Origin of the sequence: Streptomyces sp. SCL15-4 (assembly GCF_033366695.1) — a bacterium.
Classification (GTDB): Bacteria; Actinomycetota; Actinomycetes; order Streptomycetales; family Streptomycetaceae; genus Streptomyces.
Genome location: NZ_JAOBTQ010000001.1, coordinates 170671 through 286013 on the forward strand (window position 1 = coordinate 170671; position 115343 = coordinate 286013).

At 71.5% G+C, this 115343-nt stretch carries 74 protein-coding genes and 2 pseudogenes (2 of these 76 only partly in view); 31 read left to right on the forward strand and 45 right to left on the reverse strand.

What is annotated here, in order from left to right:
* Both SCK26_RS00865 and SCK26_RS00870 read right to left on the reverse strand, forming a co-directional pair.
* On the reverse strand, positions 1–575 hold the beginning of the coding sequence (locus SCK26_RS00865) for a hypothetical protein (RefSeq protein WP_318199267.1). The gene continues 751 nt to the left of window position 1, outside the view; 575 of the gene's 1326 nt are visible here — the first part of the coding sequence; its start codon is at positions 573–575; its stop codon lies beyond the left edge, outside the window.
* 64 nt (positions 576–639) lie between these two features.
* Complete coding sequence (locus tag SCK26_RS00870) at positions 640–2163, reverse strand: MATE family efflux transporter (protein ID WP_318199268.1); 1524 nt, start codon at positions 2161–2163, stop codon at positions 640–642.
* A gap of 197 nt (positions 2164–2360) precedes the next feature.
* On the opposite strand from SCK26_RS00870, the gene SCK26_RS00875 reads away from it, so the two are divergent.
* Together SCK26_RS00875 and SCK26_RS00880 are read left to right on the forward strand one after the other, a co-directional pair.
* Complete coding sequence (locus SCK26_RS00875; protein WP_318199269.1) at positions 2361–2687, forward strand: hypothetical protein; 327 nt, start codon at positions 2361–2363, stop codon at positions 2685–2687.
* A 582-nt stretch (positions 2688–3269) separates the two neighbouring features.
* On the forward strand, positions 3270–3599 hold the full coding sequence (locus tag SCK26_RS00880) for an SH3 domain-containing protein (protein ID WP_318199270.1): 330 nt from the start codon (positions 3270–3272) through the stop codon (positions 3597–3599).
* A 361-nt stretch (positions 3600–3960) separates the two neighbouring features.
* Here the strand turns inward: SCK26_RS00880 and SCK26_RS00885 are convergent, their stop codons facing one another.
* The 11 genes from SCK26_RS00885 to SCK26_RS00935 all read right to left on the reverse strand — a co-directional run bounded on the left by SCK26_RS00885 (position 3961) and on the right by SCK26_RS00935 (position 19037).
* Positions 3961–4260 carry a hypothetical protein gene (locus SCK26_RS00885; RefSeq protein WP_318199271.1) on the reverse strand — a complete coding sequence of 100 codons (300 nt, stop codon included), beginning with the start codon at positions 4258–4260 and terminating at the stop codon, positions 3961–3963.
* Between the two features lie 337 nt (positions 4261–4597).
* Positions 4598–5893, reverse strand: a complete 1296-nt coding sequence (locus SCK26_RS00890) for an MFS transporter (RefSeq protein ID WP_318199272.1) — start codon at positions 5891–5893, stop codon at positions 4598–4600.
* Positions 5890–6429, reverse strand: coding sequence for a winged helix-turn-helix domain-containing protein (locus SCK26_RS00895; protein WP_318199273.1), 540 nt, complete (start codon positions 6427–6429; stop codon positions 5890–5892). The genes SCK26_RS00890 and SCK26_RS00895 overlap by 4 nt, the downstream gene beginning before the upstream one ends.
* A 376-nt stretch (positions 6430–6805) precedes the next feature.
* Positions 6806–9244, reverse strand: a complete 2439-nt coding sequence (locus SCK26_RS00900) for a beta-glucosidase H (RefSeq protein ID WP_412080827.1) — start codon at positions 9242–9244, stop codon at positions 6806–6808.
* Positions 9245–9387: 143 nt separating this feature from the next.
* Complete coding sequence (locus SCK26_RS00905; protein ID WP_318199275.1) at positions 9388–10470, reverse strand: DUF1996 domain-containing protein; 1083 nt, start codon at positions 10468–10470, stop codon at positions 9388–9390.
* 131 nt (positions 10471–10601) lie between these two features.
* Positions 10602–12731 (reverse strand): discoidin domain-containing protein, encoded by a 2130-nt coding sequence (locus SCK26_RS00910; RefSeq protein WP_412080691.1) that lies wholly within the window; start codon positions 12729–12731, stop codon positions 10602–10604.
* Positions 12732–13433: 702 nt separating this feature from the next.
* Positions 13434–14735, reverse strand: a complete 1302-nt coding sequence (locus SCK26_RS00915) for an ABC transporter ATP-binding protein (protein ID WP_318199277.1) — start codon at positions 14733–14735, stop codon at positions 13434–13436.
* Positions 14736–14779: 44 nt separating this feature from the next.
* On the reverse strand, positions 14780–15301 hold the full coding sequence (locus tag SCK26_RS00920) for a DoxX family membrane protein (RefSeq protein ID WP_318199278.1): 522 nt from the start codon (positions 15299–15301) through the stop codon (positions 14780–14782).
* A gap of 136 nt (positions 15302–15437) precedes the next feature.
* Positions 15438–16094: a lytic polysaccharide monooxygenase auxiliary activity family 9 protein gene (locus tag SCK26_RS00925; RefSeq protein WP_318199279.1), complete on the reverse strand. Its 657-nt coding sequence runs from the start codon at positions 16092–16094 to the stop codon at positions 15438–15440.
* 92 nt (positions 16095–16186) lie between these two features.
* Positions 16187–16627: a DoxX family protein gene (locus SCK26_RS00930; RefSeq protein WP_318199280.1), complete on the reverse strand. Its 441-nt coding sequence runs from the start codon at positions 16625–16627 to the stop codon at positions 16187–16189.
* Positions 16628–16814: 187 nt separating this feature from the next.
* Positions 16815–19037 (reverse strand): glycoside hydrolase family 66 protein, encoded by a 2223-nt coding sequence (locus SCK26_RS00935; RefSeq protein ID WP_318199281.1) that lies wholly within the window; start codon positions 19035–19037, stop codon positions 16815–16817.
* 482 nt (positions 19038–19519) lie between these two features.
* Between SCK26_RS00935 and SCK26_RS00940 the strand changes: the two genes are divergently transcribed.
* The 6 genes from SCK26_RS00940 to SCK26_RS00965 all read left to right on the forward strand — a co-directional run bounded on the left by SCK26_RS00940 (position 19520) and on the right by SCK26_RS00965 (position 26029).
* On the forward strand, positions 19520–19648 hold the full coding sequence (locus tag SCK26_RS00940; RefSeq protein WP_318199282.1) for a hypothetical protein: 129 nt from the start codon (positions 19520–19522) through the stop codon (positions 19646–19648).
* Positions 19649–19680: 32 nt separating this feature from the next.
* Complete coding sequence (locus SCK26_RS00945; RefSeq protein ID WP_318199283.1) at positions 19681–20862, forward strand: ROK family transcriptional regulator; 1182 nt, start codon at positions 19681–19683, stop codon at positions 20860–20862.
* A 102-nt stretch (positions 20863–20964) separates the two neighbouring features.
* Positions 20965–22701 (forward strand): alpha-glucosidase, encoded by a 1737-nt coding sequence (locus SCK26_RS00950; protein ID WP_318199284.1) that lies wholly within the window; start codon positions 20965–20967, stop codon positions 22699–22701.
* A gap of 40 nt (positions 22702–22741) precedes the next feature.
* Entirely contained in the window at positions 22742–24058 is a 1317-nt protein-coding gene (locus tag SCK26_RS00955) for an extracellular solute-binding protein (protein ID WP_318199285.1), read from the forward strand.
* 157 nt (positions 24059–24215) lie between these two features.
* A complete protein-coding gene (locus SCK26_RS00960; protein WP_318199286.1) occupies positions 24216–25109 on the forward strand; it encodes a sugar ABC transporter permease in 894 nt (297 codons plus the stop codon).
* Positions 25110–25111: 2 nt separating this feature from the next.
* Positions 25112–26029, forward strand: coding sequence for a carbohydrate ABC transporter permease (locus SCK26_RS00965; RefSeq protein ID WP_318199287.1), 918 nt, complete (start codon positions 25112–25114; stop codon positions 26027–26029).
* 279 nt (positions 26030–26308) lie between these two features.
* On the opposite strand, the gene SCK26_RS00970 is transcribed toward SCK26_RS00965, so the two are convergent.
* Together SCK26_RS00970 and SCK26_RS37895 are read right to left on the reverse strand one after the other, a co-directional pair.
* On the reverse strand, positions 26309–27337 hold the full coding sequence (locus SCK26_RS00970) for an alcohol dehydrogenase catalytic domain-containing protein (protein WP_318199288.1): 1029 nt from the start codon (positions 27335–27337) through the stop codon (positions 26309–26311).
* A 154-nt stretch (positions 27338–27491) separates the two neighbouring features.
* A complete protein-coding gene (locus tag SCK26_RS37895) occupies positions 27492–27683 on the reverse strand; it encodes a hypothetical protein (protein ID WP_412080692.1) in 192 nt (63 codons plus the stop codon).
* Positions 27684–28015: 332 nt separating this feature from the next.
* Between SCK26_RS37895 and SCK26_RS00980 the strand changes: the two genes are divergently transcribed.
* Positions 28016–28933 (forward strand): helix-turn-helix transcriptional regulator, encoded by a 918-nt coding sequence (locus SCK26_RS00980; protein ID WP_318199289.1) that lies wholly within the window; start codon positions 28016–28018, stop codon positions 28931–28933.
* Between the two features lie 146 nt (positions 28934–29079).
* Here SCK26_RS00980 and SCK26_RS00985 read toward each other — a convergent pair whose 3' ends face one another.
* The 3 genes from SCK26_RS00985 to SCK26_RS00995 all read right to left on the reverse strand — a co-directional run bounded on the left by SCK26_RS00985 (position 29080) and on the right by SCK26_RS00995 (position 38665).
* Positions 29080–30231 (reverse strand): LLM class flavin-dependent oxidoreductase, encoded by a 1152-nt coding sequence (locus SCK26_RS00985; RefSeq protein WP_318199290.1) that lies wholly within the window; start codon positions 30229–30231, stop codon positions 29080–29082.
* Between the two features lie 249 nt (positions 30232–30480).
* Complete coding sequence (locus SCK26_RS00990) at positions 30481–36522, reverse strand: non-ribosomal peptide synthetase (RefSeq protein WP_318199291.1); 6042 nt, start codon at positions 36520–36522, stop codon at positions 30481–30483.
* Positions 36523–36940: 418 nt separating this feature from the next.
* Positions 36941–38665, reverse strand: a complete 1725-nt coding sequence (locus tag SCK26_RS00995) for an asparagine synthetase B family protein (RefSeq protein ID WP_318199292.1) — start codon at positions 38663–38665, stop codon at positions 36941–36943.
* 535 nt (positions 38666–39200) lie between these two features.
* Between SCK26_RS00995 and SCK26_RS01000 the strand changes: the two genes are divergently transcribed.
* From SCK26_RS01000 to SCK26_RS01020, 5 genes are read left to right on the forward strand one after another with little or no spacing between them, the layout of a single operon-like run.
* Positions 39201–45176, forward strand: coding sequence for a polyketide synthase (locus SCK26_RS01000; RefSeq protein ID WP_318199293.1), 5976 nt, complete (start codon positions 39201–39203; stop codon positions 45174–45176).
* Positions 45177–45222: 46 nt separating this feature from the next.
* Positions 45223–46995 (forward strand): acyl-CoA dehydrogenase family protein, encoded by a 1773-nt coding sequence (locus SCK26_RS01005; protein ID WP_318199294.1) that lies wholly within the window; start codon positions 45223–45225, stop codon positions 46993–46995.
* Positions 46996–47051: 56 nt separating this feature from the next.
* Positions 47052–50378 carry an amino acid adenylation domain-containing protein gene (locus tag SCK26_RS01010; protein WP_318199295.1) on the forward strand — a complete coding sequence of 1109 codons (3327 nt, stop codon included), beginning with the start codon at positions 47052–47054 and terminating at the stop codon, positions 50376–50378.
* Complete coding sequence (locus tag SCK26_RS01015; RefSeq protein ID WP_318199296.1) at positions 50378–51682, forward strand: MFS transporter; 1305 nt, start codon at positions 50378–50380, stop codon at positions 51680–51682. Before SCK26_RS01010 ends, SCK26_RS01015 begins: the two co-directional genes overlap by 1 nt.
* Positions 51683–51702: 20 nt before the next feature.
* Positions 51703–52971 carry a cytochrome P450 gene (locus tag SCK26_RS01020; RefSeq protein ID WP_318199297.1) on the forward strand — a complete coding sequence of 423 codons (1269 nt, stop codon included), beginning with the start codon at positions 51703–51705 and terminating at the stop codon, positions 52969–52971.
* A gap of 167 nt (positions 52972–53138) precedes the next feature.
* On the opposite strand, the pseudogene SCK26_RS37900 reads toward SCK26_RS01020, so the two are convergent.
* From SCK26_RS37900 to SCK26_RS01045, 5 genes and pseudogenes are all read right to left on the reverse strand, one after another.
* Positions 53139–53243: pseudogene (locus SCK26_RS37900) on the reverse strand (IS5/IS1182 family transposase); the annotation flags it as partial.
* 299 nt (positions 53244–53542) lie between these two features.
* Positions 53543–53830 (reverse strand): hypothetical protein, encoded by a 288-nt coding sequence (locus tag SCK26_RS01030; RefSeq protein ID WP_318199298.1) that lies wholly within the window; start codon positions 53828–53830, stop codon positions 53543–53545.
* A 16-nt stretch (positions 53831–53846) separates the two neighbouring features.
* Positions 53847–54002: a hypothetical protein gene (locus tag SCK26_RS01035; RefSeq protein WP_318199299.1), complete on the reverse strand. Its 156-nt coding sequence runs from the start codon at positions 54000–54002 to the stop codon at positions 53847–53849.
* A gap of 839 nt (positions 54003–54841) precedes the next feature.
* Positions 54842–56086 carry a cytochrome P450 gene (locus SCK26_RS01040; protein ID WP_318199300.1) on the reverse strand — a complete coding sequence of 415 codons (1245 nt, stop codon included), beginning with the start codon at positions 56084–56086 and terminating at the stop codon, positions 54842–54844.
* Between the two features lie 351 nt (positions 56087–56437).
* A complete protein-coding gene (locus tag SCK26_RS01045; protein WP_318199301.1) occupies positions 56438–56797 on the reverse strand; it encodes a helix-turn-helix domain-containing protein in 360 nt (119 codons plus the stop codon).
* Between SCK26_RS01045 and SCK26_RS01050 the strand changes: the two genes are divergently transcribed.
* Entirely contained in the window at positions 56796–57581 is a 786-nt protein-coding gene (locus SCK26_RS01050; protein WP_318199302.1) for an SDR family NAD(P)-dependent oxidoreductase, read from the forward strand. The genes SCK26_RS01045 and SCK26_RS01050 overlap by 2 nt on opposite strands.
* Before the next feature lie 168 nt (positions 57582–57749).
* Here the strand turns inward: SCK26_RS01050 and SCK26_RS01055 are convergent, their stop codons facing one another.
* Entirely contained in the window at positions 57750–58097 is a 348-nt protein-coding gene (locus SCK26_RS01055; RefSeq protein WP_318199303.1) for a DUF202 domain-containing protein, read from the reverse strand.
* A 100-nt stretch (positions 58098–58197) separates the two neighbouring features.
* Positions 58198–59505: a DUF1254 domain-containing protein gene (locus SCK26_RS01060; RefSeq protein WP_318199304.1), complete on the reverse strand. Its 1308-nt coding sequence runs from the start codon at positions 59503–59505 to the stop codon at positions 58198–58200.
* A 490-nt stretch (positions 59506–59995) separates the two neighbouring features.
* On the opposite strand from SCK26_RS01060, the gene SCK26_RS01065 reads away from it, so the two are divergent.
* Entirely contained in the window at positions 59996–62239 is a 2244-nt protein-coding gene (locus SCK26_RS01065) for a glycoside hydrolase family 9 protein (RefSeq protein WP_318199305.1), read from the forward strand.
* A 276-nt stretch (positions 62240–62515) separates the two neighbouring features.
* On the opposite strand, the gene SCK26_RS01070 is transcribed toward SCK26_RS01065, so the two are convergent.
* On the reverse strand, positions 62516–62929 hold the full coding sequence (locus SCK26_RS01070; RefSeq protein WP_318199306.1) for a transglycosylase SLT domain-containing protein: 414 nt from the start codon (positions 62927–62929) through the stop codon (positions 62516–62518).
* Between the two features lie 647 nt (positions 62930–63576).
* Between SCK26_RS01070 and SCK26_RS01075 the strand changes: the two genes are divergently transcribed.
* From SCK26_RS01075 to SCK26_RS01085, 3 genes are all read left to right on the forward strand, one after another.
* Positions 63577–65895 carry a hypothetical protein gene (locus tag SCK26_RS01075; protein WP_318199307.1) on the forward strand — a complete coding sequence of 773 codons (2319 nt, stop codon included), beginning with the start codon at positions 63577–63579 and terminating at the stop codon, positions 65893–65895.
* Positions 65896–65906: 11 nt separating this feature from the next.
* Positions 65907–66311: a DUF5955 family protein gene (locus SCK26_RS01080; protein WP_318199308.1), complete on the forward strand. Its 405-nt coding sequence runs from the start codon at positions 65907–65909 to the stop codon at positions 66309–66311.
* 340 nt (positions 66312–66651) lie between these two features.
* Entirely contained in the window at positions 66652–67083 is a 432-nt protein-coding gene (locus tag SCK26_RS01085; RefSeq protein ID WP_318199309.1) for an ATP-binding protein, read from the forward strand.
* 69 nt (positions 67084–67152) lie between these two features.
* Here SCK26_RS01085 and SCK26_RS01090 read toward each other — a convergent pair whose 3' ends face one another.
* Positions 67153–68352: a PP2C family protein-serine/threonine phosphatase gene (locus SCK26_RS01090; RefSeq protein ID WP_412080828.1), complete on the reverse strand. Its 1200-nt coding sequence runs from the start codon at positions 68350–68352 to the stop codon at positions 67153–67155.
* A 410-nt stretch (positions 68353–68762) separates the two neighbouring features.
* On the reverse strand, positions 68763–69638 hold the full coding sequence (locus tag SCK26_RS01095) for a polysaccharide deacetylase family protein (RefSeq protein ID WP_318199310.1): 876 nt from the start codon (positions 69636–69638) through the stop codon (positions 68763–68765).
* Between the two features lie 179 nt (positions 69639–69817).
* On the opposite strand from SCK26_RS01095, the gene SCK26_RS01100 reads away from it, so the two are divergent.
* The 3 genes from SCK26_RS01100 (at position 69818) to SCK26_RS01110 (ending at position 72867) form a co-directional block, all read left to right on the forward strand.
* Positions 69818–70471: a TetR/AcrR family transcriptional regulator gene (locus SCK26_RS01100; RefSeq protein WP_318199311.1), complete on the forward strand. Its 654-nt coding sequence runs from the start codon at positions 69818–69820 to the stop codon at positions 70469–70471.
* A gap of 351 nt (positions 70472–70822) precedes the next feature.
* A complete protein-coding gene (locus SCK26_RS01105; RefSeq protein ID WP_318199312.1) occupies positions 70823–72133 on the forward strand; it encodes a sensor histidine kinase in 1311 nt (436 codons plus the stop codon).
* Positions 72130–72867, forward strand: coding sequence for a response regulator transcription factor (locus tag SCK26_RS01110; RefSeq protein ID WP_318199313.1), 738 nt, complete (start codon positions 72130–72132; stop codon positions 72865–72867). The genes SCK26_RS01105 and SCK26_RS01110 overlap by 4 nt, the downstream gene beginning before the upstream one ends.
* 296 nt (positions 72868–73163) lie before the next feature.
* On the opposite strand, the gene SCK26_RS01115 is transcribed toward SCK26_RS01110, so the two are convergent.
* On the reverse strand, positions 73164–74126 hold the full coding sequence (locus tag SCK26_RS01115) for a zinc-dependent alcohol dehydrogenase family protein (RefSeq protein WP_318199314.1): 963 nt from the start codon (positions 74124–74126) through the stop codon (positions 73164–73166).
* A gap of 93 nt (positions 74127–74219) precedes the next feature.
* Between SCK26_RS01115 and SCK26_RS01120 the strand changes: the two genes are divergently transcribed.
* Positions 74220–74870, forward strand: coding sequence for a helix-turn-helix domain-containing protein (locus SCK26_RS01120; RefSeq protein WP_318199315.1), 651 nt, complete (start codon positions 74220–74222; stop codon positions 74868–74870).
* 30 nt (positions 74871–74900) lie between these two features.
* Here SCK26_RS01120 and SCK26_RS01125 read toward each other — a convergent pair whose 3' ends face one another.
* The 6 genes from SCK26_RS01125 to SCK26_RS01150 all read right to left on the reverse strand — a co-directional run bounded on the left by SCK26_RS01125 (position 74901) and on the right by SCK26_RS01150 (position 81513).
* Positions 74901–76124 (reverse strand): FAD-dependent monooxygenase, encoded by a 1224-nt coding sequence (locus SCK26_RS01125; RefSeq protein ID WP_318199316.1) that lies wholly within the window; start codon positions 76122–76124, stop codon positions 74901–74903.
* Positions 76121–77548, reverse strand: a complete 1428-nt coding sequence (locus SCK26_RS01130; protein WP_318199317.1) for an MFS transporter — start codon at positions 77546–77548, stop codon at positions 76121–76123. Before SCK26_RS01130 ends, SCK26_RS01125 begins: the two co-directional genes overlap by 4 nt.
* 638 nt (positions 77549–78186) lie before the next feature.
* Positions 78187–79068, reverse strand: coding sequence for a ribosome-inactivating family protein (locus SCK26_RS01135; protein ID WP_318199318.1), 882 nt, complete (start codon positions 79066–79068; stop codon positions 78187–78189).
* A gap of 168 nt (positions 79069–79236) precedes the next feature.
* A complete protein-coding gene (locus tag SCK26_RS01140) occupies positions 79237–79680 on the reverse strand; it encodes a helix-turn-helix domain-containing protein (RefSeq protein WP_412080829.1) in 444 nt (147 codons plus the stop codon).
* A gap of 98 nt (positions 79681–79778) precedes the next feature.
* Positions 79779–80591 (reverse strand): phytanoyl-CoA dioxygenase family protein, encoded by an 813-nt coding sequence (locus SCK26_RS01145; RefSeq protein ID WP_318205884.1) that lies wholly within the window; start codon positions 80589–80591, stop codon positions 79779–79781.
* Between the two features lie 508 nt (positions 80592–81099).
* Positions 81100–81513 carry a MarR family transcriptional regulator gene (locus SCK26_RS01150; protein WP_318199319.1) on the reverse strand — a complete coding sequence of 138 codons (414 nt, stop codon included), beginning with the start codon at positions 81511–81513 and terminating at the stop codon, positions 81100–81102.
* Positions 81514–81720: 207 nt separating this feature from the next.
* On the opposite strand from SCK26_RS01150, the gene SCK26_RS01155 reads away from it, so the two are divergent.
* The 4 genes from SCK26_RS01155 to SCK26_RS01170 all read left to right on the forward strand — a co-directional run bounded on the left by SCK26_RS01155 (position 81721) and on the right by SCK26_RS01170 (position 85630).
* On the forward strand, positions 81721–82632 hold the full coding sequence (locus tag SCK26_RS01155; protein WP_318199320.1) for an SDR family NAD(P)-dependent oxidoreductase: 912 nt from the start codon (positions 81721–81723) through the stop codon (positions 82630–82632).
* Positions 82633–82648: 16 nt separating this feature from the next.
* Entirely contained in the window at positions 82649–83521 is an 873-nt protein-coding gene (locus tag SCK26_RS01160) for an amidohydrolase family protein (protein WP_318205885.1), read from the forward strand.
* An 11-nt stretch (positions 83522–83532) separates the two neighbouring features.
* The gene (locus SCK26_RS01165; protein WP_318199321.1) at positions 83533–85080 is read left to right on the forward strand and encodes a long-chain fatty acid--CoA ligase; all 1548 of its coding nucleotides are present in this window, start codon (positions 83533–83535) and stop codon (positions 85078–85080) included.
* 91 nt (positions 85081–85171) lie between these two features.
* Entirely contained in the window at positions 85172–85630 is a 459-nt protein-coding gene (locus SCK26_RS01170; protein WP_318199322.1) for a MaoC family dehydratase, read from the forward strand.
* Positions 85631–85820: 190 nt separating this feature from the next.
* On the opposite strand, the gene SCK26_RS01175 is transcribed toward SCK26_RS01170, so the two are convergent.
* The 6 genes from SCK26_RS01175 to SCK26_RS01200 form a co-directional block, all read right to left on the reverse strand.
* Complete coding sequence (locus SCK26_RS01175) at positions 85821–87026, reverse strand: S8 family serine peptidase (protein WP_318199323.1); 1206 nt, start codon at positions 87024–87026, stop codon at positions 85821–85823.
* Positions 87027–87193: 167 nt separating this feature from the next.
* A complete protein-coding gene (locus SCK26_RS01180; RefSeq protein WP_318199324.1) occupies positions 87194–90742 on the reverse strand; it encodes a hypothetical protein in 3549 nt (1182 codons plus the stop codon).
* Positions 90743–91143: 401 nt separating this feature from the next.
* On the reverse strand, positions 91144–92169 hold the full coding sequence (locus SCK26_RS01185; protein WP_318199325.1) for a LacI family DNA-binding transcriptional regulator: 1026 nt from the start codon (positions 92167–92169) through the stop codon (positions 91144–91146).
* Positions 92170–92245: 76 nt separating this feature from the next.
* Positions 92246–93079, reverse strand: coding sequence for an ATP-binding cassette domain-containing protein (locus tag SCK26_RS01190; RefSeq protein WP_318199326.1), 834 nt, complete (start codon positions 93077–93079; stop codon positions 92246–92248).
* A complete protein-coding gene (locus SCK26_RS01195) occupies positions 93076–94071 on the reverse strand; it encodes an ABC transporter permease (protein ID WP_318199327.1) in 996 nt (331 codons plus the stop codon). Before SCK26_RS01195 ends, SCK26_RS01190 begins: the two co-directional genes overlap by 4 nt.
* A gap of 134 nt (positions 94072–94205) precedes the next feature.
* Positions 94206–95228, reverse strand: a complete 1023-nt coding sequence (locus SCK26_RS01200) for a sugar ABC transporter substrate-binding protein (protein ID WP_318199328.1) — start codon at positions 95226–95228, stop codon at positions 94206–94208.
* 243 nt (positions 95229–95471) lie between these two features.
* Between SCK26_RS01200 and SCK26_RS01205 the strand changes: the two genes are divergently transcribed.
* The 3 genes from SCK26_RS01205 to SCK26_RS01215 all read left to right on the forward strand — a co-directional run bounded on the left by SCK26_RS01205 (position 95472) and on the right by SCK26_RS01215 (position 97617).
* The gene (locus SCK26_RS01205) at positions 95472–96434 is read left to right on the forward strand and encodes a carbohydrate kinase (protein WP_318199329.1); all 963 of its coding nucleotides are present in this window, start codon (positions 95472–95474) and stop codon (positions 96432–96434) included.
* Between the two features lie 380 nt (positions 96435–96814).
* Positions 96815–97309, forward strand: coding sequence for a GH32 C-terminal domain-containing protein (locus SCK26_RS01210; RefSeq protein ID WP_412080693.1), 495 nt, complete (start codon positions 96815–96817; stop codon positions 97307–97309).
* A 14-nt stretch (positions 97310–97323) separates the two neighbouring features.
* The gene (locus tag SCK26_RS01215; protein WP_318199330.1) at positions 97324–97617 is read left to right on the forward strand and encodes an antibiotic biosynthesis monooxygenase family protein; all 294 of its coding nucleotides are present in this window, start codon (positions 97324–97326) and stop codon (positions 97615–97617) included.
* 216 nt (positions 97618–97833) lie between these two features.
* Here SCK26_RS01215 and SCK26_RS01220 read toward each other — a convergent pair whose 3' ends face one another.
* Positions 97834–99060: an MFS transporter gene (locus tag SCK26_RS01220; RefSeq protein WP_318199331.1), complete on the reverse strand. Its 1227-nt coding sequence runs from the start codon at positions 99058–99060 to the stop codon at positions 97834–97836.
* Between the two features lie 124 nt (positions 99061–99184).
* Here SCK26_RS01220 and SCK26_RS01225 point away from each other — a divergent pair.
* Positions 99185–99448 (forward strand): annotated as a pseudogene (locus tag SCK26_RS01225) (IS1380 family transposase); the annotation flags it as partial.
* A 39-nt stretch (positions 99449–99487) separates the two neighbouring features.
* On the opposite strand, the gene SCK26_RS01230 reads toward SCK26_RS01225, so the two are convergent.
* The 3 genes in view from SCK26_RS01230 to SCK26_RS01240 are tightly spaced (each overlapping or abutting the next) and all read right to left on the reverse strand, a layout consistent with a single transcriptional unit that may run on beyond the window.
* Positions 99488–100651 carry a macrolide family glycosyltransferase gene (locus tag SCK26_RS01230; protein WP_318199332.1) on the reverse strand — a complete coding sequence of 388 codons (1164 nt, stop codon included), beginning with the start codon at positions 100649–100651 and terminating at the stop codon, positions 99488–99490.
* Positions 100651–102903, reverse strand: coding sequence for a cytochrome P450 (locus SCK26_RS01235; RefSeq protein ID WP_318199333.1), 2253 nt, complete (start codon positions 102901–102903; stop codon positions 100651–100653). The genes SCK26_RS01230 and SCK26_RS01235 overlap by 1 nt, the downstream gene beginning before the upstream one ends.
* Positions 102900–115343, reverse strand: the 3' portion of a protein-coding gene (locus tag SCK26_RS01240; RefSeq protein ID WP_318199334.1) for an SDR family NAD(P)-dependent oxidoreductase. It continues 4932 nt past the right edge of the window; 12444 of the gene's 17376 nt are visible here — the last part of the coding sequence; the start codon falls outside the window, past its right edge; it ends in the stop codon at positions 102900–102902. Before SCK26_RS01240 ends, SCK26_RS01235 begins: the two co-directional genes overlap by 4 nt.

Below are 115343 nucleotides of genomic sequence, written 5' to 3' on the forward strand. Positions count from 1 at the left end.
TGGGGACGGATCTGGGCCAGGTTCTCCAGGAGGATGTCGGTGGGACACTCCTGGGCGACGGTGACGTAGGGGTAGGCGCCCAGCAGCGAGGTGAGCCGCTCGGCGGCGAAGTACACCTGATAGCGCCAGTCGTCCGGCTTCAGGGCGCGGCCGAGGGCGAGTTCGGCGTGGCGCATGTTGAGCAGCACCCGGTAGTCGGTGCTCGCGTTGTCCTGAAGGATCGTCAGGTTGAGTCCGCTGGACCCGGAGGTGCGGGCCGAGTGGACGGTCCGTGTCCCGGCCGTCTTCCTCGCTTCCTCGCTCACACCCGCCTCGATGAGCATGCGTTTGTCGATGACGGGCAGCTGCTCGAAGTCGGACCAGGTGACGACGTCCCCCGGTTCGAACCCAACGGCCGCATACAGTTCCCGGTAGAACGGAATCGTCGCGTAGGCCCCGTCGACGAGGGCGCGCAGCCGGTCGAGCTGCCAGGTCCTGACCTCGGACGGGTTCATGCGGGGACGTTCACGCAGCCGGGAGTTCTCCAGCTCCCACTTACGTTTGATGCGTAATTGCTGCCTCGGGGTTTCCGGCACCAGCCGGTCACTCCTGCGGATGTATGCGGCGATTCTGTCATTCGTTGTGATGTCACTCTCGACATCACGTATTTCGATGCCCACGCCGGCCAGGTCCGAGAATCTCGGGTTCAGCATTTGAATGTCCCTTTTCTCGCGTGCTTTTGGTGATGGCGATGTGCCATCCGGTCCGCGCGAAAACAAATACCCCGATTCCGCAACCGCCGATGATGACACCGAGCCACAGGCCGTAGAATCCGAGGGGTGTCAGTTCACTGAGGAGGACGCCGGTTCCGAGACCGATGATCCAGTAGCCGACACCCACCACGATCGTGGGAGTTCTGGTGTCCGACAGGCCCACCAGATATCCCATCGACATGGTGATGAGCGTGTCGACGACGAAATAGGCGATCACGAGCGGGAGAAGTTCGTGTACCAGGCTCTCCGCCCTTGGGTCGTGCAGTCCGAAGAGCACCCGGGTGATGAAGCCCGACGAGGCCAGGATGACCACCGACAGGCCGCCGGAGTAGCCGAGCCCGATCGTCAGTAGCGCGGACCGCAGGTCCCGAAGGGCCCGCCAGTCGCCGTCCTCCCGGGCCCACGCGGCCACGGTAGTCGCCGCGCCGGAGAAGCCGAGAGCGAAGACGACCACCAGGGTCTCCAGCCGCAGACCGATGGCGTGGGCGGCGGTCGCGTCGGCTCCGAAGCGGCCCACGAAGAACGCGAGTACGGGGAGGAATCCCTCTCCGAGCAGGACGCGCACGCCGATCCAGGAGCCCACTCGCAGCAGTTCGCCGAGCAGGGGCAGGCGGGGGGCGAGTGGTGCGTTCCTGAGCCCCAGTTCGCGGAGCCGGCCGGTGAGGAGCAGGGCCGTCACGGCGAGGACGATGAAGGCCCGGACGAGTGTGCTCGCGAGCCCGGCTCCGAACACTCCCAGGTCAGGTATCGGCCCGGCGCCGAAGGTCAGTGCGTAGCCGAGGGCCAGGTTCAGGGGGACGGCCGCCAGCATCACCCAGGTCGCCGGCCTGGGCCGGCCGATGCCGGTCAGCAGGCATCGGGCGTCGACGTAGAGGAGGAACAGGGGCAGACCGACGGCGGCGCCCTCGTTGTAGTCCTGTGCGATATCCGCTGTCCGCGGGCTCTGTCCGATGAGGGTCAGGATGTTCCCGGTGTTCAGCAGTACCGCCGTGCCGAGGATCCCGACGAGTACCGCGAGCCACGCGCCCTGAACGAACCAGGCGCGGACGGCGCCTGTGTCGGCCGCGCGATGGCCGGCCGCCAGTCTGGGGGTGACCGCTGTGACGATTCCCAGACCGAAGAGCATGGTTGCGCTGAAAATACTCAGCGCGAGTGTGACTCCCGCCAACTCGTCCGGTCCGAGCCTGCTCACCAGCGCGGCGTCGGTGAAGGAGATGGCGAGTTGTGCGACGAAGCCGATGGCGAGGGGAAGACCCAGGGGCAGTATCCTGCGCACCATTCCCCGTCCGGAATTCTGGACTGTCGATACCGGCTCCGTCACCGCCGCATCACCGTGGGCTGCTTTTTCAGGCGCGTGCGGGCCGAGATGGTCGAGATGTTGGATCGACAGGAGCGAGTCAGCATGATGCATCCCCTCATTGAAAATTAAATTTCAATTCCGAGCGTAGATCACGGCGGCTTCCCCGGCCAAGGCCCAGTGGTGAACTTGGCCGGAAGTCCATGCCCTGCGGTACTGGCTCGACTTCTGCGGCCAGTGACAGTGAGTTACTGTGCTCGCCTCACCGAGTCGAGCACATCACCCTTGGCCCTCGGGATTAGCATGTCCGAATGCCATCCGTGAACCTACGCCATTCAGTCAGGACCGACCCGCCGCACGTGTGGCATCAGGAAGTCGTGGCACCTGGACGTGCCGCGGGCTACGACGGCGTCGTCAACGACTATTTCCTCGTACGCACTGCCAGGTTCGAGCCACGCGGGCCGCTGTCCGACGACGAGCTGACCGCGGAGAACATCCGCGGTCTCAAGTGGTGGCACCCACGTGAAGTCGCCAGTCATGACGGCCCCCACCTGTTCTCCCCCCGCGGCCTTGGGGCTCCTGCGACGGCATTGATCACCTGTGGTGTTCCGGCCGGGCCGGTGCTGCTCGGCCTCTGAGCAGACATACCGCGTCGTGGCGCTGGCAGGACTCGCTTCCGCAGGAGAGTGAAGCCCGGGCGGCGGCGTGTAAGCATCCATCTTGATGCGGTTGACGTGTCCTTCGACGGCGCCCGAGTTCCAAGGCAGTGTCAACCCGGCGACAACGGCGTCCCGGTCGCGGTCCAGCGGCCCTCAGCGCCGCTCGTTTTCGGGCGACTCCGGATGCCTCCCAGCGACGCTGTGTCGTCACTCCGAGTGCCCGCGTCACAGAGGTTGAGCCAGAACCTGCCCTGTGACAGCAGGTGGAAAAGGGGAACGGACGCAGTGCCGAGGGTGTCGGGCCCTGCCGGTCCGCTCCGCCGGGACCGGGTTCCGGTCGGCTCCATGGTTCCCGCCGCCGTGTGTTGGCGCCACGCGGAAGGCGGGTCGTGTGCCGCTGGGTGACTGGGCCGGTCAGAGGGGCAGTTCCTGGCTATAGGCGTCCGCGTCGTACTCCGGCGTGCGCCTGCACTTTCGTGTGACCTTTGGATTGCTGTGAGCTGGGTGTGGCATTAAGCGGGTGTCAGCACTGCTCTCTTCCTCCGGAAGGACGAACAATCCATGCTCAAGTCCATGCGCGCTGCCGTTGTCACTGCGGTGACGGTTCTCACCCTCGTCGGGGGCGTGACGGCAACCACCGCTTCGGCGAACACCGCTTCGGCGGCGGCCCCTGGCGTCGGCGCCCCGGCTGCGGTCAAGGACATTGTCTGCACGGTCAATGACAACGGTGTCAACTACCGCGGAGGACCGGGCACCAACTACCCGGTCCTGGGGAAGGTGAACAGGGGCCAGAAGATCAACGCGAAGGGCAGGGAGGGCTCCTGGGTCATGGGGGACCTCTGGGGCGGCCGGACCGGGGTGTGGATCCACGTCGCCTATCTGGACTGCTGATTGACGACAGACGGGTTGCCGTGAGCGGATCCGGCACGGATCTGTGCGCCCAGCCGCTCTCACCAGCCCGCGGACGGCGAACGCAGCGGGAGTCCGTCTGCCAGCCGCCCGTTCATCCCTGTTGGCCCCTGCGAGCACCCCGCCTCGCGGGGGCCGCCGTCGTACTCCAGGCACTCCCGGCCGCCTCGCCCTGGGGCACCGAGCGACCGAGAGCGGGCATTGCTCGCGGCCGGGCCGGCTACCTGCCCGAGCGGGCGCGCCCGCAGACGGCTCTCATCCGGTCGTCGGCGTCCCAGCGCGAAGGAGGCGGCTCCCGCGCCCTGAAGGTGGCTGCGGGGGCCGCCTCGTTTTGTCGCCGTGGTCAGGGCGTGTCGCCGGAGTGGTAGAAGCGGCAGCTCACTCCGGGGCCGGGAGAGCGCGGCTCGCCTGGGCGCGGGTCGTACAGGGCGCGACCGCCGGGCCACCGCACAAGCTCGGTGGACAGGGCGGCGCCGTCGTCGACTTCCTCGGCCCGCCAGCCGGTGATGTCCAGCAGCAGACCGTCCAGCGGGCCGCCGACCAGTTCGGCGTACGTGCGGTGCGGGAGCGGGCCGGGGTCGGGATCGTCGTGGTCGGCGCCGTAGACGCGGCGGCGCAGCAGCTGTTCGTCTTCACGGTCCATCCGTCAAGCCTGGCAGCCGGCACTGACAGCGAGCCAGGTCCCGCAGGCCTTCCACTCGGGCACGGCCTGCTCCAGGTCGATGACGGCCTGACGGTCGCAGTCCCCGCACAGAGACGGCCGGGGCTCCTGCGCGGTGCCCCAGCCGCCGCGCTCGACCGCCCTTCACCGTTCGTCGGTGCACTCGGCACCGCAGCCCGTGCAGACGGGACGACGCGCATACCGCTGAAAGCGCTGCCACGCCCCGTCCCATGTTCAACACTTCGGGAGGCGCCCGGGTGAGCCCCGGATCGAACTGCTTGCGCCTCGTGACATCGTCGCGGCGCCTTCGCGGCAGGCGTCACAAGACGTCAGACGCACTCTTCTGGGCGGGCTCCTTGGATGCCGGGTGATCCGGACCGTCGGCCGGGGCGGCGGCACGCAGCGCCGCTTCGACACGGCGGTTGCCGGTCATGGATGCCGTGACGGCCGTCATCGCCAGGAGGAGGACGGCGGCGGCGTAGAGCGGGGTGCGGATGTCGTAGGCGGTGGCCAGCCAGCCGCCGAGGAAGGCCCCGGTGGGGGCGGCGCACATGGCCAGCATGCGGGAGGTGGAGGCGACGCGGCCCATGAGGTGGGCCGGGACGATCGCCTGCCGGAGGGAGGGACCGAGCACCATCGTGGCGCCCATGCCGGCCCCGCAGACGGCGAGCGCCAGCCCTGCCACGTACGGGTTCGGGGCAGCGGCCAGGCCCAGGATGGCGAGCCCTTCGACCGCGGCCGTGCAGGTCAGTGCGGTGCCGGTGCCGAGTCGTCGGCCAAGGTAGGAGGCGATGCCCGCACCGAGCAGACCGCCGGTGGCCTCCGCGGTGAGGAGCAGGCCGAAGCCGTAGGTGCCGATGCCGAGGCGGTCGTGCGCGAAGAGGGCCAGGACGGTCTCCACGGCGAGGAAGGCGATGTTCCCGACCGCCGGGCGGAGCGCGAGCCCGAGCAGCAACCGGTCCCGGAAGACGTACGAGGCCCCGGTCCGCGCTTGCCGGAGCAGCGACTCGCGGATCTCCGGCACGGGCCGGGGCATGCCGGGAAGCGACCGTACGAGCAGTGCGGAGAACAGGAACGACACCGCGTCGACGAGCAGCGGAACCGCCCGCCCGAGCGCGAGCAGCGCACTGCCCGCAGGCGGCCCCGCGAAGCCGGACATGGCGGTCTGCGCTCCGCGCAAGCGGGCATTGGCGCGCTCCAGGAGGGCGGGGTCGCGGCGGAGCAGATCCGGTAGATAGGCCGTGGCGGCCGTGTCGAAGAAGAGTCCGCCGAGGCCGAGCAGGAAGGCGACGGCCGCGAGCAATGGGATGCTCAGGCCGTCGAGCGCGGCCGCTGCCGCCGGTATCGCGAGCAGCACCGCACGCGCCGCGTCCGCGACCCACATCGTGCGCCGGCGGTCCCAGCGGTCCACCAGTGCACCGCCGAGTACCCCGAAGAGCAGCCACGGCAGCGTCCCGGCGGCCGTGACGACGGCGAGCGCCATCGGCTCGCGCGTCAAGGTCAAGGCGAGCAGGGGCAGGGCGGCATGCGACACCCCGTCGCCGAGCGAGGACACCGTCTGCGCAGTCCACAGCCGTCCGAAGCCGGTCGGCAACTTACATCTGCTCGAGGTCACTTGGCGTCTCCCTCGGCCTGCTCGCGCGGTGCCGGGTGGAACAGTGCGAAGACGAGTGACGCGTCCGGCAGCGACGGATCGGACAGCTCCCGGTACTCGTCCGCCAGTGCCTGCAGCCGCGCCCCCAGCTGCGCGAACTGCTCCTCGGTGAGCCGCAGATGCGCCATCCGTACATGCCGCTCGCCGTCCGCCGGCGACGCCTCCAGGTCCGCCACCGCATGCCGCATCAGCACGTCGGGCTGCCCCGCCTCGGGGTCCGGCAGCACGATCGACCGTGCGGCCATCGCGTAGTACCGCTCGGTGACCCCCCGCACCTTCCGCGTCCGTACCACCTTCACCAGGCCGGCCCGCTCCAGCAGTCGCACGTGGTAGCTGGAACTCCCCTTCGCAAGGCCCAGCCGCTCGGCGATCTGCGTGATCGTCGCCGGCTCGAAGCGGAGCACGGCCATGATCCGGTGGCGCGTGAGGTTGGAAACGGCGCGCAGCTGCTCGTCCGTGGTGACGTGAAACGTCTCGGGAGGATCATCGGTAGGCATGCGAGCAATGGTCAACGACTCTTGACCATTGAGCAAGGGAATTCCGCGCGGACCTCTCTCGGGACTCGTGGACAAGGCCACGAGGACTACCAGGACATCGCTGACGAAGAGGTTGATCAGGGACCGGAGGCACCGCACCGGCACTCGGCCTCGTCCACGTGGACTACGCCACGCAGAAGCGGACCGCCAAGGCGAGCGGACGGCGCTACGCGGAGATCGTCCGCACGCACCGGCCAGGGTGCCGTCACCGGCTGATCCGGCCCGTACGCGCCGAGGCCCCGCCCGCCGGAGCACGTCCGGCGGGCGGGGCCTCGGTCGCGGTGCCGGCCGAAGGACTCCCGGCGGACCGGGCCGCCCCTCGCCGGGACCGGTCGGCTCAGCGGGCTTCCGTGACCGTCAGCGGGTCGTCCCACCGCAGGTCTCCCGCCGAGCGCCCGACCATGAGCCGATACGCACCGGTCTCCGTGCGCCAGCACCGGTCCGTCTCGCACCAGTGCCGCAGCGCACGGGGCCGCACGATCACCTCGGCGGTCACCGTCCCGCCCGCCTCGGCGCGGACGGCCGCGTAGCCGGCGAACCAGCGCTCCGGGCGCTCCACGGCGGACCCGGGACGTGCCAGGTACACCTGGACCACCTCGCGTCCCGCCCGCCGCCCCGTGTTGCGCAGCCCGACCCGGACCGTGAACGCGGAGCCCGCGGCGACCCGTGCCGGCGCCTCTACGCTTTCGTACCGCCAGGTCGTGTAGCCGAGACCGTGCCCGAACCAGTACGCGGGCGCACGCCCGGACCGCAGCCAGGCCCGGTACCCGATGTGCAGGCCCTCGGCGTAGTCCAGCCGGCCTGCGACCGGCCGGGTGTCCGTGACGGGGGCGTCCGCCAGGCACGCCGCCCATGTGGTGGGCAGCCGGCCCTCCGGTTCAGCGTGGCCGAAGAGGACATCGGTGATGCCCGCGCCCGCCTCCTGCCCGGGGAACCAGACGAGCAGCAGGGCACCCACTTCCTCGCGCCAGGGCAGCTCGACCGGACCCCCGCTGTTGACGACCACGACCGTGCGCGGGTTGGCCGCGGCCACGGCACGCACGAGGTCGTCCTGCCGGCCGCCGAGAGCCAGACCGGTGCGGTCCTGTCCCTCGGTCTCGCTGTGCTCGGTGGTGCCCACGAACACGACCGCCGCGTCCGTCCGTCCGGCGGCGTCGACCGCCGCGGCGAGTGCCGTGGCAGCGTCCTCCTCGGGCGGCGCCGCGGCGAGGACCGTCGCTCGCCCGGTGCCGGCCGCGAGCCGCCGACTCGCCACAAGGTGCACCGGCCGCTTCGACACCAGATCCGCCCGGACGATGTGCAGCGGCGGGTTGACGTGTACGACCGCCGGATCGTCCGTCCGGCACGGGAAGTCGTCGTCCAGGAGCACTTGCCCGTCGAGGCTCAGCGTCATGCGGCCGAACCCGCCCACGCCGAAGCTCCACTCCCCCGTGCGTTCGGGCCGGAGCAGTGCGCTGATCTCCACGGTGTGCGCACCCGGTACGAGCGTGGGCTCCAACTGGCGTCCGGACAGCCGTCGTTCGGAGTGCAGCTCCCGGCCCTGCGCGTCCAGCAGCCGCACCAGCACTCCCGGCGCACCCGAGCGGGGCTCCGTGCACCGGTTCGCGTCGACGGGAGACGGAGGGAGGCCGAGTGACGGACCGGGCACGTGGACCACGCGTGCCCGGCCGCGCAGCCGGCTGCGGATGCCGTCGAGAGGTGTGACGACACCCGAGGGATGGACACCCGCACTGCCACCGCCCTGGACCCGCGGCGTATCCGCATGGGTTCCGATCACGGCGATGGTCGACAGTCCGGCCGGATCCAGCGGCAGCACGTCGTCAGCGTTGCCGACCAGTACCGATCCGGCGGCGACGGCCCGGCGCAGCAGCGCCCGGGTCGCGCGCGCCTGCACGGCCGGTCTCCGGGGCGCCGGGCCCGGGGCCAGGGCACCGACGCGGTGGGCCAGCCGGAGCAGGCGCCGGACTTTGTCATCGACGGCCTTCTCCGGCACCCGGCCGTCTTCCAGCGCGCCGGTCAGACATGTCTCCCACGGGCTGTGCGGGCCGGGCATCGCCAGGTCGAGCGCGGCGCGGGCCGGCTCCTCGGCGGTCCGTACGGCTGCCCAGTCGGAGACCACGGCGCCGTCGAAGTCCCATTCCTCCTTGAGGACGTCCCAGAGAAGGGGGCTGGCGGTCATGGTCGTTCCGTTGACCTTGTTGTAGGCGGCCATGACGAGCCACACGCCGGCCTCGACGGCCGCCTCGAACGGCGCGAGGTACACCTCTCGCAGCACCCGCTCGGACATACGGACGTCGACCGTGAGACGTCCGGTCTCGGAGTCGTTGCCCACGAAGTGTTTGGCCGTGGCCGCGACGCCCTGACCCTGGATGCCCCGGATCAGCGCGGTGGCGGCGCGCCCGGTCAGTTCCGGGTCCTCCGAGAAGCACTCGAAGTGGCGGCCGGCCAGCGGACTGCGGTGCAGGTTGAGTGTGGGCGCGAGGAGAACGTCCACCCCTTTGCGCACGGCCTCGGAGGCCAGCAGGCGCCCCAGCTCCTCCAGCAGGTCGTCGTTCCAGAGCGCGCCGAGGGCCGAGGCGGAGGGCAGCAGTGCGGACGTGCGCCGTTCGTCCCAGCTCTCCCCGCGCACCCCCGCCGGGCCGTCGGAGCAGACCATCTCCCGGAGCCCGATGTCCGGCTCCGCGGCCGTTCGCCACGTCGTGGCACCGGTGAGCAGACGCACCTTCCGCGCCGGACCGAGTTTGTGGATCAACCGGTCGATCAAGTCGTCGTTCATGCGGTCGTTCGCGTGGTCGTTCATCCCCACCCCATGGTGTGTCGGTGACGGCTGTCCCCCGCGGCTGGGGCAGGCCGAGGGCCCGGCCTGCCCCAGCGCGTGGCGCGCGGGAGCGGGCCGGGCCCGGTGGAACGGGCCGGCGGTCAGGGCAGTCGGTAGTCCTGGCCCAGGGTCGCGCCCGCTTCCGGGTGTGTCTGGTCGTAGCCGCGGGCGTCACACTGGAGACCGCCGACGATGCAGTGGTCGACCATGGCCTTGAGGGTGCGTTCCTCCCAGGCGTTGAAGAAGTCGTAGTGGAAGGAGTAGCCGCGGCCGCTGGCCAGGTGTACCCGGCTCATGTCGCCGTTGACCGGGAAGGCCATCTTGAACTCGATCATCGGCACGGCGACCGGGTGGTCGGCGGGACACATGTTGTCGTTGGTGCCGGGCTTGACGACCGGGTAGGCCATGTGGCTCTTGTGGTCCGGGGTGTCGAGGTACTTGCCGTCCCAGCAACTGGGTGCCTGGAAGCGGATGTTGAGCTGTACGTCGGCCCGGTCCGGGCAGCTCGCGGGGAAGTCGGTGTTGAAGTAGCTGTCGCCGCATTCCCAGCCCTCGACGAAGCCGCGGTGGTGACGGAACTGATCGGCGCTCTGCATCGGGTCGCCGACGACGAACCGCAGCCCCTTGGGGAAGGGCCGCACGCTGGTGTAGTCGGTGACGCCGGACTTGTAGTAGATCGTCTGGGGGCCCACGGGCAGGATCTTCTGGTCGCCCTTGTACAGCGAGGGCATCCAGTATCCCGAGGCGTCGGCGGGCGCCTTGCAGGTGGTGGCGCCGCCGTAGAGGGAGGCGGTGGTGCTGCCCGCGTTCGTCGACGTGTTGCCCATGAAGGTGTGGTCGTGGGACTTGCCGGGCTGGCCCGGGTAGACGATCGGGTCGTCCGCGGCGGTGTGTGTGACCGAGCAGTTCGCCTGGAACTCGTGGAAGTAGCGCGACGGCGGGGTGGCCGTGGACGGTGTGACGCCCGTGACCTGCGGTACGGCCGGGATGTAGCCGTCGCCGTCCGGGTCGTCGCCGGACGCCTGTGCGGAGGCGGCCATGGTGTGCCCGGTCTGGGCGACGGTGGCGGCCGTCGTGCCGCCGGTGTCGGTGGCGGCGGAGGCGATGGTGCCCACGCCGAGGACACTGGCGAGCATGGCGGTGCCGAGGAGGAGTGCGGGGAGCCGTTTCGGACTCGATCTCATGGGGGTCTCCTGCCCGTGGGGTGGGAAGAGGGCCCGCGCACACGCGCACGTGTCACGCGGGTGGTGCGATCGGTGGTGCGGTGGTGACGAGACCCTCCGGGGCCGCGTCACCGTCGTCCGGGGCACAGCCGTCAGCCGTAGATCCCCAGCTCGTGCAGGGAGTAGCCCCAGCTCGTGCCGCGCGCCGTCAGCTGCAGGCGCACATAGCGGGCGGAGGCGGTGACGTCGATGGTGTCCACGTCGCCGTCACCGGCGGTCGTGGAGTACACCGGACGCCAGTCGGTGCCGTCGTCGGAGACCCGCACCTCGTAGGACTTGGCGTAGGCCGGGTCCCAGACCAGTTGCAGCTTGCGCAGGGTCCTCGACGTGCCGAGGTCCACCTGGAACCACTGCGGGTCGCTCCAGTCGCTGGCCCAGCGGGTCTCGGCGCGGCCGTCGACGGCCAGCGCCGGAGCGCAGGGGCAGTCACCGTAGGACTGCTGGAAGGAGGAGGCGGTCGCCGGCCGGTTCAGCGCCAGGTCGGTCCCGTTCACCGGCGGGGCGACGACCCGGACGGACCTGGTCTCGATGCCGGCGTTGCCGTGCCCGTCCTCGGCCTGGACGTACACCTTCCACACGCCGAGTTTCTGCGGCGCGGTGACGGCGAAGTTCCCGTTGCCGGTCGAGCGCCACTGCGCCTCGACGAGCCGCTTGTCACCGCTCGCGTAGTTGCCGCTGAGGAAGACCTTGTACGTGAGCGGGTCGCCTTCGGGGTCACGGACGTCGGCGTGCACGGTGAACTCGCCGCCGGCCGGCGCCGAGGAGGCCGGGGACACGGTCATGCCGCTGATGACCGGGCTGGTGTCGGAACCGGCCGTCGAACCGGTGTACGCCTTCTTGACGGCGTAGTACGACAGGCGCTTCAGTCCGTCGGGCACCAGGTTGAACCAGACACCGCCGAAGTCGTGCTCGGTTCCGTAGTGGAAGAGGGTGGCACCCAGCGCCACGCCCTGGTGGCCGGTCACGCAGTTCCACGCCTTGGTGTACCCGTCCGCCTTCTGCACGTCGGTCGGCTCGTCGGGGATGCCGTTGGCGTCGTCGGGCACCTCCCACTCGCCGGCCGGACCGGTCTCGGTGATGATGTACGGCTTGGTGTAGCCCCCGTCGATCCAGTCCTGGCGGACCTTGCACACGTTGCTGTAGGAGTTCATCGCGTACAGGTCGAGGTCGGGCGCGTTGCGCTTGTAGTACGGCCAGGCACCGGTCCACGCGTCGGTGGAGGTGACCGGGTGGTCGGGGTCGATGCCGTGGATCTTCTTGGCGACGTCGTTGACGAAGCTGGTGTAGGCGTTGCGCTGGGCCTCCAGCTCGCTGCCGCTGTAGCAGTTCTGCAGTCCGAGGACCGACTCGTTGCCCACGTTCCACATCAGCGTCGCCGGATGACTCTTGTACGCGTCCACCCACTTGGCGAACTCGGCGAGCGAGTTGTTCTTGTACGTCGTGTCGGTCACGTAGTTCACGCAGCCGCCGGCCCCCGGCCCGCCGCCCGGCTGCAGCCAGAAGCCGTTGATCACGTGGATGCCGTTGGCCGCCGCGGAGTCCAGGAGCGCCTTGCTCGACGCGTCGGTGCCCCAGGTGCGGATCGTGTTGGCGCCCATGGCCTTCACGTCCGGCAGGTATTTGGGCGCGTCGGAGACCGCCGGGCCCCAGGTCACACCCTTGACGGTGTACGGCTGGCCGCCCACGGTCAGACGCCAGTCGCCCTGGGTGCCCTCGACCTTCACGGCACCCGTCGCGGGCGGCGGTGTGGTGTCACCGGCATGGCCGTAGACCTGGAACTCCCACAGCGAGTAGCCGTATCCGCCGGACCGGGCCAGGCCCTGCATCCGGACGTAGCGGCCGGTCCCGGACACGGCGATGTCGTCGGTGCCGCCGTCACCGCCGGTCACCTTCTTCAGGGTGCGCCAGTCGGAGCCGTTGTCGGACGCCTGGATCTCGTAGTCCTTGCCGTAGGCCGACTCCCACGTCAGGACGACGCGGCTGAGGTCCGACACCTGGCCCAGATCGACCTGGAGCCACTGCTGATCGCTCCACTGGCTGGCCCACCGGGTCCCGGTCGGATTGCCGTCCACCGCCGCGGCGGCCGAGTAACCATCGCCCTCCTGCGAGGACGCGGTGGCCGTCCTGCCCTGCGACAGCAGGGTATCGGCCGCGTGCGCGCCCGGCGCGACGGCGACGGTGAGCGAGGACGCGAGCAGTGCGCCCAGGACGAGAAGAGGCACGCCGGCTCTGCGCCGGCGAAGGATGCTGGAGAGCGGTCTGGACAAGGAGTGCTCCTGACAGGTCGGTTCGGTGCGGGTGAGACCTTTCCGGGCCTGGTTCGGTGCGTCGCAGGCCTTGTCGTTCTGAAAGAGAAAACACGCGGTCGTCTCCTTGTAGGGGGATGGCAACAGGCAAGGTGGGAGAGCGCTCTCCCGCACCATGCCCGGCCGTCATGTCTCGGTCAATAAGGCGGGCACGCTTTTCTTTGAGCTTGACTTAAGGTCTGGTGACTGTGCGGTGCCCCACGAGGACGAATCACCGCCTCGGCCTGACAGTCACGTATCCACCTGACCCGAAGCCCGGCGACAGCCGCGGTCAAGGAGGCCGGGGCGGAGACACCGTCCAGCACGCATGGGCCGAGTTCGCCCGCACCGCACCGTCAGGTGGCGCGCGGCACCTGCCAGTGCGCGGGCGACGGGCCCTTGGCCGGGGAGGGCGTCGGTGCCCGACGGACCGCGAACGCCGTGGAAGTTGATGCTGCCGTCCTGGGCCGTGTATAGGGAGCCGGCAGCGGATCGGAGCGGGTCGATGCGCGGCGCGGTGGTGTGTCGGCCTGGCGGTCGGACAGCGCCTGCCGCGGATGCCGAGCGTTACAAGCAGAGGTTGCCGGTGGCGCGCTGCCCGCGTTGCCTCGGGCGGATTCCTGGTTGCGGGCGTCCCGGTCAGAGTTCGGGGTGATGGATGGGGCGGGGGTAGACGCGGTCGCCGTGTGCGTCGAAGAGCATCAGAGCCCTCATGTCCACGAGGAGAGAGAAGCGATCACCCGGTCGGCAGTGCAGGTCCTGTTGTACGCGCAGGACGAGTTCGCCGACTCCGTAGTTGTCCGGCAGGGGTGGAGCGGGCCGGGGTGGTGCGGACGGGCGGTGGTGGAGCCCTTCGCGCAGGCGTGTGCCCACGTTGCGCAGGAGTCGGAGCGGAGAGTTCTCCTGGTGACGGTTCTGATCATGAGCGGGGGTGGAGTGGGGGACGTCCGCGCGTCGGGAGCCGATGGTGACGTGCAGCAGGGACTCGTGGCCTTGATGCTCGACGTGGGTGACCATGGCGTGCAGTCGGCGTTCGTAGGGTGCCGGGTCTGCTTCGACGCGCAGTGCTTCGGGACGCAGACCGATGAGGAGTGGCTGGCCTTGCAGGACTCGCAGCATCTGGTGGGTCGGCGCCTGGGCCAGTGGTAGCTCCTGAGCACCGAGGCTGATGGTCATGTCGCCGTTGACGGGCGCGCGGAGGGTGCCGTGCAGCAGGTTGATCTGGGGCGTGCCGAGGAAGGAGGCGACGAAGGCGTTGTCGGGGAGGCGGTAGAGGTCGGCCGGGCTGCCGACCTGCTGGAGGACACCGTCGCGCAGGACGGCGATGCGGTCGCCCAGAGCCATGGCTTCGGTCTGGTCGTGGGTGACGTAGACGGTGGTGGCTCCCGTGCGGCGTACGACGGAGAGGATCTCGGTACGCAGCCGGATGCGCAGACGTGCGTCGAGGCTGGAAAGAGGTTCGTCCATGAGGAAGATCGAAGGGCGGCGGATGACCGCGCGGCCCATGGCGACGCGTTGGCGTTCTCCTCCGGAGAGCTGGGCGGGGGTCCGCTCCAGGAGGGAGCGGATGCCGAGGCGGTCGGCGACGGTGTCGACGGACCGGGCGATGTGTGCTTCGTCTTCGCCGCGTGCGGTGAGGGGGAAGCCGATGTTGGCGGCGGCGGTCATGGTGGGGTACAGGGCGAAGTTCTGGAAGACCATGGCCACGTTGCGTTCGCTGGCGGGCAGATCGTTGACGGGCCGCTGATCGAGAAGCAGTTCGCCGCTGGTGATGTCCTCAAGGCCGGCGATCAGGCGGAGCAGAGTGGATTTCCCGCATCCGGAGGGACCCAGGAGGACGAGGAACTCGCCGGGGTGCAAGTGCAGTGAGACGTCGTGTACGGCCCTGTGGCCACCGGGGTAGGTCTTGCCGAGTCGCTTCAGGGTGATGGTGCTGCCCACGGGGCTGGCTCCTGGGGTGTGGTGGGGCTGCGAGCGGGCGTCGGTCAGCTGGTGAGTTCGTCGGCTGTGACGGCCAGGCAGGCGGCGATCAGGACGAGGTTCTTCAGGACGTACTGACCGTCGAGGGTGGGGATGCCGTGATGCCACATGGCGTCGGGGAGCAGGATCAGGGAGGAGAGCACACCGCTCATGTGGGCGTAGAAGGCGGCGAGGGCGTGGCGTAGGAGGATGCCCGTGATCAGGGCCAGGCCGATCAGGGTCTCGGCTGTGCCCAGCAGCGGCAGGGACGCCTGGGCGGGCACCAGGCCGCCGGTCAGCTTGGTCATGGTCCGGATGGCGATGTGCTCGGCGGGGCTGGTGGCGGGAAAGAGTTTGAGGATGCCGAACCAGCAGTAGATGACGCCTACGCTGACGCGCAGGATGGTGAGGCTGCCGGGCCGGTAGCGCTCGGCTGCCCGGTGCAGCGCGGCTGCATACCGGTGGCGGTGCGGGGGCGGCGGCAGGGAACGGGGACGGCGCGGGTGTGGGTGACGGGCGCGGGTGGGCGGTGTGCCTCGGCGGGCCATCCGGCGCCTCCAGACCGGTTACCGGCGCAGCACTGGCTGCGGGTGGTGGAAGTGTGGGGAAGGCCCCGCGAGGAGCGATTGCTCGGTGCGCTCGCGGGGCCGGCGTGCGGGTGTTGCGAGGTGCGGGTCGGCTGGGTCAGCCGAAGTCGACGTCACTGCACAGGAAGTACTTCTGGTCCATGTGCGATGCCTTCCAGACGGTCACCACGACGTGGCGTCCGCTGTAGCCGGAGGTGCTGACGTCGGTGGTGTAGTGCGCCTGGTAGGGGTAGCGGCCGGTCTTCTTGACCTGGTCGAGGTCGTTCCAGCCGATGAGCTGGGTGGTCGGGTCGAAGCCTTGCTTGGTGACGTAGATCTCCAGCCAGTCGGCGCCGTGCCGGGCCTCGTCGTAGAGGTCGACGGTGAAGTCGGAGCCGATGCCGGTGGTGATCCACGGTCCGGGGCGGTCGAGCGCCCCGTAGTTGGTCTCGCCCTGGCCGCCGGCGCTGCAGATCTGGCCGTTCGGGATGACCTGCCGGTAGTTGTCGCCGGTGTTGTTGGCGTAGACGGCCTTCCACGCGGTGATCGCGTTCGGGTTCTCGTGGTAGGTGCGGTAGCACATGGGGTCCTGCGCCTCGTCGGGCTCGCTGGAGCCCCAGCGCTGCAGGCAGCCGTAGTTGCGGGTCTGGGGAGCGATGACCGTGCCGTGGGCGGAGGCGGTCGGCGCTTGGGCCATCAGGCCCAGCAGGGTGGCGGCCAGTGCGGCGGCGGCCAGCGCGGTGCGGCGGGACCCGGTTGCGGGTACGCGGTTCATGATCGGTTTTCCTCCGTGGTTTCGGGAAGGGCACCGGTCGGCGGTGCCGGCCGGTCAGAGCCTTGCGCGTGCTCGGGAGGGTGCTGTTCAGGTCAGTTGTCGGGCCGGCTCACCTCCTTTCGCCTCGGGGTGGGTGCCGTCGTGGGGCGGATCAGCGCGTTCGCCGACCAGGCGCCGGGGCCGAGGGCGGCTATGAGCAGGAAGGCCCAGCAGAACAGGGCGGCGGGTTCGCCGCCGTTCTGGAGGGGGAACAGGGCGTGGGGCTGGTGCTGGGTGAAGTAGGCGTAGGCCATGGATCCGGAGCAGATGACCGCCGCCGGGCGGGTGCCGGCGCCGAGGGCGACCAGGAGCCCTCCGGCCAGCTGGATGACGGCGGCCCACCATCCCGGCCACTCGCCGAGAGCCGGTGCCGGTCCGTGGGGGCCGCCGAGGACGTCGAACACGGTGGCGGCACCGTGGCAGGCGAACAGGAAGCCCACCACGATGCGGTAGAGCGCGAGTGCGACGGGAGCGCTGTCCGCTTCGAGGTTCACAGGAGGTGTCCTTTCGCGAGGTGAGCGTCCTGCCGCGCCACTGGTGCCGGCGCCGCGGCCGGAGGCCGCTGGGGAGGCCGGCACCCCCGCACCCTCAAGCGGGGGTGCCGGCCGTTCGGGGACCGTATGGGCTCGGGGCCCGTACGGATTCGCGGCTGCGCCTTGGGACGCGGCCGAGGTGGCTGGTTCAGCTGGTCAGAGACCACTTCTGGCTGTTCCAGCCGCCGCAGTCCCACAGGTGGAGCCGTGCTCCGTCCGCTGTGCTCTGGCTCTCGATGTCGAGGCAGCGTCCGGACTTGAGGTTTTTCAGGGTGCCGTTGGACTGGAAGGCCCACTTCTGGCTGTCGTAACCGCCGCAGTCCCACAGGTGGGCCTTGGTGCCGTTGGCGGTGTAGCCACCCTCGACGTCCAGGCACTTGCCCAGCACGCGCAGCTCGGTGCCGCTGAGGGTCCACTTCTGCCGGTCGCCGCCGGTGCAGGTGCCCAGCTGGGCCGGGGTGCCGTTGGCGCTGGCTCCGTCCTTGGCCTCGGCGCACTTGCCGCCTGCGTTGACCAGCTGCTTGCCGGTGCCGGACCCGTTGCCCGGGTCGGTGCCGCCGTCACCGGGGTCGTCGGTGTTGGCGGTGTGGTCGAAGTAGACGAAGTCCCAGTTCTTCAGTTCGGGGACGGTGAACTTCAGGTAGGTGCCCGCGGAGTCGCTGCCGGTGGTGAAGGGGAGGTTCGCCGAGTGGCCGCCGTCGCGGTCGGGGCTGCCGACGCGGAGGGCTGCCGGGGTCTGCTGTCCCTCGCGCAGGTAGTACTTCACGGAGACGTTGGTCTTCGCGGGCGGGGTGGCGGTGCCGGCGTCGCGCCATTTGCCGTCGTTGCCGAGCAGGTTGATCAGGTGCAGCACGTCGGTGTCGCCGTTGCGCATGGCGTTGGTCCACACGGTGTTGCCGGAGCCGTCGGTGGAGGTGTTCAGCCCGTCGATGACGGTCTTGTTGGACGCGGTGTGCAGGTCGGGGCCGTAGAAGAGGTTCTCGTAGCCGGTGATGACGTCGTAGTACGTCTTCTCCCACGCCTTGAGCTCGGCGGACATGCTCTTGTCCTTGTTGAGGAAGTACTCGGTGTTGAGCATGTGGTCGTTGGGACCGAGTTCGAGGTGGTTGGCGCCGTTGGCGGCGAACATGGCGTTGGCCAGTTGCACCGAGGTGGTGTCGAAGACGGAGTTGTTGTTCGGGGTGCTGGAGTCGGGGGTGTTGGGGCGGTTCATGTAGGCGGGGGTGATGTGCGGCTTGCCGCCGGACGCCTGGCGCTGGCGCTCCAGGTAGTCCTTGACCGAGGAGTTGGTCTCGTAGTTCGACCACAGCTCGGTGTAGAGGTAGTCGGCGCTCGACTTGGCCAGTTCGGCGTCGCCGTAGCCGTCGACGGCGTTGAAGCCGACCGCGTTGCGGCCCGCGGGCAGGGCCTGCTTGGTCTTGTTGGTCAGCTGGGCGAAGCCGTTCGGACGGTTGACCTTGTTGCCGGCCTTGTCGTACTTCTCCGACCAGTAGCCGATCTGGTCCAGGTGGGCGCCGTCGAAGCCCATGGAGTTCACCGAGTCCTTGTACTGGCCGACGATGTAGTTCTGCCAGTCGGGGTTCTCGGGGTTCATCAGGTGCAGGATCTGGTTCGGCAGCATCGGGTAGTACCACTCGTCCGTGCCGCCGGGGCTGTTGAACAGCCGCCAGTCCGGGTTGACCTGCGAGGTGTCGTAGTCGTTGAGGGCCGCGTACGACATCTGGTACGGCATGGCGGCCATGCCCCGGCCGTGCTCGGCGTCGATGTAGTTGCGGATGGTCGCGGAGCTGAGAGTGTCGCCGTTCCACGCCGTCCAGCTGCCGGCGACGCCGGACCCGTCGTGCCTGACGGGCTTCTCGTGCTTCCACAGCCAGTCGTAGTACTGCAGCGCGTTGATGTGGTAGCGCTGGGAGAGTTCGGCGATGTCGCCCTTGGCGTCGTCGGCGGAGATGTTCGTACCGTAGTAGGCCAGGAACCCGAACCGGGGGAAGCGGGTCCAGGTGGAGGAGACGTCGATCGCCGTCTGGGTCCGGCTGGAGCCGGCCTGGATCTCGACGAGGTAGCCCTGGAAGTCCGTGGACGGCGGCGTCACCTTCCACACGGCCCGTCCGCTGCCGTCGGCCTGCACGGTGCCGCTCTTCACGACGTCCCCGAGGTGGGTGAGCGTGAAGGTCACCGGGCCGCTGCCGTCGACCTGCGCGGTCACCGTGGCCTCCTGGCCGGGCGAGTAGCGCGACGCGTCGGTCCAGGCGTCGCTTACGGTGGCGGCGGAGGCCGGGGCGGCCGGCATGAACGCCAGCGCTGATGCGGCCAGCACCAGGCCGGCAGCCAGTCCCGTACGCCGGACTCTGCGATGTCGTGCTCCTGTCATATCTCCTCGCTTGGGGGAAGGGCGGCGTCCGCGCGCACCCCAGCCGCCGGACCGTCCGCACATGCGGACGCCCGGGGTGAGCCGTGAGGGTGGGTGCACCGGCAGCGAGCCGCGGGTCTCGGCGGCAGCCGCTGGGCGGGCCGGGCGCAGCGATGCGTGCGTGCGGATGCCGCACGCATCGCTGCACCCCTGGCACGGATGGATCGACCACGCCGCGGTGTACTGCGGTGCGGTCGCCGGTTAACGTCCCGCTATTTCTTCCTCGTGTCAACGAAATCGACGAGATTGGTCCCCTCGATCCGCTCGGCGACCCCACCAGAGGCCCCGTGAGCACCGCAGAACCGGACTCTCCGCACCAGTCACGGTTCGATAACGCACCTTTTTCTTTCTTGACGCATGAAAAGGCTGGGGGACACACTCCCGTCATCTGCAGGCAACCGGTCGAGCCGCACCGGCCCTGCCACACCCTCCGGGAGACACGCATGGCGCTCTCCAGACGAACCCCGGTCTCCGGCGCCGCCGCCGGAGCGGGCCTGGGCGATCTCCTCACCTTGATGCGCGCGGCCAACGACAGCGGTTCGATAGCGCTGAACCACATCGACCTGCACTGATACGCCGTCACTCACGTCTGGAGACACCAGGGATGAGCCCCTCACCGGTCCGGTTCTCGGATCTCGTCAGCGAACAGTCCCGCGCGGAGATCTTCGCCACCGTGCTGACCTCCGGCCCGCTATCGCGCACCCAGCTCGCCCAGCGGCTGGGTCTGGTGCCCTCCAGCGTCACCCGCATGCTCCCCCCGCTGCTGGAGCACGGTTACCTGCACGAGAGCGACGCCGCCCCGAACGGGCGCGGCCGGCCGCAGAAAATGCTGCACGTCAACCCCGACAAGCACATCGTGGTCGGCATCAAGATCGGCCCCGCGCAGGTGTCCGGAGTCGTCACCGACATGGCCGCCAACGTCCTCGCCCGCCTCGAGGAGCCCATCGCCGACCGCACCCCTGAGACGGCCCTCTCCGCCGCTGCGGCACTGACCCTGCGCCTCCTGGACCAGGCACCCGAGGCTGCGGACCGGGTGCTGGGCCTGGGCGTCGGCGTCAGCGGCCACGTCGACTCCGCCGCCGGCGTGTGCCGCTACTCCGCCCTGCTGGACTGGAACAAGGTCGACGTGGCCGGCCCGCTGCGCGAGGCCACCGGACTGCCGGTCGTGGTGAACAACGACGTCAACACTCTCGTGGTGGCCGAGCGCTGGTTCGGGCAGGGTCGGGACGTCGACTCCTTCGCCGTCGTCACCGTCGGCCCCGGCATCGGCTGCGGCCTTCTCCTCGACGGCGCCCTCTTCTCCGGCGCGACCGGCCTGGCCGGAGAGCTGGGCCACCTGCCCCTGGACCCCGCCGGCCCGATGTGCAGCTGCGGCCGCCGCGGCTGCCTGGAAGCCCTCGCCGGCGACCGGGCCGTCCTGCGCCACCTCCAGGACGCCGGTGTGCCCTGCACCACCATCACCGATGCCATGCACATCGCCCGCTCGGGAAGCGGCTCGGCGCGGATCGTCGCCCGCTCCGCCTTCGCCGAGGCGGGCACCGCACTGGGCCGCGGACTGGCCGGCATGTGCAACCTGCTCAACCTGCAGAAGATCATCCTTGCCGGGGAAGGAGCCGTCGCCCACGACCTCTTCGGCCCGGCCATGCACGACGCTCTTCAGGCCCACGCCTTCTCCACCGCCGCCCGCGACTGCGACATCCGCGTCGACCCCGTCACCCACGACCTGTGGGCCCGCGGCGCCGCCTGCCTCGTCATCCGCGAAGCCGTCGGTGCCGCCATCTCCTGACGCCCCGGCCCGCCCGCGGCAGCCGGCGAACCGGCCACCCGAACCGTCCAGCCCCGACACCATCCCGGCGAACAGCCCCTCCACCCACGATGAGGATTTGACGTGCCCGAAAACGCGCCCAGCCCTGCCGACGCCTGGTGGAGCAATGCGGTGGTCTACCAGATCTACCCGCGCAGCTTCGCCGACTCGAACGCGGACGGCATCGGCGACCTGCAGGGCATCACCGAACGCCTCGACTATCTCTCCGAACTCGGCGTCGACGTCCTGTGGCTCTCCCCGGTCTACCCCTCGCCGCACGACGACAACGGCTACGACATCAGCGACTACCAGGACATCGACCCGCTCTTCGGCACACTCGCCGACTTCGACCGGCTCCTGGCCTCCGTGCACGAACGCGGCATGAAGCTCGTCATGGACCTGGTCGTCAACCACACCAGTGACGAACACCCCTGGTTCACCGCCTCCCGCGACGACGGCCCCGGCGGACCGAAGCGCGACTGGTACATCTGGCGCCCGCCCCGCGAGGGCATGGAGCCCGGAACGGCGGGAGCGGAGCCGAACAACTGGGAGTCGTGGTTCTCGGGTTCGGCGTGGACGTTCGACGAGGCGTCCGGCGAGTACTACCTGCACACCTTCTCCCGCAAGCAGCCCGACCTGAACTGGGACAACCCCGACGTCCGGCAGGCCGTGTACGCGATGATGCGCTGGTGGCTTCGGCGGGGCGTCGACGGCTTCCGCATGGACGTCATCAACCTGATCTCCAAGGACCCGGCCCTGCCCGACGGCATCGTGCCCGAAGGCGCCCGCTACGGTGACGGCCGCCCGTACTACGTGTGCGGGCCCCGCGTCCACGACTACCTCGCCGAGATGCACCGCGAGGTCATCGCCGGCTACCCGCGCCGCCTGCTCACCGTCGGGGAGATGCCCGGCGTCACCGTCGAGCAGGCCAGGCTCTTCACCGATCCCGGCCGCCGCGAACTCGACATGGTCTTCCAGTTCGAGCACGTCGGCCTCGACCACGGCCCCGGCGGCAAGTTCGACGTCCGCCCCCTGAAGCTGACCGACCTCAAGGCCAGCCTCGGCCGGTGGCAGACGGGCCTGGGCGAGACCGGCTGGAACAGCCTGTACTGGAACAACCACGACCAGCCCCGGGTGGTCTCCCGCTTCGGCGACGACTCGCCGTTCCACCGCTACCGGTCCGCGAAGATGCTGGCCACCGTCCTGCATCTGCACCGCGGCACCCCGTACGTCTACCAGGGCGAGGAACTCGCCATGGCCAACGCGCCGTTCGCGTCCATCGCCGACTTCCGCGACATCGAGTCCCTCAACCACTACCGCGACCAGCTCGCCCTCGGCGCCGACGAGCGGCAGATCCTCGACGGGCTGCGGCACCGCAGCCGGGACAACGCCCGCACCCCCATGCAGTGGGACGCCACCGGACACGCCGGTTTCACCGCCGGCACCCCGTGGATCGCGGTCAATCCCGACCACACCGAGGTCAACGCCAAGGCGCAGCTGGCCGATCCCGAATCCGTCTTCCACTACTACCGCCGCCTGATCGCCCTGCGGCACAGCGAGCCCGCCCTCACCCACGGCGACTTCCACATGCTCCACCCCGAGCACGAACAGCTCTACGCCTTCACCCGCCACGACGCGGGCACCGGCACCGAACTGCTCGTCCTGGCCAACTTCGGCGCCGGCGATCTCGCCGTCGACCTTCCCGACGGCTGGGAAGGCGCCGAGGTACTCATCGCGAACGTTCCCGCCACCTCACCTCTCACGAGCCCGCACACCCTGCAGCCGTGGGAAGCCCGCGTCCACCGCCGCCGCACCGTCTGACCCACCCGCCCCGACGCACCGCACGCGAGGAAAAACTGCCATGAACAACCCGCGCACCCGCTCTTCCCTGCGCAGAAGGCCGCTGCTGCTGGCCCTGTCCGCGCTGGCCCTGCTGGCTCCGCTGACCGCCTGCGGCGGCTCCGACTCCGTGGCCGGTGACGGCAAGACCCTGCGGCTGTGGCACTACGAGGACAAGGACGGCGCGCTGGGCAAGGCGTGGGCCGCGGCCGTCACCGAGTTCAAGAAGAGTCACCCGGACGTGAAGGTGATCTTCGAGCAGAAGACGTTCGACCAGATCCAGCAGAACGCGGGCATGATCCTCAACTCCGACAAGGCGCCCGACGTCATGGAGTACAACAAGGGCAACGCCACCACCGGCCTGCTGGCCAAGCAGGGCCTGCTCACCGACCTCACCCCGATCGTCAAGGCGCACGGCTGGGACAAGAAGATCAGCGACAGCGCCTCCGTCACCGCCCGCTACGACAAGAATGGCGAGATGGGCGGTGACAAGTGGTACGGCGTGCCCAATTACGGCGAGTTCGTCCTCGCCTATTACAACGACGACCTGTTCGAGAAGTACCACGTCGCCAAGCCCACCGACTTCCACAGCTTCGAAGCCGCGCTGGCCAAGTTCAAGGCCGCCGGCGTCACCCCGCTCGCCAACGCCGGCAACGACCACCCCGCCATGCACTGGCTCTACCTGCTCGCCCTGTCCAAGGCCGACCGGAAGTGGGTCGACGACTACCAGCGCTACCAGGGCAAGGTCGACTTCCACGGCCCCGAGATGACCTACGCCGTCGGCAAGTTCGAGGAGTGGGTCGACAAGGGCTACTTCGACAAGAAGGACGTCGGCCTCAAGGGCACCGACATGACCGAGCAGTTCGTCTCCCAGAAGCGGCCCATCATGGTCGGCGGCAACTGGTGGTTCGGCGGCCTGACCACCGACGTCAAGGACTTCAAGTGGTCCACCGCCCCCTACCCGGGCAGCAAGGCGACCCTCGGTGCCGGCGGCAACAACTGGGTCGTCCCCACCAGGGCGAAGAACAAGAAGCTCGCCGAGGACTTCATCGACATCACCATGTCGCCCAAGATCCAGAAGCTCATCGGTGAAGAGGGCAACGTCCCCCTCGCCGCCAAGCCCGACGAGATCACCAACCCCAAGTCCCGGCAGCTCATCAACGCCTTCGACCAGGACCAGGCAAGCGGCGGCCTGGCCTTCTACCCCGACTGGCCCGTCGCCGGCTACTTCGACACCTGGCTGGCCGCCACCCAGAACCTCATGAACGGCGGCAAGCCCGGCACCGTCCTCGACCAGCTCGCCGCGCCCTACGAGAAGTACACCGCATCCCGGCACTGAGACCGCCCGGCCACAGGCTTCCCGATCCACGGCCGAGCCCGTCACGGCAACGGCAGTCCGGCCCCGTCCCGGGCCGGACTGCCGGCCGGGATGCCGCGTCGCCCCGGGGACGACGCCCGGCCCGCCGGGCCGCCGTCCCGCCCACCTAGGAGCAACAGTGAAAAGCAAACGTCACCCGCGGTCCACGGGATACGCCCTCTTCCTCGCACCGGGCCTACTGCTGAGCCTGCTCTTCCTCGTCGTCCCGCTGGTGATGACCTTCTACTACAGCCTCACCACCTGGCAGGGCATCGGCGACCCCACCTTCACCGGACTCGACAACTACACCCGCCTCTTCCACGACTCCGACTTCTGGGCCTCCTTCCGCAACATCGCCTTCGTCATCATCGGCATCGCCGTCGTCCCCACCCTGCTCGGCCTGTTCCTGGCATCCCTGCTCTTCGACTACATCGGCAAGAACCACGGCGACAGAATCGTCGGCGTCTTCCGCTCCGGCCTCTACCTCCCCCAGGTCATCCCCGTCGCCGTGACCGGCCTGATGTGGGGATGGATCCTCGCACCCGAAGGCGCCGTCAACAGCCTCCTGAGCAAGATCGGCCTCGGCTCCCTGACCGAGAACTGGCTCGGCGACCCGAGCCTCGCCCTCTGGGTCGTCCTCGGCGTCCTGGTCTGGATGCAACTCGGCTATCCCCTGGTGCTCTTCCTCTCCGGCCTGCAGCGCATCGATCCCGAACTCTACGAAGCGGCCTCCCTCGACGGCGCCACCTGGTGGCAGCGCTTCACCCGCATCACCGTGCCCATCCTGCGGCCCGAGGTCTACGTCGTCCTGGTCACCACCACCATCGCCGGCCTGAAGGTCTTCGCCCAGATCTTCGTCCTCACCGGCGGCGGCCCCGGAAACTCCACCCTCGTCCCCGCCTACTTCGCCTACCAGAACTTCTTCGAACGCGCCGACGTCGGCTACGGCTCCGCGATTTCCAGCACCATCACCCTGCTCGTGCTGGTCATCGCCGGGACGATGCTCACCCGCCAGGCCCGCGAGGACGGATGACCATGACCACCGACACCACCACCATGCCCCGCACGGAAAAGACGGCACCCCCCGGCCACGCGGCGCCCCGCCGCGGCAAGCGGCGAACAGCCGGCAGACGCCGCGGCCTCGGCTCCTACGCCGTCGTGGCCGCCGTCACCGTCTTCGTCCTGGCCTTCCTCGCCCCGTTCGCGATCATCCTGCTCAACTCCTTCAAGACCAGCGCCGACTACCGCTCCCACGGATCGCTGTCCTGGCCGGAGCACTGGAACTGGAGCATCATCGGCGACGTCTGGGAGCGCGTCGACTTCACCCGGAAGCTGATCAACAGCATCGAGATCAGCCTCGGTGTCGTCCTCATCGCCGTCGTCGTCGCCCTCTTCAACGCCTACGCCATCGGCATCGGCCGCATCCGCTGGCGCACCGCCTTCCTCGTCTTCTTCCTCGGCGTCAACGTCCTGCCGCAGGAGGGCCTGGTCTACCCCGTCTACTACCTGTTCAAGGAGATGGGCTTGTACGACGGGAAACTCGGCTACACCATCCTGGTCGGCGTCACCTACAGCGCGTTCGGAACGTATCTGCTCTCCTCCGTCTTCGCCGGCTTCCCCAAGGAACTCATCGAAGCCGCCTCCCTCGACGGTGCCGGCCGCTGGACCATCCTCTGGCGCATCATCCTGCCCATGAGCTGGCCCACCCTGTCCGTGATGTGCGTCTTCTTCTTCGTCTGGAGCTGGAACGAGTTCCTTTATCCCCTCGTCCTGCTCATCTCCAACGACAACCAGACCGTCCCCCTCGGCTTGTCCGTCATGCAGGGCCAGTACACCAGCGACCCCACCGCCATGAGCGCCGCCGCCCTCCTCGGCGTCATCCCCATGGTCGTCTTCTTCCTCCTCTTCCAGCGCTCCCTCACCCGCGGCGTCACCGCAGGCGCCGTGAAGTAACCCCGCCGGGGACCCTCGCGACCCCGGATCCGGCACGCACCAGCCCCGCTGCCGGATCCGGGGTTCACCTTGCGCCAGGCAGGCGTTCCAGTCACGTCCGGCGCGGCGGGTCCATCGCGGAGCGGAAGTGATGCTGATCCGAGGAGACCGCTGAGCTGTGCGCCACGCACCTCGGCGGGGAGGTGGTACACGCCGAAGCCGAGCGCGGCATCCCGACGCCGTTGTTCAACGTCACGTACGGCGAGCGGAAGTCCTTCGCTGTGCGCGGGGAGTTCGGGGTCAGGGGCGGATGAGGGCCTTGAGGACCTGGCGGTCGGACATCGCCCGGTAGGCGTCCGGGGCCTGGTCGAGGGTGAAGGTCCGGTCGAAGACACGGCCGGGGACGATGGTGCCGTCGAGGACATCGGGCAGCAGCTGCTCGATGTAGGCGCGGGCGGGGCTGGCGCCGCCGGTCAGGGTGATGTTGCGCAGGAACTCGGCGGGGCCGATCGGGCCCTGCTCGTACTGCGGGACGCCGAGGCGGCTGATGGTGCCGCCGTCCAGTACCGCGCCGAGCGCGGTGTCGAGGGCCTGGCGGGTGCCGACGGCTTCGATGGCCTTCTCCACGCCGCCGGTCAGCTCACGGATACGGACGATGCCCTCCTCGCCGCGCTCCGCGACGACGTCGGTGGCGCCGAACGCGCGGCCCAGGCCGGTGCGGGCTTCGTGTCGGCCGGCAAGCACGATCCGCTCGGCGCCGAGGCGCCTGGCGGCGATCACCGCGCACAGGCCGACCGCGCCGTCGCCGACGACGAGCACCGCGTCCCCGGGTCCGACGCCGGCGGTGACGGCGCCGTGGTGGCCGGTGGTCATCACGTCCGACAGCGCCAGGAGCGACGGGATCAGCGCGGAGTCGGCGGCCACCGGCAGCTTCACCAGGGTGCCGTCCGCGTGCGGGACGCGGACGGCTTCGCCCTGCCCGCCGTCCACGCCGTCGAGTCCGTACCGGCCGCCGTTGCGGCACGAGAAGTGCAGGCCCCTGGCGCAGTAGTCGCAGGTGTTGTCGCTGTAGGTGAACGGAGCGACGACCAGGTCACCGGCGTTCAGGCCGGTGACGTCCGCGCCAGTCTCCTCGACGACACCGAGGAACTCGTGCCCCATGGGGCGGCCGGCGCCGGTGGCGGGCATCGACGCGTAGGGCCACAGGTCACTGCCGCAGACGCACGCGGCCAGCGTGCGCACCACCGCGTCGGTCGGCTGGACGATCTTCGGGTCGGGCCGGTCCTCGACACGGACGTCACCGGCTCCGTACATCACTGCTGCACGCATGAAAGGTGTTCCTCCAAACGGGGGGCGGGGCGGCGCCACCAGAAGTGCGGCGTGCCGCGGTGAGATCAGCCTTCGAGCATCTGCGCCTGGGCCTCGGCGCGGGTGTCGCCGGCGGCGGGCGGCAGGCTGCTGAGCTTGTCGAGCTGCTCGCGGCTCAGCGTGACCGCGTCGACGTAGCGCCGACCTCGTCGGCCAGCGCCCTGACCTGGTCGGCGAGGTCGAGGTGGCGCTGGAAATCCTCACCGGTGGAGCGCGGGTTGCCGCGACGGAGGGCGTTCTCGTCCAACTGGCCGGTGGAGCGGACGGTGCCGGTCAGGAAGCCGCGACCGAGGCGGGAGAAAGGCACCAGCCCGATGTGATTCCGTGTCATCGGTGCCGGAGCCCGTGTAGCCATGGGACATGCCCATGGCGCCCGGACCGATCCGGGAAAGCTCCAGGTCGCGCAGCTTGATGTACCGCATCTCGGCCTCTTTCGATCCATGGCGTACCCGGCGCCCTCAACTTCCGCCCGGTCCGGCGGGTCGCGCCTGTGGTGACCGGGCAGGGTCCGGGGTACGGCGTCCTGCTCGTTCACCCTCGCCCGGATGGCGGGAATGGGGCAGGGCGGGCTGTTCGGGGGTAATGACAGGGCCCCCCTCGTGCCCGCACGGCGTACACCGACCGGATAAGACTGGAGTCATGGCATCCCAGAGCGCGCACAGCGAGGGCGCCGAGCTGGGCCGCTACCTGCGCGCCCGCCGCACCCAGACCAGCCCCGAGCACGTCGGCCTCACTCCCGGCGCCGGCGTACGCCGCACTCCCGGCCTGCGCCGCGAGGAGCTGGCCACCCTCGCCGGCATCAGCATCGACTACTACGTCCGCCTGGAACGCGGCAAGGAGACCCGCCCCAGCCCCGCCGTCCTGGACGCGCTCGCCCGCGCCCTGCGCATGGACGACCAAGAACACCAGCACCTGCGCGAGCTGGCCGCCCGCGCCGCCCGCTACGTCCCGGAACCACCGCCCGCGCCCGGCCGCACCGTGCGCCCTCACCTGAAGCTGCTGCTCGAGTCGCTGCGTCCGAATCCCGCGTACGTCATCAGCCGAAGCATGGACGTGCTCGCCTGGAACCCCGGCGGCCTCGCCCTGTACGCGGGCCTGGACGACTGGCCCGTCAAGCACCGCAACCTCGCCCGCTACCTTTTCCTGCACCCCGCGGCCCGCGACCTCTTCCCCGAATGGGACCGCCAGACAACCGCCTGCGTCGCCCGCCTGCGCGCCGTCGCCGGCACCGCACCCGACGCCCCCGACCTCACCCACCTCGTCGGCGAACTCCTCCTGAAGAGCCCCGACTTCGCCGGGCTGTGGGAACGCTACGAGGTGACCGGCCGCAAACCGGCCCACAAGACGTTCCAGCACCCACAGGTCGGAACCCTCACCCTCACGTCACAGTCCTTGCACGTGGAAGGCACCCCCGGCCAGCGCATCGGCGTCTACACCGCCGAACCCGGCACCGCCGACCACGACGCCCTGCTCCTCCTGGACATGACCGCACCACGGCAGACGCACCGACCCGTTTCCGAAACCACCGGACCGCAGTCGCACACCTCGAGCAGCTGAGGCACATGCCCGCCCCGGCACCGCGGAACGGTCACCGGCTGCCCGCACTGCCTCGGGCTCGGGAACGGGCCGGCCGCCTCAGGAGACGGCCGGCCCGTTCCTCCCGTGCGGACGGTGAGGAATCCGCCTGTACCTGGCGGGAAGACTCACCTCGATGCCAGCAGTCCCCTCCTTCGCAGCTCGGGTGCCAGGCCGTCCGAGAGCCAGTGGGCTTCCTCCAGGTTCGGGAACCCGGAGAGGATGAACTCGCTCACGCCGATCTCGCGGTACTCCTCCAGCCGGTCGGCGACCTCCGAGTGGCTGCCCACGAACGCCAGCGCCGAGCCTCCGGCCAGGAGCCCGAAACCGCCCCAGAGGTTGGGCGCCACGTGGAGACTGTCCGGGTCCTCGATGGTGGCTCCGTCGAGGAGGCTCTGGCCCCTGGCCTGGCCGACCGAGTCCCGGGCGCCCAGCAGCGCGCGGGCCCGTGCGGCGTGGGCCGGGTCGATGCCGGCGAGGTGTCGCTCGGCGTCGGCGAACGCCTGCTCGGCGGTGTCCCGGCTGAGCAGCCAGGCGCGCAGGCCGAACCGTGGTGCCGGCCGTCCCTCGGGCACCGCCTCGGCCAGCCACTTGATCTTCTCCATGATCATGTCCAGCGGTTCGAGCCAGCTCAGATAGACGTCGGCGTGCCGGGCGGCGACCGGCCTGGCGTACTCCGAGGACCCGCCGAACCAGATCTCCGGCGGGTCGGCGGGCAGGTCGCGCCCCGGGGCCGTCACCGAGGCGTCCTGCGTCGTGAAGTACTCCCCCGTGTGGTCGACCGACTCACCCGCCAGCAGCGGCCGGACGATCCGCAGGAACTCGTCGGTGCGGGCGTATTGCGCGGCCTTGTCGCCGTGGTCGCCGTAACGGCGTGCCTCCCACCCCGGTTCACCGGTGACCACGTTCAACGCCAGGCGGCCGCGGCCGGCCAGCCGCTGGAAGGTGGCCGCGTGATGCGCGGTCAGGAGCGGGTGCTGGGTGCGGGGGTGCAGCGCCACCAGGAAACGGAGGGTGCGGGTGTGCGCCAGGAGCACGGAGGAGACGATCCAGGGGTCCTCACAGGAGGACCCGGTCGGGACGAGCACCGACGTACACCCGGCCTCCTCCACCGCAAGAGCGATCTCCGTGAGGTAGGACAGGGTCGGTGCGCGAAAGCCCCCGGGCCCGGCGGAGTCCCGGTCGGGCAGCACGACGTTGGTGCCGCCTTGCCGGAACTGCCGGGTCTCCCCGGAGCTGGGCAGATACCAGTGGAGGCGGATCTGGTCGTCGGTTGTCATGTCAACGGTCCGCTTTCGATGGAAGTGGTCGGAGCGGCGAGTTCCGGATCGCCGTGTACACCGGTTCCGGTTCGTGCCGGAAGGAGAAGTGGTCACGGCAGGAGCCGGGCAGCCGCGAATCGGCAGGGAACGTCCGCGTGACCTCGCGCGAGCGGGGATCCCGTCCCGGTGCGCAGACGCCGTAGATCTCATGGCTCGTCTCGGCTTCCACGGGCCGGATTGCGCGGCACACCCGTGTCACCTCGTGGCTCACTTCCACGGCCGGTGCGCATTGACGGGCTCGGCCAGTGCCCGCTCCGGAGCGTCCGCCAGGCCGACGAGAATGTCGCCGACCGCCGCGGCCAGCACACCGGCCTGCTTCGCCGAGACCCGCGTCCCCTGGTAGGACAGCACGGCCGTCAGCTCACCGTCCTCTTCGGCCACGGTCAGGGTGATGCCTGTCTTGGCCTCCCTGGCACCGAGCCGGTCGAGGAAGACCGGCCGCAGATACGTTCCTCCCAGCTCCGCCTTGCGGTCGCTGCGCAGGTTCATGTTCAACGTGACATCGGTGTACGGCGAGCGTCCTGGCCGGCGTACCGGGGCCAGCCGCTGAAGGACGTCCTCGAACGGGGCGTCGCCGTGCGCGAACGCGTCGAGCGTCTCCGTCCTCAGCGCGGCCAGTACGTCGCCGAGCGAGCTGTTCGCGGTGACGTCGGACCGCAGCACGACGGTGTTCAGGGTGGGCCCGATCAGGTCCGGGAAGGCGCCCCGGTCCGGCTGGACAGCGGGGACGCCCACCGTCAGAGCGGTCTGGCCGGTCCAGCGGTGCAGGGCGGTCACCAGCGCCGCGCCCACCACCATGAACCAGGACACCGAGTGGCGGGTCTGGAGGTGCCGCAGCCGCTGTCCCAGGCCGGCCGGCAACGGCACCGTGACCGCGCCGTCCGGCTCGGGCGTCGCCGGCGGCTCCGGGAACTCGACCGTGCTGTCGACTCCGTCGAGCCGTTCACTCCAGAAGTCGAGGTCACGGCGCTGCCGCTCGCCTCCGCGGGCCGCTTCGCCGGTGGCCGCGAACTCGCGGTACTGGGTGCGCGGCGGTTCGGCGGGGACTCCGTCGGCGACGGCACGGTAGTAGCGGTCGAGCTCCGACAGCAGCGTCGGGACCGATTCCCCGTCGATGACGAGGTGGTGTGCGCACACCAGCAGTGCGTGCGAGTGTCCGAGGTCCGCCACGGCGAACCGCAGCAGACGTCCGGACTCCAGGTCGAAGGGCTGCGCCGCGGTTTCTTCGAGCCATTGGGCCAGTTCCTCGTCCGGCTCGGCGGGGTCGGCGACGAACACCAGCTCGATGCGGGGCTGCCACGGCTCCCGGATGACCTGGCGCAGCGCGCCGCCGTCGGTCACGAACGCGGTGCGCAGGATCTCGTGCCCCGCGACCAACCCGGCCAGTGCACGGTTCAGCACCGCCAGGTCGAGCGGCCCCTCGGCCTTCCAGGACAGCACGACCGTGTTGCGGGAGCGCTCCTCGACCTGCTCCGCGAGCCAGAGTTGGCGCTGAAGTGGGCCGGCAGCCGGCATCTGGTCGGCGGCCGTCGCCGCGTCCGGGGTGACGGCGGGCGCGCGGTCGACGAGTTGGCGGTCGACGAGCGCGGCGAGGGCGCTCAGGCGGAAGTGCTCGAACAGGGCGCGCATCGGCAGTTTCACACCGAAGTGCTGCTGGATCCGTGCGATCAGCGAGACCGCGTTGATGGAATGGCCGCCCAGCGCGAAGAACGAGTCGTCGGGTTTCACCGAGGAGACACCGAGCAGTTCCGACCACAGCTGCCCGAGGACCGCCGCCGTGCCGCTCCCGGCGGTGACCGGTTCCGCGGCCGCGTGGTCGGCCGGGAGTGTCCCCGGTTGGCGGCGCAGCGCTTCCTCGTCCACCTTTCCGTTGGTCGTCAGCGGAATTTCCGGGACGGTGCGGAACTCTCCCGGGATCATGTAACCGGGCACTTTGGCGAGCAGGTGGTCGTAGAGGTCGCGCCGGGTGAGCGGGGCGGTGGTGGCCACTACTCCGATGAGGCGGTCCGGCTCGGTCAGCACCGCGGCGTCGTGGACCTGCGGGTGTTCGAGCAATGCGGCGCGCACCTCGCCGGGTTCGATGCGGTATCCGCGAAGCTGTACCTGGTCGTCGGCCCGGCCGATGAATTCCAGTGCTCCGTCCGGTCGGTACCGGGCCAGGTCGCCGCTGCGGAACAGCTTCCCGTCACCGAACGGCGACTCGACGAACCGCTGCGAGGTCAGCTCGGGCCTGCCGGCGTAGCCGCCCGCGACCCCGTCACCGCCGACGTGGATCTCACCGACCGCGCCGACCGGCAGCAGCCGACGGCCCGTCAGCCGGTCCAGGAGCAGCAGCCGGGTGGTGGGGATGGGCCGGCCGATGACGCTGGCGTCCGCTTCGACGTCCGCCCGGGTGACGGTGTGGATGCTGGCGTGCACCGTGGTCTCGGTGATGCCGTACATGTTCACCAGCCGCACATGGGGACGGCGTTCCAGCCAGTCGCCCAGTATCGCCGGGCGCAGGGCCTCGCCTCCGAAGATCACGTATCGCAGCCGGGTGAGCCCCTTGGGCGTTGCCGGTTCCCGGCCCGCGATACGGCCGAACGCGCTCGGGGTCTGGTTGAGTACGGTGACGCCTTCCCGTTGCAGCAGCGTCCAGAACTGCTCCGGGTCGCGGGCCTGCTCCTCGGTCACGAGCACCAGCCTGCCGCCGTGCACGAGCGCGCCGAAGATCTCCCAGACCGAGAAGTCGAAGGCGTAGGAGTGGAACATCGTCCACACGTCGCTCGGTCCGAACACGAACGGGAAGCGCTCGTTGGTGACGAGCCGCACCAGGTTCCGGTGGGTGATCACCACACCCTTCGGCTTTCCGGTGGTGCCGGAGGTGTAGATGCAGTAGGCGGGCGCGTCGGCGGCCACCGGAGGCAGGTCGTAGTCGGCGCCGGGTTCGGCGTCGACCGCCACGGTGGCCCCGGAAAACCCAGGGATGCCGGCGCCGTCCGGGGTCACCGCGAGCCGGGTTCCGGAGTCGTTGAGGATGAAGGCCGCCCGCTCCCGCGGCCCCGCCGGGTCGACCGGCAGGTACGCGGCCCCCGCGAACAGCACGGCGAGGATGGCCTCGATCTGCCGTGGCCCTCTCGGCAGCAGCAGGGCGACGAGTTCCCCGGGCCGCACGCCGCGTTCGACGAGGACCTTCGCGAGCCGCCGGGAGCGGGCGAGCAGCTGTCCGTAGGTGATGTCCGTGCCTTCGTGCGTCAGAGCCACGGCCTCGGGCCGGCGCCCGGCGGTCTGCCGGACCAGTTCGTGGACGGTGGTCTCCCGGTACGCGGCGTCGGTCGCGTTCCAGACCGCCAGTTGGGTGTGGCGTTCGTCGTCGGTCAGCGGGTCCAGGTCGCCGAGCGCGGTGTGCGGCCGCTTCGCGAGCTGCCGCAGGACCGCCGTGAAGTGCTCCGCGAGGGCGGCGATCTGGTCGTGGTCGAAGTAGCGGCTGTTGAAGACGAGGACGCCCCGGTGGCCGCCGTCCTCCCCGCGCAGCACGAGGTGCAGGTCGTACTTGCCGTAGCCGCCCGCGAGGCCGGCCTCCTCCTGCGGCCCGGTTTCGTCGAGGACCGTGACGAGGACGTCGAACAGGGCGGTGCGGCTCATGTCCTTGACCGGGTCGATCCGGCGTACCAGTTCGTCGAACTGTGCGTGCTCGTGCCGTCGGGCGTGCGCGCGCTCGGCCGCGACCGCGGTCGCCAGCCGGTCGAAGGTGAGGTCCGGCTGCGCCTCGAAGCGCAGCGGCAGCAGGTTGGACAGGGGACCGACGATGTGGCGGTCGGCGTCGCGGCGTCCCGGGTGGGTCAGACCCAGCACCAAGTCGGTCTGTCCGGTGTACCAGCCGAGGACGGCGGTGAAGGCGGCCAGCAGCACGTCCACGGGGGCTACGCCGAGTCCTTCGGCGAGCGTGCCGACCGCTGTGTCCGGCGGCACCGAGAAGCCGACCGTGGCCTCCTCGTAGACGTGGACGGCGTCGCGCTGACGCCGTTCGGGCAGGCGCAGGGGTTCGGGCGGAGGGCTGAGCACGGCGGCGCGTGCCTCGATGTCCGCGCGCCGCGCCTCTTCCGGTATCGCCTCGTGCCAGGCGTTGAAGCTGCTGGGTTCGGGGAGGTCGCCGAGGAGCTGCCGGGCGAGGAGCCGCAGCGAGTGGTCGTCCGCGACGGCCTGGTGGGCGGTCAGCGCCAGCCAGGCCGAGCCGTCTTCGTGCGGCAGCACGGTGACGCGCAGCAGCGGGCCGTCGACCAGGTCGAACGGTGCGGTGGCCACCGCGCGCAGCGCTTCTGGGCCGGTGCCGGCGGGCAGCCACTCCGGGCGCACCGGGACGGTCTCGTGGATGCGCTGCACCACCTGGCCGTCCACGTGGTCGAACGTGGTGCGCAGCGCCTCGTGCGCCCGCACCACCGCCGAGACAGCGGCGTCCAGCCGGGACCGCTCGGGGGTTTCGGGAAGCCGCAGCACGAGTCTCAGGTTGTGGTAGGTCGGCGCCGCCGGATAGATCTCCCCGTTCTCGAACCGGTCCACGAACCACATGCGCTGCTGGTGGGGGGAGGCGGGCCGGACGAGGACGGCGGGTGCTGTCCCCGGGGCGGCACGGTCCGGCTCGGACGGCACGGGGTCCGCGGCCGGCAGGTCGTCGGTCTCCTGCGGGACGGCGGCCGGAGCCACCGCTGCCGTGAAGTCGTGCAGGCGGGGGTGGTCGAACAGGGTCCGGATCGACGCCGCCTCGGCGTCGTAGAACCTGTTGACCGCGAGCACCAGCTTCTCCGCCAGCAGGGAGTGTCCCCCCAGCTCGAAGAACGAGTCTTCCGGGCCGATCTCCCGTACGCCGAGCACGTCGGCCCACAGACGGGCCATCTCCGTCACCGACTCGTCCGCGGCCCGCTCCGCGGAAGGGCCGGGCCGTGTCTGTTCGACGCGTCCGGGGTCTGCCTTCAAGTCCCACCGGACGTCGATCAGCGGCGTGTCGGGGTTCGTGGCGACCGCGTCGAGTATGGAGCGGTAGTCGTGCGCGAGTTCGGCTATGCGGGTGGGGCCGACGGCTCCGGTCGGGTCCTTCCACAGCACGTGGGTGCCGGCGCTGTCCTCTCGCACCATCGTCGCCAGGACGAAACCGGCGGAGCTCTCCATGCCGAGCAGCCGCAGCGATGCCCGGTGCTCGCCGTGGTGCAGCGGCAGATCCTGCACATCGACCCCGGACCGCAGGCCGGCGTTCCAGACCTGGAACACCGTCTGGTGGGTGCGTGCCCCCGCTTCCGGCCCGGTGAGGCCCGCCGCCCGGATGATCGCCGGCAGTGGCAGGTTCCCGTGCGCGACAGCGTCCCTCACGCGACCGTGGACACGGCGCGCCAGCGAGGCGTAGGTGTCGTCCGCCGTGGGCCGGTCCAGTACCGGCAGGGGGTTCACGAAGTCCCAGACGAGTTCGCGCAGTGACGCCGAGGACCGGCCGTGGTACGGCACGAACGACAGGACGTCCGAGCCTCCGCCGTAGCGGCGCAGCAGCGCGAAGTAGCCTCCCAGGAGCACCGAGGTGTAGGAGACGCCGATCTCGGTGGCGCGTAACCGCAGCCGGGCGGCGAGTTCCGCGGGTATCAGCTCCTCCAGCACGGTGTACTGCGCCTCGTCCACGCTCGGCGGCAGCCGGAAGTCGAAGTCCCGTCCGCCCAGCGTCCGACGCCAGTACTCCCGGTCGGACGCGCCTTCCGGACCGTCGGCCAGCGCGTGCGACCGCTCGGCGTAGCGCACCAGTTCGCCGTGGTCGGGAGCGACCGGAGTGGCACCCGCGTACGTCTCGCTCAGCGCCTCCAGGAGTACGAGGATCGACGCGCCGTCGAACACCAGGTGGTGCACGGCCAGGACCAGGACGGTGAAGTCCGCGCCCCGGAGCAGTTCCACCCGGGCGAGCGGTCCGCGGCGCAGGTTGAACGGCCGTTGCCAGCTCCGGCGTACGGCCTCGTCCCTGGGGAGGTCCGTCGTCGTCTCCGTCACCGGGATCTCCGGGCCGCCCGAGCGGTCCAGCACCAGTCCGCCCGGTGTGGCCAGTACCCGGCCGCGGAGCTGGGGATAGAGCTCGCCGATCGCCCTGACCGCCTCACGGAGGCGTGCCACGTCGAGCGAGCCGGTCACTTCGAACGGCGTCGGGATGATGTTCGTCCAGGCGGCCGGGTCACGTTTCCACGCGACCCAGATGGCTTCCTGTCCGACCGAAAGCGGGACCTGCTTCGGGTCACTCACATGTGCCTCATTTCCGCGTCGTGTCCGGCTTCTCCCGCGCCGCCCGGTACTCGTTCGGCGCGGCGCGGTCAGGTCGGTCCGTGGCGGACAGCCGGATGTGGGGGGCGTTGACGCGCTGCCGCGCGCAACGACGGGAGACGTCCGCCGGCCCTTGTGCGTCGGCATCGGTGGCTCTTCTCGCTCGGGCGAGGACCGAGGCCATGGGCAGACGGGTACGGGGCGAAGCGGCGGCTCTCCGGGCTCTCTGCCCGGACGTTGTGAGCGGCGCCGCGCCGGCGAGCAGTTCGTGGGCGTGCTCAGGCCGCGGGTGACTGCTGGTGGTGCTTTCCCGGTCAGGGTTCCGACGTCGGACGGGCCAGGTCTCTATGGAAGTCCCGTGGCTTCATGTCTCACCCCCTCTGCTCGTTCCGTCGTTGGATCACAGCTGAATCCGCACGTCCAGCCGCCTGAGCCACGCATCGAGCTGCAACACCATCTCGATGTCCGCACGGCCGAGCCAGCCACCACGGTCGAGCCGGCTCGGCTCGTCGACGACAGCGGCGGCGGCACGGCGGTCCAGCAGCGCGTGCACAGGGGCCGCCGAGTCGTCCAACAGCGCACGGAGGCGGTTCAGGAGAGCCGATTTGTAGTACGTGTCGTAGGTGATGGGGTAGGGCACCTTCGGCCGGGTGAGCACCGACTCCGGGACCAGGTCGCGCCCGAGGGCGCGCAGGAGGCTCTTCTCCCTTCCGTCGAAGGACTTCGCCTGCGCCGGCAAGTGGTACACGGCCGACACCACCTGAGGGTCGGCGAACGGAAAGCGCACCTGCAGCCCGGCCGCCGTCGATATCCGCTCCGAGTGGAGCACCGTCTGCTCGAGCAGCCGGGTGATGGTCAGGTGATCGATCTCGCGGGCGAGGCGGTCGGTGCGGGACGCACCCGGCGGGTGCCGCACCTCGGCGACCGCCTCGCGGAACAGCGAGTCGATCCAGCCGGACACGTCGATGGCGGAGAGCAGGCCGGCGTCGAACAGCCCGGCACCGATGCCGTACGGCAGACCGAAACGCCGGGAACGCTCGATCCAGGGAAACGATGTCAGGGCACGGGTGGGGTCGGGATCCCCGCCGAGCCCGGTGAACACCGCGTCCGCGCCTTCCCCGCTGAGGACCACCGGCACCGTCTTCGCGACCCGGCGTCCGAAGACGTACGGCGTGATGTTCTTGTCGCCGAACGGGGTCGGGTGGTCCTTGGCCGCGGCCACCTCGGCCAGCAGTCCGGGTTCGGAGAGCCGGCGGGGGTCGATCTCGGCCTCATGATGCTCGCACCCCAGGAAGTCGACGACCTCCTGCGCGTACGGCCGGTCCGGAACCGGGACGCCGGTCTGGTCGAACACGACCGTGAAGGTCCGCGGGGGGTGTTTCGCGAGGCCGGCGGTGAGGCCGGTCAGCACACTGGAGTCCAGTCCTCCGGACAGCAGCACGGCGGGCTCGGCGTCGCCCAGCGCGCGACGCACCGCGTCCTCCAGCAGTTCCCTGACCCGCTCGACGGGGCGGCCCTGTGCGTCCTCCGGTGGATCCTGAAGGGACCAGTAACGCGCCTCGGAGCCGGCCCCGCCGGCCCGGAACTCGACCGTGGTTCCCGGCACCACCTCCCGCACGCCCGCGAGCACGCCGCGCCCCGGCGGACGCAGTTGCGTGATCAGCGCGCTCAGGCCGTCGGCGGTGAGCCGGGGCCGGACCCACGGGTGCCGCGCGAGAGTGGCGAGGTCGGAAGAGAACAGCAGGCCGTTCTCGGTCACCAGATAGCTGAGCGGCTTGATGCCGAGGCGGTCGCGTCCCAGCAGCACCCGGTCCGCGTCCAGCACCGCGAACGCGAAGTCGCCCTGGAACCGCTCGACAGCGGCCCGCCCCCACTTGAGGTAGGCGTGGGCCACCAATTCCGAGGGCGAGCAGCCCGGGCGTACCGCCAGCGAGGCCGCGAGGCCGGTGGCGTTGGCGAGGTAACCGTCGAAGACGACCGCCACCGGCGGGGCCCCGGCGCGCTCGAGCACCGCCGGCCCTCTCGGCCCGGTCCACGTGGGGCCGACCGTCTGCACGAGGGCGGCGTTCTCGTGCCGCCATATCCCGTGTCCGTCCCTGCCGCGCACGGCCAGATCCGTGATCACGCGGCGGAAGTCCGCTTCGCGCACCTCGGCCCTGGAATAAGCCGACCATCCGGCAAAACTAGACATGGTGACCTCGTCGAGATTCTACAGACTCACGTAATTCACCGGAGTCGAATGACATCCGCATCCGCATCATCCGCCTGTCATGAGCGCCACGCTCAGGCCGTCACTTCCTGGAACCTCACGGGAACCTATCCCGATCAGCCGCCGGTAATGTTGCGGGAACATTAAAATAATTGGAACGTACAGGCAAACACTCGGTGCGCCCGCCACCAGGCCTTGAGCACTCCGCCTTCAAAAGCGACAGTTCGTATGCGAAGATCCACAAAGGCGAACTATTGCGACAAGTTAACACCCTGTGAGGCGACGGCCGGAATGCACTGGTAATAGCGCACGAGCGAGATCGTTCTGGGGTTGACACGGATTCATTCCTTGCAATACTGGATCACTCGACGGGGGATGAGTAATGCGCCGCAATGTCTTGGCGGCGGGCGGGCGCGACGAACAGGTACGCCGCATAACTTACGGAGATCCGATGACGCAGGAAAACTCTGTCGCCGTAGTCGGGTTAAGTTGCCGTTTCCCCGGTGCCCACAACGCCGAGGAGTACTGGAGAAACCTTTGCGCGGGCATCGACAGCATCAGCCACTTCGACCGGTCCGCACTCGACGCGTCCGGACTCGACGCCGCCCTCGTCACGGATCCCCGGTTCGTTCCGGCGCGCGGAGTGGTGCCCGACGGTGAACTGTTCGACCGGGAGTTCTTCGGATACAGCGCCGCCGAGGCGGCCACGATGGACCCGCAGCACCGCGTCTTCCTGGAGTGCGCCGCACAGGCCCTGGACGACGCGGGCATCGATCCGGACCGGTCGGGGAAGTGGACGGGCTTGTTCGCGGGCGGCGACCACACGCCCGCGCCGGCGGCGGGCACCGTCGACACCGCCACGGCCACCCAGCGTCTGATCGGGCGGGAGAAGGACTTCCTGGCCACCCGGGCCGCTTACAAACTTGATCTGCGCGGCCCGGCGATCACTGTGCAGACAGCCTGCTCGACCGGGCTGGTGGCGGTCCACCAGGCGTGTCAGGCACTGCTCGGCCACGAGTGCGACGTGGCTCTCGCCGGAGCCACCACGCTTCACCTGCCGCAGGTCGGCGGCCATCTCCACCAGGAGGGGTCGATCCTCTCCGCGGACGGCCGCTGCCGCGCCTTCGACGCCGACGCCTCCGGCACCGTCAACAGCGGCGGAGTGGGAGTCGTCGCGCTGAAACGCCTCACCGACGCGCTGGAGAACGGCGACCGGATCATCGCCGTGATCCGGGGATCGGCGGTGAACAACGACGGCCGGGAGAAGGTCGGTTACACGGCGCCCTCGGTGGCGGGACAGCGGGACGTGATCAGGATGGCGCTGGCCCGGGCGGGCGTCTCCTCCGACGAGATCGGTTATGCGGAGGCGCACGGCACCGGCACCCCCGTCGGAGACCCGGTCGAAGTGGCCGCGCTGACCGCGGCGTTCGCCGCCGAGAGCGAGGGCTCCCGGACCGGTCCCTGCCTGCTCGGCACCGTGAAGGCCAACATCGGCCATACCGGCGCCGCGGCGGGCATCGCCGGCCTGATCAAGACCTCGCTCATGCTGCACCACCGCGTCTTCGTCCCGACCCCGCACTTCTCCCGCCCCAATCCCGCCCTGGACCTCGACGCGTCACCGTTCCGGGTCAGCACCGAGTACCGTCCCTGGGAGCAGGCCGGTCCACGGCTCGCCGGCGTCAGCTCCTTCGGCATCGGCGGCACCAACGCCCATCTCGTCCTGGAGGAACCGCCCCGCACCGAGCCGGGCGGCCTCGACGAGGCGGACGGAGCACACGCGCTCTGCCTCTCCGCCGCCACCCCCGAGGCGCTGCACACGATGCGCACCCGGCTGGCCGACCGGTTCGACGCGGCCGACGCGCCCCGGCCGGTGGACGCGGCACGGACCCTGGCCGCGCGCCGGCGCTTCCCGTACCGCCTGTCGGTCGTCGCCGGGAACGCCGCCGAGGCCGCCGCGCTGCTGCGGGACACCGACCGGACCACCCAGGCCGTGGCAGCTCCCCGGGTGGCCTTCCTCTTCCCCGGGCAGGGCGCTCTGCAAGCCGGTCACGGACAGGCCGCCCACGAACTGCTCCCGGTCTTCCGCGAGGTCTTCGAGGCCTGCCGGGCCCACGTCCGGGCCCACCACGACATCGACCTGGCACCGGCGCTGGACCCCGGGACCTCCCCCGACTGGTTCCTCGACACCCGCCACCAGCAACTCGGCCTGTTCGTCCACGGCTACGCGCTGGCCCGGCAACTGTCCGCCTGGGGCGTCACCCCCGAGGCCTCGCTGGGACACAGCATCGGCGAGTACGCGGCCGTCGCGGCCGCCGGTGGCTGGGACTGGCGGGACGCGCTGGACCTCGTCCACGCGCGCGCGACCGCGATGCACCAGGCACCGCCCGGCCGGATGCTCGTGGTGCGAGCACCGCTCGACGAGGTGGCGCCGCTGCTGGACGACCGTGTGTCGCTCGCCACGGTGGGGTCCGGTTACGTCGTCGTGTCCGGCCCGGCGGAACGGATCGAGGCGCTCGCCGCCGGCCGGCAGGCGGCAGGCACCGCGAGCCGGCTCCTGCCGACCGCGCACGCCTTCCATTCACCGCTGATGGCGACCGCCGCCGAGGAGTTGCGGAAGGCCGTGGCCGCCGTGCCGGCGAAGGCGCCGCACCGGGCCTTGATCTCCGGACTCACCGGCGACTGGACGGACCCCCGGCAGGCGCAGGACCCCGACTACTGGGCCCGGCAGCTCACCGGCACCATCCGGCTGGACCTCGGGATGCGCACGCTCGCCGAGGGCGGCGTGCCGGTCCTGGTGGAGCTGGGTCCCGGTGACTCGCTGACCCGGGAGGCGCTCCGCCGGTCGGCGGACCTCGTCGCCGTCCCGCTCCTGGGCCGCTCCCCGTCCGATGAGCGCAGGAACCTGCTCGGCGCGCTCGCCCGGCTGTGGGAGGAAGGGGTGAGTGTGGACTGGGAGTCCCTGGCGCCCGTACGCGCCGGACGGATCTGCTCCCTGCCGCCCCATCCGCTGGCCCGGACCGCCGTGCCGGCACCGCCCGCGGCACCGCCCGCGGCACCGTCCCGGCCACCGGCGGCCGCGCCGGTCACGGCCCCGTCCTCCTCGCACCGTACTCCGCGGGCCGTCACCCCGGTGTGGACGCAGACCGGTGCGGCCCGCCCCGACGCCTACGACGTGCTGCTGGCCGGAGACTCCGCCGGCCTCGGCGCGGCCCTGTCCGGTCACAAAGTCACCGCGGTCGCCTGGCAGCCCGGTGCCCTCGCGGCAGCGGCCGACGGCTTCGCGGTCCGGGCCGGACGGCGCCCGTTGGTGATCGCCGTCCCGCCGGAGCGGGAAGCGCCGCACGGTCCGGACGCGCCGGCCGTCGCCCCGGTGCTCGCCGAAGCGGTCGAGACCGCCGGTCGGCTCGGCGCCTCCTTGTTCGTCGCGGGCCGAGAGCTGACCGACGTCCTGGCCGCCGCCCCGGCGCCCGCCGCCCTCGACTGGGGTGCCTGGGCCGCGCACCACTCCCGCACCGGACAGCCCGTCGCCCTGCTCGACCTCGGTGACGGCTCCGCGCCGTCCCGGCTGCCCGGCCCCGAGGCCGGCGCACACGCCTGGCGCGGCGAGGTCTGGTGGGATCTCAAACCGCGGCCCGTGCGGCTGTCCGACTCCGCGACGGACGGCACGCCCTCGTCCTGGACCGTGGTCGGCGACGGACACTCGCGCGGCGCCGCGCTGGCCGCCGACATGGCCGAACACGGCCTGCCGGTGCGGGAGTACGTCGAGGCCGCGCCGCTGCCCGATCTCACCGCGCCGGTGCGTGCCGCCGCGGACGATGTGGCCTGGAGCAGCCGGACCACACCGCTCACGCGGCGGACCGCGCTGAGCCGGGAACTGGACCTGTACTGCGCCGGGCTGGTCGGGGAGCAGATCGTGGCGATGACCGGCCTCACCGACGGCCGGCGGATGACGGACCGGGAACTGCGCCGGCGCATCGATCCGGACCGGCGCCTGCCCGCACTGACCGACTTCTGCCTGCGCGTACTGGAGCAGGAAGGCTGGCTGTCGCGGAACGGGGAGCACTGGCGGGCCGCCGGCACGCTCACCGCCTCGCTGGCCGCCGCACTGGCCGCCGAGTCCGGGCTGGACGAACTCGCGGGCCTGAAGCGGATGCTGCGCCATGTCACCGCCGCCTACCCCGATGTCTTCGCCGGTCACCGCACCCCCGTATCGGTTCTCTACCCCGACGCCGACACCGGGTTGCTCGACGGCTGGCTGCGCGACAACCGGATTCCGCTGGACGACTGCGCCGCCGCGCTGGAGGCCCTGCGCGACGTCGTGCGCACCGCGACCGCCGGATCCGAGGAGGCCGGCCGGCCGTTGCGCATCCTGGAGATCGGCGCGGGAGCCGGCCGGCTCACCTGGCCGCTGCTGACCGAGTGGCCCGGCCGGCGGGGCATCGAGTACCACATCACCGACGTCAGTCCGCTGATCGTGCGGCGGGCCGAGGCCCGCGCGGCCGAACTCGGGCTGACCGACGTGAGGTTCTCCACCTTCGACATCGGAACGGACCCTGTCGACCAGCAACTGGTGCGGGGCAGCTACGACTTGGTGCTCGGGTACAACGTCGTCCACGTGGCCGAGTCGGTTCCCACCGCGCTGCGGCGGCTCGCGGGGCTGCTGCGGCCCGGCGGCCAGCTGGGCCTGGTCGAGGTCACCGAGATCGCCCGCTGGTCCCATGTCATGTGGGGCCTGGCGCCGGGTTGGTGGGACTTCGGTGACGAACTGCGCACCGACTCCATCCACCTCGACGCGCCCACCTGGCTGCGAGCGATCGAGGACGCCGGATTCACCGACGTCCGGGCGGTGGACGCCAGTCTCGCCAGTGACCACGTGGTGGTGTTCGCGGCCGGTCCGGGACCCGAACAGCCGCCGGGCGACGGCGGATTGCTCTACCTGCCCCGGACCGGCCGGCCCTCCGCGGACCGGTGGCGGGAGGTGCGCGAGCGGCAGCCCGGCCGCTCCCCCGCCTGGGTGGTGACCGAGGACCCCGACTCCTGGGAGGGCGAGCGGCTGCGCCGCGGCCTCGATCCCTCGTCGAGCGGACCGGCCTGGGGGCACCTGGAGGTCTCCCGCGCCGATCCCGGCCGGCTGGCGCGTCTGCTCGCCGCGGACCCGCCGCCCGGACGCCTGCGGCTGCCGGACGGCCCCTCCGCACCCGAGGCGGTTCCGACGGCCCCGGCCCCGGCCGCCGGGTCCGCGGCACCGGCACCGGCGCCGGCCGCGCAGGTCACGCCGGCCGTACAGGCCCCGGCTGCGCCGTCCGGCACAGCCGGCACGGACAGCACGGCCGGCACCGACGGCCTCGCGACGGACCTGGCCGCGCTGTGGCGCGAGGTGCTGGGCACGCCGACGGTGGGCGACGACGACGACTTCCACCGGCTCGGCGGAGACTCGCTGATGCTCGTGCAGCTCAGCGGGCTGATCGGCAGCCGTCTGGGACACAACGTGCCCGTCGCGTCGCTGCCGCACGACCTCACCTTCGCCGCGCTGGTCGGCACCGTCCGGCGGCTCGTCCCCGACGTGGAGCAGACCCGCGTCCCCGACGCCACGGCCCCGGCGCCGCATCCCGGCTTCGCGCCCGCCCACCTGCCCGACCACCTCACTGTGCTCCGCGCGGCCGACTCGGGCCGCCCGCTGTTCCTGGCGGCACCGGCCACGGGCAGCGCCCTCTGCTACCGGCAGCTCGCCGACCATCTCGACGGCAGCCGGCCGGTCTACGGTCTGGAGGCACCCGGTCTCAACGACCACCGCCGTCCGCTGGGCCGCCTTGAGGACATCGCCGCGCACCACGTCACCGTGTTGCGGCAGGTGCAGCGCACCGGGCCGTACCTGCTGGGCGGCTGGTCGTACGGAGCGATGGTCGCCCACGAGATGACCCGCCTGCTGGAGGCGATGGGCGAGTCGGTGGAGCTGCTCGTGGGCATCGACGGCTACCTGCCCGCCACCGGTGGCCTGCCGGTCGGCGCCCTGCCGCACTGGCTGGTGCCCAGCCTGAGCCTGCAGTGGGAGGCCCGCTTCCGCCCCCGCTCCCCGCGCCTGGTGCCGGAACGGCCCGAGGGCGAGCTGCCCCGGGTGCGGGAGCTGGCCGGGCTGCGCTTCACCGCCGGTGTGCCGGACTACGTACGGCTGCACAACACCAGCATCAGAGCCCTGCTCCGCCACCGCCCCCGGCCCGTCCGCGCACCGATGCTGCTGCTCAAGGCCGGCACCGACCACGACCGGCGTACCAAGCTCGGCCGGAGCATCGCCCCGCTGTACGGCGCCGGGGTGACCGTGCGCCCCGTGCCGGGCGACCACCACAGCGTCCTGGGCAGCCGGCACGTATCCGCGCTCGCCGCCGCGATCGACCAGGCCCTGGCACCATCGGCGGACTCCGGCCGCTGACCCGCAGTCCCCGTCTCCTACACCCCCCACCCCGATTGGCTTGCCCATGGTGCGACACCGTCCTGCCCAGCCGCGCAACTTCTCGTCCGACCCCGACCGCCCCAGCTTCCTGGAGGAGCTGTACCAGGGCCGCTTCCGCTGGGACCTGATCCACCCCTTCGCCGAGCAGGATGCGGCCGACCGCGCGGCCGGCGACCGGGCCGTCGCCGGACTGGGGGCCTTCCTGCGCGAGCACGTCGACCCCGCCGCGGTGGAGGCATCGGGACGGCTCCCCGAGAGCCTGTACCCGCTGCTGCGGTCCCGGGGCTACCTGAGCCTTCAGCTCGACCCGTCGCTCGGCGGCCTGGGCCTGTCGCACTTCAACGTGTTCCGGGTCGTGCAGGCCGCCGCGAGCCACTGCTTCCCGGTCGCCCTGGTGATGGGCATCGAGAACTCGGTCGGCACACCCGCCTTCTGGCCGGTGGTGCCGGACGGGCCGCTGAAAGACCTGCTGCACCGGCACCAGAAGCTCGGCGGCCTGTCCGGTACCGCCGACACCGAACCCGGCGGCGCCGCCAACCAGCACCGGGCCACCACCGCCGTCCCGGTCGACGGCGGGGCGGCGTATGTGCTCGACGGCCACAAGATATTCGTCGGGCACGCGCCTGTCGGCACGCTGTTCAGTGTGACCGCGACCGTCCGGGAGAACGGCACCGCCACCAACCAGGTCTTCTTCGTGGAGGCCGACACCCCGGGGTTCTCGCGTGGGCAGTGGCACGAGTTCTCCGGCATCCACGGCTTCCCCAACGGCTCGATCACCTTGGACAACGTCCGGGTGCCCGCCTCGCACCGGCTGCTGGAGGAGGGGAACGGGCAGGCCCGCCTGACCCCCGCCGTCTCACGGCTCGTCACCCGGGGACGGCTGCACATGATCGTGGCGCCGTCACTGGCCGTGGCGAAGCTGTGCTGCCGGTGGTCACGGCAGTTCGTCAACCGCCGGGTGGTGGACGGGCGCCCGCTCGGGGAGTACGAGGAGATCCAGCGCAGGCTCGCCGACTCGCTCGCGGAGACCTTCGCCGTGGAGAGCGTCGCCCGCGCCGCCCTGCTCAACGAGGACCAGGACCTGGGCCGCAACACGGCCTTCGAACAGAACATCGCGAAGAACATCGCCTCCGTCCTCGCCGACCGCGTGGCCGACCGGACCCTCTCCCTCATGGCGGCCGAGGGTTACGAGACCGCGGCGAGCAAGAAGCGCCGCGGTGCACCGGCGGTTCCGGTGGAACAGGCTGTCCGCGACGTACGCAACATGCGGATCTCCGGCGGCGTGGACTTCTTGATCGACTACTGGCTCGCGGGCCGCAACATCCTGTCGTACTACTACCCGGAGCCCGACGAACCCGAGGCCCCGGACGCCCCGGACGCGAGCCTCCTGGACGCCGACCTGACCGACCGCAACCGCGCTCATCTCGCCGCGGTCGTCGAGGAGACCCGCCTCTTCGGGCTGACGTGCCGGGAGCTGGCCCGCCGCCATCCGGACCGGTCCCAGCTCGCCGCCCGGCAGCGCGCGCTGGTCCTGCTCTCCCAGATCTCCGGTGAACTCTTCACCATGGCGGTCGTCCTGGCTCGCGCCTCCGGCATGACACGGACCGCCGCGCCGGCGGCCGAGGACGGCCAGCGCCTGGCCGACCTGTACTGCGCGGCGGCCCGGCACCGCTTGGCCGGACACCTGCGGCAACTGCGGGATGCCACCTCCGACGACGGCAGCGCCGACTACGCCGGGCAGAGCACGAGCTGGCTCTCCGGCGCCGGGCCCCACCCGCTCTCCACGGACCTGGTCTGACGAGGGAGCGGCGTCATCCGCCGTGCTGACACGTACTCGACGAAGGAGCAGTTGCCATGACGGTCCCCGACCACACCACCCAGGGCCGCCCGTCCGGCGCCCCGGAGCCGGAGGAGGAGGTGGTGGTCCCGGCCTCGGCATTCCAGCAGCGGATCTGGCTCGCGGAACGGATGGACTCCGTCGCCGCGTACAACGTGCCGCTGGCCTGGCGGGTGACCGGCCCGCCGCTCGACGCCGACACCTTGCGGCGTGCCCTCGCGCTGCTGGTGGCACGGTTCGAGATCCTGCGCACCCGGTTCGAGGAACGCGAAGGCGCCCTGTGGCAGCGGATCGGCGGGCCCTGGATTCCCCGGGTGGACCGGGTCGACCTGCGCGCGGACACCGCCCCGCAGGACGCGCTGCACGCGTGGCTGGGCCGGGCCGCCGGCGAACCGTTCGACCCGGCGTCGGGCCGGCTGCTGACCGCCGCGCTGCTGGAGACGGGCGGACCCGAGGGGCAGGTGCTCTTCGTCTGCCTGCACCACCTGGTGTGGGACGGCGAGTCCGCCGGGATCTTCCTGCGGGAGCTGGCCGACTGCTACGCGGAGGCATCCGGCGACGGCCCGGCACCCGGCCACCATCCTCTCCCGGCGGTGGCCGGTATACGCGACGGCCGCGCACAGTACCGGGACTTCGTCGCCGCGCAGGACAGCGGCGGCACCGGGCGACGGGCCGCCGAGCTGGCGTACTGGACGGACCACCTCGCCGGGGCGCCCGCCTACCTGGATCTCTCGCCCTCCGGGCCGGACCCCGAGGGCAACGGCACCGTGACCGTTCCCTTGCCCGCGGGCCTGGCCGCCCGGCTGCGCCGCGTCCAGCGGGACCAGGTCTGCACCCTCTACCAGCTCGCGGCGACGGCGCTGGCCGCCGTACTGCACCGCTGGACCGGCCGGGACGACGTCGTCCTGGGCACCCCGCTCGCGCAGCGCGACGACCCGCGCTTCGCGGCGCTGATCGGGCCGTGTCTCAACACCGTGGTGCTGCGCTCGCGCCCCGCCGCCGACGCGACGCTGCGGGACCTGCTCGTCAGCCTGCGCGACGAAGTCCTCGACGCCTACCAGCACAGCGGCATCCCCTTCGAGAAGGTGGTGGAGCGGCTGAACCCGCCGCGCCGGCCCGGTCACACCCCGTACGCCGACGTGACCCTGAGCCTGGAGACCGTCCCCGCCGAGCCGCCCGGGCTGGGCGGGGCCACGCTGGTCAGACTCCCGCTGTCCTCACAGGACGCCGATTACCGGGCCAAATTCGGACTGACCGTGGTGCTGACGCTCTCCGGTGACACCCTTGAGGCGGCCTTCTCCTACCGCGGCGACCACGCCCACCGGGCCGACATCGTCCAGTTGGCGACGCTGTTCGGGCGACTGCTGGCCCGGCTGCCGGAAACCCTCGACAGCCGCCTCGACACCCTCGACCTCGTGGCGGGCGACGCCGCGGAGCTGGCCCGTCTGGACGCCTGGGAGAACGGCGGCGAGGCCGGCCCGACGACCACCGTCCCGGAACTGCTCGGCCGCTGGGTCCGCGAGACGCCCGACGCACCGGCTGTGGACACCGCGCGAGGCGTCCTCACCTATGCCGGACTGCACCGGCGCGCACTGGCCCTCGCCGCGCGCCTGCGGCCGCTGTGCCCGGCCGACGACCCGGTGGTGGCCGTGCTGCTGCGCCGGGGCGAGGACCTTGTCGTCGCGATGCTCGCCGCCTGGTACGCGGGCGCCGCCTTCTGCCCTCTCGACCCGGACGTCCCGGCGGCCCGGGTGGGCGAGCTGCTCGACGACCTGGGCGCGTGCGCCGTGATCACCGACGGCCCCTCCGGCGCCGCGCACCCGGCCACGGCCGGCCTCCCGGTCCTGGACGTGCCGGATGCCGCGGCCGGCCGGCCGGAACAGGAGCCGGAGCCGACCGGGACGGACGCCGTCGGCCCGCACCTGGCCTCGGCGCAGGCGGCGGCGTACATCGTCTACACCTCCGGTACGACGGGCAGGCCGAAGGGCGTCGTCGTCCGCCACCGCAGCCTGGCCCAGCTCGCCTCGTGGGGACGGCAGTCGTTCGGCCTGGGCCCCGGAGACCGGACCGGGCACCTCCTGGGAGTCTCCTTCGACGCCACCCAGTGGGACGTGTGGTCCGCCCTCGCCTCCGGCGGCTGCGTCGTCCCCCACGAGGGAACACCGGCCGCCGACGACATCGCGGACTGGCTCACCCGGCGGCGCGTCTCCGTCGTCCTGCTCGCCACACCACTCGCGGAAGCGCTGTGGGCCTCCGGGGCGGCACTGCCGCGGCTGCGCCAGCTGATCGTCGGTGCCGCCGCCCTGACGAGGAAGCCGCCCGCCGGCACTCCGTACCGGATACGCAACGCCTACGGTCCCACCGAGTCGACCGTGATCGCGCTCACTCACGACCTCTCCGGCGGTGCCACCGGGCCGTTGAACACCATCGGACGGCCCATCGCCGGAACCCGGGCCGAGATCCTGGACCCGGCGGGGCGGCGCTGCGCCGTCGGAGTGCCCGGAGAGATCTTCCTGCGGGGCGCGGGCGTCGCGGCCGGCTACTGGCGGCGGCCGGAGTCGACGACGGAGCGCTTCCACGGTCCGGCCGGCCCGGGCTACCGCACCGGGGACCGAGGCCGGTGGCTGCCGGACGGTACGGTCGAGTACCTGGGCCGGATGGACCGGCAGCTGAAGGTCCGGGGGCACCGGATCGAACCGGGCGAGATCGAGGCGGCGCTGCTGCGGCACCCCGCGGTGTCCTCCGCCCTCGTGCACGGCGACCCGGCCCGCACGCCCCAGCTGGTCGCCTACCTCGTCGCCGCGTCACCGGCGGGACAGCGGCCCGACCGCGCCGAACTGCTGGACGACTTGCGGTCCCGGCTGCCCGCCCACTCGGTCCCCGAGGCGTACGTCTGGCTGGACCGGCTGCCCCTGAACGCCAGCGGGAAGGTCGACACCGCGCGGCTGCCGCAGCCGCGCCGCGAGGACCTGCCGGTGGCCGCCGAACGGACCGCCCCGCGTGACGACACGGAGCGTCGGATCACGGCCGCCTGGGCCGAAGTCCTGGGCCGCGACGAGATCGGCGTGCACGACAACTTCTTCGACCTGGGAGGCAACTCCCTCCTGCTCACCCGGCTGCACACCTCGCTCAGCGGGCGCGGGTTCGCCACCCTGACGCTGACCGCGCTCTACGAGCACACCACGGTCGCCGCTCTGGCACGGTTCCTCACGGCTTCCCAAACCCAGCCCGCCGCGCCCGCCGACGGGCTCCGCGACCGCGCGGCGCGGGCTCGCCGGGCGATGGCGAACCGGGGCTCGCGCGGCCGGGACGGCCGGGGCGGCGTCCGAGGGAGTGACGGCTGATGTCGCCACCGCGCACCAGCGCATCGCGCGGCGTGCTCCGCTCGGTGCTGGTCGCCGAAGTGCTCTCCATGAGCGGCTCGCAGCTGAGCGCCGTGGCCATGCCCTGGTTCGTCCTGGAGAGCACGGGTTCGGCGGCGGACATGGGCGTGGTGATGGCGGCCCAGATGATCGCCGTCGCCCTCTTCGGTGTCCTGGGGGCCGCGCTGAGCGGACGCCTCGGCCCTCGCCGGGTGCTGGTGGCATCCGACTACAGCCGTGCCCTGCTGGTGGCGCTGGTGCCGCTGCTGCATCAGGCCGGTCTGCTGCCACTGCCGCTGATCATGCTCCTGCTGTTCGCCATCGGCTCCTTCTTCGCTCCCTACACCGCGAGTCAGCAGGCGTTGCTGCCCTTCCTCGCCGGCGAGGACGAGAAACTGCTCAGCCAGGCCAACGCCAACCTCCAGGGCGCGACCCGCCTCGCCATCCTGATCGCCCCGCCCGTCTCCGGACTGCTCGTGAGCTGGCTCGGCGCGCCGTCCGTCCTGCTCCTGGACGCCGGCACCTATCTGGTCTCCGCGCTGATCCTCGGTTTCCGTGTCCCTCGCGGCCTCGCCCCGCCGGTCCCGACCGCCCGCCGGAACACCCGGGCCGCGGTGCATGTGCTGCGACGCGACCGGCTGCTGAGCTGCTGGACCATCGGACAGGTCCTGACCGAAACGGCGTGGCAGGCCCTGTTCGTCCTGTTGCCGGTCCTCGCCCGCGAGCAGTACGGCGGCACGGCCACCCTGGCCGGTCTGTTGCTCGGCGCCTTCGGCGGCGGAGCGCTCGGCGGCACCCTGCTCGTCGGACGGGCACTGCGACGCCTCTCCCCGACCCGGCTGTCGGTCCTCGGCAGGATCGGCCAGACCGCGGCCTTCTTCCTCCTGCTGCTGCCGCTGAACGCGCCCGGACTCGCCGCCGTCCTGTTCACCGCCGGGCTGCTCAACGGTCTGTCCAACGGACCGATCGCGGCCGTGCGCACCGCGCGCATCCCGGCCCCGCTGCGGTCGACGGCGCTCACCCTGATCGCCGCCCTCGGACTGACCGGCGGAAGCGTCGGTCTGGTCGCCAGCGGAGCGGCGGCGGAGAGCCTGTCGCCGCACACCGTGTTCGCCTGGCTCACCTTGTGTCAGGTCCTGGGCGCCGTGTGCTTCGTCCTCGGCGCCCGCCGGCCCCGTCGGGAGACGGCGGCGGAAGCGCCCCGTGAAACCGGCCCGCCGGTTCCCATACCGCCCCGCCCCGGCCATGACCCACGACCTCCGCACCCCGACTCCCCCGACGCATGACGAACGAACGAAGGATGCCGATGACCTCGCCCGCACAGCGCTGCTGCCCGCATCTGGCAGGCGTCCCCGACGCCGACCACACCCTCGGGCCCGACTTCGTCCAGGACCCCTTCCCCGCCCTCGACCGGCTGCGGACCGAAGGCCCGGTGCACCTGGTCACGCTGCCCAACGGCGCCGAACGCTGGCTCGTCACACGCCATGACGACGTGATCCAGGCCCTTGAGGACCTCAGGCTGAGCAACGAACTCGGCCGCGGTCTCCAGCAGAGCCTGCCGCCCGAGCCGCTGCCGCCGCGCGCCCAGGTCAGCCTGCGTACCACGCAGCTCCTCGGCCGCGCGATGGCCAACCTCGACCCGCCGGACCACGACCGCCTGCGCAAGCTCATCGTCCGGGGGTTCAGCGCGAGGCGCGTCGAGGGGCTGCGCGACCGCATCCAGCACAGCGCGGACGAACTGTTCGACGCGCTGGGAGACGCGCCCGAGTTCGACCTGGTCGAAACGGTGGCGAACCGGCTGCCCATCGCGGTGATCTGCGAGCTGCTGGGCGTGCCGGCCACCGACACCGGACTCTTCCGCACCGCCGCCTCCGTGGTCGGCGGCCATATCCCCGACGACGAGACCGCCCTGCGCGTCGTCGCGGCTCTCGACGAGTTCGACGCCTACGTACGCGAACTGATCGACGCCCGCCGCGTCACGCCGCAGGCCGACCTCATCAGCGCCCTCGTCACCGCCGAGGCGGACGGCGAACGCCTGACGGAGGACGAACTCGTCAGCATGGTCGGGATCGTCCTCTTCGGCGGCTACGAACCCTCCGCACAACTGATCGGCAACGCCCTGGTCGCGCTGTTGCAGCACCCTGACCAACTCGCCGCCGTACGAGCCGACTTCGGCCTCATCCCGGCCGTGATCGAGGAGACGATGCGGTACGACGGTCCGGTCACGCCGGGACTGAGCCGCTACGCCCTGGAAGACGTGGAGATCGGCGGCACGACCATCCCCAAGGGCTCCTACGTCATTGTCGGCACCGCCTCCGCCAACCGCGACCCCGAGCGCTGGCCGGACCCGGCGACGTTCGACATCGGACGGTCGTTCACGGCGCGTTCGCTGGGATTCGGCCACGGACTGCACTACTGCGTGGGAGCACGCCTCGCCTCCCTGGAGGTGGAGATCGTGATAGCCACCGCGCTGCGCCGCTACCCCCGCCTGCGCCTGGCCGTCCCGGCGGCGGAGCTGGAGCGCCGGCCGGGATCCGTGCGCGGCCTGCGCGCGATCCCGTTGCGGGTCGACTGAGCGAAGACGGTCCGCGGGGCCGAGGCGTCAGGCGGTGCGACCAGGACCGTCCGGGGCGAGTCGCCGGATCGGCACCAAGCGTTCCGGCGGTCTGAAGACCAGGTTGCGGTTGGTACAGCCGGACGATGCGAAGTAGGCCGTCACACCGCAAGCGGCAGTCGCGCAGGATCTTCCTCGCCTGCGCGGCGCCGGTGCGGCATCACCAGGCCGGTGTCCGGGTAGCCGCCGTCGGCGAGCGTCATGGCGTTGCCGACCGTGGCCTTCGCGGTTGAGCTCCGCTGGAACTCTGGTGCCGCCATCGCATTTTCGTAAGCAGCGCGGGCAACGAGTCCCATGCTCTGGAGTTTCTCCGCGGCGAGACTGACCGTCGAAGGATCGCAGCGAAGGCGAGCCGCCATCTCCCGCTTCGTCGGCGGGCTACCTGGCAGGCTGGGTGAACGCGGGCTTACTCCGGCGCGCCGGTAGGCCTCGTCGTGCGGCACGCCGACGTCCTCGCCCCGGGCCTGCCGCCCGCGATAGGCGGCCGGCTTCGGCGGAGCTGAGGCATCGGCTTTGATCCGCCGGACACTCCTCAGCGGAGCTTGCCGCGGCCACCCGCAGGGGAGGAACCCGCGCGGCGCCCCGTGCTCGCGCGGCGCCTCGCGCGCGGCCGACGGGGCTCGTCCTCCAGGCCGGCGGCGCGCCGGGCCAACTCGCCGAGCTTCGCCTCGGACAGCCCGGACCATTCGACGGCTTCCCGGGCGGCGGCCTGGCAGTCGGGGCGGGAGCAGTGCGCCGGCGACGGGGCGGGGCCGGACGACGGGTTCTCGGGTGGCAGGTAGGTGGCCGCGCATCCGATGCACACGTAGATCGGTCGCATAAGGTGGTCTCCTCTGCTAGCTGCTGCCGCTGCCGTGGCATGTCGAGCAGGGCCCGGTCCACGAGCGGACGACGGGCGTCTGGTTGCCGTGCGCGTCCGTCTCCACCGTGTGCTCGGTGTGTTCGGTGACTCCGCTCCCACCGCACGCACCGCAGTGCTGCTCTCCAGGCATGTACGCCAGCATGCCCGATCCGAAAGCCCGACGTGGGGCAGTTCACTCGTCCGGCTGATTAGGGATCTCGTCTGTCGTGGCTTGGGCGGTCTGCTTCCCCCCCCACCTTCAGCCCGGTGGCCGTCACCAGCAGCCTGGCGAGGTGCGAGGCCGACGGAGCGAATTCCGCCTACAGCTACTGGTACTGCTCCTACATACAGTTCCAGCCGGGGCGCCTGGGGGCTGTACGTGGACACCGACTCGTAAGCACACGGCACTGCCCGGGGCCCGGCTGTTCCCGGGCCCCTTGGGGTGGGCTTCCGCAGCCGCCCCTTCAGCTCCGCGGATCGGTACTCACCCACACGACGGAAACGGGTACACACATGCGTACGCGCATGTGGCTCAGCAGCCTCACACTGGGAGCCGCCCTGGTGACAGGGGGTACTGCCACCGCCGCGCAGGCGGCATCCACGCCCATCGACGCGAGAACGACCACCACGGCCGGTCACGCGATGCCCCAGCCCCTCTCAGTGATAGTAATCCCGGTAGGCCTTCCGGCGGCCCCCGCAGAACCAATGCGGGCAGTCCAGGGTGAGGCCGGGCTGCCGGTCTGTGGGGACGCAGTCGGCCCGGCCTTCGTGGACGGCCAGCGGGCAGCGGCCGTGTTCGCCGAGGCCCCAACCGGTCTCCGCCCGCACTTCCGACCTCGCACCCGAGGAGCTGCCACTGCTCCGCGCCGGCGCCCAGCGTGCGGTCCACGAGGTAGCGGTGGCCCTTCTGCCGGTCTGACATGTCGCGCCTTGCAGACCCTTCGCGTCGACGCGGCCGGCCCCTCTTCCCTCCCGCCGTCCCGGTATCGGTCATCCAACCGAAGTGCGGCGGTCGGACCGCTCCGGCCGGTCCGCTGGGCGTACGGGGAGCGCAAGCAGGCCGCGGGAGCGCATGGACGGTCGTCGGCGCAGGTCGTGCGGGGGGACGGCGAGCGAGAGGCCGGGGAAGCGGTCGAAGAGCGCGGTGAGTGCGATGCCCGTCTCCATCCGGGCGAGCGGGGCGCCGAGGCAGTAGTGGATGCCGTGTCCCAGGGCCAGGTGCCCGCTGGCGTCACGTCCGATGTCCAGCCGGTCGGGGTCGGTGAAGCGGCGCGGGTCGCGGTGCGCTGCGGCGAGCGACAGCAGGACCGTCTCACCGGCCGGGATGGTGACGCCACCGATGACGATGTCCTCGGTGGGGAAACGGCGGATCGCCAGGGGCACCGGACCGTCGTAGCGCGCCAGTTCACCGATCGCCCGGTCCAGCAGACCGGCATCGGCCCGCAGCGCAGCGAGCTGCTCCGGGTGGGCCAGCAGTGCCGCGACCGCGTTGCCGATCAGGTGCACCGTGTTCTCGTACCCCGCGACCAGGATGAGGAAGGCCAGTGACATCAGCTCGTCCTCGCTGAGGCGGTCTTCCTGGTCGCGTACGGCGATCAGAGCCGACAGCAGGTCGTCGGCCGGACGGGCGCGCTTGTCGGCGATCAGCCGGGTGAAGAAGGACAGCAGACGGCCGACCGCCTCCCTGGCCCGTTCCGGCCGCGTCGGGTCGGGCGCGAACAGGGCGTCGGTCCAGGCGCGGAAGTCGGAGCGTCGGGCCTCGGGCACGCCGAGCAGGTCGCAGATCACGATGATCGGCAGCGGAGCGGCGTAGGAGGGGATCAGGTCGACCTCGTCCTGTCCCGACAGGGAGTCGAGCAGCCGGTCCGCGGTGCGCCGGATCGGTACTCTGAGCGCTTCGACGTGCCGTGGAGTGAAAGCCTTGGCCACCATGCGCCGGATACGGGTGTGGTCCGGCGGGTCCATGTTGAGGAGGTTGGCGTCCAGCGCGGGCGGCAGGGCCATGCCCCGGTAGCCGCCCGGAGTCGCGTGGTGCTTGTCCAGGGACAGCCGGGGATCGGCGAGCGCCTGACGGACGTCGTCGTACCGTGTGACCAGCCACGCGGGAAGGCCGTCCGTGCCGGTGATCCGGTGGACCGGTCCCTCCTCCCGCAGCCGACCGTAGACGGCGTAGGGATCCTGGAACAGCTCACCGGGATCAATGGTCCGCTGCGACGGGGACGTTGGGTTGCTCATTGAGGCAGCTAAGCAGATCCGGTGACGCGCGCACCGAGCACCCCTCATGGCGGCTGTCCGACCGTGCGGGACAGGTCGCCGTCGCGGACGACGCAGCCGCCTGAGTACGGTCGGCCGCCGCATGGCCACCGGTGTGCGTTGGTGTCAGGTGTCGCGGGAAGCGACGCTGTCGGCCCGCGTCCGGCGCAGGTCCTGCCACGAGTCCGTCGGCAGGAAAGTCCGTTCCGTCGCCGAGGAGTTCGGGCGCCCAGGTGCGTCCGGGCAGCGGACGGGCCGGCGATCCTGCGGACGGTCTCGTCGAGAATGGTGGTCCTGGCCGCTCCGGTTTCGTGCCGGCGGCCGGCTCACGGGTCACGGATCCGCCCGGCGGGCCCGGGCCGCCTCGATGTCCGGGACGTGCTCTTCGGCCCAGAGCCGCACGGCACGCAGCGGGATGAGCAGAGAGCGGCCCAGTGGTGTCAGGGCGTACTCGACGCGGGGCGGGTTCTCGTCGTACTCGTGGCGGCTGACCAGACCGTCGGCTTCCAGGGAGCGCAGGGTCTCGGTCAGGACCTTCGGGGTGATGCCCCGGATATGGCCCTTCAAGTCGCTGAAGCGGCGCGGTCCTTCGTCCAGGGCGTTGACGATGAACACGGTCCAGCGGGCGCCGATACGGTGCAGCACCGTGCGGCTCGGGCAGGTCGCCGCCATCACGTTGTACGCCTTGCCCATGGCCGCTCCCAGTTCCGTTGAAGATACCGGTATCAAATCCATACCGTTGCGCCCGATCCTACGAGAAGGAGCCAGAGACATGGAACGGATCCTGGTCATCGGCGGTGCACGGGCGCTCGGCGCGGCCATCGCGAGGCGTGCGGCGAAGGACGGGTACGACGTTGTCGTCGGTGCCCGCGATCTGGCCGCGGCGGAGGGGCTGGCGAGCGAGATCGGCGCCACGGCGGTGCGGGTCGACCTGCAGGAGGAGTCGACGCTCGCGGCCGCGGCGCAACGGCTGAAGGACGGCATCGACCACATCGTGACGACCGGTTCGGCGCCGCACGACGTCCGCGCCACCGAGTTGGACCGCGACAAGCTGCTGGCCGCGTTCACGGCGAAGGTGATCGGCCCGATGCTGGTGGCCAGGCATTTCGCGCCGGTCCTGCGGCCGGCCGGATCGATGGTGCTGTTCTCCGGTGTCGTCGGCTGGCGCCCCGGGCCGGGATCACTCGTCAAGGGAGTCACCAACGGCGCGGTCGAGTACGCCGCGCGCCACCTGGCGGCGGATCTGGCGCCGGTACGCGTCAATGCCGTCTCGCCCGGTGTCGTGGACTCGGGCGCATGGGACCGCCTCGGTGACGGCAAGACCGCCTTGCTGGGCAAGAGCGCGGCCGGGACCCTCGTCGGACGCCACGGCGAGGCCGACGACGTCGTCGATACGGTGATGTGGCTCCTGCGCGCGGGGTTCGTCTCCGGCGAAACGATCCACGTCGAGGGCGGCGCCCGCCACAAGACCGCCTGACGCCCGGCCGTCGGGTACTTCCCGGCGCGCGAGCGCCCGCCGGGATCCGACGGGGAGCGGCAGACACTCGTCGGCCGGTGCCTCGCCGGTTCGGACAAGACCTCCGCGTGGCTCGACCTGATCGCCGAACTGCCCGGGGCGTCGTGGACGGGTGGCGCGGTCGGCCGGTCAGATCAGGATCAGCACGGCGATGATGGCCATCAACGTGATGACTGTGCTGGCGGTGATCAGGCCGAGCCGGGCCGGTGCGTAGAGCCCGAGGTCGAGCTGACGGCCCACCGAGCGGTAGCGCATCGTGCCGTATCCGCTGATGAGGAGTCCGGCGAGCAGCATGATCGCCCCGGCGGCGACGGCATGGATTCCGCGGTGCGGCGCGAACTTGGCCACTGCTACGCCCAGAGCGGCCATGCTGATGCCCGTGCGCAACCAGGCGAGGTAGGTCCGTTCGTTGGCCAGGTGGTCGCGGGCTCGACTGCCGGTGTTGGCGGTGGCCTGCTCGGGCGCGTCTTCGTTCATCTGCTCCTCCGCGGCGATGCTCTCGCACCGCGGCTGCCGCATTCGTGATGCGCGCCGGCCGGTCCGGGCTCCGGCTGGAGCGGTCGGCCGTGCGTCGGCGTCAGATTCTGCGTACAGCGGGTGGCACCCAGCGGCCGGCGAGGACCTCCGGGCGGGGCGCGTACAGGCGCAGTGTGACGCCCAGCGGGCCCGTAGGCGCGGGAAGCCAGTTGGCTTCGCGTTCGGTGCCGGGGCGGGCGTGGCTGATGAGGATGTCGAGGGAACCGTCGCCGTTGTAGCCCAGTTGATCGCGGTCGCCGAGCGCGAAGCGGTTCAGCTCGTTGGGTGCCTGGAAGCCGGCCGCGTCGTACATGGTGACCGACCAGAAGGCGGAGACCGGGGGCATGGCATCGGCGTCGAAGTGCAGCACGTAGTCGCGCTCGCCCACCAGCGGATCTCCGTCGGCATCGACGCCGAGAACCGGATAAACGGCGTCTTCAGGCTGATTGGCGCCCAGCCCGACCATGCTGACGACGGCGCGCTGGAGGTAGTCGTTGCCGTAGACCCCGATGTTCTCCGTGACGACCGACCAGCCGTTGACCTGCCGTCCCAACGAGGTGCGGGCGGCCGGCATCTGCTGTTGGGCCTCGTCGACGCCCGCCTGGATCTCTCCGAGTTGCTCCGCGGTGAAGCCGCCGTCCATGAAGGAGCGCCCGGGGACGAGACCGAGACCGGCGATGCGGGCCAGGACGGAGAAGTCCGTGGCGTGTGGGGGGTGCACGCGCAGCAGCTCGGCGCCGCGGCGGAAGAACTCGACGGCGCTGAGCCCGTTGACGAAGGAGAGCGGCTCCTTGGTCGCGGGTTCGGTGTGCCGCTCCGGCTCACCGGGTGCCGGCGTGCGCGGGGTGACCGTGTAGCCGTCCTGGATCGCGTTGACGAACCCGTAGTCGTCGGCGCCGTTGGTCTGCGTCCGGCCGATGACCCATACGTACGGCGTCGGCGCCTGGATGACCGTGGCGTCCTGGGGATCCGCGACCTGGCCATCAGGCGCCACAAGGGTGTAGCGCTGCGGGCCGGTACCCGTCGTGCGCTTGCCCGGCGCGGCGAACACGTCCGTCCACATGTCGAGCATGGGCAGCAGGAAGTACCTGTCCTCGGTGTCCTGTACGGACACGTCGACCGGTCCGTGGGTCAGGTCCAGCCAGGCGGCGGAATAGAGGGTGTCGAAGTTCGGGCGCACCACGAGACGGAAGTCCGCGGACGGGAACGCACGGATATGGTGGAACTGGTTGGGCGGCCCGAGCCCGGGTTCGAGACCCGCCGGCACGCTCACACATTGTTGGCGCGTGACGTCCATCGTCACCAGCGGATACAAGTAGACGTAGGCCTCACGGCCCAGAGTCCGCAGGTCATCGGCCGGCTTCGTCATGACGCTGCTCCTGCCCTCTGCAGTCGGGGCGCGGAAGAAGATGCCTTCCCTCCCCAGGCTGACACGGTCCTCAGTCGTCGGCGACACGGCGCGGCCTGCGACGAGCCGGGTCTCGCGACCTGGCCTGGAGGACCCTCGGCGGGATCAACGGCTCCGCGATCTCCCGCAGTCCGTGCCGCATGCCGTGCTGTCTTCCTCGCGGTGCGCGGCTCGCGGGTCCGCCTGCGCCTTGCCGGCAGTCACCCGGGCGAGGTCCGGGCGGCCGGCCGCGTCGGCGAGCCGGAGGTCCCGGCAGCCCGGGGCCTCCGCGGCCGAAGCCCTTCGAATCGAGCGGGCGTACGGTCCGGGCGGGAAGCAGTCCCGTCCGGACCGTTGACGGAGCGTCATGACTGCAACAACCATGTCCTCCATCGCGCTTGGGAGCGCTCCCATTCCATTATGGGAGCGCTCTCTCGCCGAGCGTCACCCGCACTCCCCGAGGAGCACAGACGTGAAACGACGCAGAACCGCCCTGCTGCCCCTGACCGCGCTGCTGGCCGCGGCGTTCACCGCCCTGCCCGCCCAGCAGGCCGGCGCCGACGAGGTCGAGCAGGTGAGGAACGGCACCTTCGACGCCGGCACCGAGGCGTGGTGGACCAGCGGCAACGTCGCCGCCGGCCTCGACGGCGGACGGCTGTGCGCCGACGTACCCGGCGGCACCGCCAACCGCTGGGACGCCGCCGTCGGCCAGAACGACATCACTCTGGCCAAGGGCGAGACGTACCGCTTCTCCTTCGCCGCCTCCGGCGTCCCCGAAGGGCACGTCGTGCGGGCGCTGGTGGGACTGCAGACGGCGCCGTACGACACCTGGTACGAGGCGAGTCCGCAGCTCAGCCCGGACGGCAGCACCTACAGCTACACCTTCACCTCCCCGGTCGACAGCGCCCAGGCCCAGGTCGCCTTCCAGGCCGGCGGGTCGGCCGAGCCCTGGCGCTTCTGCGTGGACGACGTGTCGCTGCTCGGCGGGGTGGCCCCGCAACCGTACGAGCCCGACACCGGGCCGCGGGTCCGCGTCAACCAGGTCGCCTACCTGCCCGCCGGGCCGAAGAACGCCACCCTCGTCACCGATGCCACGACCCGGCTGCCGTGGCAGCTGAAGGACGCCCGCGGCACCACGGTCGCCCGCGGCTGGACCGTGCCCCGCGGCACCGACGTCTCCTCCGGGCAGAACGTGCACTCCGTCGACTTCGGCGCCTACCGGAGAAACGGCACCGGTTTCACCCTGGTCGCCGACGGCGAGACGAGCCGCCCCTTCGACATCGGCACGGCCGCCTACGAGCGGCTGCGGCTGGACGCGGTGAAGTACTACTACACCCAGCGCAGCGGCATCCCGATCCGCGACGACCTGCGCCCCGGCTACGGCCGCGCGGCCGGCCACGTCGACGTCGCCCCCAACCAGGGCGACGGGAACGTGCCCTGCCAGCCCGGCGTGTGCGACTACCGACTCGACGTCACGGGCGGCTGGTACGACGCCGGCGACCACGGCAAGTACGTCGTCAACGGCGGCATCACCACCTGGGAGCTGCTGAGCACCTACGAGCGCGAGACGCTGGCCCGCACCGGACAGGCGGAGAAGCTGCGCGACGGCACCCTCGCCCTGCCCGAGAGCGGCAACAAGGTGCCCGACATCCTCGACGAGGCCCGCTGGGAGCTGGAGTTCCTGCTGAAGATGCAGGTGCCCGCCGGGCAGCCGCTGGCCGGCATGGCCCACCACAAGGTCCACGACGAGCAGTGGACCGGCCTGCCGCTGCTGCCGAGCGCCGACCCGCAGAAGCGCGAACTGCACCCGCCGACCACCGCCGCGACCCTCAACCTGGCCGCGACCGCCGCCCAGGCCGCCCGCCTCTACCGGGCCCACGACCCGGCCTTCGCCGCGCGGACCCTCGCCGCCGCCCGCACCGCCTGGACCGCGGCCCTCGCCCACCCGGACGTGTACGCCGACCCGAACGACGCCACCGGCGGCGGCGCCTACAACGACAACGACGTGCGGGACGAGTTCTACTGGGCCGCGGCCGAGCTGTACCTCACCACGGGAGAGAAGCAGTACGAGACGTACGTCCTCACCTCGCCCGTCCACACCGCCGACATCTTCGGCCCCGCCGGCTTCGACTGGGCCCGGACGGCCGTCCCGGCCCGCCTCGACCTCGCCACCGTGCCGAGCCGGCTGCCCGGCCGCGACAAGGTGCGCCAGTCCGTCGTCCGGGGCGCCGACCGCTACCTGGCCACGCTGAAGGCACAGCCGTACGGCATGCCCTACGCGCCGGAGAACAACCTCTACGACTGGGGCTCCAACCACCAGGTCCTCAACAACGCCGTCGTCCTCGCCACCGCCTACGACATCACCGGCGGCGCCAAGTACCGCGACGGGGCCGTGCAGAGCATGGACTACGTCCTCGGCCGCAACGCCCTGAACATGTCCTACGTCACCGGCTACGGGGAGGTCAGCTCCCACAACCAGCACAGCCGCTGGTACGCCCACCAGCTGGACCCGGCTCTGCCGAACCCGCCGGCCGGGACGCTGGCCGGCGGTCCCAACTCGAGCATCCAGGACCCGTACGCGCAGTCCAAACTGACCGGTTGCACCGGCCAGTTCTGCTACATCGACGACATCCAGTCCTGGTCGACCAACGAGACCGCGATCAACTGGAACGCGGCCCTGGCCCGCATGGCGTCCTTCGTGGCGGACCAGGGATAACGGTCCCCCGGTCCCGTGCCCGTGGAGCGCGAGCCCGTCATGGCTCGCGCTCATGGTCATACCGATGCGGTGATCACCGACGGCGTCACCTGTGGATGGCGGACGACCGCCGCATCGTGGCCCGCATCGTCGGCGACCGCCGTACACACCCGCTCCCCGGCGCTGGACGTCGTACCCGTCGGCGCACAAAGGCTCGGTGTCCGGCAGCATGCGCACATATATGCGGGTGCCCCCGCCGGGTGGGCGCGGGTGCGGAAGTGTGGTGGTGCTGTCGGCTTAGTACCAGCCGTTGGCCTGCCAGAAGTTCCAGGCCTTGACGGGGCTGCCGTAGCGGGAGTTCATGTAGTCCAGGCCCCACTTGATCTGGGTGGCGGGGTTGGTCTTCCAGTCGGTGCCGGCGGAGGCCATCTTGGAGGCCGGCAGGGCCTGGACGAGGCCGTAGGCGCCGGAGGAGCTGTTGGTGGCGCTGGGGTTCCAGCCGCTTTCGTGCGAGACGATCTTGCTGAAGGCGTTGAACTGGGCGGCGTCCGGGATCATCTTGTGCGCGATCGCCTGGGCGGAGGAGGCCTGGGCCGGGGCGGCGTGTGCCGGGGCGGCGGTGAGTGCCATGCCGGCGGTGGCGGCGGCCACGGCGGCGGTGGTGAGGGCCTTCTTCGGGGAGGCGATGCGGCGGATGAAGGAGACGGACACGGATTACCTCTTGCGTCGGGGACGGGGGTGTCGCTCGTATGGGGTGGGCCGGGGTGGGTGGCTCGCATACGTCGGCGCCGCGGCCCGCTGCGGGGCTCGTGGCGCCTGGCGACGTCGTCCAGATAAGCAGGCCCGGCAGATGCCCGCAATGACCCTCTTTACTAGTGGTGGCCGGATCGGTGAGGAATGCCGGGGATGTGGTGTGCGTCTCAATGTGCAGGTCGGAGGGGGTGCGGGGCGGGGTGAATCGGGCAAAAGGTACTACGGTGCGGGGTCGTAGGTGACGTGCGTCATGTGGGGTCCTTCACCGGCCCGCTCGCGCCGTGCGCCCGGATTCTCGCGCTGGGTCACCGTTCCGGACCCTCGAATGTGACCGCGGTCTCGAAGGCGGCCCGGCCCGATGCGCCGGCTCGGCCGCCAGGGTCCGGCTCCGCCCGAGTCGCCGGCGGCAGGCCCGCGACAGCACCGCACCCGGTCGGCCGGAGGTGACCGAGGCGTACGACCGGATGAGGCCGGTACCCCTCTCCCCCACTCCCGCCCCTCCCGTTTCCCCGTCCGATAGGACTTTGCCGTTCCTGGTTACGGCGACGAGGCCATGCCATAGAGTGCGGCCACCGATCCACGGCAACGGGGAGGGGGCACCCCAGATGTCGATCGCCCGGCGGCTCGCGCCCGGCCAGGCGGCCGGCCCGCACCGACGCCTCGCAGTGCTGATCCTCGTCATCGTCGTCGCCGGCGGCTCCTGGGCGCAGCGGCCGCTCCTGGACTTCTACACACGGCATTTCTACATCGAACGATCCGAGAACGCCCTGCTGCGCTGGGTGACGCAGGCCGCCTTCTCCCCGGGCTGGGACGTGTCCGCCGACCGGTACGCCGGCACGGGTGCGCTGATCGCGAACGACCTTAGTGTCCTGGTGCTGCTCGCGGCCCTCGTGCTCCTCACCTCGTGGCTGTCGGCCCGCGGCGGACCCGGATGGGCCGGCTGTCTCACGGTGGGCGTGCTGACCGCGCTGCTCGCGAACCTCGCCGGGCTGGGCCTGCTCGTGGCCCTCGTCGACGACGCGCCGCTGGCGCCGGCCGACACGCTCGCGGTGAACCTGGGACGCGGCTCCCTGATCTTCGGCCTCGCGCTCGGCGTGCTGCTGGCGCTCCTGTTCGCCGGGCCGCCACGCGGTCCCGCTCCGAGGCGCACCGGCAGCCGGCCGGGGCGACCGCACCACGCCGAAGGGAGACCATCCGTGACGACCGCACCGCTCAACATGCCGGTCGGCCGCGAACCGGGAGACGTCACCCGGTACCTGTGCGCAGCGGCCTACGTGAATGAACGCTTCGCCGACCGGGTGGTGGACGACGTACTGGCGGACGAGGCCGGCGCCGTGGCCCCCTCCCCCGGCGTCGACCTGGAGGCGGTGGCACGGCACTGCCTGGCGGCGCGGGACCTCCGGCACGCGCGCGACCTGCGCCTGACGGCGGCCTTCGCGGTCGTCGCCCTGCTCGCGCCCGTGTGGCTCGTCGGCGTCAGGGTGATGCTGTCGGCCGTCCGGCAGACCGGCGGCCGGCCGAGCCTGGCGACCCGCGGCCGGCACCAGCCCGACGGCGGGACACTGCTGCGCCTGGGCGTCACAGCCGGCGTGGTCGCCCTCCTCGCTCTCACCTGCGGTATCGCCTTCTCCTCACTGCCGGTCGACGGCTTCCCGGCCTGGCTGCTGGGCACCTACCTGGCCGGCGTACCGGCCGTACTCGCCTCGCTCGGCGCCGCGGCGTTCGCCTACGCCACGGTCGTCCGGCACGACCTCGACGTCGACCTGCTGCTGCGCACCACCCTGACCCGCGAGACCTTCACCAGGCAGCCCGCCGACACGGCGGACCGACCGCAGTGGGTCACCGACCGGATGGAGACCGTCAAGGACGCACGGGACGGCAACGTCACCGTGTACAGCGGATACGCCCCCTACGTCGGCTACACGGCGACCAGCTCGCAGTGGTCCCTCGCGGTACCGCTGCTGCCCGCCGAGAACGCCGTCGGCCTCCGGGCTCACCCCGCCGGGCCACGGCCGTTCACGACCGTCGACATCGTCGGCCACCTCCGCGAACGGCTCCGGTCGGTCGCGGCGCCGGGAACCGACGGCGCGGCGCGCACGGCGGAAGAGGAAGCCCTCGCCTCCCTCACGGTCGAGGACCGCGTCTTCGTGAACGGCACCACGATCGGCACCGACGATCGGTTCACCAGCACCACGACGCTGGCCCCGGTCGCCCAGCTGCCCGCGGAGACGGTCGAGAAGATCATGCTCCGGCCGACCGGCACGGTCCGCCACTGTCTCGCGGTCCACGTACCCATGTGGGGCGGTGACGTGGTACCGAGCACCTTCCTGCACCTCGCGACCGTGGGCAGCACGCTCCACCTCCACATCGACCATCACGTCCTCGGCCCCGTGCGCGCCGCCTACCACATCGTGGACCGCCTCGACGGCTCCCTCTCGGCCGCCGGCAAACGCGGCCTGCTGGCGAACGCCGTCCACCACACCGGCCCGGCCCTGGTCTCCGCACCCTTCCGCGCGCTGCGCCACGCCCGCTTCGACGCCCGCCGCCTCCGGCGGATGGGCGATGAACTGACCGCCATCGAGCAGGACCCGCTCTACGACTACGGTGCCCGGGTCAGCGTCCGGGAACTGGCGCTCAGTCCCGACTACCACAACTACTTCCAGGTCCTGGACGCCCAGCGGATCACCTCGCTGGTCGAGCGGCACACCTTCGCCGCCGTCCGCGAGTTCCTCGACTCCCACGGCTACGACACCACCGACTTCCGCGCGCAGCAGCAGACCATCCTCAACCAGGGCCTCATCCAGCAGGGCGGTACGAGCATCATCGGCAACCAGGCCATCGGCGCGGGCGCGACCGCCACCCAGAACTTCCCCAAGCAAGCCGGCGCCACCGCCCCCGGCTCCGCCGGCGTACCCGGCCAGTAGGAGGTCCCGTCATGCGTGACGACCACGAGCGGCAAGAGCCTCCCGTCAACAACGGGCTCGTCATCAACGGCGGCACCCACTACGTGGGCAACCAGGCGGTGGGACACGGCGCTCAGGCGATCTCCGGCTCGGTCTCCTTCCCACCGCCGGACGCCGCGCAGGCCGGCAGGACGGCGGAACTCCTCACGCGGGTCGAGCGGTTGCTTCAGGAGCACCAGGCGCTGCTCGCCGACCCGGAGGCCACCACCAGGGAGCTGCGCCGCCTGCGGGAGGAACTGGACGAGGCGGAGCCGCAGCCGACGGTCCTGCGCCGGGCCCTGGACCGCCTCAACGCATTCGCCCAGCCGGTGGCACCGCTCGTGGCCGCGGTGGGACAGCTCGCACAGTCGGTGCAGGAGTTCCACCTGCCGGGTTGACGCGCGCCCCGCTCAACGCCCGGCTCGGAAGCGGCGAGACCGAGCACATCCCGCGCTCCCACTCCGCCGCCCTCCTCGACGGCCCGTCCACCCATCCGTGCCCGCAACCTCGCCCTCCTCCGGATAGCCGCCGTCACCACGACCTGCTCCCCACCGATCGACGCCGGACGATCGTGACCACTCTCGAATACGCCTGTTCAACAGGAGGCTGTTGACAACCGCGGTGGCGTGGCGCCGTTCGTGAGGGCATCAGCGCCCGGACTTCGCCGCCTACTCGCGTTGGGGCCGCCGGTGCCGGGGCAGACGGACAGGAAACCGTGGAGTGACTGAAGGAGAGACCATGACGCACGAGTCATCCATGAGGGCTGTCGGCTGGGCGCGCTCGTTGCCGATCAGCAGCGGAGTGAGGGAAGCCAGGGAGTGGACGCGTAAGCATATGAGCACACTCGACTGGGCACGGACAGCACCGGCCCTGGTGGACTCGGTCGTGCTGGCCGTCTCGGAGTTGGTGACCAACGCCCATGTCCACGCCCACAGCGCCGCGCAGCTCATCCTCGCCTGGGACGAGGAATGCCTGCACGTAACGGTGCATGACGCCTCGCCGCAACTGCCCGAGCAACGCCAGACGGACCACAACGCCCTCGGAGGACGCGGGCTGCTCCTGGTCGACGCCCTCGCCGACGACTGGGAGGTGCGCCGCTGCCCTCGCGGCAAGGACGTCACCGTATGCTTCCAGCCGCCCTCGTCGGCGAAGGAAGCACAAGAGGGGTGACAACCGGCAAGCCGTCCACCGTGCCCTGGGAAGCCGGGTAGCGCGGAGCCGCCACGGCGGCCGACGGGTTCAGAGGTTGGAGCCGCCGTTGGTGTGGCGCTCCCCCGTACGGCTGCCGCGCCAGTCGAGGACCATCGTGGTGGCGTCGTCGGGCAGGGAGCCTCCGCAGGCCTCGTGGACCGCCGAGGTGAAAGTCCGGACCACTTCACGGGGGTGTTCGCCGCGGGTGTCGTGGATGAGGGCGGGGAGGTCGACCGTGGCGGCGGCGCGTTCCCGCATTCCGTCGGTGACCAGGATCAGGCGATCGCCGGGCTCCAGGTGAAGCCGCTGCACCTGGTAGGTGACCGGGGCGGGCACCCCGAACGGCATGTCGACCTTGACGGTCAGCTCCTCCACGGTGTCGCCGCGCAGCCGTAGCGGCCAGGGATGGCCGGCATTGACCAGCTCGCAGGTGCCCGTCTCCAGCTGGACGCGCAGCAGCTGGCCGGTGGTCATGCCACGGCTGTGCCGGGTGATCGCCTCATGGGCGGCGTAGGCCTGCTCCAGCAGGCCGAGTCCGGCACGACGGGCTCCCCGCAGGGCGTTCACGGTCACCGTCGCCAGCAGCGCGGAGGCCGTGTCGTGCCCCATCGCGTCAGTGATCGAGAGGTACAGCGCGTCCTGGTCGAGGGCGTAGTCGTAGGTGTCGCCGCCGATGTCGTCGGCCGGGACCAGGCCGCCGGCCAGGGTGAACTGCGCGGCCTCGCAGCAGGGCGCCGAGGGCAGCAACTGGTGCTGGATCTCCGCGGCCAGGGACACCGTGGTGGTACGCCGTCCCCAGTGGTAGAGATCGGTGAAGCGGCGGTCGGTGACCACGATGTACGCCAGCGCGTGCGCGGCCTGCGCGACCGCGTCGCGCACCGCCTCGTCCGCTTCGGGTACGGCCAGGTCCAGGACGCCGATGCAGTCGCCGCGGTTCGTCACCGGGGCCACCAGCCGGCATCCGCCTTCTCCGTCCGGCTCCTGGTGCAGGCGCTGGGAGCGCAGCACCCGGTCGTACACGCTGCCCGCCAGCTTGACTCTCCCCGTCTCACCGCGCGTCTGCGCGGCCGTGCCGGCTCTCGGCAGCCGGACGGCCTCCTGCCCGATCATGTCCACGAGCCAGAACGACACTTCGCTCGCCGAGAACCGCTTCTCCAGATTCCGGGCCACTACATCGGCCGACTCCACCGGCGCGGCATCCTCCGCCGCCCGCAGCACCTCATCCAGGCCGAAGCCCTCACCACCCAGCACAGGCACCTCCCAGTCCCCACTTCGCATTCCCAACAGGGCCGTCCTGGATGCCGTCGATCCGCGCACAGGCTCCCGCCTGCTGCCACGGGTGCGACCTCGCAGGCCACCGGCTCCTCTCGGAGGGCTTGACCGGGTATCGGCTCTCCGCGCTGTGCGATGTGTACGAGGTGGTGGTGGGTCCCGGTCCGGTGCGGGAGGCGCTGGGCCGCTGCCGGCCGGGAGCGCCGCGGTGGTGATGGGCGCGCACCGGGCCCGCTGCGGCCGTGCCCGCCCTGCAGCGGCCTGGTACCAGCGCCCCCGCCGGCCGAAATGTCAGGCACGGGACGCGACATAGGGATACGCCCCGGATCGGCGGACCACCATGGCTGTCACGCACCGGCTGGGCTGCTTGGCCAGGCTGGCGCCGGTCAGGCGGTGGCGCCGGGGCCCGCGGTGGTGCGGGCGTAGTGTTCGGCGATGTCGTCGCTGGTCGTGGTCCATACGCCGGGGTGGTTGACGACGTATTCGAGTGCTTGGTCCAGGTACTTCATCCGGAACGCCTGGCCGGTGACGAACGGGTGCAGGGCAAGCGCCATCACGCGACCGCTGTGCTCGGAGTCCGCGTACAGCTGGTCGAGTTGGTCCTTGACGATCTGCACGAAGTCGGGGCCGCTGATGGAGTGGGCGGTGAACAGCCCCAGGTCGTTGAGTTCGAGGGTGTACGGAACGCTCAGGAGGCCCGGCACGTTCAGGCGGAACGGCTGGTCGTCGGCGGTCCAGTCCAGCACGTAGTGCAGACCGAGTTCGGCGAGCAGTGCCGGGGTCTGGAACGTCTCGGTGAGGGCGGGGCCCATCCACCCGCGCGGACGCTGCCCGGTCGCCTTCTCGATGGTGCCGACGACCTCGGCCAGATAGGCGCGTTCGTCCGCTTCGACGTCGGTCTGCAAGGTGGAGTTGTTCTTGCCGTGCGCGAGCCAGGCCCAGCCGCGCGCCCGGCCCGCCTCGATGATCTGCGGGTAGTGCTCGGCGACATCGGAGTTGAGCAGCACGCTCGGCCGTACGCCGTGCCGGTCGAACGACTCGATCATCCGCCAGATCGCCACCCGGGGACCGTAGTCGCGCCACCCGTGGTTCAGCGGATCGGGCAGGAGCCCCGCGGTGCCCTGGTTGATGCTGGTGGACGGCTTGCCCAGGACGAAGTGCTCCACATTGAGGCCGACGTAGAACGCCACCCGCGCGCCGTCGGGCCACCGGATGGGCGGGCGTTCGGTAATCGGGCTGTAGTCGTACAGGTCGTTGCGCATGGGATTCCCTTCGTAGGGTCCGTCAGAACTGCACGTACACGGAGTCAAGGGAGACGATACGGTTCGGATCGCGATACGATACGGATCGTGTCGCGGCATCTCGATCATGTCAACACAAACCGGTTCGCCTCTCTCATTCGGTAGCGTGAGCCGACCACCATGGAGGCGACATCACCACGATGCGTGCACCCGACCCCTCACGGCGCAACCCGCAGACAACCGCCGCGATCCTGGACGCCGCGCTGGTGATGGCCGGCGAAAGCGGCTTGGCGCGTGTCAGCATCGAGGGAATCGCCGCCCGCGCCGGCGTCGGCAAACGAACCATCTACCGCTGGTGGCCCTCCAAGGGCGCGGTGGTCCTGGACGCGTGGGCACAACGGCTCGAGGGACGCCTGCAACGGCGCCTGGACACCGCGCAGACCGACGACTTCGAGGCCGACCTGAAGCTGATGGTCAAAGACGCCTGGATCGACACGATCGGCGACTCACGCGGCGTGCTCGCCTCAATCGTCGCCGAGGCCCAGCACGACCCCGGCCTCGCCGCGGAGTTCCGCGAACGCCTGGTCAACCCCGCCGGCACACTGGTCGCGGAACGCATCCGCCGCGCCCAGGCGGACGGACAGGTCGCCGCCGACATCAACCCGCACCGCGCCATCGAACTGATCTACGCCCAGCTGTACTACCGGCTGCTCATCGCACCGGGACCACACGACGAGGCCTACGTCGACGACGTGGTCGACCTCGCCATGCGCGGGCTCAGGCCTCCTCGCCAGGACGACCGGCCGGTCCCCCAGGCAAACGCCGTCCACAAGAACACAGACACCGACCGGTGACACCCTTGGCCCGGAGATCTTTCCAGTACCCCTATGACGGCCAGCTCGGCGGCAGGGTCCGGCAGACGGTTGACGGTCCAGAGGTCCGCCCGCAGCGGGCGGTCCCGACAACGGAGAGTTCCCATACGGCTTCGGTTGTCAGGCCCCCGGTCGGCGCGGATTTCGCGCCGACGAGGAGCAGCGAGCGTTGGTCCCCGGGCCACCGAGCCTCGTGACCGCCCCGTATCCTGGGCCCTGTGCCGGCGCATGTGGATGTCGAGGGGGAAGCACTGAGCAGGCCTGTCGGAGTCCCCGCGGCCGGGCCCGGGGCAGCGGTTCGCCGGCTTCCCGCCGGCCGGGACTGAGCCCGCCATGACGAGCACGGGTGGCGGCGGCTCGCGGTCACGCGGCGCGTGGTGGCGGGAGGGAGCGATCACGGCGACGGCGTTCGCGTTCTGTCTGCTCGGCGGGGTGATGCGGGTCGACGACACGCTGTCGGCGCCGCCTGCCGCCGCCTACCTCGTCGCCGTGGTCTCCTGCGCCGTGCTCCCCGTGCGGCACCGAGCCCCCTTGGCCGCCCTGACCGCCACCACCGCGGTCGGCGTGCTGGTGCCGCCCCTCGGCCTCCTGCTCACCCCGCTCATCGTGGCCCCCGCCGTGATCACCGCCTACTCCTACGCCCTCAGCGCGCGCACCGAACGGCGCGCGGCGAGCGCGGTGTTGCTCACTTCCGCCGCACTGGCCGCCTCCATCCCCTTGTCCGGGGACTTCTCGTGGAAGGACGCGAGCAGGATGGCAGTGGTGGCGGCCGTCCCGCTGGTGGCCGGCGTACTCGGTCACTCGGTGCACAACCGGCGGGCCTACCTGACGGCCGTGGAGGAACGGGCCCGGCGGGCCGAGGAGAGCCGGGACCGCGAAGCGCGCCGAAGAGTGGCCGAGGAACGAGTACGGATCGCCCGGGAACTGCACGACCTGGTGGCCCATCAGATCACCCTGGCCAACGCGCAGGCCACGGTCGCCGCCCATCTCTTCGACACCCGCCCGGAACAGACCCGCAAGAGCCTTCGGGAACTCGTCGAGACCACCGCCGGCGCCCTCGACGACCTGCGCGCCACGGTCGGTCTGCTGCGTCAGTCCGGAGACCCGGCCACACCGGCCGAACCGGCGCCCGGGCTGTCCCGGCTTCCCGCGCTTGTCGAGTCCTTCCGCCGCGCAGGTCTTCAGGTGTCGGTACACCAGGAGGGCACGGCCAGACCACTGCCGCCGGGAGTGGACCTCACCGCCTACCGCATCGTCCAGGAGGCCCTGACCAACGTGACCAAACACGCCGGCCCCGGTAACGCTCGGGTACGCCTCGTCTGGAGCCGCGAGCACGTGACCGTCACCGTCACCGACGACGGCAAGGACTCCCCCACCGCGCCCTCCGCACCCACTCCCCCCAGCACATCCACGACACCGGGCCGGCCGCCCGGTTACGGTCTGATCGGTCTGCGCGAGCGTGCCACCGCGGCCGGCGGAGACCTCTTCGCGGGCAAGCGCCCGGAGGGCGGCTTCCTCGTCCGCACCCGCTTGCCCCTGCCACCCGCCAAGGACACGACGCGCCGAACCGACGGTGCGCCCGCCACCGAGGGTCCGCCCGCCCACGCGGCGACAGGCGACGCAGAGGACGGGGTCACGCCATGACGCTCCGGGTACTCCTCGCCGATGACCAAGCCCTGCTGCGCGGCGCCTTCCGGATGCTCCTCGACAGCGCCGACGACATCACCGTGGTCGGCGAAGCCGCCGACGGCGGGGAAGCGGTCGCACTCACCCGCACGCTGCGCCCGGACGTGGTGGTCATGGACATCCGTATGCCCGAGACGGACGGGCTCACCGCCACCTCTCAGATCTGCGCGGACCCCGAACTGCGGGCCACCCGCATCCTGATCCTCACCACGTACGAGACCGACGAGTACGTCGCCCAGGCACTGCGCGCGGGGGCCGCCGGCTTCATCGGCAAAGGCATCGGCGCCGAAGACCTGCTGAACGCCGTGCGTACCGTGGCCGAGGGCGACACCCTCCTGTCGCCCGCCGCCACACGCTCGCTGGTCACCCGTTTCCTGGCCACACCGCGGACAGTCACCCCACACCACTCCGAACAGCTCGCCGCGCTCACCCCACGCGAACGCGAGATGGTGGCTCTGGTCGCGACCGGCCTGTCCAACCAGGAAATCGCCGAACGGATGTTCCTCAGCCCGTTCACCGTACGCGCCCACGTACAACGCGCGATGACCAAGCTGCACGCCCGCGACCGAGCACAACTCGTCGTCATCGCCTATCGGACAGGCCTGGCCCACGCCACCCCCGGCGCCGGCACAGACCTCCCGTCGCAGTCCGACACCGGGCGTCCCGCCGACGGCACCGACCACCAGCCGTAGACCGACACCAGCAGCCCCACCGGCGCCACGGACCGCACATCACCGACCCGGTCCGTTCCGTCCTCACCCACCATCGGGGCACATCACGCCGAGGCCGGAAAGTGGCTCACGGCCGTCCAGGGCATCAGCACGCGGGGCCGCACGGCGGCGCTTCCTGTACCGGACGAGACAGTGGCGAGCGGGCACGCCACGCACTGCCCGGCGCAGACGGTGGTGATCGTGGGCGCCGAGTGTCAGCTACGACCTGAGCGGCTCGCCTTTCGTTTCCCGGACCGCGAACGCCGTATCTCCCCGGGTCACGGAACCAGCACGATCCTGCCGAACACCCTGCCCGCGTCCATCCGCCGGTGGGCCAGTGCCGCCTGGTCCAGCGGCAGCACCTCGTGCACGACCGTGCGCAGGCTCCCGTGCGCGGCATCGGTGAACTGGGACGACCGTACGGCCTGCCGGTCGGGACCGGGCACGGTGTCGGAGCTGAAGGTGGCGAACGACAGCGACCTGCGGAAGGCGGCGATCAGCCGCATGCCGAAGTCCGCCGGCGGCTGCCCGCCGACCACACCGACGGCCACGAACCTCCCGTTGGGGTTCAGTTTGTCCAGGAAAAGGGGCAGCCGGGGCCCGCCCACTACATCGATCACCACGTCGAAGCCCGTCGGCGCGTCCGGGCCGCCTTCTCCGGAGCGGTCGAGGACATGGGTCGCACCCAGGTCGCGCAGGCGGGCGCCGCGTTCCGCCGACGAGGTGGTGACCGCCACCACGCCCGCGCCGCCCCGGGCCGCGAGCTGCACCGCCGTGATCCCGATACTGCCCGCCGCGCCCCGCACCAGCACCGCCTCACCGGGCGCGGGACGGGCGCGTTCCAGGGCGAAGTGGGCGACCACGCCGGAGCCGCCGAGCGTCACCGCGTCGGCGCCGGTCAGGCCCTCGGGCAGCGCGAGGACGTCCTCGACCGCGGCGACGGCCTGCTCGACGTATCCACCGGACAGGCCGGTGAACGCCCACACCCGCCGCCCGATCCACGAGGTGTCGACACCTTCTCCCACCTCGGTGACCGTTCCCGCGACCTCGCTGCCGAGGAGATGACCCTCCCGGAACCCGTGCGCGGCGAGCGTTCCGCGGCGGATCACGGCGTCCACACCGCCCACACCGATCGCCTCCGTGGCGATCCTCATCTGCCCCGGGGCAGGCACGGGCGCGGGCACATCGACGACCTCCAGGCCATCGGGGTCGCCGAACGTCCTGATCACAACGGCTTTCATCTCTGCTCCTCGGGGTCGGTGGAGGGACGGGGTGGCGGCGCCGCCATCGGACCGTAACGGACGCCCTCGTCCGCTTGGCTAAAGTGAGAAACGATGACCAGCCAATTGCCTCAGACCGTGCGCTCCGACGCCCGCGACAACCGGGCCCGCATCCTGGACGCCGCCCGCGCGGTGTTCGGCCAGGAGGGCCTGAGCGCGCCCATGCGCGAGGTCGCACGGCACGCGGGTGTCGGCCCCGCCACGCTGTACCGGCACTTCCCGACCAAGCAGGCACTGATCGTGGAAAGCTTCGCCCAACAGCGGCATGCCTGCCGGGCCGCCGTCCACGACGCCCTTGCGGACCCGGACCCGTGGCACGGATTCCGGAGTCTGGTCGAGCGGATCTGCGCACTCCACGCGCACAGCCGGGGATTCGCCGACGCCTTCATGACGGCGTTCCCCGAGGCCATGGACTTCGCCGCCGATCGGGAGCAGACTCTGCGCGCGGTCGGCGAACTGACCCGCCGTGCCCAGAGGACCGGTCGGCTGCGCCCGGACTTCGTCGTGGACGACCTGGTTCTCATGCTCATGGCCCACCGGGGCCTCCAAGACATGCCGCATGCCACCCGGGCCGCGGCCTCCCGCCGCTTCGCCGCCTACGTGATCGAGGCGTTCCGAGCCGCACCGGAGCCGGGAGCGCCTACACGCGTTCGCGGGACGGCCCGCCAGGACCGTCCCGCAGACCGCGCCCACGCCCACCGGTGATGAGGAGAGGGGTCCGGCTGGAGTGTCAGGTCACGGCACCGGGGCGGAAGCGGGCAGTGTGAGAGCCGAGTGGGCCGGTCGTGCTGTCGCGGGGGGCATGGTGACGAGGTCGCGCAGCATGGTGTTGCGCTGTTCCAGGGCCCGCGCCGTGACGGGGAAGAGCGTGGCCGCGCCGTTTTCTGCCAGTGCCTGATTCATGGCTGCGAACTCGCGCATGCCGCGTTCGTAGCCGGCGAAGGCCGCGGTGTGGTCTTGGTGCGTGGCCAGGGCGTTGGCGAGCATGTAGGCGCCGGCCAGCGCAAGGCTCGTGCCTTGTCCGGTGAGAAAGGAGGGGGCGTACGCGGCGTCGCCGACGAGCGCGACGCGGCCGCTGGACCAGCGGGGCATACGGATCTGACCGGCCGTGTCGAAGAACAGGTCGTCCGCGTCGCGCATGGCGCTGACCATGCCGGCAACCTCCCATCCCGCGCCTGCGAAGGCGGTGGCGACCAAGTCCCGCTGGGCGTCGGGGCTGTGGAGGGCACCGGCCGGCGGCTGGGGTTGATGGAAGTTGAGGAAGGCGTGCACCTCGTCGTTGTCTCCGACGGCATAGAGGGCCGCTGCTTTCCCCGGGGTGTTCCACAACACGACCTCGCGGGAGAGCCCGAAGGTGTTCGGCATGGTGAACAGGGCGAAGCAGTACCCGAGGTAGCGGTGGAACTGTTCTTCGGGGCCGAACAGGCGCTCCCGGGTGTGCGAGTGCATACCGTCGGCGCCGACCACCAGGTCGAACGTGCGCCGTCGGCCGCTGCGGAAAGTGACATCGACCCCTTGTCCGGACTGGTCGAGGGTGTCGATCGAGTCGTCGAACAGGAACTCCACGTCGTCGCGGACCGTCGCGTAGAGGATCGCGGTCAGATCCCCGCGCCGTACCTCCAGATCCCGTCCCCCGGCACCGCCCGTCACGGTATGCGGGGTGAGCGAGGCCACTTCACCGCCGTCGGCGTGGAGGAAGGTGACGCGACGCGAGTCGATATGCGCGTCCCGCAGCCGGCGCAGTATGCCCATCCGCCGGACGACCTCCAGCGCGGTCCCGCGGATGTCGACCGGGTAGCCGGCGTCGCGCGGTGCGCCTGCCTTCTCGACCACGGTGACCGCGCACCCGGACCGGTGCAGCCAGTACGCCAGCGCGGGCCCGGAGACACCGCCTCCGGAAATCAGGACCGTGCGCTTCGCGGTCGTACGCGCGTCCGCCGACAGGCCGGTGAGTGTCATGCCTGGACTCCCTTGTTTTTCGTGACACGGACAACGAGCAGTGACAGTGCGGCGACCAGGCCGGCGACAGTGAAAGCCATGACGAAAGCCGATTCGGCCGGCCGGCCCGTCACCGGATCGGCCCCGGCGCCGAGGATCGCGCCGGCGACCTGGGCACCCAGGGCGACACCGATCACGCGCGTGACCACGAGCAGGCTGGTGGCGATGCCGATGTCCTCGGCCCGGACCGCGGCGGCGGTACCGGCCAGCAACGCCGTGGTGCCGACGCCCGCGGCGAACGCGGTCAGCGCCTTCGCGACGACGAGCTGCCACTGCGCGCTGTGCGACGACGCCAGAGTGATCATCGTGGCCGCCGTGACGACCGCGCCCGCCACGACCACGGCACGCGGACCGAAACGCCGCGCCGCGATTCCTCCGACCGAATCGCTCACCGCTCCGACGATGGCGCCGGGCAGCAGGAACAGTCCGATGTCGGTGGTGCCGGCCCCGAAACCGTATCCGTCTGCCGATACCGCGAACAGCTGCGGGAGAAGAATCAGCACCATCCCCGAACTGGCGGTCATCACGAAGGTGAGCACACACGCGCCCCACATCCAGGGCCTGGCCAGCATCCGCAGATCCACCATCGGTGAGGCCACCCGGCGCTCCACCACGACCCACCCGGTCGCGAGCACGGCCACGACCACCCCGATGGCACCCATCACGAATGGCGGCACACCGCCGCCCCCCGCCACCGTCACGAGCCCGACCATGAACGCGAGCAACGTGCCACTCAGCAGAACCGTGCCGATCCAGTCGACGCCCTTGTCCGAGCCGGCCGGCGGATCGTCCGGTAACAGCCGGGCCACCGACAACGTCGCCGCGACGACCACGATCGTCGGCAACAGGAACATCCACTGCCAGGACAGTCCTTCCGCGACCGGCCCGGCACACACCATCCCCACCATGCCGCCGCCCGTGAACAGCGCGACGACCACTCCGACCGCCGCCTGCGACTGTCCTGCCGTGAGGTGTTTGCGCACCAGGATGAACGACAGGGGCAACGCACCCACCATGACGCCCTGCAGCACCTGACCGAGCAACAACACCGGCAGGCCCGGTGCCAGACCGGCTATCAGACCACCTACCGACACCACGGCCGTCAGCCCGAGCAGCACCCGCTTTCCGCCGTAACGGTCGCCGAGCGTGCCCGCCACGGGAGCGACGACCGCGCCGGTCACGAGAAGCACGTTCCCGATCAAGGCCCCTTCGGCAGGACTGACCCCCAACTCACGCTGCAACAGCGGCAGCGCGGGCTCCACCACGGACTGCAAAGCGCCAAGAGCCAATGCCAGGACACCAAGAGCACCGACCGGCACCCACCCGGGACGGGAGCGGAGACGGACCGGCGAACCCACGGCTTCAGGTACGGACGTCCCCTTCATCGGCGCTCCCCCGGCACACCGAGCACCTTCCGTGACCCGGTACCGGGCGTGGAAGGGCCCTCGCCCTCTCCGATCGGCACCGAGACCACGCCGACAACCGCCGGCACCGGAGCGCCCGGCCGCCCGTCACCCGCGAACCGGCACCGCGGCAACACCCACCGCCTGATCCGGCAAGGAAAAACCGTCATCCGCTGATCACCCCAGACACCACTGGACAAGAAAGGGAATGCGCGAAAATCCCGCGCGCCCCCCACACTTCCCCAAGGCGCCCAAGCGGACATCACCCCCCGCAACCGTCCCGCTCTGGTCCACCCGCACCAGCCGCCCACCCTGCCTGGTGCGTACGCACCACGCACCGACTCACACCGGGCACGGGCCGGGCCTGACCGCGGACGCGACGACCAGCCCCGCAGCCGGAACGTGTCCGGCAGCCTCGGGGTATCGCCCCGGTACGGCCACGGGCCAGTGGGCACAGCACGCGCGTGGCCGTCGAGGTGGCAGCTGCCGGGGGCCGATGCTCCAACGCCGCGGTGGCCCCCGGCACCAGCGTCCGAGGGCCACCGTGACCTCATCGCCGACCATGAGCGGATCGAACGCGACCGCCGGCTGGCCGGGAATGGGTCATCCCAACGGCTTGGTCACCGGGGGGCCTTGGAGTTCAGTTCCATGTATCCGACGTAGTTGAGCCAGGCGTCCAGCGTGGCGTAGGCGACGCCGTTGAACACGAGTGTGGAGTGCGTGCCGCCCAGCCATCGGTAGATCCAGCTGGAGACGCCGTCCCAGCCCTGCTGGAGGGTGACGTTCGCCTGCCCGAGGGCGTTGCTCGTCCCGTTGCGGAGGTTGCCCCTGATGACGTCGAAGATGCGGCCGAACCTGGCTGCTTCGGAGGTCGCCTGGATGATGGTGGTCAGGTTCCGCCCGAACGCGGTGCTGTCACCGCTGAGCCGGGACTGCGCGTCCCCGATGCTCTCCAGCGCGCCTGTGAGGTTGTGCGTGTTGATGGCCCGCGTCTGACGGCTCGTGGTGTCCCCGCCCGGCAGACGGCTGTAGTTGCCGCTCCACGGCAGCGTCTCGACCCTGGGGGAACCGGTGACCTGCCTGAACTCGTTCGGCCAGACATCGGGGAAGACGTAGTGCGTGTGTGTGCTGTCCTGGTAGAAACCGGCGAAGTACAGGTTGTCCGCCCACCAGTACAGCGACCCGATGTAGTCTCCGCCATTCACCAGACGTGCCTCGATGAGACGCGTCGGCAGGAGGGTCGTCTCGCTGACCCGGCTCGACACTTCGGGGTGGTTGGGGATGGCGTGGCCACTGATCTGGTGGAGGGCGTTGATCGCGTCCCAGTAGTTCTGGTGGGCCACATCACCGGTGAAGTAGAGCTCGCCGATGTCCCAGTCGAACTTGCTGATCGGGCCGCTCGGATCGGCGTGTGCCGATGACGATGCGACCTGTATCAAACCGATGGCCATGGCGAACGCCAGCATCAGACCCGCGACCCGTCGGCCGATTGTGCCTTGCATATGCACGCTGTGACTCCTGCAGGGGGATGAATACGACGTGATCGATCCTCGCCGTACACCTCCGGGCTGACTTGACCATCAGCGCACGTCCTTGAAAGCCACAGCGCACACCAACTCGGCTGGTCGAGGCCGGCCTTCGTACGGTGGGGCGTTGTCGCCGCCGGGTGGTCACCGCGCCGTCATCGGCTGCGGTGCACTGTGGGCGCGACGGTAGGCCAGTGGTGACAGGCCCAGGTACGTGTGGAAGTGCTTGCGCAGGACGACGGGGTCGCCGAAGCCGCAGGCGGTGGCGATCCGTGCGACGGTCAGGTCGGTGGACTCCAGCAGCAGGCGTGCGTGCGCCAGCCGCCGCTGCGCCAGCCACTTCAGCGGGCTGCTGCCCACCTCATTGCGGAACCGCCGGGTGAAGGTGCGCACGCTCATGTGCGCGTGCCGGGCCATGTCCTCCAGTGTGACCGGCTCCGCCAGCCGATCCAGTACCCACTGCCGGGTCGCCGAAGTGGAACGGTCGGTGTCACAGACGGGTTCCGTCCGGTTCGCATGCCTCGTTGAACACGCGGGCCGGGATGTACTCCGTCGAAGGGGTACGTGGACACGGGGGTGTTGTTCCAGGCGCCGGGTGTGCTCTGCTTCTTCGTGTACAGCTCCAGCCGGCCCTGGGACCTGCCGTCGCCGGTGCCGGCGACGGCGGCGACGACGGTGAAGCGCGTCTACCGGGTGCCGTGGTCGGTGCCGTGCTCGTCCGGGCCGGGGGTGTCCCGTCCGAGGCCACGGCGGATCGCTGTCTCCACGGGCGAGTACGCGCCGTCGGCCCGCTCCAGTTCGTACGGCGCGGCCGGCATCAGCGGCGGCTGGGCCATGAAGCGCGGCCGCACCCCGTGGTGCGGTTGCGCCGCGTGCACCAGGAACGGATGGCACAGGAAGACGTCGCCCGGTGACCCGGTGGCAAGGGCGAGCGGCCGGTGGTCGGACGCGGCCACCAGATCGGGCGCGAGGGTCAGCCCGCTCGCGCCGTCCTCCCCGTACTTCTCCAGCACCTTCGGCACGTCGAGGTGTGAGCCGACGCGGATCCGGGTCGGGGCGTCCTCCTCGCCGACCTCGCTGAACAGGAACAGCATCAGCAGTGCCCGGCCCCGGGAGCGCAGATTCGTGAAGTACCAGCTCTCGCCCTCCGGCAGATAGCTGCCCTCGATGTGCCAGCCCGCGTCGTCCGGCTCCTCCTCGTGCGGGAAGCGCAGCGGGAACGTGCCCAGCGAGTAACGCGGCTCCCAGCGTCCCTCGCCGACGAGCAGGTCGTACGCGTGCTGGAGGAACGGGGAGTTGGGCGCGGCGGCGAACGGCCCCTGCGCCATGCCGCCCACCCAGTGCACGGGCTGTGTCCACGTCGACGGGTCGTCCGGGTCGCAGCCCGTCTCCCGCCACAGCAGTCGCGCGCAGTCCGCGGCCACGCGCGGCGCGACGGCGCCCTCCAACTTCACGAAGCCGTCGCGGAGGAACCGGGATACCAAAGTCGTGTCATCCATGCCCCCATCGTGTGGCGCCACCGGTCCCGGCCACCCGACATTTTCCACACCGCTTTTGTCGGGCATGAGGGTGGGCGTGTGGTGTCCGGCCGTGGTCGGGCAGCGGCCCAGGAAGCCGAGGTGCCGGTCCTTGCGCGGTAACGAGGGCCTGGCGCCGTCAAGTTCGGCGGCGGAGGTCAGCTCGTTGCGGACGATGCTGATGCGCCGGCCGTCGATCACGGTCTTCTTCCGCCCGAGGCCGACGTAGGTGCAGGTGAGGGGCTTGTCGCCGGACCAGGTGGCGGGCATGCCGGGGGGTGTGCGAGCTGGAGGCCCGTATCTGGTGCCGGTCTTCCGTACGGACGTCGCCGCGCACCGCCGGCTCGCGGAGACGGTCTTCGTCGGGCTCGCCCGCCCGGACGGCGACCGTGGCCGTGGTCATCCGCGTGTACGCGCTCCGCCGACGGCCCCGCCGTGGTCCGTGCGGTCGGCCGCGCGGGCCACGGCGAAGTCGTGCCGCACCACGCGGCTAGGACAGGGACCGCCAAGCCCCGACGAGTGCCCGGCGGAACACGTCGATCTCCTCGGCGCTCAGGTCCGCGACCATGCGCTCCTCCAGTCCGCGGGCCGGCTCCGCGTACTCGGCCAGCAGCTGTCGCCCCGGGTCGGCGAGCAGGATCAGGCGTTCGCGGCGGTTGCCGGGGTTGGGCTCGCGGCGGATGAGGCCGCGGCGTTCCAGGGCACGGACCATGTCGGCCATGGACTGGGCGGTGACGAAGGAGTCGCGGGCCAGCTGTGCGGCGGAGATTCCGTCGCGCCGCTGCAGCACGGTGAGGGCGGTGTACTGCAACGCCGTGATCCCGGCGGGCTTGAGCAGTTCCTCCAGGCGGGCGCGCACCGCCAGTTCCGTTCTCTTGATCAAGTAGAGCAGTGAGGCGCTCATGCTCGCCCTCCCGTGTTGACGGTCCGCGCGGGTTGGTTCATGTCGTTCCCTTCGCTGTGCGCCGCAGACTCGGCTGCTCCAGCCTAGGGCATTGACAGGAATCCTGTTGATTGCCCAGACTGGCGTTCATCAGGATTCCTGTCGATCCCGGCTCGGGCCGGCGCTTTCGGTATTCCTCCCTCACCCCACGCACGAGAGGCACCTCTCATGGCTCTTCAGGGAAAAGTCGCCGTCGTCACCGGCAGCGGACGCGGTCTCGGACTGGCCTACGCGCAGGCCCTGGCCGCGGCGGGCGCCGCCGTCGTCGTCAACGACACCGACCAGGCCGTCGTCGACGCGGCCGTCACCTCGATCACCTCCGCGGGCGGCAGGGCGACCGGTGTCGTCGCCGCGGTCGGCGACAGCGAGGCGGCCCGGCGACTGGTCGACACGGCGGTCGAGGAGTTCGGGAGCCTCGACGTACTGGTGTGCAACGCCGGCATCCTGCGCGACCGTGTGCTGTGGAAGATGACCGACGACGACTTCGACGCCGTGGTCCGCGTCCACCTGCGCGGCACCTTCACCTGTGCCCGGGCCGCCGCCGTCCGCATGCGGGAGCAGGGCACCGGCGGCCGGCTGATCCTGATCTCCTCGCCGGCCGGGCAGCGCGGCAACTTCGGTCAGACCAACTACGCCGCCGCCAAGGCCGGCATCGTCGCCATGGCCCGGACCTGGGCGATGGAGCTGGGCCGCGCCGGCATCACGGTCAACGCCGTCATCCCGGTCGCCGCCACCGAGATGACCAAGACCATCCCGGCCTTCGCACCGTTCATCGAGGAGTCCGAGCGCACCGGCAGGCCGCTGCCCAACTGGCTGCGCAAGGACGAGGGCCTCGGCACCGTCGAGGACGTCGCCGGCCTGGTCACCTTTCTGGCCTCGGACGTGTCCAAAGACGTGACCGGGCAGGCCATCGGTGTCGGCGGCGACCGTCTGGCCCTGTGGGCCCATCCCAAGGAGAAGGCCGTCGCCTTCTCGGACGGCGGCTGGAGCGCCGACGCCATCGCCACCGCGTGGGCGAACGGCGTCGGCGCCGAGCCCGAGACCTACGGCATCCCCGCGCCCAAGGCACCGGAGGCGTGAGATGGGCGAGCTGGCACTGGACCTCGACCGGCTGACCGCCATCGACGTGCACACGCACGCGGAGGTGTCCAAGGACGGCAGCGGGGCGTTGAGCCCCGAACTGCTGGGGGCCTCCGAGGCATACTTCAAGGCCCACGGACACCGGCAGCCGACCATCGACGAGACGGCCGGCCATTACCGTGAACGCCGCATGGCGGCCGTGGTGTTCACCGTCGACGCCGAACACGCCACCGGTCACCCGCGCATCTCCAACGAGGAGATCGCCGAGAGCTGCGCCGCCCACGCCGACGTCCTGATCCCCTTCGCCTCCATCGATCCGCACAAGGGCCGCGCAGGGGTGCGCGAGGCCCGGCGTCTGGTCGAGGAGTACGGCGTGCGCGGGTTCAAGTTCCATCCGAGCATCCAGGCGTTCTCCCCGAACGACCCGCTCGCCTACCCGCTGTACGAGGCCATCGAGGAACTCGGCGTACCCGCCCTCTTCCACACCGGTCAGACCGGCATCGGCGCCGGCGTCCCGGGCGGCGGCGGCATCCGCCTGAAGTATTCCAATCCCCTGCTCGTCGACGACGTCGCCGTGGACTTCCCGCAGCTGCGGATCATCCTGGCCCATCCGTCCTTCCCCTGGCAGGACGAGGCCCTCGCGGTGGCCACCCACAAGCCCCATGTGTACATCGACCTGTCCGGCTGGTCCCCGAAGTACTTCCCGCCGCAACTCGTGCGGTACGCCAACAGTCTGCTCCAGGACAAGGTCCTCTTCGGCTCCGACTACCCCGTCATCACGCCCGACCGGTGGCTCGCCGACTTCGCCGAACTCGACATCAAGCCGGAGGTCCGGCCCAAGATCCTCAAGGAGAACGCCGCCGGCCTGCTCGGCCTGCGCACGGACTGAAGGAGCCGTTTGTGTTGAACCAAGGCATCGGCTCATGGCCGGCGCGCCGGGCCCGCAAGACACCCGACCGGGTCGCCCTCGTCTACGAGGAGCGCGCCTGGACCTACCGGGAACTGCACGAGCGCGTACTGCGTCTCGCCCACGCCCTGCGCGGCCTCGGCACGGGACGCGGTGACCGCGTCGCCTACCTGGGTCCCAACCACCCGGTCTTCCTGGAGACGCTGTTCGCCGCCGGTGCCCTCGGCGCGGTCTTCGTCCCGCTCAACACCCGGCTCGCGGCCCCGGAACTGGCGTACAACCTGTCCGATTCGGGCAGCACCATCCTCGTCCACGGCCCGGAACAGGCCGAGACGGCCCGCGCCGCCGCCGAGGAGGCCGGAGTCCGGCACCGGATCACACTCGCCCGGCCCGGCGACGAGGGCGCTCTCGACTACGAGCGGCTGCTGGCCGGTGCGGAAACCGGCCCTCTGGACGAGACCGTGGTGCCGGACGACCCGTGCATCATCATGTACACCTCCGGAACCACGGGCCGTCCCAAGGGCGCTGTCCTCTCCCATGGCAACATCACCTGGAACAGCCTCAATGTCCTCGTCGACATCGACCTCGCCGGCGACGAGGTCACGCTGGTCGCGGCTCCGCTGTTCCACACCGCCGGGCTCAACATGACCTGCCTGCCCACCCTGCTCAAGGGCGGCCGGGTGGTGCTGCTCGGCTCCTTCGACGCCGAGCGCGTGCTGGAACTCATAGAGAGCCGGCGGGTGACCTACATGTTCGGCGTCCCCACGATGTACGACGCGATGGCGGCACGGCCCCGCTGGGCGACCACGGACCTGTCCAGCCTGCGCACCCTCAGCTGCGGCGGCGCTCCCGTTCCGGCCCGCACCATCGCCACCTACCTGGGCCGGGGCCTGGCCTTCAGCCAGGGCTATGGACTGACCGAGGCATCCCCCGGCGTCCTCTACCTGGACAAGGAGCAGACCCTGGCGAAGGCGGGCTCCGCCGGAGTGCCGCACTTCTTCACCGACACACGTCTGGTCCTGCCCGACGGCAGCGAAGCCGGCCCCGGGGAGCGCGGGGAGATCCTCGTCCGGGGCCCCAACGTCATGACCGGCTACTGGGGCCGGCCCGAGGACACGGAAGCCGCCTTCACCGACGACGGCTGGCTGCGCACCGGCGATGTCGCGCGCGTCGACACGGACGGCTACGCCTACATCACGGACCGGGTCAAGGACATGTTCGTCTCGGGTGGCGAGAACGTCTATCCGGCCGAGGTGGAGGACGTGCTCCTCACCCATCCCGCCGTCGCCGAGTGTGCGGTCATCGGCGTGCCCGACCCGGTCTGGGGCGAGGTCGGCCGTGCCGTCGTCGTCCTCGGCTCCGGTTTCCGCGCCGACGAGGCAGACCTCCTCAACCACCTGCGGGGCAGGCTCGCCAAGTACAAGATCCCCAAGTCCCTCGTAGTGGCGGACAGTCTGCCGCGAACGGCCACCGGGAAGATCATCAAGTCCGTCGTGCGGGACACCTACGCGACCGACCCGGCCGCACACACGCAACCGTAACGGAAGTACCGGACACCCGACGGGCACGGGCACGCCGACCACCGCCCGTGCGTCGACCCGTACATGACCCGTGCATCGAAAGGATCTCTCCATGCCCACCACTGCCAACGGCCTCGAGGAACTCAAGTCCCTCAGCGGAGCCGACCTCGGCCGCACCGAATGGCTCGAGGTCACTCAGCAGCGAGTGAACACCTTCGCCGACGCCACCGACGACCACCAGTGGATCCACACGGACCCGGAGAAGGCCAAGGACGGACCCTTCGGCGCCCCCATCGCCCACGGCTACCTCACCCTCTCCCTCATCATCCCCCTCTTCGGTGAGCTGCTGAGCATCACCGGCACCAAGATGAGCGTCAACTACGGCCTGGACAAGGTGCGTTTTCCCAGCCCCGTCCCCGTCGGTGCGAAGATCCGCCTCCATGGTGTCGTCGGCACGGTGGAGGAGGTCAAGGGCAACGGCGTGCAGATGCCCCTGACGTTCACCGTCGAGGTCGAGGGCGGCGACAAGCCGGCCTGCGTCGCCCAGGCCGTCTACCGCCACTACGCCTGACCCCGCTTCGCGGTGAGGCACCGTCCCCTGCCATGACCGGCGGCAGCCGCGGGAGCCGGGGTCTCCGCCCGACGGCGCAGGTGGCGTCCGACCGTCATCGGCGGTGCCGTCCCGGCCCTGTCGCAGCGGGTCCCCACGTGCTCCGGGACGCGGTACCGGCCTGGTCGAGGCCGGCGAGGCGCGTCACGGGTTATCGGGCGCGGCGGCGCAGCACGGCCCACGAGGCGCCGCCGAGGACGACGAGCGCCGCCGCACCGATGGCGATGCCCGCCAGCGGCGGGCCGGAGTCGTGAGCAGGGTCGGCCGCGGCGGCCGGCGAGGGCGCTTTGGTGCTCGAGGGCTTTGGAGTGGCGGCCTTATCCGGTCCTTCGGGGAGCGGCTGGATGTACGCCGGCGCGGTGTTCCGGTCGGGCGGCCCGGGCCGCCCACGGCCGAGGACCAGGACCTGCCGGGCACGGGCGATGCCGTAGCCGAGGTATCTGCTGAGCTTGTCGACGGGCCAGGTGCGGCCCGCGGTGTCGGCCAGGACTCGCCAGACCTGCGCGGCCGTCCAGTCCGGGTGCTTGGACCACACCAGTGCCGCCTGCGCCGACACCAGGGCGGAGGCCGCCGCGGTACCGTCACCGTCCGCGCAGTACCGGCGGAAGCCGGTGTCGCACCAGCGGGGTATGTCCACTCCTGGCGCGGAGATGTCGGCAGCCTCACCGTACTGCGAGGTAGGGGCGACCGTGCCGGTGTGGTCGATGGCGGCTACTCCGACGACTTCGTCGTAGGCCGCCGGGTACTGCGGTTTGTTGCCCTCTTTGGCGTTGTCCCCGACACCGGCGAACATCAGGACACCTTTTTTGACCGCGTATTCAAGTGCCTGGTGGTCGTAGTCGCTGCCGATCACGTACTGGTTGCCGACCGTGATGTCGATGACCTGCGCGCCCGCGTCGACGGCGGACTTGATGGCTGTGGACAACGGATAGTTGGGGTCGGGGAGTTCGTCGTGGCGGACCGGCGGTATCCAGATCGGAATGATCTTCGCTCCCGGGGCGAGGCCCTTCAGTCCGCCGCCGCGCCCGGTGCCGGCGATGAGTTCGGCGGCCGTGGTGCCGGCGCCGGTGGTGTCGTGCGTGTCCGTGACGTCGCCCTTGGCCAACCCGTCCGCGACCAAGGCGTTCCTTCCGGGCAGCACCTGTCCGCGCAGGGAGGGCGTTTCGGGGTTCACACCTGTGCCGATGACGGCGACCTTGATGCCTTTGCCGGTGCTGACCTTCCATATGGCGTCAGCACCCATGGCGTCGAGGTACCACTGCCTGGGAGCCGGGTCCGCCGCGCGGGCGGAGGGCACCGGTCCGGCCGCGACGAGGATCGCGGCGGTGGCCAGAGTACTGAGAAGCGCTCGATGCATGGCCCTATTGGATCACTGAGCCGCGGCACAGGCGGACGGGCGGCCGGACGCGGCCCTGGCATGACTCGGCCGACGCGCCGGTGGACACCTGCCCTGGTCGCAGCGGTGAACGAGGGCGGACACGGCCCCTGACCTGGCCATCAGTCACGACAAACACCGTTGCAGCACTAGGCGGCGAGCAGCGCCTCCACCGTCGAGACCGGGTCCCACTCGGGGTCGAGGCCGGTCAGCCGTTGCGCGACCCGGTGCCAAGCCGCCGGGTCGGTGCCGAGGCCGGAGCGCACGAGGTCCGTGAGGAGAGCGCGGGCCTCGGTGGTCTGGGGCGGGGCATCCGTGCGACGGGCGGCGGCACCCAGGTAGGCGAGCAGCCGCGCGGCCGGGGCCGCGAGGCGCACCAGGTCCGCGCCGTCGAGCAGCCCCGCCGTGAGCAGCCCGTCCAGCTGGGTCGACGGCGCGTGATGGAACTGGCCGCCGAGACCGTGCCGGGCCCGCTCCCGGGTGAGCCGCGCGCTGCCGGGCAGGCCGTCGGGGCCCGGCTCCGGCAGCAGCGCCGCATGCCGCAGCCGTACGTCCTCGGGGACGCCGTCCAGGCGGACGATGTCGCGCCAGTACGGGAGCGGTTCCTGGGCGTGGGCGGCTTCGAGCGCGGTCCAGTCCACGGGTTCGCCCGGTGGGAGGGACTCGACGAGGGTGCGCGCGTGCGCGGCGTGCCGGGCGCGCCGCAGCTTGCGGACGAGTTTCTCCGGCGCCAGTTCGCGGTCGAGCCGGGCGCGGAGGACGGCGGCGGGGTAGGCGGACGCCAGGGCCTTCACGCACACGGTGGTGGCGGAGCGCCCCAGCGCGTTCCGGCCCGCGAGCCTCGCCAGCCGGTCGGCTCCGCCGTACTCGAACAGCCTTAGACAGCCGAGCAGTTGGTGCCCCAGGCCGAGCCGCGAGCCCTCTGTGTCGAGCAGTGCCTCCACGAGATCGGGTTCGGCGGAGCACAGCCACATCAGACCGCCGGCCGGCCACGCGGAGTTTCCGGCTCCCCAGTCGGCGAGCACCCGGCCGCCCAGGGACGGCCGTCCGGTGCCGGGCCGCGACCGGGTCACGATCCGGTGGGCGGCGGGCCGGGGGAGCCAGTGCCGCAGCAGGGCGAGGTCGACCTCGGGGTCGTGGAGGTCGACGAGGCGCTCCACCGCGCTGTGTTCCATCCAGCGGGACTGGGCGGCCAGGACGCGCAGCGCGTCGTGGTCGCGGTCCGCGAGCAGCCGGTCGAGGACGGTGCGTGGTGTGCGGTCGTGGCGCAGCAGGTACGCGGCGAGCAGCCAGGGCCCGTCGGGTCCGAGCCGGGGCAGTACGGCGTCGACCACCTCGGCGTCGGCGAGGCAGAGCAGGGTTCCCTCCGGCCAGCCCCACAGATGGTCGCCGTGCTCCAGCAGCTTGATCGCCTCGTCGGGAGTGGCCGGTCTGGTCCTGCCGATGGCCGTTCCCGCGCTCGCCCGAGGGCCCTCGCCGCACTGCGCGCGCTCCAGCAACCGCGCCCAGCTCAGCCCCTCGGAGGCGGCTTCGGACGCCGTCACGGTCGCGGCCAGGCGGCGCCAGGCGTCGGGGTCGGTGCCGAGTTCGGCGCGCAGGCGACGGGCGAGCGCGGACCGCCACGCGTCGGCGAACGCGAGCCGCCGCCAGTCGTAGGGCAGCAGGAGCAGGCGCCGGGCGGGCAGCAGGGTGAGCAGCTCGTCGGCGGTCAGCACGCCTTGCACGTAGGCGCGTTCGGTGTGCTGCGCGCCGGAACCGTACGTCTCGGGGAGCTGCGCACGCGCCTGCGCCAGGCTGGGCGCCGCATACGCGAAGCCGTCCCGGGACGCGGGGATGCCGTGGACGGCGCAGGCGAGGGCGAACCAGCGAGGGGTGGCGAGGCCGGGCGCGGTCGCCGGTTCGTACACGGTCAGCGCGCGCAGCACCTCGGGATCCTTCGGCCGGGGCGCACCGTCCGGGGCGAGGGAGTAGAGCAGGTCGAGCGCGGCCAGGGCGTGCACATGTTCGCGGCGGTGGAGAGACTGCCGGGATGCGGGCCGCGAGACCGGTGGCAGGGGCTCGGCCGGCGGTTCGGGCTCGGCAGCGCCTTCGGCCCGCGGGTCGGCCTGGACAGGCGGTGCGCAGGGGTCGGTGGCGGCCTCGTCCGCGGCCCTGCCCGCCTTGGCGATCAGCTCCGCGACCGTTCCCCGGTGTGCGGGCAGCAGGACATCGAGCGCGGCCCAGGCTCGCGCCCGCTCTCCCAGATGCGCCTGTGTCCGTGCCCGCAGTTCGGCGGCCGCCGCCGTGCTCAGCAGATCCCGTTCGGCGAGGCGGGCCAGCGCGGCGAGGGCGTGGACGGCTGGGCGCGCGGTGCCGATCAGTTCGACCGGATCGAGGAGTCCGGCCGCTGCCATGCCTTCCGCCCAGACGGCGGCGCTTTCGTCCAGCTCCTCCTCGGCGAGGCGCCGCGCGGGCAGAGCGGTGATCCCTGCGCGGCGCCCCGCGGCCCGCCACGGCTCGTTGAGGACGCACAACCGGAACGCCTGGCGCTGCGCATCGCTCGCCGCCTCGTGGCGGGCCAGTTCCTCGCAGGCCTTGGGCATGAACGGGGTTTCGGCATGGGCCGCGGCGAGGGCGTCGAGATCATGGGCGTACGGCTCGGACAGCAGGTCGCGCAGGGTGCTGGTGCCCCGGGCGGTGGCGAGCAGCTCGGGCAGCCGGGCGGGGTCCTCGTACGGCTCGCCCTGCGCGCGCAGTCGGCGCGGCCCGTCGCCGGCCGGGGCGGCCAGGGCCTCGGTGACCGACTCCACGGTGGCCCGGCTCAGCCAGGCGGCTGCGGCGGGGTCGTCGAGCAGGGCGCGTACGGCGTCCGGGCCGGACCGCTCCCAGATTCTCAGCAGGGCGTACCGCTGGGCGGCTTGACGCACCCCGCACCGCAGTGCCGGCACCACGAGCCGCGGGTCGCCCGAGCCGAGCAGCGGGGCGAGCCAGGTGCGCGGGACCTGGCCGTGCGGCGCCGTCAGCTCGGTGCGCAGCGCGTGGTCGAGCGGAACGGTGTCGAGGCGCTCCACGATGGCGCGGCGCAGGGACTGGGTGGTGCGCGGGTTGCGGTAGACGGCTGCGGCGACCTGGGCGTCGCCGACCGCGGCCAGCCGGGCCAGGTCCCGGGTGTCGAGCCGGGGATGGCGGGCCAGGGCTGCCCGGGTGCGGGTGTCGCCGTGGTGGACGACGGCGGTGACGAGGGCGGGCGCCGGCCGGGTGCCGCCGGCGAGCAGCTCCGTCGTCACCGGCTCGGGCAGGGCGGCGAACGCGGCCGCGGCATGTCGCGGCTCCGTGTGCGCGAGGAGCAGGCCGAGCGTGCGGTGGACGCTGCGGGGCACGGGCGGACGGAGCGTGTCGCCGGACACCGGTGGCAGCGGCGGAGCGGCGAGCAGCTCGGGCAGAGCGCCGGGGTGCCCGGCCAGCGCGTCGTGCAGCCCGCACCAGCGGGCCGCGTTCCCACCGAGGTGACGCTCCGTCAACGTCCGGAGGAAAGCGGCTGTCTCGTCGTCGGCTCCGCCCGCGGCGGCGACCTTGGCCGCCACCGAACGCGCGGGCCGCGCCGCTTCCACCGCCCGCAGCGCGGCACCACTCCGCGGGCCCGCGCCGTCCGCGTCCCGACCGGCCCCGGCCATCTCCCGCAGCAGCCGTCCCGCCGCCCCCGCCTGCGTCTTCGTCATGATCGCCATGCTAGAGGCGGGCACTGACAATCCGGTCGGCACCGGCACCGGTCTCGTCCGACCCGCCAGGCAGCCCTGACAGCAGTCCGACGCTCCCGGCTCCCGAGGCGGAACAGGCACGCCGCCGCACTCGGCGAGCGGGGACGACAGCTCCGCGCACGACCTGCCCGCCTTGCGCTCCGCGCCGGTGGCACGGAGGGCGACCGCGCGTCATGCCGCCGCCGGCCCGGCCCCTCCCCCGCCGGCGCCCGCGCCCGGCGTCACCGGCGTGCCGACGGCGACGCACCGGCCCCGGCCGCCGGACAGCCCGGCCCCGATCCCCGTCGTCGGCGCGGGCCCGACGCGACGCGCGCCCGGGCCGCGCACTCCGGGCCGGCGGCGTTCGTACGCCTCGCGCGGCCTCACCGCCTGGTCGTGGCGGCGCGTTCGCCCGAGCCCCGGACGATCAGTTTCGTGGGGACGGTGATGGTGCGGGCGCGGGAGCGGTCGCCGTCCAGGCGGGCCAGGGCGGCGGTCGCCGCCGCTCTGCCGATCTCCTCGGGGTTCTGGGCGACGACGGTGAGGGCGGGTTCGAGTACTTCGGCGAGCGGGACATCGTCGAAGGCGACGAAGGCGACGTCCTTCCGCTTGTTGCGGGAAAGCTCGGCGAGCATGCCCAGGGCGGCCATGTTGTTGCCGGCGAACAGGGCCGTGGGAGGGTCCGCCAGGTCGAGCAGCTGGGAGGTCGCGGACGCGGCGGCGCTCTGGCTGTGGGCGCCGGCGACCAGGGAGCGGTCGTAGGCGAGGCCCGCCTCCTCCAGAGCCGACCGGTATCCCTTCAGGCGTTCGCGGCGGGTGTAGAGGTTGAGGGGCAGGTCGCCGATGAAGCCGATGCGCCGGTGACCATGGGCGATCAGGTGGGCGACGCCGTCGTGGGCGCCTGCGCGGTTGGAGCTGACGACGCTGTCGGCGGCCAGGCTCGTTCCGGGCCGGTCGATGAAGACGACGGGCAGACCGCCGGCGCGGTGGGGCTTGAGGTGGGAGTGGTCGGCGCCGACGGACGGCACGAGCATCAGAATGCTGACGCGGCGGGCGAGGAACTTCTCCGTCAGCGCGCGCTCGCGACCGGGGTCGTCCGCGGAGGAGCCCATGAGCAGGGTCAGACCGCGGTCGCGGACGGTGTCCTCGATACCGCCGGCGACGGCTCCGAAGAACGGGTTGCCGAGGTCCGGTATGACCAGTCCGACGGTGGTGTCGGGTCCGCCGACCCGGATGTTGCGTGCCATGAGGTTCGGCTGGAAGCCGAGCTTGGCCATGGCGGCGAGAATCTGCTCCCTGGTCCGGGCGGAAACGGGCCCGTCCTCGTTGAGGACGCGGGAGACGGTCTTGGCACTGACGCCTACTTCGTGGGCGACGTCTGCCAAGGTGGGGCGACGGTTCGCTGCCATAGAGGAAACGGTCTCCTGTACTCGTCGATTCCGGCCGCGGCCTCGGCCGGAACCTGTGAGTGTCTCAGTCCTGTGCTCAACTGGCCTGGACGCCCGCGGCCTGCGCGGCCTCGGAGTCCGCTACGACAGTATCGCCGACCGCGTTCACGGTGAGCGCCCCGGTCATGATGGCGACGACTTCGGCCATGGAGTAGTCGGAGGGCTTGATCACGGCAGCGCGCCGGCCCAGCCGGTGCACGTGGACACGGTCGGCGATCTCGAAGACGTGCGGCATGTTGTGGCTGATCAGGACGACCGGCATGCCCTTGTCGCGGACGCGGCGGATGAGTTCGAGGACCTGGCCGGATTCCTTGACGCCGAGGGCGGCGGTGGGTTCGTCCATGACGACGACGCTGCGGGCCCAGGCCACCGAGCGGGCGACGGCCACGGCCTGCCGCTGGCCGCCGGAGAGGGTTTCGACCGGCTGGCTGAGCGAGCGCAGGCCGATCTTCAGGTCGGCCATGTGTTCCGCGGCCTCCTGGCGCATCCGCTTTTTGTCGAGCATGCGGAACACGCTGCCGAGAACGCCGGGACGGCGCAGTTCGCGGCCGAGGAACATGTTGGAGGCGATGTCCATGGAGGCGGCCACGGCCAGGTCCTGGTAGACCGTCTCGATGCCGTGGGCGCGTGCGCTCTGCGGGCCGGAGAACCGGACGAGTTCGCCGTTCAGGCGTATCTCGCCCGCGTCCGGGACCAGCGCGCCGGTGAGCGCCTTGATCAGGCTGGTCTTGCCGGCGCCGTTGTCGCCGATGACGGCGAGCACCTCGCCGGGCAGCAGGTCGAAGTCGGCACCGTCGATCGCGGTGACCTGGCCGTAGCGCTTGACCAGACCGCGGGCCTGCAGGACGGGGGTGGCGGAGTCGGTGGTCATCGGGCCTTCCTCCGGGAGATCTGGTCGACGGTCACCGCGAGGATGACCAGGACTCCGGTGATCAGGGTCTGGTAGATGGAGGCAACGCCCATCAATTGCAGGCCGTTGCGGAAGACGCCGACGATGAGGACGCCGATGAAGGTGCCCAGGACCGATCCGCGGCCGCCGAAGAGGCTGGTGCCGCCGAGGACCACGGCGGTGATGCTGTCGAGATTGTCGGTCTGGCCCGCCTGCGGGTCGCCGACCCCGGTACGCGAGATGAGCAGCAGGGCGGCGACACCGTAGAGGAGGCCGGCCACGGTGTAGATGCCGATGGTCAGGCGGGAGGTGCGGATGCCGTTGAGCCGCGCCGCTTCCTGGCTGTTGCCCAGGGCGTAGAGGTGCCGGCCCCAGCCGGTGCCGCTCAGAGCGTAGGCGAAGAGGAGGAACAGGCCGATGGTGACGAGGGAGCCGTAGGTGATGTCGGTGTGGCCGAGCGGGAAGGTCTGCCCGAGGGCCGTCAACGGGCCGGGCAGGTCGGCGACGGTCTGTTCCTCGGAGTAGATGTGGGTCAGCGCGAACGCCACGTTGAGCATGCCGAGGGTGACGATGAACGGCGGCAGCGGGACCTTCTGCACCAGCAGCCCGTTGAGCAGCCCGAAGCCGCCGCAGACGGCCAGGCCCAAGGCGATGGCGGCGAGCGGGGGCAGGGACCCCTCGGCGGCCATTCTGGCGATCACGATGCTGCCGAAGGCCATCACGGCGCCGCACGACAGGTCGATACCCGCCGTGAGGATGATCAGGGTCTGTCCGATGGCGAGGGTGCCGACGACCATGACCTGCTGGACGATGAGCGAGAAGTTCCCGCCCGTGAGGAACTGGTCGGTTGAGAGGGAGAAGAAGACGCAGGCCAGAAGGAGTGCGGCCAGCGGGCCGGTGGTCGGCGCGGTGAGCAGTCTGCGGGCCGTCGTCGGAGCTTTCAGCTCGGCGTACGGCGCTGTCGTGGCTGTCATGCGAAGTCCTTGTCGGAGGACAGAGGTCCTGGTCGGAGGAGAAGAGGGGCAGCCGTTCCGAGCCGCGTCGGGACGGGTCCGGGCCGGTTGGCCGCCGGGAGGACAGGTGGTGCCGTACGGTCTGGCGGGGCGGCTCAGCCCCAGCAGTTCTCCAGACCGGAGGCGGTGTCCTTGGACGTGACGCCCGTCCGCGCCTTGTCGGTGATCAGAGTGACGCCGGTGTCGGTGTAACCGGACGCCTTCTTACCGCCCTTGGCATACGTCACGACGGCCTTGACGCCTTCGGCGGCCATCTTCAGCGGGTACTGCTGGGACGTGGCGGCGATCTTGCCGTCCTTGACCGCCCGGGTCCCGGTGCAGCCTCCGTCGACGGAGACGACCAGGACGTCCTTCTCCTTGCCCTTCGCCTTCAGCGCGGTGTACGCGCCCAGGGCGGCCGGCTCGTTGATGGCGTAGACGACGTTGATGCCCGGCTCCTTCTGCAGGCAGTTCTCCATGGCCGTCTGCCCCTTGGCCTGATCGCCGCCGGTGTCCTGGGAACAGACGACGGCGGGGTCGCCGCCGCCGATGCCGAAGCCCTTGAGGAAACCGTCGTGCCGCTGGACGCCGACGGAGACGCCGGGCGCGAGGTCGAGGGTGGCTATCTTCGCGGCCTTGCCCTTCATCGCGGCCTTGGCGTATTCGCCGATCAGCTCGCCGGCCTTGAGGTTGTCGGTGGCGAAGAGGGCGTCGGCCGCGCTCCGCGGCTCGGTCGGCGTGTCCAGGGCGATGACCAGGACGCCCTTGGCGCGGGCCTTCTGGATGGCGGGCACGATCGCCTTGGAGTCGTTCGGGGTGATCAGGATGCCCTTCACCCCGGCGGCGACCATGTTCTCGATGGCGGTGACCTGACCGGCGTTGTCACCGTCGAACTTGCCGGCGGCGGTGGACAGTTCGGCGCCGTCTTCCTTGGCGGCCTTCTCCGCGCCCTCCTTCATCTTCACGAAGAACGGGTTGGTGTCGGTCTTGGTGATCAGACCGACCTTCACACTCCCCGAACCGGAACGCGCGGAACCGGATCCGGAGCCCGATCCGCAGGCCGTCAGGGCGAGGGCCGCGACGGTTGCGCAGGCGGCGGCTCCGAGGAGGGAAGCGGTCGGACGAGTGGTGCGGGACATGAACGTCTCCTGCGGGATCGCGAGTGGTGCGGTCGGTATCCGGGTGTGCCGACCCTGATTGTCATCGTTGACTTATGTCATCGTTGACACTGCCTGGCGAGGATGATGGACTCCGCATCCCGGCAACGTCAATGCCTTGCCGCCGTCACAAATCGGCAACGTCCGCCGACGGCGATCCGAGGTCCGGCAGCAGCCGTAGAGCGTTTCATCCGATTTCCCCCTTCTCGTAGAGGAGAGCGGTCCATGAGTCCACGTGAGATCACCGTCCTGGGAGAGTGCGTCGCGGACGCGTTCGCCGAACCGGCGGGCAGCGCGAGTGAACTCGCCCTGCGCGTGCTGCCCGGGGGCGGGCCCGCCAACACGGCCGTGGCGCTGGCCCGGTTGGGCACTCCGGCCCGCTTTCTCGCGCGCTTGTCCGGTGACGTGTTCGGCCGCCTGTTCCGGGCTCACCTGGAGGCGTCCGGGGTCGACCTGTCGCACGCGGTTCCGGCCGCCGAGCCCAGCACGCTGGCCGTGGCGGAACTGGACGGCCAGGGCCAAGCGGCGTTCTCCTTCCACGCGCGGAACACGGCTGACTGGCAGTGGAGCACAGCGGAACTCGCCGGGGTCGACCTGTCCGGCACCTCATGTGTGCACACCGGCTCGCTGGCTCTGGTGCGCGAGCCCGGCGCGGCCGCGGTGGAGGAGTTCCTGGCGACGGCCGCCCCCCTGACCACCATCAGCATCGACCCCAACGTCCGGCCGCTGCTGGTGCGCCCGGAGGTCTACCGCGCCCGACTGAAGGACTGGTGCGCCCTCACGGACGTACTGCGGCTGAGCGAGGAGGACCTGGGCCTCCTCCTGCCGGACACCCCGCCCGAGCGGGCGTGTGACATCTGGCACGCCGCGGGCGCGCGGCTCGTCGTGATCACGCGGGGAGCCCACGGTGTCCTGATCTCGCTCGACGGCGAACGGGCGCGGATCCCCGCGGTGGCGACGCGGGTCGTCGACACCGTCGGTGCCGGGGACTCCTTCACCGCCGGTTTGCTGCACCGTCTCGGCGCCCGCGGGCTCCTCGGCGGCCGGCTCACCGGTCTGCGTCTCGCCGACGTCACCGACGCCTGCCGGTTCGCCACCCGGGTCGCTGCCCTGACCTGCTCGGTCGCCGGGCCGAATCCGCCGTGGCACCACCAGGTGGCAGAGTTCGCGACCGCCGTCGGCGCCTGACGCGCCGTACGGACGGCTCCCCGGATTCCGTCCGGACTGTTGACGTGCCGACCGGAGCCCCCACATCATCAGGGCCTCGATGTCATCGATGACACACGTCATCGATGACATCCTGCCGACGCCGTGGACGACGGCATTCGGCAGGGACCGATCCCGGCTCCGTCCGTACCGCCGGAAGGCCCCGGCGCGTCGACGGCCCCAGCACAGGAGACCGCACATGACCTCCGCAGCATCCCGGCCTGCCCGCGCGAAGTTGCTCGCCGCGGTGGCGGCCGTCTGCGCGCTGTCCGCTGCCCCGCTCGCCCCGCAGGCCGCAGCCTCCGACGTGCCGCCCTGCCCTGCGCACCGTCGACGGGAAGATCCGGCTGACCGGCAAGCCGGTGGAAAGCCTGACGTCCCTGCGGAAGAACCCCCCGGCGTCCGTGGACCAGGTCACCGTCAGGAACACCTCCCAGCCCCTGATCGGCTCGGCGGCCAAGGGCCAGACGCTCGATATCGACGCGGCCTTCTCGCTCCAGGACGCCGACCGGTTCGGCCTGAAGGTGCGCGCCGGCGCCGGCGGAGAAGAGACGGTCATCGGCTACGACACCACCACGAAGGCGCTGTACGTCGACCGCACCCGCTCCGGCGCCGTGGACTTCGACAGCACCTTTCCCGGAATCCAGACAGCACCGCTGAAGGCCGAGAACGGCAAGGTGAGGCTGCGGATCCTGGTCGACCGGTCGTCCGTCGAGGTCTTCGGCGGCAAGGGAGAGGCGGTGATCACCGACCAGATCTTCCCCGACCCCGCCGGCCAGGACGTAGAGATCTTCGCCGAGAACGGCTCCGTGCGGCTGGACCAGGCCCGGGTCTGGCACCTCGACTCCGCCCACTGAAAGGACACGCGACCGTGAAGAAGACCCTGTTCGCCGAATTCACCGCCCGAGAGGGAGCCGAGCACGAGGTGTCCCGCCTGATCCGCGACTACGCCGCAAAGGTGCGAGAAGAACCGGGCAACCTCGCCTTCGATGTCTACACCAAGGCATCCAGCCCGCGCGCCTTCTGGATCTTCGAGGTGTACGAGGACGAGGACGCCTTCCAAGCCCACCTGCGGGCTCCGTACGGCGGCCCCTTCAACACCGCGCTCTCCCCGCTGATCGAGGAGGACGCCTCTGTGCTGACATTCCTCGACCCCGCGGCCTGAGCCCCGGCCGGACACGCTGAAGGTCGCCGGCTGCCTGGTCACGAACCAGGTCCGCGCCTGCTACCTGCTCGGCGCGTTCGGTTTGGTCCTCAACGCCATCGTGCTCCGGACGACGAAGTACATCGACGCCGTCGCCCAGTTCCAGGCCGAGAGCCACGAAATCCGCGAGGAGGACGTCGCGCGCCGGAAGCGGACGAGGAGGACGGCTTCTGACGCCTACTCGCCGGTCATCCCGTGGCTTCCGCCGGCAACGCCTGGCTGCGGCCGGGTCCGCATGCCCCAGCGGGCCAGAGATGGGCCGACAGCGCCCAGTGCCGCGAAGAACAGCGCCAGCAGCAGCCAGCCTGTCGTGCCGAGTCCGAGCACCACGGTGGTGAGGATCGCGGGAGCGAGAGCCTGGCCCGCGCCGAAGCCGAGGCCGAGGACGCCTTGGTACTGGCCCTGGGCGTGGTCGGGGGCGAGACCGAAGCCCAGGGCGAAGCCCGCCGACGACTCCCAGACCTCTCCCAGGCTGTGGACGAAGATCGCGGCCAGGACCAGTACTGCCGCGGCCCGGACCGGGATGTACGCCGCCAGCGCCATCATCGGGCAGCTGACGAGGAAGAGCAGCCCAGCCGTGCGAAACGCCCGGCCGCCGTCGTGCGGGGTCTCGATACGCGAGCCGATCCTGGTCTGCGTCAGCACACAGAAGAGGGAGTTGACGGCGAACAGCGCGGCCACCGTCCAGCGCGGCGCTTCGGTGTGTTCCGAGATCCAGATCGGCAGGAGCAGCGAGACCACCTGGTACTGCAGTCCCATGGCCCCGTAGAGGGCGGTGAACGCCAGGAAGGGACGGTCCGCGAAGACGAGCCGGCGCCGCTGCCGCGGTGGCGCTGCCAGCACCGGATAGCGAGGCAGCAGGAGCAGCAGCACCGCGCACAGGGCGAAGCTCGCCGCGTTGCCGAGGATCAGCGTGACGTAGGCGCCACGGGTGTCCGCGGCCAGCGCCGGCCCCGCACCCACCGTTCCCAGGACGACGCCCAGGTTGACGTACGTGCGCAGCTTGGCACGGAACAGGGCCGGGCGCTCACCGCCGACCCGGACCACCAGCGCGCCCCACGCCGCCCCGCCGGCCGCCGCGGCGATCTGGTCGGCCGTCGCGATGACCGTGAGCGCGGTCCAGCTCTCGACGAGGACGAGGGCCGCCATCGACACCGCCTGGAGCGCGAGAGCCGACATCATGACCGTGCGCGCGCCTCGCCGGTCGGCGAGATGCCCGCCCGGTATGCCCGCGCACAAGCCGGCCGCTGCGGCGATGGTGAGCGCGGCGCCGACCTGCGCTGCGGACAGACCCACGACCAAGGTGAAATAGAGCGCCGACGCCGCATTGAACAGACCATTGCCGACCCGGTTGACGAAACTGGCGGCGATCAGCACGCGCTCCGGCCTGCTGTCCCCTGCCATCCTGCCTGTTCGGCCTGCCAAGCCGCGCCTGCACACGGACGGCAGGCTAACAGCGGTCGCCGATCCGGCAGCAGTCGTACCGAGATCGCGTGCCCTGGCTTCGCCACGGGCACACCCCAGGCCGCCGATCGCCGAGTTCGAGCCCCGTCAACGGCTGCGAGTCCGGGCCGAGGACCGCGTCCGCGCGGCCCGGGCCACCGACCCGGGCAACCTGTCCCCGCACCGTACGGCCCAGGACCGGATCCGGCTGGAGATCGCGCGGATCGCTCTCGACCTGCCGGCCTGGATGCCGGTGCTCGCCCTGACCGGCAAGGCCGGGTGCCGGAAGCACCGCCGCCTGCGGCGCCGCCTGTCCGGCACGGTTGGACAGCTCGTGGAGATCCACCGGGCGGGGTACGGGTGCGGACTGCCCGGTGGAGTCCGGCCGCTATCGCGTCAGCAGCTCCTCCAGGACGTCCGCCGCTTTCGGCGCGCCGCCCGCCCCGCGCACGATCCGGCTCAGGGCCGCCGCCCGGGGGCGGCAGGACCGGACGTCCTGGACGGCGTCGCGCAGGCCCCGCACGGTCGGCTCGGCGAGCGTCCTGCCGACCCGCAGTTCCTCCGCCCGCCGGGCGATCGCCCGCTGTTCCGGGATCTGCGGCACCGCCACGAAGGGCACTCCGTGGTAGAGAGACTCCATCGCCGAGTTCATCCCGGCGTGGCTCAGGAACACCTCGGTGTGCCGCAGCACCGCCACCTGCGGCACGTGCGCGTGCACCTCGACGTTCGCCGGGATCGGGCCCAGCGTCTCCTGGTCCAGCCCGCCCACCGCCATGACGACCTGCCAGTCGCTGTCCCCGAACGCCTCGATGCAGGTCCGGTAGAACTCCGGCCGGTCGTTGAAGACGGTTCCCAGTGATATCAGCAGCACCGGGGCCCGCGACCGGGGGCTCCACTCCTCGGCGGTCTGCCGGCCGCTCAGCGACGGCCCGACGAAGTGGAAGCGCTCGTCGAAGGTCTGTCCCGACATCTGGAACTCGCGGGGGATGAACACCAGGCTCGTCGGGGCCACGTAGCCGAACATCAGGTTCGGGTCGTCGAGGAAGGTGTGGCCCTGCGCGAACTTCCCCATGTCCTGGATCGCGGCCACCAGCCGTGGGTTGGTGTGGTCGAAGTCGGCTGGTAAGTACACCTGCGCCGCCGAGAAGGACTCGTTCTCCGCGAAGGTCGGCACCAGGGAGATCTCCCGCGCCCCGAGCAGGTTCGCCAGCATCCTCCCGGTGAAGGTCACCGAGTCGTAGCACACCGCGTCCGGCGGGTCGGCCGAGAAGTGCTCGGCCAGGACCGGGAAGGAGGCACGCGCGTCGTCGAGGTAGTACTCCATCGTCACGGCGAGCTGTTCCGCCGTGAACTCGCCCCGCGCCGCCAGGTCGGGCGGCAGCTGCGAGGGCAGGGTCACCGGCGACGCCCCGGCGGCGACGGGGCCGTCCATGGTGGCCGGTCCCGTGGCGTAGCTGACCCGGTGACCGCGCCGGGCCAGCTCTTCGACCAGCGGCAGGGTCGGGTTCACATGCCCGGACGCGGGCGCGCTCACGAACGCGAAATGGGCCATCAGCCCTCCTCCAGGATGACCGGCAGAGTCTTGTGTCCGTTGGTGAAGAAGGAACCCAGCGGCTCGAGTTCGGACGACGGGACGGCCAGCCGCAACCGCGGGAACCGGGAGAACAGCGCGGACAGCGCCGTCGTCGCCTCCAGCTTCGCCAGGGGGCTGCCGAGGCAGTAGTGCACGCCGTGCCCGAAGGTGAGGTGGTCGGCGCGCGACGGCCGGGTGACGGAGAAGTCCTCCGCGTCGGCCCCGTGTTGCGCCGGGTCGCGGCCGGCCGCGCCGTAGGACAGCAGGATCGCCTCGCCCTTGCGGATCCGCACGCCGTCCACGGAGATGTCCTCCACGGCGTACCGCAGCGGCAGGTTCGGCACCGGCGCCTGCCAGCGCAGGGTCTCGTCCACCACGTCCTCCCAGGTGCTGCTCCCGGACCGGACCAGGGCGAGCTGGGACGGGTGCGTGGCCAGCGCGTGGACGGCGTGGTCGAGCAGGTTGACCGTCGTCTCGAAGCCGGCGGAGATGGTCAGCAGCAGGGTGTCCAGCAGTTCCCGCTCGGACAGTCGTGTGCCGTCCGCCTCCCGCGCGGCGATCAGGTCGCTGGTCATGTCGTCGCCGGGGTCGCGCCGTTTGGCGGCCACGAGGTCCTTGAGCAGCATGTACAGCTCGCCGGAGGCGGCCTGCACGCCCGCCGGGTCCGCGTCGAGGCTGAACACCGCGTCCACCAGCCGCCGCAGGTCCGCGCCGGTCTGCGCGGTCACTCCAAACAAGCCGGTGATGACCTGGATCGGCAGCGGGAACGCGAACCGTGCGCGCAGGTCGACCGCCTGCCCCGGCGGCACCGCGGCCAGGTCGGCGATCAGGCCGGCCGTGATCTCCTCGACGCGCGGCCGCGTCGCCTCGATACGGCGCGGGGTGAACGCCTTGGCCACCAGGCTGCGCAGCCTGGTGTGGTCGGACCCGTAGGCGGTGAACATGTTCTGCATCGCGACCCACATGATCAGCGGCCAGTCCGGCGGGATGTCGCCGTCGCGCCACATGGGCCAGTGCTTGTTCGCGTCCTTGGAGACCTTCGGGTCGAGCAGCAGCTTCTTCGCCAGGTCGTGCCCGGTGACGGCCCAGGCCGACACGCCGCCGGGCAGTTCGACGCGCGTGGCCGGGCCGCGCTCGCGCAAGGCGGCGGCCTCGCCGAAGATGTCGCCGCCGGAGGGGTCGATGACATACGCGTCGGCGGGCGGGGCCGGCGCGCGCACCGGCTCGGTGAAGGTGGTGGTCGTACGGGGCTTGGGCGGCTCGGTGACCTCCAGCAGGGACGCGGTGAACCGCGAGCCCATGCCGAGGCCGATCGACATGATGGTGTCACCGGGCTTGAGGGTCTCGTCGTGCAGCAGGTGGTCCATGCCGAGCAGCTGGTCGCACGGCCCGACGTGGCCGAGTTCGCGCAGCATCGGCCAGGTGGTGCGGCCCAGGTCGATGCCGAGCGGCTCCAGCACGACGACCTCCAGTTGGGCCAGGCCCAGACCGGTGACGACGAACCTGGTGATGTCGGCGACGCTGACGCCGGCCTCCTTGGCGGCCTGCTCGACCGCGGTGACCAGTGCCCCGCTCATCAGCGTCAGATACGGGGCCAGGCCGGTGACCTCGATCGGCGTACGGTTGCGGTGGCCCTCGGGGTCCGGGATCGTCGGGGTGGCGAGGACCTCCATCTGGGTCGCGGAGCTGTTGGCGGTCGCGACCAGCCGCGCCCGGCCGCCCTCGCGGTTGAGCACGGCCGCGACCGCGCCGTCGGCCAGGAAGATCCCGATGGTGGGCTGCCAGCGCTCCCACCGCGGCGGCAGGAACCGGGCGGTGGCCGTGACCAGGGTCGCGGTCGCGGACGGGTCGGCCACCAGGTGCGCGGCGGCGGACTGCAGCGCGGCCGAGCCGCCGTTGCTGGTGGCCTCGACCTCGTAGACGAGGGCGTGGCCGAGGCCGAGGACGCGCTGCAGGTGGCAGGAGGACGCCATGTGGTCCTGGTGGTCCATCTGGGCGTAGGCGGCCATGGAGATGTCGGCGCCGCTGAGGCCGGACTCGCGCAGGGCTCCGATCGCCGCGTGCACGGCCATCGCGTGCTCGGTGACGTCGTCGGAGCGGGTGAACGACACGAAGTCCGACAGCGCGAGCAGCCGCCGCATGGTCTCGGTGTCCGGCACGGCCCGCGTCGCGGGCGTCCGGGGCGGCAGATACCGTCCCGTTCCGCCGATGTAGACGTTGTCCCAGATCATGCATCGTCCTTTCCCCTGAGTGCGGACAGCCCGGCCCCGTATCCGCTGAAGTCGAGGAGCCACGTGCTGATGGCCAGCGCCGTGGCCGCGGAGTGCTCCTCCAGTACGGTGAAGTGGTCGCCCGAGACGGTGAGCACTTCCTGGGCGGTGGTGGACAGCCGGGGCCACGAGCGCTTCCCGGTGCCCACCAGCAGCACCGGCGCGGTGACGGGTTCCGGGGCGCCGGCCAGATCGAGGTAGCGGCCCATGGCCACCAGCCGGTCGTCGTCGACCGGCTGGACCTGGTGGCCGGCGTCGAGCATGCCGGTGAGCACACCGGGCAGGTCGTCGGGGTAGCCGTCGATCAGCACCACGGCGCTGGGCCGGGCTCCCCGCCGTTCCAGTTCGCCGGCGGTCGCCAGCGCCAGCCACGCGCCCACCGAACGGCCGACCAGCACCGGCGCGGCGACGGCCGACGCGGCCTCGGCGAGTGCCTGGATCACGACGTCGGCGTTCGCGGGCAGCGGGTCGCCGGCGAAGCCCGGCAGGGTGACCGCGGTGACGTCGCGGGCGGCCTCCAGCGCCGCGGCGAACCGCCCGTACTCCTCGATGCCACTGGACGCCAGCGCGGACGGCAGGCAGACCAGCGACGGCTGGAGGAAGCCGGTCGCGAGGGCGACCGCCTCGGCCTTGGGCGCGTCGGTGGCCGGGCTCAGCCGGGACGCCGTGGCCAGCAGGTCGAGCCCGTCCTGCGCGCGGCCGACGTCGACGGCCTTGCGCAGCAGGCGCTCCATCGGCCCGGTGACCCGGTTCTCCGGCGAGCACAGCTGTCCGTAGAGGTGGTTGACGAGCTGTTCGGGTGTCGGGAAGTCGAAGACGAGGGTCGCCGGGAGCTGGAGTCCGGTGGCCGCGTTGAGCCGGTTGCGCAGCTCGATGGCGGTCAGCGAGTCGACGCCGTGGTCGCGGAACAGCTGCCGCGGGTCGTCGATCCCGCCGGGGGCCATCCCGAGGATGCTCGCGCTGTGCGTGACGACCAGGTCGAGCAGCAGGGCGCGCTGCTCGGGCTCGGGCAGGGCTTCGAGCCTGGCCCGCAGGTCGCCGGGGCCGGCCGCCGGGGCCGGCGCGCGGCGCGGCCGGGCGAGTCCGCGCAGCAGCGCGGGCGGGGTGTCGATCGCCGCGAGGTCGAGGCGGACCGGCACCAGCGCCGGGCGTTCGCCGGCCAGGGCGGTGTCGAACAGGTCGAGGGCGTGCTCGGTGGCCAGCGGCCGCATCCCGGTCCGCGCCAGCCGGCGGTGGTCGGCCTCGGTCAGGTTCCCGGTGATGCCGCTGGACTCGGCCCACTGGCCCCAGGCCAGGGAGGTGGCCGGCAGACCGCGCGCGTGCCGGTGTTCGGCGAGCGCGTCGAGGAACGCGTTCGCGGCGGCGTAGTTGGCCTGCCCGGGGGCGCCGAACACCCCGGACGCCGAGGAGAACAGCACGAACGCTTTTAGGTCCAGGTGCTCGGTGGCCTCGTGCAGGTGCCACGCGGCATCGGCCTTCGAGCGCAACACCATGTCGATCTGCTCCGGTGTCATCGCTCCCACCACGGCGTCGTCGACGACTCCGGCGGCGTGCACGACGGCCCGCAGGTCGGGGATCGAGGCGACGAGATCCCTCAGTGCCCCGCGGTCACCGGCGTCGCAGGCGACCACGGTGAGGTCGGCGCCCAGCTCCTGCCGGAGCCCGGGCGGCTCGACGCCGCGGCGGCCGGCGAGCACCACGTGCCGGACGCCGTGCCGCGCGACCAGGTGCCGGGCGACCAGGACGCCGAGGGTGCCGGTACCGCCGGTGATCAGCACGGTGCCGTCCAGGGGCGCGCCGTGCAGGGGCCCGGCCGGGCCGGTCGGGGCGGCCCTCACCAGCCTTGGCACGAGGGCGGTTCCGTCGCGCAATTGGATTTCGGGCTCGCCGTCGCTGACGGCGGCGCGCACCGCGGCGGGGACCGCCTGTCGCGAGGCGGCCGTGCCGTCGTGCCGGACGGTCAGGATGCGCCCGGGGTTCTCGCTGTGCGCGCTGCGCAGGAAGCCGCGGGCGGCGGCGGAGGCAAGGTCGTCGCCGGTGAGGACCACGAGCCGGGCCGGCGTGTCGGTGGCCAGGAACTCCCGGACCGTGCCGAGCAGTTCCCGGGTCACCGCGTGTGCGGCCGCGACCGGTTCGCCCTCGCCGGCGACCTCGTGGAGGACCGTCTCGGTGTCCGGGCCGTCCGGTGCCGCCATCGGGGTCCAGTCGACGGCGAACAGCGTGCCCGGCCGGCGCCCGGCCCCGGGGCCCGCGGCTTCGACGGGCCGCAGGACGATCTCGTCGATGCTCACGACCGGCGTGCCGGCGGTGTCGGTGATCCGCACCGCGCAGGTGTCCGGCCCGGTCGGGTGCAGCACCACGCGGGCCGTCGCGGCCGACCCGGTGACCGACACACCGGAGAACGAGAAGGGCAGCCGCGCCGGGCTGCCGGCGGCGCCGCCGTCCTCGGACGCGAGGCCGGCGAGCAGGGTCAGCGGCTGTATGGCGGCGTCCAGGAGCGCGGGGTGGACGCGGTAGCCGGTGAGCTGGGCGGGGTCCGCCGGGAAGCTCACCTCGGCGTGCAGGTCCTCGCCGTGCCGCCGGATGCCGGTGAGCCCCTGGAAGGTCGGCCCGTAGTCGTAGCCGGCTTCGGCGAGCCGGTCGTAGAGCGAGTCGATGTCGATCGGCGCGGCCTCGCTGTCGTCCGTCCCGGGCACGGCCGCCCGGTCGGCCCGTGTCGCCCGGTCCGCCGGCGGACCGAGCACGCCGGTCGCGTGGCGGGTCCACTCGTCGGGCTCGGCGGAGGTGCGGGAGTGGACGGTGACGGGCCGGCGTCCGGTGTCGTCGGGCGCGCCGACGGTGACCTGCACGTGCACACCGTCGTGCTCGGACAGCACGAGCGGCGCCTCCAGGACCAGCTCGGACAGTACGGGGCTGGCCGTGTGCTCGCCGGCGTGGACGGCCAGGTCCACGAACGCCATCGCGGGCAGCAGTGTCGAACCGAGTACGGTGTGCTCGGCCAGCCACGGGTGGACGGACGCGGAGAGCTTTCCGGTCAGGACCACGCCCTGCCCGTCGGGGAGCCTCACCAGGGACCGCAGCAGCGGGTGGTCGGGCGTGTCGAGGCCCTCCGCCGGGGTGGTGGGCTGGAGCCAGTAGCGCTGGTGCTGGAACGGATACGAAGGCACCCGCGCGTCCGTCCTGGTCTCCGTGACGGCCGGTGGCGTCCAGGACGCGGCGCCGTCCGCCCACAACCGGCCCAGCCCCGCGAACAACCGCTCCGCGCAATCCCCACCACGCCGCATCAACCCATTACCCACCAGCAACGGATGCGGACCCACCTCCACAAACCCCGTAACACCCTCACCCACCAGCCACTCCACCGCATCGGCGAACCGCACCGGCTCCCGCACCTGCCGCACCCAATAATCAGACTCCCCCATCCCCACCGGACGACCCGCCACCGTCGAAACCACCGGAATCACCGGCTCACCGAACGACAACCCCGCCGCCACCCGCCCCAACTCCTCCAACACCGGATCCATCCGCGCCGAATGAAACGCATGACTCACCGCCAACCGCCCCACCCGACGCCCACGACCACGCCACACCTCACCCACCACAGCCACCGCCGCCTCATCCCCCGACACCACCACCGCATCCACCCCGTTGACCGCCGCCACCTCCGCCCCCGGCACCAACGACCCCACCACCTCCTCCACCGACGCCCCCACCGACACCATCGCCCCACCACCAGCCAACCCCTGCATCAACCGACCCCGCGCCCCCACCAGCACACACGCATCCTCCAACCCCAAAACCCCCGCCACATGAGCCGCCGCCACCTCACCCACCGAATGCCCCACCACAAAATCCGGCCGCACACCCAACCACTCCACCAACCGGAACAACGCCACCTCCAACGCGAACACCCCACGCTGCGTGAACGACGTCTCCCCCAACACCCCCTCCCCGTCCTCGAACAACACCCCCACCGGCAACCCCAACAACCCACACACCTCATCCAACACCCGCGCAAACACCGGAAACACCCCGTACAAACCCCGCCCCATCCCCACCCACTGACCACCCTGACCAGAGAACACAAACGCCGACCTGCCCGAGTCGCGGGCCTCGCCGGTCACCAGCCCGGGATGCGCCTCCCCGCGCACCAGGGCCGCCAGTGCCTCCGGTCCGGTCACCACGGCCCGGTGGGCGAACCGGGTCCGCGCGGCGAGCGCGGCGCCGATTCCGTCCGCGTCGGGGGTCTTGGCCGCGTACGCCTGCAGCCTGCGGGCCTGGGCCCGGAGTGCCTGCTCGGACTTGGCCGACAGCAGCCACGGCACCGGCACTGCGGCCGGGGCGGGCGTGGGGGTGGCTGGGGACTCGGGCGACGGCTCCTCGGCCGGTGCCTCCAGGATCACGTGCGCGTTCGTACCGCTGATGCCGAACGCCGAGATGCCCGCGCGGCGGGGACGCCCCGTCTCCGGCCACGGCCGGCCCTCGGTGAGCAGTGAGACCTGGCCCGCCGACCAGTCGACGTGCGAGGTCGGCGCGTCGACATGCAGCGTCGGCGGCAACTGCCCATGCCGCATCGCCATCACCATCTTGATCACACCCGCCACGCCGGCGGCGGCTTGCGTGTGCCCGATGTTCGACTTCACCGACCCCAGCCACAACGGCTCCACCCGATCCCGGCCGTACGTCGCCAACAGCGCCTGCGCCTCGATGGGGTCACCGAGCGTCGTGCCCGTGCCGTGCGCCTCCACCGCGTCCACCTCGGACGGCTCCAGGCCGGCGTTCGCCAGCGCCTGACGGATCACGCGTTCCTGGGAGGGCCCGTTGGGCGCGGTCAACCCGTTGGACGCCCCGTCCTGGTTCACCGCCGAACCCCGCACCACCGCCAGCACCCGATGACCATTGCGCCGCGCGTCCGACAACCGCTCCAAGAGCACGACACCCGCGCCCTCGCCCCACGCCGTACCATCAGCCGCCTCGGCGAACGCCTTCACCCGGCCGTCGGCCGCCAGCCCCCGCTGCCGCGAGAAGTCGATGAAGGCGGCGGGTGTCGCCATGACCGTCACACCACCGGCCAACGCCAGCGAGCACTCCCCCGAGCGCAGTGCCTGCGCCGCCAGATGGATCGCCACCAGTGACGACGAGCACGCCGTGTCCACCGACACCGCCGGCCCCTCCAGCCCCAGCAGATACGACACGCGCCCGGAGGTCACACTCGTCGCCGTGCCGGTGGCCACATAGCCGTCCGCGTCGCGTGAGATCTGGTCCACTCCGCCCGCGTAGCCGGATGCCCAGATGCCGGTGAAGACGCCCGTCTGGCTGCCCCGCAACGACGTCGGATCGATCCCCGCGTCCTCGAACGTCTCCCACACCGTCTCCAACAGCACCCGCTGCTGCGGATCCATCGCCAACGCCTCACGCGGCGAGATCCCGAAGAACGCCGCGTCGAAGTCGCCGGCGGTGTCCAGGAAGCCGCCCCATCGCGTGTACGACGTCCCCGGACCGCCGGCCGGATCGTAAAGACGACCCACATCCCACCCACGATCCGACGGGAACTCCCCCACCGCATCGACCGCGCCCGCCACCACACCCCACAACTCCTGCGCCGACCCCACCCCGCCCGGATACCGGGCCCCGAGCCCCACCACCACCACCGGATCACCTGACACCGGAACCCCGACCGGCACGGGCGCGACCGTCCGGCGCTCCTTGCCGAGGACCACCTCGCGCAGGTATTCGGCCAGCCGGGCCGGGGTCGGGTGGTCGAAGACCATCGTCGCCGACAGCCGGGTCCCGATCGCCGTGGACAGCCGGTTGCGCAGTTCCACGCCGGTCAACGAGTCGAAGCCCAGGTCCTTGAAGGCCAGGTCGCCGCCGATCTCGTCGCTGCGGCCCAGCACGGCCGAGGCGTGGGTGCGGACCAGGTCGAGCAGAATCTCGCGTTGCCGGGCCTCGGGGAGTGATCCCAGCTCGCCCGCCAGTCCGGTGGTCCGCACCGGTCTGCGGGCCCGTGCCAGCGCGCGCAGCACCGGCCGGTCGCCCAGTGCGGACACCTTGAGCGCGGCCGCGACCACCGCGGGTTCCGCGGTGTCCAGGCCCCCGTCGAACAGCCCGAGCGCGTGGTCGGTCGCCATCGGCAGCAGCCCCGCGCTGGCGAGGCGTTCACCGTCGGCCTCGGACATCCGCCCGGTCAGCCCGCTGGCCTCGGCCCACTGGCCCCAGGCCAGCGACACGCCCGGCAGGCCCTGGGCACGCCGGTACGCGGCCAGGCCGTCGAGGTAGGCGTTCGCCGCGGCGTAGTTGGCCTGCCCGGGGCTGCCGAGCGTCCCGGCCGCCGAGGAGAAGAGGACGAACGCCGTCAGGTCCCGTCCCCGGGTGAGTTCGTGCAGGTTCCACGCCGCCCGTGCCTTGGGGTCGGCGACCTGCCGGAGGCGTTCGGGGGTCAGGGCGGTGACCACGGCGTCGTCGAGCACACCGGCGGTGTGCACGACCGCGGTGAGCGGATGCTCGGCCGGGATCGAGTCCAGTACGGCCGCCAGCGCGTCCCGGTCGGCCACGTCGCAGGCGGCCACGGTCACCTCCGCGCCCAGCCCGGCCAGCTCCTCGCGCAACGCCGACCCGCCACCACCGCGGCTGACCAGCAACAGATGCCGCACACCCCGCTCGGCCACCAGATGCCGGGCCACATGACCCCCCAGCGTCCCCGTGCCACCGGTGATCAGCACCGTGCCGGCCGCATCGAGATCCGCAGGAACAGTCAGGACGATCTTCCCGATGTGAGCGGCCCGGCTCATGAACCGGAAGGCGTCCCGCGCGCGGCGGACGTCCCAGGTGGTGAGCGGTGGCAGGCGCAGCTCGCCTGCGCCGAGCAGCCGGACGGCCCCGGCCAGGATCTCCCCCAGCCGCTCCGGTCCCGCGTCGGCCAGGTCGAAGGCCAGCACGCCGGGCCGGATGTCGGCCTTGCCCATCTCCACGAACCGCCCGCCGGGCGCGAGCAGCCGCAGGGAGGCGTCCAGGAACTCACCGGACAGCGAGTTCAGCACCACGTCGAAGGGGCCGAACCGGTCGGCGAACTCCAGGGTCCGGGAGGAGGCGATGTGGTCCTCGTCCAGACCCATGGCGCGCAGCGCGTCCCACTTGCCCGGGCCGGCGGTCGCGTGGACGTCCGCGCCCCAAAGCCGCGCGAGCCGGACCGCCGCCATGCCGACGCCGCCGGCCCCGGCATGGATCAGCACCCGGTCACCGGCCTTCAGCCCGCCCAGGTCGCGCAGGCCGTACCACGCGGTCGTGAACGCGATCGGCACAGTGGCGGCCTGGGTGAACGTCCACTCGTCGGGGATGCGCACCAGCACCCTGTGGTCGGCGACGGCCACCCGGCCGAACGCGCCGGACAGCAGCCCGGCGACCCGGTCACCCGGACGCAGCCCGGTGACCTCGGCGCCGACCTCGGTGACGACGCCCGCGCCCTCGCTGCCGAGCAGTGCCGGGTCCGGGTAGACGCCGAGGGCGATCAGCACGTCCCGGAAGTTCAGGCCGGCCGCCCGCACGGCGACGCGCACCTCTTGGGGTCCGAGCGGTGCCTGCTCGTACGGCAGGAAGGCGAGGTCGTCCAGGCTGCCCGTGCCCGCCTGCGTCAGCCGTCCGTCGAACGCCTCCGGTGCGCAGCGCACGAGCCGGGGCACGTAGACGTCTCCCCGGCGCACCGCCAGTTGGTCCTCGTCGCCGGCCGACAGGCCGTCGGGCAGCTCGTCGGCGTCCACGAGCACGAACCGTCCGGGGTGCTCGGACTGCGCGGACCGGACCAGGCCCCATACGGCCGAGGCCTCCGGGTCGCTCACCGCGTCACCGGGAACGACGGCGACCGCGCCCCGCGTGCGCACCACGAGCCGTTCGCCGGGCCTGGCCAGGAAGTCCTGGACGGCCGCCAGCGCCTCGGCGACCGAGCCGGGCGAGACGACGGCGTCGCCGAGCGCGCCTTCGCCGGGGGTCAGCGGAATCCAGTCGAGGGCGTACAGCGGGCCGCGTTCAGCCATCGGACGGGTGGTCAGCGCCTCGATGGTCGCCACGGGCTCGCCGGACCGGTCCGCGAGGTGGACGGCGTACGTGCCGGGGCGTACGGCCGTCAGCCGCACGCGCGCGGAGGTCACGCCGGTGCGGTGGACCGCGATCCCGCCCAGCGAGAACGGCAGCCGCACGTCACCTTCCGTGCCGGCCAGCAGCGCCAGCGGTTGCAAGGCGGCGTCCAGCAGGGCCGGATGGACGGAGAACCGGGCCGCGTCCGGCACGGTGACCTCGGCGAACACCTCACCGCCGCGGCGCCACACCGCCTGCACGGCCTGGAAGGCCGGCCCGTACTCGTACCCCGCCGCGGCGAGCGTGTCGTAGAGCCCGGTGACCGGTTCCGCGCCGGCCGGCGGCCATTGCGTCAGCTCCTGTCCGACCACGGGTTTCCCGCTCACCGTGCCGGTGGCGTGCCGCACCCAGCCGTCCGTACGGGACCGGACGTCGACCGCGCGGCGGCCGGTCTCGTCCGGCTCGCCCACGACGACCTGCACGTCCACCGCGCCGTCCGCGGGCAACACCAGCGGCGCCTCCAGGACCAGTTCCTCTACTGCCGCCCCGGCCGCGTGCACCACCAGTTCCACGAACGCCGTCGCGGGCAGCAGCACCGTGCCCAGTACGGAGTGGTCCGCGAGCCAGGGGTGGGTGGCCAGGGAGAGCCGACCCGTCAGGACCCGCTGCTCGCCCACCTCGACAGCGGCGCCGAGCAGCGGATGGTCCACCGAGTCGAGCCCGGCCGCGGACACGTCTCCGGCGCCTCCGGCCAGCCAGAACCGCGTGCGCTGGAAGGGGTAGGTGGGCAGCGCCGCCGGGTCCCCTTCAGGGAACGGCCACCGCACCGGCACACCCGCGACGAACAGCCGCGCCGTGGCGGCTAGGAACTCGGCCGGGCCGCCGTGGTCGCGGCGCAGTGTCCCGGTCACCACACCCGCCTCGTGCTCCTCCAGCGCGGGCGTGAGCACCGGGTGCGGGCTGATTTCGACGAAGACGGGGTCGCCACCCGAGGCGAGCAGCGCACGGGTGGTCTGGTCGAACAGCACGGGTTCGCGGAGGTTGCGGTACCAGTAATCGGCGTCGAGAGTGGAGGTGTCGACGGGTTCCGCGGTGACCGTGGAGTAGAAGGGGATGTCCGCGGTCCTCGGCTCGATGCCGGCGAGGTCGGTCAGCAACTGCTCGCGGATCGCCTCGACCTGGGCGGAGTGGGCGGCGTAGTTCACCGGCAGACGGCGGGCACGGATGCCGTCCGTCTCACAGACCGCCAGCAGTCCGTCCAGCGCGTCCAGGTCCCCCGACACGACGACCGAACCAGGCGCGTTGACCACCGCCACCGTCAGCCGGCCACCCCAGCGGGCCACGAACTCGGCAGCCCGCTCATCGCCGAGGCCGACCGACACCATCCCGCCCTGATCCGCCAGAGCGACCAGCGCCTTGCTGCGCAGCGCGACCACCCTGGCCGCGTCCTCCAACGACAACGCGCCCGCCACATACGCCGCCGCGATCTCGCCCTGCGAATGCCCGACAACCGCATCAGGCTCCACACCATGAGCACGCCACAACTCCGCCAGCGCCACCATCACCGCGAACAACGCGGGCTGCACCACATCCACCCGCTCCAGCGAACCACCGCCGGTCAGCACCTCCACCAACGACCAATCGGTGTACGACCCCAACGCCACATCACAGGCGTCGATCACCCCCCGGAACACCGGCTCCGAGCCGTACAACTCCCCACCCATACCCACCCACTGCGCACCCTGCCCCGGAAACACGAACACCGACCCACCCAACGGGCGCGCGGTCCCCGTGACCAGACCCGGCGCCGACCGGCCCTCCGCCAGCGCCTCCAACGCCTCCACACCGCCCAGCACCGCACGGTGATCGAAACGCGACCGCCCCGCCAACGCCCGGCCCACCGCAACCGCGCCCACCCCCGGATGCCCGCCCAGAAACGCCCGCAGCCGACGCGCCTGCTCCCGCAACGCCACATCCGACTTCCCCGACAACACCCACGGCACCACCCCACCCGCGGACCCACCCGCGGGCCCCGCCGAAACCCCGACCGGCTCCTCGGCAACCGCCTCGATCACCACATGCGCGTTCGTACCGCTGATACCGAACGCCGAGATGCCCGCGCGACGCAGGTGACCGTTGTCGGGCCAGGGCCTGGCCTCGGTGAGCAGCCGGATGTTTCCGGACTCCCAGTCGACGTGCGAGGTCGGCGTATCGACATGCAGCGTCGGCGGCAACTGCCCGTGCCGCATCGCCATCACCATCTTGATCACACCCGCCACACCGGCGGCGGCCTGCGTGTGCCCGATGTTCGACTTCACCGACCCCAGCCACAACGGCTCGTCCCGCCCCTGACCATAGGTCGCCAGGAGTGCCTGAGCCTCGATGGGGTCGCCGAGGGTGGTCCCCGTACCGTGGGCCTCCACCGCGTCGACGTCCGCCGTCGACAGTCCCGCATTCGCCAGCGCCTGCCGGATCACCCGCTCCTGCGACGGACCGTTCGGCGCCCCGAGGCCGTTGGAGGTGCCGTCCTGGTTCACCGCCGAACCCCGCACCACCGCCAGCACCCGGTGACCGTTGCGACGCGCGTCCGACAACCGCTCCAGCAGCACCAACCCCGCGCCCTCACCCCACGCCGTACCATCGGCCGCCTCGGCGAACGCCTTCACCCGGCCGTCGGGAGCCAGGCCGCGCTGGCGCGAGAACTCCGTGAACCCCAGCGGCGTCGCCATCACGGTCACCCCGCCGGCCAGGGCCAGCGAACACTCCCCCGAGCGCAGTGCCTGCGCGGCCAGGTGGATCGCGACCAGCGAGGACGAGCAGGCGGTGTCCAGCGAGACCGCCGCGCCCTCCAGCCCCAGCAGGTAGGCGATCCGGCCGGAGGTCACGCTGGTCGCGGCGCCCGTACCGAGATAGCCCTCGGCGTCGGCGGGTGCCTGGTCGCCGTAGCCGGAGGACCAGATGCCGGTGAACACGCCCGTCTGGCTGCCCCGCAACGACGTCGGATCGATCCCCGCATCCTCCAACGTCTCCCACGCCGTCTCCAGCAGCACCCGCTGCTGCGGATCCATCGCCAACGCCTCACGCGGCGAAATCCCGAAGAAATCCGCATCGAACCCCGCCGCATCCGCCAGAAACCCACCCCACCGCGTATACGACGTCCCCGGATGATCCGCATCCGGATGGAACAACCCCTCGACGTCCCACCCACGATCCGACGGAAACACCCCGATCGCATCCACACCCCCCGACACCACACCCCACAACTCCTCCGGCGACCCCACCCCACCCGGCAACCGGCACCCCATACCCACGATCACCACCGGATCGGCACCACCACCCGCCCCGCCCACCGGCACCACCGACACCACCGGCACCGCACCCCCGCCGAGGATCTCGCTCAGCAGGTGCTCGGCGAGTTGCCGCGGGGTGGGGTGGTCGAAGGTGACGGTGGCGGGCAGGCGCAGGCCGGTGGCGGTGTTGAGCCGGTTGCGCAGTTCGACGGAGGTCAGGGAATCGAAGCCGAGGTCCTTGAACGGCTGCCGGTCCCGTACGGCCCCCGGTTCGCGGTGACCGAGCACGGCGGCGGTGTTGGCGGTGACCAGGTCGAGTGCGGCTCGCAGTTGTTCGGCCTCCGGCAGCGACCGCAGGCGGTCGGCGATCGCGCCGTGCCGCGCCGGGCGCCGGGCCGCCTTGCGGGAGACGAGATCCTTGAGGGCCGCCGGGACCGCCGGGGCGCCCGCCAGCACGGACAGGTCGAGGCGTACCGGCGCCAGCGCGGCCCGGCCCGTGGCCAGGGCCGCGTCGAACAGCGACAGGGCGTGGTCGGTGGCCAGCGGCACGACCCCGGCTCGCGTCAGCCGGTCCTGGTCGGCACCGGTGAGGTGCCCGGTCATGCCGCTCTGTTCGGCCCAGTAGCCCCAGGCCAGCGAGGTCGCCGGGAGTCCGAGGGCGCGCCGGTGCACGGCGAGGGCGTCGAGGAAGGTGTTGGCCGCGGCGTAGTTGGCCTGCCCGGGGCTGCCGAGCGTCCCGGCCGCCGAGGAGAAGAGGACGAACGCCGTCAGGTCCCGTCCCCGGGTGAGTTCGTGCAGGTTCCACGCCGCCCGTGCCTTGGGGTCGGCGACCTGCCGGAGGCGTTCGGGGGTCAGGGCGGTGACCACGGCGTCGTCGAGCACACCGGCCGCGTGGACGACCGCGGTCAGCGGATGCTCGGCCGGGATCGAGTCCAGTACGGCCGCCAGCGCGTCCCGGTCGGCCACGTCGCAGGCGGCCACGGTCACCTCCGCGCCCAGCCCGGCCAGCTCCTCGCGCAACGCCGACCCGCCACCACCGCG

Bases quoted from the DNA above. Each gene is read 5' to 3' on its own strand.
- SCK26_RS00870 (WP_318199268.1), bottom strand. From the start codon at position 2,163: ATGCATCATGCTGACTCGCTCCTGTCGATCCAACATCTCGACCATCTC.
- SCK26_RS00875 (WP_318199269.1), top strand. From the start codon at position 2,361: ATGCCATCCGTGAACCTACGCCATTCAGTCAGGACCGACCCGCCGCAC.
- SCK26_RS00880 (WP_318199270.1), top strand. From the start codon at position 3,270: ATGCTCAAGTCCATGCGCGCTGCCGTTGTCACTGCGGTGACGGTTCTC.
- SCK26_RS00885 (WP_318199271.1), bottom strand. From the start codon at position 4,260: ATGGACCGTGAAGACGAACAGCTGCTGCGCCGCCGCGTCTACGGCGCC.
- SCK26_RS00895 (WP_318199273.1), bottom strand. From the start codon at position 6,429: ATGCCTACCGATGATCCTCCCGAGACGTTTCACGTCACCACGGACGAG.
- SCK26_RS00900 (WP_412080827.1), bottom strand. From the start codon at position 9,244: ATGAACGACGACTTGATCGACCGGTTGATCCACAAACTCGGTCCGGCG.
- SCK26_RS00905 (WP_318199275.1), bottom strand. From the start codon at position 10,470: ATGAGATCGAGTCCGAAACGGCTCCCCGCACTCCTCCTCGGCACCGCC.
- SCK26_RS00920 (WP_318199278.1), bottom strand. From the start codon at position 15,301: ATGGCCCGCCGAGGCACACCGCCCACCCGCGCCCGTCACCCACACCCG.
- SCK26_RS00925 (WP_318199279.1), bottom strand. From the start codon at position 16,094: ATGAACCGCGTACCCGCAACCGGGTCCCGCCGCACCGCGCTGGCCGCC.
- SCK26_RS00935 (WP_318199281.1), bottom strand. From the start codon at position 19,037: ATGACAGGAGCACGACATCGCAGAGTCCGGCGTACGGGACTGGCTGCC.
- SCK26_RS00940 (WP_318199282.1), top strand. From the start codon at position 19,520: ATGGCGCTCTCCAGACGAACCCCGGTCTCCGGCGCCGCCGCCGGAGCG.
- SCK26_RS00945 (WP_318199283.1), top strand. From the start codon at position 19,681: ATGAGCCCCTCACCGGTCCGGTTCTCGGATCTCGTCAGCGAACAGTCC.
- SCK26_RS00955 (WP_318199285.1), top strand. From the start codon at position 22,742: ATGAACAACCCGCGCACCCGCTCTTCCCTGCGCAGAAGGCCGCTGCTG.
- SCK26_RS00965 (WP_318199287.1), top strand. From the start codon at position 25,112: ATGACCACCGACACCACCACCATGCCCCGCACGGAAAAGACGGCACCC.
- SCK26_RS00970 (WP_318199288.1), bottom strand. From the start codon at position 27,337: ATGCGTGCAGCAGTGATGTACGGAGCCGGTGACGTCCGTGTCGAGGAC.
- SCK26_RS00980 (WP_318199289.1), top strand. From the start codon at position 28,016: ATGGCATCCCAGAGCGCGCACAGCGAGGGCGCCGAGCTGGGCCGCTAC.
- SCK26_RS00985 (WP_318199290.1), bottom strand. From the start codon at position 30,231: ATGACAACCGACGACCAGATCCGCCTCCACTGGTATCTGCCCAGCTCC.
- SCK26_RS01000 (WP_318199293.1), top strand. From the start codon at position 39,201: ATGACGCAGGAAAACTCTGTCGCCGTAGTCGGGTTAAGTTGCCGTTTC.
- SCK26_RS01005 (WP_318199294.1), top strand. From the start codon at position 45,223: ATGGTGCGACACCGTCCTGCCCAGCCGCGCAACTTCTCGTCCGACCCC.
- SCK26_RS01010 (WP_318199295.1), top strand. From the start codon at position 47,052: ATGACGGTCCCCGACCACACCACCCAGGGCCGCCCGTCCGGCGCCCCG.
- SCK26_RS01015 (WP_318199296.1), top strand. From the start codon at position 50,378: ATGTCGCCACCGCGCACCAGCGCATCGCGCGGCGTGCTCCGCTCGGTG.
- SCK26_RS01020 (WP_318199297.1), top strand. From the start codon at position 51,703: ATGACCTCGCCCGCACAGCGCTGCTGCCCGCATCTGGCAGGCGTCCCC.
- SCK26_RS01030 (WP_318199298.1), bottom strand. From the start codon at position 53,830: ATGCGACCGATCTACGTGTGCATCGGATGCGCGGCCACCTACCTGCCA.
- SCK26_RS01035 (WP_318199299.1), bottom strand. From the start codon at position 54,002: ATGCCTGGAGAGCAGCACTGCGGTGCGTGCGGTGGGAGCGGAGTCACC.
- SCK26_RS01040 (WP_318199300.1), bottom strand. From the start codon at position 56,086: ATGAGCAACCCAACGTCCCCGTCGCAGCGGACCATTGATCCCGGTGAG.
- SCK26_RS01050 (WP_318199302.1), top strand. From the start codon at position 56,796: ATGGCCGCTCCCAGTTCCGTTGAAGATACCGGTATCAAATCCATACCG.
- SCK26_RS01045 (WP_318199301.1), bottom strand. From the start codon at position 56,797: ATGGGCAAGGCGTACAACGTGATGGCGGCGACCTGCCCGAGCCGCACG.
- SCK26_RS01055 (WP_318199303.1), bottom strand. From the start codon at position 58,097: ATGAACGAAGACGCGCCCGAGCAGGCCACCGCCAACACCGGCAGTCGA.
- SCK26_RS01060 (WP_318199304.1), bottom strand. From the start codon at position 59,505: ATGACGAAGCCGGCCGATGACCTGCGGACTCTGGGCCGTGAGGCCTAC.
- SCK26_RS01075 (WP_318199307.1), top strand. From the start codon at position 63,577: ATGTCGATCGCCCGGCGGCTCGCGCCCGGCCAGGCGGCCGGCCCGCAC.
- SCK26_RS01080 (WP_318199308.1), top strand. From the start codon at position 65,907: ATGCGTGACGACCACGAGCGGCAAGAGCCTCCCGTCAACAACGGGCTC.
- SCK26_RS01085 (WP_318199309.1), top strand. From the start codon at position 66,652: ATGACGCACGAGTCATCCATGAGGGCTGTCGGCTGGGCGCGCTCGTTG.
- SCK26_RS01095 (WP_318199310.1), bottom strand. From the start codon at position 69,638: ATGCGCAACGACCTGTACGACTACAGCCCGATTACCGAACGCCCGCCC.
- SCK26_RS01100 (WP_318199311.1), top strand. From the start codon at position 69,818: ATGCGTGCACCCGACCCCTCACGGCGCAACCCGCAGACAACCGCCGCG.
- SCK26_RS01105 (WP_318199312.1), top strand. From the start codon at position 70,823: ATGACGAGCACGGGTGGCGGCGGCTCGCGGTCACGCGGCGCGTGGTGG.
- SCK26_RS01110 (WP_318199313.1), top strand. From the start codon at position 72,130: ATGACGCTCCGGGTACTCCTCGCCGATGACCAAGCCCTGCTGCGCGGC.
- SCK26_RS01115 (WP_318199314.1), bottom strand. From the start codon at position 74,126: ATGAAAGCCGTTGTGATCAGGACGTTCGGCGACCCCGATGGCCTGGAG.
- SCK26_RS01120 (WP_318199315.1), top strand. From the start codon at position 74,220: ATGACCAGCCAATTGCCTCAGACCGTGCGCTCCGACGCCCGCGACAAC.
- SCK26_RS01125 (WP_318199316.1), bottom strand. From the start codon at position 76,124: ATGACACTCACCGGCCTGTCGGCGGACGCGCGTACGACCGCGAAGCGC.
- SCK26_RS01130 (WP_318199317.1), bottom strand. From the start codon at position 77,548: ATGAAGGGGACGTCCGTACCTGAAGCCGTGGGTTCGCCGGTCCGTCTC.
- SCK26_RS01135 (WP_318199318.1), bottom strand. From the start codon at position 79,068: ATGCAAGGCACAATCGGCCGACGGGTCGCGGGTCTGATGCTGGCGTTC.
- SCK26_RS01145 (WP_318205884.1), bottom strand. From the start codon at position 80,591: ATGGATGACACGACTTTGGTATCCCGGTTCCTCCGCGACGGCTTCGTG.
- SCK26_RS01150 (WP_318199319.1), bottom strand. From the start codon at position 81,513: ATGAGCGCCTCACTGCTCTACTTGATCAAGAGAACGGAACTGGCGGTG.
- SCK26_RS01155 (WP_318199320.1), top strand. From the start codon at position 81,721: ATGGCTCTTCAGGGAAAAGTCGCCGTCGTCACCGGCAGCGGACGCGGT.
- SCK26_RS01170 (WP_318199322.1), top strand. From the start codon at position 85,172: ATGCCCACCACTGCCAACGGCCTCGAGGAACTCAAGTCCCTCAGCGGA.
- SCK26_RS01175 (WP_318199323.1), bottom strand. From the start codon at position 87,026: ATGCATCGAGCGCTTCTCAGTACTCTGGCCACCGCCGCGATCCTCGTC.
- SCK26_RS01180 (WP_318199324.1), bottom strand. From the start codon at position 90,742: ATGACGAAGACGCAGGCGGGGGCGGCGGGACGGCTGCTGCGGGAGATG.
- SCK26_RS01185 (WP_318199325.1), bottom strand. From the start codon at position 92,169: ATGGCAGCGAACCGTCGCCCCACCTTGGCAGACGTCGCCCACGAAGTA.
- SCK26_RS01190 (WP_318199326.1), bottom strand. From the start codon at position 93,079: ATGACCACCGACTCCGCCACCCCCGTCCTGCAGGCCCGCGGTCTGGTC.
- SCK26_RS01195 (WP_318199327.1), bottom strand. From the start codon at position 94,071: ATGACAGCCACGACAGCGCCGTACGCCGAGCTGAAAGCTCCGACGACG.
- SCK26_RS01200 (WP_318199328.1), bottom strand. From the start codon at position 95,228: ATGTCCCGCACCACTCGTCCGACCGCTTCCCTCCTCGGAGCCGCCGCC.
- SCK26_RS01205 (WP_318199329.1), top strand. From the start codon at position 95,472: ATGAGTCCACGTGAGATCACCGTCCTGGGAGAGTGCGTCGCGGACGCG.
- SCK26_RS01220 (WP_318199331.1), bottom strand. From the start codon at position 99,060: ATGGCAGGGGACAGCAGGCCGGAGCGCGTGCTGATCGCCGCCAGTTTC.
- SCK26_RS01230 (WP_318199332.1), bottom strand. From the start codon at position 100,651: ATGGCCCATTTCGCGTTCGTGAGCGCGCCCGCGTCCGGGCATGTGAAC.
- SCK26_RS01235 (WP_318199333.1), bottom strand. From the start codon at position 102,903: ATGATCTGGGACAACGTCTACATCGGCGGAACGGGACGGTATCTGCCG.